Annotated in this window: 102 protein-coding genes, 1 tRNA gene and 1 pseudogene (2 of these 104 only partly in view); 50 read left to right on the top strand and 54 right to left on the bottom strand. The window is 67.8% G+C overall.

From position 1 onward, the window contains the following. Positions 1-626, bottom strand: the 5' portion of a protein-coding gene (locus tag ACZK08_RS14440) for a response regulator (protein WP_053520232.1). It extends 103 nt beyond the left edge of the window; only the first 626 of its 729 coding nucleotides appear in the window; its start codon is at positions 624-626; its stop codon lies off the left edge, out of view. A 129-nt stretch (positions 627-755) separates the two neighbouring features. Here ACZK08_RS14440 and rlmD point away from each other — a divergent pair, with 129 nt between their 5' ends. From rlmD to ACZK08_RS14395, 9 genes are all read left to right on the top strand, one after another. Continuing rightward, positions 756-2090: a 23S rRNA (uracil(1939)-C(5))-methyltransferase RlmD gene (gene rlmD / locus ACZK08_RS14435; RefSeq protein ID WP_065181808.1), complete on the top strand. Its 1335-nt coding sequence runs from the start codon at positions 756-758 to the stop codon at positions 2088-2090. Between the two features lie 33 nt (positions 2091-2123). Further along, a complete protein-coding gene (locus ACZK08_RS14430; RefSeq protein WP_053520230.1) occupies positions 2124-2609 on the top strand; it encodes a CYTH domain-containing protein in 486 nt (161 codons plus the stop codon). A gap of 49 nt (positions 2610-2658) precedes the next feature. Then, positions 2659-3351, top strand: coding sequence for a DsbA family oxidoreductase (locus ACZK08_RS14425; protein ID WP_053520229.1), 693 nt, complete (start codon positions 2659-2661; stop codon positions 3349-3351). A gap of 103 nt (positions 3352-3454) precedes the next feature. Continuing rightward, complete coding sequence (gene nagZ, locus ACZK08_RS14420; RefSeq protein ID WP_065181809.1) at positions 3455-4462, top strand: beta-N-acetylhexosaminidase; 1008 nt, start codon at positions 3455-3457, stop codon at positions 4460-4462. Next, positions 4462-5016: a hypoxanthine-guanine phosphoribosyltransferase gene (locus tag ACZK08_RS14415; RefSeq protein ID WP_053520227.1), complete on the top strand. Its 555-nt coding sequence runs from the start codon at positions 4462-4464 to the stop codon at positions 5014-5016. Before nagZ ends, ACZK08_RS14415 begins: the two co-directional genes overlap by 1 nt. A gap of 82 nt (positions 5017-5098) precedes the next feature. Further along, positions 5099-5845: an S-methyl-5'-thioinosine phosphorylase gene (locus tag ACZK08_RS14410; RefSeq protein WP_053520226.1), complete on the top strand. Its 747-nt coding sequence runs from the start codon at positions 5099-5101 to the stop codon at positions 5843-5845. A gap of 88 nt (positions 5846-5933) precedes the next feature. Then, entirely contained in the window at positions 5934-6140 is a 207-nt protein-coding gene (locus tag ACZK08_RS14405) for a cold-shock protein (protein ID WP_005410590.1), read from the top strand. A gap of 221 nt (positions 6141-6361) precedes the next feature. Next, positions 6362-7630 carry an FAD-dependent oxidoreductase gene (locus ACZK08_RS14400; protein WP_065174844.1) on the top strand — a complete coding sequence of 423 codons (1269 nt, stop codon included), beginning with the start codon at positions 6362-6364 and terminating at the stop codon, positions 7628-7630. 178 nt (positions 7631-7808) lie between these two features. Beyond that, positions 7809-8081: a hypothetical protein gene (locus tag ACZK08_RS14395; RefSeq protein ID WP_053519542.1), complete on the top strand. Its 273-nt coding sequence runs from the start codon at positions 7809-7811 to the stop codon at positions 8079-8081. Between the two features lie 18 nt (positions 8082-8099). Here ACZK08_RS14395 and pdeM read toward each other — a convergent pair whose 3' ends face one another. The 4 genes from pdeM to ACZK08_RS14375 are packed head-to-tail and all read right to left on the bottom strand — an operon-like array spanning position 8100 to position 13789. Next, positions 8100-8741, bottom strand: coding sequence for a ligase-associated DNA damage response endonuclease PdeM (pdeM, locus tag ACZK08_RS14390; RefSeq protein WP_065181810.1), 642 nt, complete (start codon positions 8739-8741; stop codon positions 8100-8102). After that, complete coding sequence (locus ACZK08_RS14385; protein WP_478452244.1) at positions 8731-11190, bottom strand: ligase-associated DNA damage response DEXH box helicase; 2460 nt, start codon at positions 11188-11190, stop codon at positions 8731-8733. The genes pdeM and ACZK08_RS14385 overlap by 11 nt, the downstream gene beginning before the upstream one ends. Further along, positions 11187-12794, bottom strand: coding sequence for an ATP-dependent DNA ligase (locus ACZK08_RS14380; RefSeq protein ID WP_065181812.1), 1608 nt, complete (start codon positions 12792-12794; stop codon positions 11187-11189). The genes ACZK08_RS14385 and ACZK08_RS14380 overlap by 4 nt, the downstream gene beginning before the upstream one ends. Further along, positions 12791-13789, bottom strand: a complete 999-nt coding sequence (locus tag ACZK08_RS14375; RefSeq protein WP_065181813.1) for a ligase-associated DNA damage response exonuclease — start codon at positions 13787-13789, stop codon at positions 12791-12793. The genes ACZK08_RS14380 and ACZK08_RS14375 overlap by 4 nt, the downstream gene beginning before the upstream one ends. Before the next feature lie 112 nt (positions 13790-13901). On the opposite strand from ACZK08_RS14375, the gene ACZK08_RS14370 reads away from it, so the two are divergent. Beyond that, the gene (locus tag ACZK08_RS14370) at positions 13902-15539 is read left to right on the top strand and encodes an acyl-CoA dehydrogenase family protein (RefSeq protein WP_065181814.1); all 1638 of its coding nucleotides are present in this window, start codon (positions 13902-13904) and stop codon (positions 15537-15539) included. Between the two features lie 59 nt (positions 15540-15598). On the opposite strand, the gene ACZK08_RS14365 is transcribed toward ACZK08_RS14370, so the two are convergent. The 3 genes from ACZK08_RS14365 to ACZK08_RS14355 form a co-directional block, all read right to left on the bottom strand. Next, entirely contained in the window at positions 15599-16009 is a 411-nt protein-coding gene (locus ACZK08_RS14365; protein WP_053519548.1) for a hypothetical protein, read from the bottom strand. Positions 16010-16155: 146 nt separating this feature from the next. After that, the gene (locus ACZK08_RS14360) at positions 16156-16497 is read right to left on the bottom strand and encodes a hypothetical protein (protein WP_053519549.1); all 342 of its coding nucleotides are present in this window, start codon (positions 16495-16497) and stop codon (positions 16156-16158) included. A gap of 122 nt (positions 16498-16619) precedes the next feature. Beyond that, complete coding sequence (locus tag ACZK08_RS14355; RefSeq protein ID WP_053519550.1) at positions 16620-17795, bottom strand: thiolase family protein; 1176 nt, start codon at positions 17793-17795, stop codon at positions 16620-16622. A 182-nt stretch (positions 17796-17977) separates the two neighbouring features. On the opposite strand from ACZK08_RS14355, the gene ACZK08_RS14350 reads away from it, so the two are divergent. Continuing rightward, positions 17978-20806, top strand: a complete 2829-nt coding sequence (locus ACZK08_RS14350; RefSeq protein ID WP_065181977.1) for an autotransporter serine protease — start codon at positions 17978-17980, stop codon at positions 20804-20806. A 58-nt stretch (positions 20807-20864) separates the two neighbouring features. On the opposite strand, the gene ACZK08_RS14345 is transcribed toward ACZK08_RS14350, so the two are convergent. Next, complete coding sequence (locus ACZK08_RS14345) at positions 20865-21962, bottom strand: Glu/Leu/Phe/Val dehydrogenase dimerization domain-containing protein (RefSeq protein ID WP_053519551.1); 1098 nt, start codon at positions 21960-21962, stop codon at positions 20865-20867. A 280-nt stretch (positions 21963-22242) separates the two neighbouring features. Here ACZK08_RS14345 and ACZK08_RS14340 point away from each other — a divergent pair, with 280 nt between their 5' ends. Continuing rightward, on the top strand, positions 22243-23325 hold the full coding sequence (locus ACZK08_RS14340; protein WP_065181815.1) for an HDOD domain-containing protein: 1083 nt from the start codon (positions 22243-22245) through the stop codon (positions 23323-23325). 3 nt (positions 23326-23328) lie between these two features. On the opposite strand, the gene ACZK08_RS14335 is transcribed toward ACZK08_RS14340, so the two are convergent. Genes ACZK08_RS14335 through ACZK08_RS14325 form a run of 3 tightly spaced genes read right to left on the bottom strand, consistent with a single transcriptional unit; the run spans position 23329 to position 26187 of the window. After that, positions 23329-24897 (bottom strand): phospholipase D family protein, encoded by a 1569-nt coding sequence (locus ACZK08_RS14335; protein ID WP_065181816.1) that lies wholly within the window; start codon positions 24895-24897, stop codon positions 23329-23331. 42 nt (positions 24898-24939) lie between these two features. After that, positions 24940-25638 (bottom strand): RNA pseudouridine synthase, encoded by a 699-nt coding sequence (locus ACZK08_RS14330; protein ID WP_065181817.1) that lies wholly within the window; start codon positions 25636-25638, stop codon positions 24940-24942. A 48-nt stretch (positions 25639-25686) separates the two neighbouring features. After that, a complete protein-coding gene (locus tag ACZK08_RS14325; RefSeq protein ID WP_065181818.1) occupies positions 25687-26187 on the bottom strand; it encodes a M48 metallopeptidase family protein in 501 nt (166 codons plus the stop codon). A gap of 63 nt (positions 26188-26250) precedes the next feature. On the opposite strand from ACZK08_RS14325, the gene ACZK08_RS14320 reads away from it, so the two are divergent. Together ACZK08_RS14320 and ACZK08_RS14315 are read left to right on the top strand one after the other, a co-directional pair. Continuing rightward, a complete protein-coding gene (locus ACZK08_RS14320) occupies positions 26251-26808 on the top strand; it encodes a DUF2058 domain-containing protein (RefSeq protein ID WP_053519556.1) in 558 nt (185 codons plus the stop codon). 125 nt (positions 26809-26933) lie between these two features. After that, complete coding sequence (locus ACZK08_RS14315; RefSeq protein WP_053519557.1) at positions 26934-27200, top strand: DksA/TraR family C4-type zinc finger protein; 267 nt, start codon at positions 26934-26936, stop codon at positions 27198-27200. Between the two features lie 10 nt (positions 27201-27210). Here ACZK08_RS14315 and ACZK08_RS14310 read toward each other — a convergent pair whose 3' ends face one another. Both ACZK08_RS14310 and ACZK08_RS14305 read right to left on the bottom strand, forming a co-directional pair. Then, positions 27211-27804 carry a mechanosensitive ion channel family protein gene (locus ACZK08_RS14310; protein ID WP_080375333.1) on the bottom strand — a complete coding sequence of 198 codons (594 nt, stop codon included), beginning with the start codon at positions 27802-27804 and terminating at the stop codon, positions 27211-27213. A 35-nt stretch (positions 27805-27839) separates the two neighbouring features. Next, positions 27840-28019: a hypothetical protein gene (locus tag ACZK08_RS14305; RefSeq protein ID WP_053519558.1), complete on the bottom strand. Its 180-nt coding sequence runs from the start codon at positions 28017-28019 to the stop codon at positions 27840-27842. A gap of 124 nt (positions 28020-28143) precedes the next feature. Here ACZK08_RS14305 and ACZK08_RS14300 point away from each other — a divergent pair, with 124 nt between their 5' ends. Genes ACZK08_RS14300 through ACZK08_RS14290 form a run of 3 tightly spaced genes read left to right on the top strand, consistent with a single transcriptional unit; the run spans position 28144 to position 30142 of the window. Then, complete coding sequence (locus tag ACZK08_RS14300; RefSeq protein WP_053519559.1) at positions 28144-28722, top strand: RNA polymerase sigma factor; 579 nt, start codon at positions 28144-28146, stop codon at positions 28720-28722. Continuing rightward, a complete protein-coding gene (locus ACZK08_RS14295; protein ID WP_065181819.1) occupies positions 28719-29252 on the top strand; it encodes a hypothetical protein in 534 nt (177 codons plus the stop codon). Before ACZK08_RS14300 ends, ACZK08_RS14295 begins: the two co-directional genes overlap by 4 nt. A gap of 8 nt (positions 29253-29260) precedes the next feature. Further along, positions 29261-30142, top strand: a complete 882-nt coding sequence (locus ACZK08_RS14290; RefSeq protein ID WP_053519561.1) for a DUF4097 family beta strand repeat-containing protein — start codon at positions 29261-29263, stop codon at positions 30140-30142. 48 nt (positions 30143-30190) lie between these two features. On the opposite strand, the gene ACZK08_RS14285 is transcribed toward ACZK08_RS14290, so the two are convergent. The 3 genes from ACZK08_RS14285 to ACZK08_RS14275 form a co-directional block, all read right to left on the bottom strand. After that, entirely contained in the window at positions 30191-30373 is a 183-nt protein-coding gene (locus ACZK08_RS14285) for a hypothetical protein (RefSeq protein ID WP_053519936.1), read from the bottom strand. Positions 30374-30384: 11 nt separating this feature from the next. Next, a complete protein-coding gene (locus ACZK08_RS14280; RefSeq protein WP_053519949.1) occupies positions 30385-30642 on the bottom strand; it encodes a YkgJ family cysteine cluster protein in 258 nt (85 codons plus the stop codon). A gap of 265 nt (positions 30643-30907) precedes the next feature. Beyond that, a complete protein-coding gene (locus ACZK08_RS14275) occupies positions 30908-32269 on the bottom strand; it encodes an Hsp70 family protein (RefSeq protein ID WP_065181820.1) in 1362 nt (453 codons plus the stop codon). 167 nt (positions 32270-32436) lie between these two features. Between ACZK08_RS14275 and ACZK08_RS14270 the strand changes: the two genes are divergently transcribed. After that, entirely contained in the window at positions 32437-32772 is a 336-nt protein-coding gene (locus tag ACZK08_RS14270) for a zinc ribbon domain-containing protein YjdM (RefSeq protein WP_065181821.1), read from the top strand. Positions 32773-32779: 7 nt separating this feature from the next. Here the strand turns inward: ACZK08_RS14270 and ACZK08_RS14265 are convergent, their stop codons facing one another. After that, complete coding sequence (locus ACZK08_RS14265; protein WP_065181978.1) at positions 32780-33928, bottom strand: tetratricopeptide repeat protein; 1149 nt, start codon at positions 33926-33928, stop codon at positions 32780-32782. Positions 33929-34157: 229 nt separating this feature from the next. Between ACZK08_RS14265 and ACZK08_RS14260 the strand changes: the two genes are divergently transcribed. The 4 genes from ACZK08_RS14260 (at position 34158) to ACZK08_RS14245 (ending at position 37035) form a co-directional block, all read left to right on the top strand. After that, entirely contained in the window at positions 34158-34760 is a 603-nt protein-coding gene (locus tag ACZK08_RS14260) for an HD domain-containing protein (protein ID WP_065181822.1), read from the top strand. Between the two features lie 50 nt (positions 34761-34810). After that, positions 34811-34984, top strand: a complete 174-nt coding sequence (locus tag ACZK08_RS14255) for an oxidoreductase-like domain-containing protein (RefSeq protein WP_065174857.1) — start codon at positions 34811-34813, stop codon at positions 34982-34984. Then, entirely contained in the window at positions 34981-35598 is a 618-nt protein-coding gene (locus ACZK08_RS14250) for a DUF998 domain-containing protein (protein WP_053519940.1), read from the top strand. Before ACZK08_RS14255 ends, ACZK08_RS14250 begins: the two co-directional genes overlap by 4 nt. Positions 35599-35691: 93 nt before the next feature. After that, positions 35692-37035 (top strand): virulence factor family protein, encoded by a 1344-nt coding sequence (locus ACZK08_RS14245; RefSeq protein WP_065181823.1) that lies wholly within the window; start codon positions 35692-35694, stop codon positions 37033-37035. Between the two features lie 52 nt (positions 37036-37087). Here ACZK08_RS14245 and mprF read toward each other — a convergent pair whose 3' ends face one another. After that, positions 37088-39652, bottom strand: a complete 2565-nt coding sequence (mprF, locus tag ACZK08_RS14240; protein ID WP_065174859.1) for a bifunctional lysylphosphatidylglycerol flippase/synthetase MprF — start codon at positions 39650-39652, stop codon at positions 37088-37090. A gap of 158 nt (positions 39653-39810) precedes the next feature. Between mprF and ACZK08_RS14235 the strand changes: the two genes are divergently transcribed. Continuing rightward, complete coding sequence (locus ACZK08_RS14235) at positions 39811-40158, top strand: RidA family protein (protein ID WP_049426796.1); 348 nt, start codon at positions 39811-39813, stop codon at positions 40156-40158. 49 nt (positions 40159-40207) lie between these two features. Here the strand turns inward: ACZK08_RS14235 and rnfB are convergent, their stop codons facing one another. From rnfB to trxA, 13 genes and pseudogenes are all read right to left on the bottom strand, one after another. Further along, positions 40208-40621 carry an Rnf electron transport complex subunit RnfB gene (gene rnfB, locus ACZK08_RS14230; RefSeq protein WP_080375344.1) on the bottom strand — a complete coding sequence of 138 codons (414 nt, stop codon included), beginning with the start codon at positions 40619-40621 and terminating at the stop codon, positions 40208-40210. A 25-nt stretch (positions 40622-40646) separates the two neighbouring features. Beyond that, positions 40647-41237, bottom strand: coding sequence for an HAD family hydrolase (locus ACZK08_RS14225; protein WP_065174860.1), 591 nt, complete (start codon positions 41235-41237; stop codon positions 40647-40649). Between the two features lie 75 nt (positions 41238-41312). Next, the gene (metG, locus tag ACZK08_RS14220) at positions 41313-43391 is read right to left on the bottom strand and encodes a methionine--tRNA ligase (RefSeq protein WP_065174861.1); all 2079 of its coding nucleotides are present in this window, start codon (positions 43389-43391) and stop codon (positions 41313-41315) included. A 102-nt stretch (positions 43392-43493) separates the two neighbouring features. Next, positions 43494-43937 carry a DUF2147 domain-containing protein gene (locus ACZK08_RS14215; protein ID WP_053519945.1) on the bottom strand — a complete coding sequence of 148 codons (444 nt, stop codon included), beginning with the start codon at positions 43935-43937 and terminating at the stop codon, positions 43494-43496. A gap of 148 nt (positions 43938-44085) precedes the next feature. Further along, positions 44086-44490 carry an SMU1112c/YaeR family gloxylase I-like metalloprotein gene (gloA2, locus tag ACZK08_RS14210; RefSeq protein ID WP_053519946.1) on the bottom strand — a complete coding sequence of 135 codons (405 nt, stop codon included), beginning with the start codon at positions 44488-44490 and terminating at the stop codon, positions 44086-44088. Then, positions 44487-45557, bottom strand: a complete 1071-nt coding sequence (locus ACZK08_RS14205) for a serine hydrolase domain-containing protein (protein ID WP_065181824.1) — start codon at positions 45555-45557, stop codon at positions 44487-44489. Before ACZK08_RS14205 ends, gloA2 begins: the two co-directional genes overlap by 4 nt. A 16-nt stretch (positions 45558-45573) precedes the next feature. Then, a pseudogene (locus tag ACZK08_RS14200) lies at positions 45574-47503 on the bottom strand (DUF885 domain-containing protein). Between the two features lie 94 nt (positions 47504-47597). Continuing rightward, complete coding sequence (locus ACZK08_RS14195) at positions 47598-48383, bottom strand: queuosine precursor transporter (RefSeq protein ID WP_053520127.1); 786 nt, start codon at positions 48381-48383, stop codon at positions 47598-47600. Then, on the bottom strand, positions 48380-49063 hold the full coding sequence (locus tag ACZK08_RS14190) for a DUF502 domain-containing protein (protein ID WP_053520126.1): 684 nt from the start codon (positions 49061-49063) through the stop codon (positions 48380-48382). The genes ACZK08_RS14195 and ACZK08_RS14190 overlap by 4 nt, the downstream gene beginning before the upstream one ends. Positions 49064-49117: 54 nt before the next feature. Continuing rightward, on the bottom strand, positions 49118-49570 hold the full coding sequence (locus ACZK08_RS14185) for a DUF4442 domain-containing protein (protein WP_053520130.1): 453 nt from the start codon (positions 49568-49570) through the stop codon (positions 49118-49120). Positions 49571-49652: 82 nt separating this feature from the next. Beyond that, complete coding sequence (locus ACZK08_RS14180) at positions 49653-51278, bottom strand: CHASE2 domain-containing protein (protein ID WP_065181826.1); 1626 nt, start codon at positions 51276-51278, stop codon at positions 49653-49655. Next, positions 51275-52939, bottom strand: coding sequence for a FecR family protein (locus ACZK08_RS14175; protein WP_231107754.1), 1665 nt, complete (start codon positions 52937-52939; stop codon positions 51275-51277). The genes ACZK08_RS14180 and ACZK08_RS14175 overlap by 4 nt, the downstream gene beginning before the upstream one ends. Before the next feature lie 153 nt (positions 52940-53092). Next, positions 53093-53950, bottom strand: a complete 858-nt coding sequence (gene trxA, locus ACZK08_RS14170; RefSeq protein ID WP_065181827.1) for a thioredoxin — start codon at positions 53948-53950, stop codon at positions 53093-53095. A gap of 123 nt (positions 53951-54073) precedes the next feature. Here trxA and ACZK08_RS14165 point away from each other — a divergent pair, with 123 nt between their 5' ends. The 8 genes from ACZK08_RS14165 (at position 54074) to ACZK08_RS14130 (ending at position 60969) form a co-directional block, all read left to right on the top strand. After that, positions 54074-54676, top strand: a complete 603-nt coding sequence (locus tag ACZK08_RS14165; RefSeq protein WP_065181828.1) for a DUF998 domain-containing protein — start codon at positions 54074-54076, stop codon at positions 54674-54676. 105 nt (positions 54677-54781) lie between these two features. Next, a complete protein-coding gene (gene leuS / locus ACZK08_RS14160; protein WP_065181980.1) occupies positions 54782-57424 on the top strand; it encodes a leucine--tRNA ligase in 2643 nt (880 codons plus the stop codon). Between the two features lie 139 nt (positions 57425-57563). Then, on the top strand, positions 57564-58148 hold the full coding sequence (locus ACZK08_RS14155; protein WP_053520122.1) for an LPS-assembly lipoprotein LptE: 585 nt from the start codon (positions 57564-57566) through the stop codon (positions 58146-58148). An 11-nt stretch (positions 58149-58159) separates the two neighbouring features. Continuing rightward, positions 58160-59197 (top strand): DNA polymerase III subunit delta, encoded by a 1038-nt coding sequence (gene holA / locus ACZK08_RS14150; RefSeq protein WP_053520121.1) that lies wholly within the window; start codon positions 58160-58162, stop codon positions 59195-59197. A gap of 3 nt (positions 59198-59200) precedes the next feature. Then, complete coding sequence (gene nadD, locus ACZK08_RS14145; RefSeq protein WP_053520120.1) at positions 59201-59866, top strand: nicotinate-nucleotide adenylyltransferase; 666 nt, start codon at positions 59201-59203, stop codon at positions 59864-59866. A 58-nt stretch (positions 59867-59924) separates the two neighbouring features. Beyond that, complete coding sequence (gene rsfS, locus ACZK08_RS14140) at positions 59925-60335, top strand: ribosome silencing factor (RefSeq protein WP_053520119.1); 411 nt, start codon at positions 59925-59927, stop codon at positions 60333-60335. Positions 60336-60399: 64 nt separating this feature from the next. Next, on the top strand, positions 60400-60870 hold the full coding sequence (gene rlmH, locus ACZK08_RS14135; RefSeq protein WP_019662111.1) for a 23S rRNA (pseudouridine(1915)-N(3))-methyltransferase RlmH: 471 nt from the start codon (positions 60400-60402) through the stop codon (positions 60868-60870). Between the two features lie 22 nt (positions 60871-60892). Continuing rightward, a tRNA-Asn gene (locus ACZK08_RS14130) sits at positions 60893-60969 on the top strand. 41 nt (positions 60970-61010) lie between these two features. Here ACZK08_RS14130 and ACZK08_RS14125 read toward each other — a convergent pair. The 4 genes from ACZK08_RS14125 to ACZK08_RS14110 all read right to left on the bottom strand — a co-directional run bounded on the left by ACZK08_RS14125 (position 61011) and on the right by ACZK08_RS14110 (position 67207). Then, the gene (locus ACZK08_RS14125; protein WP_065174868.1) at positions 61011-62435 is read right to left on the bottom strand and encodes a basic amino acid/polyamine antiporter; all 1425 of its coding nucleotides are present in this window, start codon (positions 62433-62435) and stop codon (positions 61011-61013) included. Between the two features lie 129 nt (positions 62436-62564). Beyond that, positions 62565-65372, bottom strand: coding sequence for a TonB-dependent receptor (locus tag ACZK08_RS14120; RefSeq protein ID WP_065181829.1), 2808 nt, complete (start codon positions 65370-65372; stop codon positions 62565-62567). A gap of 195 nt (positions 65373-65567) precedes the next feature. After that, positions 65568-66218, bottom strand: coding sequence for an energy transducer TonB (locus tag ACZK08_RS14115; protein WP_065181830.1), 651 nt, complete (start codon positions 66216-66218; stop codon positions 65568-65570). A gap of 254 nt (positions 66219-66472) precedes the next feature. Continuing rightward, positions 66473-67207: an SIMPL domain-containing protein gene (locus ACZK08_RS14110; protein ID WP_053516775.1), complete on the bottom strand. Its 735-nt coding sequence runs from the start codon at positions 67205-67207 to the stop codon at positions 66473-66475. A gap of 129 nt (positions 67208-67336) precedes the next feature. On the opposite strand from ACZK08_RS14110, the gene ACZK08_RS14105 reads away from it, so the two are divergent. From ACZK08_RS14105 to tldD, 4 genes are read left to right on the top strand one after another with little or no spacing between them, the layout of a single operon-like run. Then, positions 67337-67945: a Maf family nucleotide pyrophosphatase gene (locus ACZK08_RS14105; protein ID WP_053516777.1), complete on the top strand. Its 609-nt coding sequence runs from the start codon at positions 67337-67339 to the stop codon at positions 67943-67945. Next, complete coding sequence (gene rng / locus ACZK08_RS14100) at positions 67938-69425, top strand: ribonuclease G (RefSeq protein WP_053516779.1); 1488 nt, start codon at positions 67938-67940, stop codon at positions 69423-69425. The genes ACZK08_RS14105 and rng overlap by 8 nt, the downstream gene beginning before the upstream one ends. A 30-nt stretch (positions 69426-69455) precedes the next feature. After that, the gene (locus tag ACZK08_RS14095; RefSeq protein WP_065181831.1) at positions 69456-73310 is read left to right on the top strand and encodes a YhdP family protein; all 3855 of its coding nucleotides are present in this window, start codon (positions 69456-69458) and stop codon (positions 73308-73310) included. A gap of 60 nt (positions 73311-73370) precedes the next feature. Then, on the top strand, positions 73371-74816 hold the full coding sequence (gene tldD / locus ACZK08_RS14090) for a metalloprotease TldD (RefSeq protein ID WP_065174873.1): 1446 nt from the start codon (positions 73371-73373) through the stop codon (positions 74814-74816). 41 nt (positions 74817-74857) lie between these two features. On the opposite strand, the gene yjgA is transcribed toward tldD, so the two are convergent. After that, entirely contained in the window at positions 74858-75448 is a 591-nt protein-coding gene (gene yjgA, locus ACZK08_RS14085; RefSeq protein ID WP_065181832.1) for a ribosome biogenesis factor YjgA, read from the bottom strand. Positions 75449-75515: 67 nt separating this feature from the next. On the opposite strand from yjgA, the gene pmbA reads away from it, so the two are divergent. Then, positions 75516-76883, top strand: a complete 1368-nt coding sequence (gene pmbA, locus ACZK08_RS14080) for a metalloprotease PmbA (RefSeq protein WP_065174875.1) — start codon at positions 75516-75518, stop codon at positions 76881-76883. 87 nt (positions 76884-76970) lie between these two features. Next, on the top strand, positions 76971-77345 hold the full coding sequence (locus ACZK08_RS14075) for a DUF4870 domain-containing protein (protein WP_053516791.1): 375 nt from the start codon (positions 76971-76973) through the stop codon (positions 77343-77345). Positions 77346-77407: 62 nt separating this feature from the next. Here ACZK08_RS14075 and ACZK08_RS14070 read toward each other — a convergent pair whose 3' ends face one another. The 4 genes from ACZK08_RS14070 to ACZK08_RS14055 all read right to left on the bottom strand — a co-directional run bounded on the left by ACZK08_RS14070 (position 77408) and on the right by ACZK08_RS14055 (position 81667). Beyond that, the gene (locus tag ACZK08_RS14070) at positions 77408-78286 is read right to left on the bottom strand and encodes a polyprenyl synthetase family protein (protein ID WP_053516794.1); all 879 of its coding nucleotides are present in this window, start codon (positions 78284-78286) and stop codon (positions 77408-77410) included. Beyond that, complete coding sequence (locus ACZK08_RS14065; protein WP_065174877.1) at positions 78276-78536, bottom strand: exodeoxyribonuclease VII small subunit; 261 nt, start codon at positions 78534-78536, stop codon at positions 78276-78278. The genes ACZK08_RS14070 and ACZK08_RS14065 overlap by 11 nt, the downstream gene beginning before the upstream one ends. Before the next feature lie 36 nt (positions 78537-78572). Continuing rightward, positions 78573-79859, bottom strand: coding sequence for a tRNA lysidine(34) synthetase TilS (gene tilS, locus ACZK08_RS14060; protein ID WP_065181833.1), 1287 nt, complete (start codon positions 79857-79859; stop codon positions 78573-78575). A 101-nt stretch (positions 79860-79960) separates the two neighbouring features. Then, positions 79961-81667, bottom strand: coding sequence for an alkaline phosphatase (locus ACZK08_RS14055; RefSeq protein ID WP_053516800.1), 1707 nt, complete (start codon positions 81665-81667; stop codon positions 79961-79963). 156 nt (positions 81668-81823) lie between these two features. On the opposite strand from ACZK08_RS14055, the gene ACZK08_RS14050 reads away from it, so the two are divergent. Continuing rightward, complete coding sequence (locus ACZK08_RS14050) at positions 81824-83158, top strand: dicarboxylate/amino acid:cation symporter (protein ID WP_065181834.1); 1335 nt, start codon at positions 81824-81826, stop codon at positions 83156-83158. Positions 83159-83340: 182 nt separating this feature from the next. Here ACZK08_RS14050 and ACZK08_RS14045 read toward each other — a convergent pair whose 3' ends face one another. Together ACZK08_RS14045 and ACZK08_RS14040 are read right to left on the bottom strand one after the other, a co-directional pair. After that, a complete protein-coding gene (locus ACZK08_RS14045; protein ID WP_065181835.1) occupies positions 83341-84114 on the bottom strand; it encodes a C40 family peptidase in 774 nt (257 codons plus the stop codon). Positions 84115-84245: 131 nt separating this feature from the next. Beyond that, complete coding sequence (locus ACZK08_RS14040) at positions 84246-84785, bottom strand: C40 family peptidase (RefSeq protein WP_065181981.1); 540 nt, start codon at positions 84783-84785, stop codon at positions 84246-84248. A 111-nt stretch (positions 84786-84896) separates the two neighbouring features. Here ACZK08_RS14040 and ACZK08_RS14035 point away from each other — a divergent pair, with 111 nt between their 5' ends. From ACZK08_RS14035 to ACZK08_RS14005, 7 genes are all read left to right on the top strand, one after another. After that, positions 84897-85379: an FKBP-type peptidyl-prolyl cis-trans isomerase gene (locus ACZK08_RS14035; RefSeq protein WP_053516805.1), complete on the top strand. Its 483-nt coding sequence runs from the start codon at positions 84897-84899 to the stop codon at positions 85377-85379. 99 nt (positions 85380-85478) lie between these two features. Further along, entirely contained in the window at positions 85479-86723 is a 1245-nt protein-coding gene (locus ACZK08_RS14030) for a DUF418 domain-containing protein (RefSeq protein WP_065181836.1), read from the top strand. Between the two features lie 3 nt (positions 86724-86726). Next, on the top strand, positions 86727-87977 hold the full coding sequence (locus ACZK08_RS14025) for an NAD(P)/FAD-dependent oxidoreductase (RefSeq protein WP_065181837.1): 1251 nt from the start codon (positions 86727-86729) through the stop codon (positions 87975-87977). Then, positions 87974-89332, top strand: a complete 1359-nt coding sequence (gene gorA / locus ACZK08_RS14020; RefSeq protein WP_065181838.1) for a glutathione-disulfide reductase — start codon at positions 87974-87976, stop codon at positions 89330-89332. The genes ACZK08_RS14025 and gorA overlap by 4 nt, the downstream gene beginning before the upstream one ends. Positions 89333-89416: 84 nt before the next feature. Further along, positions 89417-90337, top strand: coding sequence for a DMT family transporter (locus ACZK08_RS14015; protein ID WP_065181839.1), 921 nt, complete (start codon positions 89417-89419; stop codon positions 90335-90337). Beyond that, a complete protein-coding gene (locus ACZK08_RS14010; protein ID WP_231107755.1) occupies positions 90244-90672 on the top strand; it encodes an MGMT family protein in 429 nt (142 codons plus the stop codon). The genes ACZK08_RS14015 and ACZK08_RS14010 overlap by 94 nt, the downstream gene beginning before the upstream one ends. A gap of 93 nt (positions 90673-90765) precedes the next feature. Then, entirely contained in the window at positions 90766-91440 is a 675-nt protein-coding gene (locus ACZK08_RS14005; RefSeq protein ID WP_053516819.1) for a rhomboid family intramembrane serine protease, read from the top strand. A gap of 49 nt (positions 91441-91489) precedes the next feature. On the opposite strand, the gene ACZK08_RS14000 is transcribed toward ACZK08_RS14005, so the two are convergent. The 6 genes from ACZK08_RS14000 to ACZK08_RS13975 form a co-directional block, all read right to left on the bottom strand. Then, complete coding sequence (locus ACZK08_RS14000) at positions 91490-93076, bottom strand: phytoene desaturase family protein (RefSeq protein ID WP_065181840.1); 1587 nt, start codon at positions 93074-93076, stop codon at positions 91490-91492. Beyond that, positions 93073-93555: a VOC family protein gene (locus ACZK08_RS13995; RefSeq protein WP_065181841.1), complete on the bottom strand. Its 483-nt coding sequence runs from the start codon at positions 93553-93555 to the stop codon at positions 93073-93075. The genes ACZK08_RS14000 and ACZK08_RS13995 overlap by 4 nt, the downstream gene beginning before the upstream one ends. Before the next feature lie 121 nt (positions 93556-93676). Further along, positions 93677-95683, bottom strand: coding sequence for a M13 family metallopeptidase (locus ACZK08_RS13990; protein ID WP_065181982.1), 2007 nt, complete (start codon positions 95681-95683; stop codon positions 93677-93679). Positions 95684-95849: 166 nt separating this feature from the next. Then, positions 95850-97952 (bottom strand): M13 family metallopeptidase, encoded by a 2103-nt coding sequence (locus ACZK08_RS13985; protein ID WP_180876129.1) that lies wholly within the window; start codon positions 97950-97952, stop codon positions 95850-95852. 172 nt (positions 97953-98124) lie between these two features. Further along, positions 98125-100158 (bottom strand): alpha/beta hydrolase family protein, encoded by a 2034-nt coding sequence (locus ACZK08_RS13980; RefSeq protein ID WP_065174889.1) that lies wholly within the window; start codon positions 100156-100158, stop codon positions 98125-98127. A 97-nt stretch (positions 100159-100255) separates the two neighbouring features. Next, positions 100256-103207 carry a TonB-dependent receptor plug domain-containing protein gene (locus tag ACZK08_RS13975; RefSeq protein WP_053516828.1) on the bottom strand — a complete coding sequence of 984 codons (2952 nt, stop codon included), beginning with the start codon at positions 103205-103207 and terminating at the stop codon, positions 100256-100258. A gap of 438 nt (positions 103208-103645) precedes the next feature. Here ACZK08_RS13975 and apbC point away from each other — a divergent pair, with 438 nt between their 5' ends. Both apbC and dcd read left to right on the top strand, forming a co-directional pair. After that, positions 103646-104500 carry an iron-sulfur cluster carrier protein ApbC gene (gene apbC / locus ACZK08_RS13970; RefSeq protein ID WP_053516830.1) on the top strand — a complete coding sequence of 285 codons (855 nt, stop codon included), beginning with the start codon at positions 103646-103648 and terminating at the stop codon, positions 104498-104500. Positions 104501-104574: 74 nt separating this feature from the next. Further along, positions 104575-105147: a dCTP deaminase gene (dcd, locus tag ACZK08_RS13965; RefSeq protein ID WP_065174891.1), complete on the top strand. Its 573-nt coding sequence runs from the start codon at positions 104575-104577 to the stop codon at positions 105145-105147. A gap of 66 nt (positions 105148-105213) precedes the next feature. Here the strand turns inward: dcd and ACZK08_RS13960 are convergent, their stop codons facing one another. The 3 genes from ACZK08_RS13960 to ACZK08_RS13950 are packed head-to-tail and all read right to left on the bottom strand — an operon-like array spanning position 105214 to position 106487. Beyond that, positions 105214-105381: a LiaI-LiaF-like domain-containing protein gene (locus tag ACZK08_RS13960; RefSeq protein WP_005410498.1), complete on the bottom strand. Its 168-nt coding sequence runs from the start codon at positions 105379-105381 to the stop codon at positions 105214-105216. Between the two features lie 15 nt (positions 105382-105396). Next, entirely contained in the window at positions 105397-105819 is a 423-nt protein-coding gene (locus tag ACZK08_RS13955) for an HIT domain-containing protein (RefSeq protein ID WP_053516834.1), read from the bottom strand. Continuing rightward, positions 105816-106487 (bottom strand): dienelactone hydrolase family protein, encoded by a 672-nt coding sequence (locus ACZK08_RS13950; RefSeq protein WP_065174892.1) that lies wholly within the window; start codon positions 106485-106487, stop codon positions 105816-105818. The genes ACZK08_RS13955 and ACZK08_RS13950 overlap by 4 nt, the downstream gene beginning before the upstream one ends. Before the next feature lie 205 nt (positions 106488-106692). On the opposite strand from ACZK08_RS13950, the gene rimO reads away from it, so the two are divergent. Then, positions 106693-108054 carry a 30S ribosomal protein S12 methylthiotransferase RimO gene (rimO, locus tag ACZK08_RS13945; RefSeq protein WP_053516842.1) on the top strand — a complete coding sequence of 454 codons (1362 nt, stop codon included), beginning with the start codon at positions 106693-106695 and terminating at the stop codon, positions 108052-108054. Continuing rightward, the gene (locus tag ACZK08_RS13940) at positions 108051-108884 is read left to right on the top strand and encodes a DUF3025 domain-containing protein (protein WP_428992329.1); all 834 of its coding nucleotides are present in this window, start codon (positions 108051-108053) and stop codon (positions 108882-108884) included. Before rimO ends, ACZK08_RS13940 begins: the two co-directional genes overlap by 4 nt. A 52-nt stretch (positions 108885-108936) precedes the next feature. Here the strand turns inward: ACZK08_RS13940 and greB are convergent, their stop codons facing one another. Next, a complete protein-coding gene (gene greB, locus ACZK08_RS13935) occupies positions 108937-109443 on the bottom strand; it encodes a transcription elongation factor GreB (protein ID WP_053516845.1) in 507 nt (168 codons plus the stop codon). Between the two features lie 35 nt (positions 109444-109478). After that, positions 109479-110984 (bottom strand): helicase HerA-like domain-containing protein, encoded by a 1506-nt coding sequence (locus tag ACZK08_RS13930; RefSeq protein WP_053516846.1) that lies wholly within the window; start codon positions 110982-110984, stop codon positions 109479-109481. 123 nt (positions 110985-111107) lie between these two features. Between ACZK08_RS13930 and ACZK08_RS13925 the strand changes: the two genes are divergently transcribed. After that, positions 111108-111556, top strand: partial view of a transglycosylase SLT domain-containing protein gene (locus tag ACZK08_RS13925; protein WP_065174896.1) — the beginning only. Its footprint extends 1162 nt past the window's final position; 449 of the gene's 1611 nt are visible here — the first part of the coding sequence; its start codon is at positions 111108-111110; the stop codon falls past the right edge of the window.

Genomic DNA, 111556 nt, shown 5'->3' with positions numbered 1-111556 from the left:
CCGACGAAGCCGCAGCTTGCCTGCAGCCGGTGCAGCTGGCTGCGAAGCTGGCGTTCGTCATGCTGGTCCACGGCCTGCTCCACCGCATCGCGGACGCCCGGCAGTTCCGCGAGGAACAGCTCGCGCAGGGCGATCAGGTGGTTGCGCTGGCCATTGAGAGCGGCCAGAGCGGCGGTCTCGTCCCAGTCCTGCCCGTTCAGCTCGATCGCAGCGGGGGCCGGAGCGACGGCGATGCCGGCCGGCGAGTTGACCAGGGCGCGGCGGACCGCCTTCAGCAACTGGTCGCGGCCGAGCGGTTTGACCAGGGTGTCGCTGAAACCGGCCTCACGCAGGCGCGCATGGATGGACGTGTCGCCGTCGGCGGTATGCGCCAGGGCAGGCGTGTCCGGATGCGAACGGCGCAGTTCGCGCAGCAGCTGCGCGCCATTGCCGTCGGGCAGGTTGACGTCGATCAGCCACAGGTCGTGAGCCCCGGGCTCGGCGCTTGCCAGGGCACTGGCAAGGGAGTCCGCGGTATCGACGTCCGCCGGCAGGGTTTCCAACGCCGCCTTGAAAAACCCGCGGCTGATGATGTCGTCCTCGACAAGCAGGAAGCGGGGCCGACCGGCCCGCGGGGTCATCTGCATCAGGGGCTGCCTCCATGTCAGCTGGTTGACATCATCAAGCACGGCGGCGGCTGGCGCAAGCGGCGGCAGGCCCCGCCGGTCAGGATCTGCGACAATACGCGCCCATTTTCGCCCGCAGCCTGTTGCCACGTGGCCCGATCCCGCTCCCGCATCGACCGTACCCCGTTCCAGACCGAGATCCTCGACCTCAGCCATGATGGTCGCGGCGTCGCCCGCCGTGAAGGCGAAGGTGGCAAGGTCACCTTCATCAGCGGCGCTCTGCCGGGCGAGGTGGTCATGGCTGAACAGACCGCCCGCAGCCGCCATTTCGACGAAGCACGCACCGTGGAAGTGCTGCAGGCCTCGCCACAGCGGGTGACGCCGAAGTGCCCGCATTTCGGCACCTGCGCCGGCTGCGTGCTGCAGCACCTGGATGAAGACCAGCAGATCGTTGCCAAGCAGCGCGTGCTGATGGACAACCTGGAACGCATCGGTCACGTGAAGCCGGGCCGCGTGCTGCCACCGCTGGTCGGCGACAGCTGGGGATACCGCCGCAAGGGGCGTTTCTCGGTGCGCCGCGTCGAGAAGAAGGACAAGACCCTGGTCGGCTTCCGTGAACAGGACCCGCGCTTCGTCGCCGATCTCAGCCAGTGCCTGACCGTGATCCCCGAAGTGGGCACCAAGGTGCAGGCGCTGTCGACCTTCATCGAGTCGCTCGACGGCAAGCGCGACATCCCGCAGATCGAGTTCATCGGCGGTGACCAGGCCATCGCGCTGACCGTGCGTCATCTGCAGCCGCTCAGTGATGCCGACCGCGCCGCATGGGCCAGCTTCGGCCAGCAGCACGGATTCGCCATCTACCTGCAACCCGGTGGCGTGGACACCGTCCATCCGCTGGACGGGCAGGGCGTGCCGCTGTCGTTCCGGCTGGCGCCGTGGGATGTCGAACTGGCATTCCGGCCACTGGATTTCATCCAGGTCAATGCCAAGCTCAACGAGAAGATGATCGCTCACACCCTGGATCTGCTGGAGCCGGGTGAGGACGAGCGCGTGCTGGACCTGTTCTGCGGGCTGGGCAACTTCACCCTGCCGCTGGCGCGCCGAGTGCGCGAGGTGGTGGGCGTGGAAGGCGACGCGGGCCTCGTTGCCCGCGCACGTGAGAACGCCGAGCGCAACGGGCTGGGCAACGCCCAGTTCTACAGCGCCGACCTGACCCAGGACCAGCGCGCCACGCCGTGGATGCGCCAGGGCTTCGACAAGCTGTTGCTGGACCCGCCGCGCTCGGGCGCGATCGAGGTGCTGCAGCAGCTGCCGTTGAAGCAGTTCAAGCGCATCGTGTACGTCAGCTGCCATCCGGGATCGCTGGCCCGGGACGCGGGTTATCTGGTGAACGAGCAGGGCTTCAGCCTGGTCAGTGCCGGCGCCATGGACATGTTCCCGCACACCGCGCACGTGGAAAGCATCGCGGTGTTCGAAAAGCGCTGACCCGCTGTCATGCCCATCGCGCATAATGGCGCGATGGGCATCGAGATCGAACGCAAATTCCTCGTCAGCAGCGACGGCTGGCGTGCGGCCGCACACCGGGTGATTCCGATGGCGCAGGGCTACATCAACGATCTGGGCGCGCTCGACAGCGGCCGCCAGAACGCGTCCGTGCGGGTGCGCATCGAAGGTGAGCACGCCGCGCTGAACCTGAAGTCGCGCACGATCGGCCATACCCGCCAGGAGTTTGATTACCCGATTCCGGTGGAGGATGCGCGCGCGCTGCTGGCGCTGTGCGTGGGGGGCCTGATCGACAAGCGTCGCCACCTGGTCGAGCATGCCGGCCTGACCTGGGAAGTGGATGAGTTCCTGGGTGACAACGCCGGCCTGGTGGTGGCCGAAGTCGAGCTGGAAAGCGCCGGGCAGGCCATCGTCCTGCCGGACTGGGCCGGCGCGGAGGTCACCGACGACCCGCGCTACTACAACGTCGCACTGGCCAGTCATCCCTATTCACGCTGGTGAAAGGGGCGTTCCCCCTTTTTTCGGGGCGCCCGGACCCCATGTCGGTGGGATGAGAATCGACATCTACTCCGACGTGGTCTGTCCCTGGTGCTGGATCGGCAAGCACCGTTTCCAGCAGGGGGTGCAGTTGCTGGGGGCCGATGCCCCAGTACTCGACATCCACTGGCAGCCGTTCCAGCTGGACCCGGATGCGGGCACCACGCCGGTGCCGCTGCGCGAGGCGTATGCGCGCAAGTTCGGCGGTGTCGAGCGCACAGAGCAGATTCTCGGCCAGACCCAGGCCACCGCCCGTGGCGAAGGCCTGCCCATGGACTTCAGCCAGGGCCAGGTGCGGGTGACCACCCTGCCAGCGCACCGGCTGCTGTGGCTGGCCGGCCAGCACGGTGTGCAGGACGCGGTCGGAGAGGCGCTGTTCCGCGCCCATTTCGAGCACGGCCAGAATCTGGCGGACACAGAGGTGCTGACCCGGGCCGGTGTGGCAGGCGGACTGGATGCGGCAGAGATCGCCCAGATGCTGGCCTCTTCACGCGGCCTGGCCGAGGTCGAAGCGGGACTGGACCAGGCCCGTGCGCTGGGTGTTTCCTCGGTGCCGACCTTCGTGATCGACGGCCGCTGGGCGATCTCCGGCGCCCAGCCTCCGGAAGCCTTCGCCCAGGCGCTGCGGCAGATCGCGGCGGAGCAGGGCACGGCAACCGGGCGCAGTGGCGACGACGCCTGTGGCGCGGACGGCTGCAGGGTCTGATCCTTCGAGGGGGCGCGCGATGGACGCCCCCACCTGCGTCCAACGGCCGGTTCTGCGACAATGCGGCACTGCGCCATGCGGGCGCCCGTTGTGGAGAACGACCATGCTGCTGATCGGCGTTGCCGGCACTGAACTGACCCCCCAGGAACGCGACTGGCTGCAGCACGATGCCGTTGCCGGGGTGGTGCTGTTCACGCGCAACTTCGCCTCCCGCCAGCAGGTGAGCGAGCTCAGCGCCGCGATCCGCGAGGCCGCGCCGCGCCCGCAGCTGATCTGCGTCGACCAGGAAGGCGGTCGCGTGCAGCGTTTCCGCAAGGGCTACAGCGATCTGCCGCCGCTGCAGGAGATCGGTGCCGGCTATGCGAAGGATCCCGGCGCCGCGTTGGCGCTGGCCGAGCAGCACGCCTGGCTGATGGCCAGCGAAGTGCGCGCCAGTGGCGTGGACCTGAGCTTTGCCCCGGTGGTCGACCTGGGCCGTGGCAACCTTGCGATCGGCAACCGCGCTTTCAGTGAAGACCCGCAGGTCGTGGCTGCGTTCACCGAGGCCTACGTACGCGGCATGCACGCGGCCGGCATGGCGGCCACCCTCAAGCATTTTCCCGGCCATGGCACCGTGCTGGAAGACACCCATGTCGATACCGCGGTCGATCCGCGGACGCTGGACGAACTGCGCGCGCAGGACCTGGTGCCGTTCCGGGCCGGTGTTGCCGCCGGTGCCGACGCCGTGATGATGGCGCACGTGATCTACCCGCAGGTGGCGCCGGAACCGGCCGGCTATTCGCCGCGCTGGATCCAGGAGGTGCTGCGTGGCGAGCTGGCCTTCCGCGGCGTGGTGTTCTCCGACGACATCGGCATGGCCGCTTCGCACCATGCCGGTGGCGTTGCGGCACGCGTGCACGCGCACCTGGATGCGGGCTGCGACGTCGTGCTGGTCTGCCATCCGGAGCTGGTCGATGAAGCCCTGCACGCGGTGCAGGGACGCTCCCTCAATACCGCTGCGCTGCTTGGCCTGCTCGGCCGCGGCGCGCTTGGCTGGGATGGCCTGCTGGCCGATGCCCGCCATGGCGACACTCAATCCCGTCTGCTTGAAACCCTTGGAAGAACCGTCTGATGCCGAACCTCACCATTTCCCAGGCCCTGGCCCAGGCCGACCTGCTGGTTGACCGCCCCACCATCGACAAGGCCATCGCCGGTATCGCCGACGCCATCGCGCGCGATTACAAGGGCGAGGTGCCACTGTTCCTGTCGATCATGCACGGTGCGCTGCCGTTCGCCGGCCAGCTGGCGCTGGAGCTGGGTGCGCGCGGCCAGGACGTGCAGTTCGATTACCTGCACGCCACCCGCTATCGCGGTGAAACCACCGGCGGCGACCTGGTGTGGAAGCACAAGCCGGCCACCGCGCTGTTCGGCCGCCGTGTGCTGCTGGTCGATGACATCCTCGATGAGGGCTACACCCTGCAGGGCGTGCGCACCTGGTGCCTGGAACAGGGCGCGACCGACGTGCGCATCGCAGCGATGACGGTGAAGAAGCACGATCGCGGGCTGCCGGATGTGACGGCTGACTACGCCGGCATCGAACTGCCCGACCGCTACGTGTTCGGTTTCGGCATGGACGTCAACGAGACCCTGCGCTGCGTGCCGGCCATCTACGCGATGAAGGAATAACAGGCACGGCCGTCCGCGGCCGTCCTTTGCCGCCGCCGGCATCCTCGGGTGCCGGCGTTCGTCTTTCTCTGGAGTGCTTTCGATGCAACAGATCGCCCTGGCCGTGATCGGCGGTACCGGTGTCTACAACCTGGCCAAGCTCGACGATGTGCAGACCCACGAGGTCGAGACCCGCTTCGGCCGTCCCTCCGGCCCGGTGCGCGTGGGCACGCTGCTGGGCAACCGCGTGGCGTTCCTTGCGCGCCATGGCGAGGGCCACTCGCTGCCGCCGCACAAGATCAACTACCGCGCCAATCTGGCTGCGCTGCAGCAGATCGGCGCCCAGCGCGTGCTGGCGCTGAACACCGTCGGGGGCATCACCGAGCAGGTCGGGCCGCGCGTGCTGGCCTGCCCGGACCAGATCATCGACTACACCTGGGGCCGGATCAGCACGATCTGTGAAGAAGAGGGTACCGAAGTGCTGCATGTGGACTTCGGCCACCCGTACACGCCGATGCTGCGGAGCAAGATTCTGGCCGCGGCCAAAGTGACGGGTGTCACGGTCCATGACGGTGGCTGCTACGGTGCGACGCAGGGGCCGAGGCTGGAAACCATCGCGGAAATCGCCCGCATGCGGCGCGATGGCTGCGATCTGGTGGGCATGACCGGAATGCCCGAAGCCGCGCTGGCGCGGGAGTTGGGACTGGATTACGCGTGCCTGGCGATCGTGGCGAACTGGGCCGCGGGCTGTGGTGATGGCGAGGAGATCACGATGGCCGAAGTGCTGGCCAATGTGCAGGCGGCGAGCAATGGACTTCCGGAACTGATCGGCGAATTGGCACGGGGGTGATTGTCTTCGCCGAGCAAGCTTTGCATACTCAGCCGGTACGCGGGTTCAGCGTACACCACCCATTCATTGCATAAGGTCTCGCATCACCATGCCGAACGGTACCGTCAAGTGGTTCAACGACGCCAAGGGATTTGGCTTCATCTCGCCGGAGGATGGCAGCGCCGACGTGTTCGCGCACTTCTCCGCCATCAACTCCAAGGGCTTCCGCAGCCTGCAGGAAGGCCAGCGTGTCACCTATGACGTGACCCAGGGCCCGAAGGGTGCCCAGGCTTCGAACATCACGCCGGCCGAGTGATCCACTCGACAGTGCGTTGAGAACCCCGCTCCGGCGGGGTTTTTTTTTGCGCCCATCGCATGGGACCGAACCCAAGCCGCGCGCGGGCGGGCCGCCCTGCCGGCGAATGTCCCCCGGCGCCGGCCTTCGACCGTCGCCTCCTCGTTTACTTCGCCGGCAGGGCGGCCCGCCCGCGCGCGGCTTGGAGAACGATCCGGATCCGGCTGGGGCACAATGTGCGGATGACGGAACGACTTCGCATTGCCGTGATTGGATACGGCACCGCTGGCCAGGCGATGGCCATCCTGCTGACCCGCGACGGGCACGACGTTGAGATCTTCGAGCGCGTGCCGACCCCTGGGCCGGTCGGCGCCGGTTTCCTGTTGCAGCCCAGCGGCCTGCAGGTGCTGTGGCAGATGGGACTGCTGGAGGCCGTGCGCGCGCATGCCGCGCCGGTGCATCGGCTTTATGGCGACACGCCGTGCGGACGTGCGGTGATGGACATGGGCTATGGCGGCCTCGATGTCCGCCTGCACGGTCTGGGCATGCAGCGCGGCGCCCTGTTCTCGCTGCTGGACCAGGCCCGCGATGGCGCCGGCCAACTGCATGCGGGGACCACCATCGACGCGGTCGATACCGCGCGGGGGCAACTGCGCGACAACGAAGGCCGCACCCATGGCCCGTTTGACCTGGTGGTGGCGGCCGACGGCGCAGCGTCGTCCCTGCGCGCGACCATTGCCGGCGGCGCTGGCCTCGACCGCGTCTATCCGTGGGGCGCATTGTGGTGCCTGCTGCCGGCCGGAGAGTGGCCGCACGTGCAGCAGCTGCGCCAACGCTACGTCGCCGCGCGCAAGATGATCGGCCTGTTGCCGGTGGGCACGCGTCCGGGTGATGACACCCCGCGCCTGAGTTTTTTCTGGAGCCTGCCACGCGCCGACTTCGCGCGTTGGGAAGATGAAGGCATGCAACCGTGGCTGCAGGAACTGCATGCGCTCTGGCCCGAGGCCAGCGCACGCTTCGATCACCTGCACGATGCCGGACAGCTGTCCCGGGCGGTTTACCGCGATGCGGTGATGACCCGTTGGCATCAGGGGCGCATGGTCCTGGTCGGCGATGCAGCGCACGCGATGAGCCCGCAGCTGGGGCAGGGGGTGAACATGGCGCTGCTCGATGCGCTGGCGCTGCGAGACGCGCTGCGTGTGCATGGCGCTGGTGAGACGGCACTGCAGGCTTACCAGGCGCAGCGACGTGCGCATGTGGCGGTGTACCAGCGCTGGAGCCGCTGGCTGACGCCGCTGTTCCAGTCCGATCGCGATGCGTGGGCCAAGGCGCGCGACGCACTGCTTGGCCCGATGGGGCGGCTGCCGGGGGGACGCGGGCACATGCTGCGGGTGCTCAGTGGAACCCAGCACGGCTGGTTCGGTTCGCTTGCTCTGGATCCAGCCTTCCTCGAAGCCCTGGCCCGGCCGCCCGTTGCGCTTGCCACGCAGGCTGCCACGGCGGCTGCGTGAATCGCATCATCACGTGAATTAACGGTTACCTCACCGCGTCTGTGCGACAAGAGTGAAGCACGCCACAGCTGCGTCGCCCGTTTTCCTCTCCGTGATTCGAACATCGCGTGGCCCGGGTGGCGCCGCCGTCGCGGCCTGCTGCGGCCCGGATGTGCTGCGAGTTCACGAGGAGGACGCCATGTTGTTCGCGGTCGAAGAGCTGGAATCGGAAATCTGCAAGCTGCGGGGATTGCTGCAGATGCTGCACGAGGACCAGCCCGACGTTCTGGAGGATGTGTTCGAGTTCCATGTGGGCAGCCTGATCAGTCATGCGCTGCCGGAACACCACACGCACATCCGCGCCTGCGCGCAGGAAATGCTGTCGGCCGTCCAGGCACTGCCGCGCCGGCAGAGCAACGACACGCCCGATTTCCATCTGATGCCGGCGCTGGCGGGCGTCCGGCCGGCCTGACCGTCGCGCCCGCTGGCCTTACCGGCCAGGCATCGCCACCAGACCCTGTTCGACACAGGCGATGCGCCGTTCACCCTGCGCCGGTGCGATGACCCAGCCGCCGGTGAAGGCGGAGAATGCCGGCAGCACCGTCAATCCTTCGCGGAGCCAGAATGCCGGAAAGCGGCGGCGCAGCGCCGGCAGTGCGATCTGCGGATGGATATGGCCGGCAATGACGTGCGCCGCGGGCATGTGCCGTGGTTCATGGCACAGCAGGAACGCGCCCAGCTGCACCTCCTCATGCAGCTCCACCTGCAGCGCCGCGTGCGGCAGGTGCCGATCATGATTGCCGCGTATCACATGCACCGCCAGCGCGGAGTGCTGCTCTCGCCATCCCAGCCATTGCCGGTACCACGCCGCACGATGCGCCGGCCCATGCAGCACATCGCCCAGTATCCACAGCTCGCGGCAAGCCCTTGCCTGCACCAGCCTCTGCAGGCGCTGCAGGTCGTCGCGGGTGCCGCCGGACGGCAGCGCGATGCCGGCGCGGCGGAACAGGTCGGCCTTGCCCAGGTGCAGGTCGGCGATCAGCAAGGCCTGCCGGGCCGGCCACCACAGTGCGCGCGCACCGAGCAGCAGCATGGGTTCACCGCCCAGCGTCACGGCCAGCTCATCGGCCATGGCGTCTCTCCAGCTGCTGTGCGGCACGCAGCACGCGGGTGCGCCAGTCTTCATTGCTGAACTGTCCTCGCAGGCGCTCGGCCCACAGCGGGAAGCCCAGCGGTGTCAGCGAGGCGGGATGCTGCAGTGACAGTGACTGCGTGCCGATGCGTTCGAGCACCTGCTGCAGGCCCGGCAGATCCAGGCTGTCCTGCAGCACTTCATGCTCGGCCAATGCCAGCAGCAGATGCTCGGGGTCGTGCTCGCGCAGCACGTCGTACAGCAGTCCGGCCGAGGCCTGCAGCTGGCGCAGCGAGCGCGGCGCGCCACCGGGCAGGCTGGGTACCAGCAGGCCAGCGACGCGTGCGATTCCGCGGAACTGGCGTCGCGCGAGCTCGCCCAGATTGACGGCGGCACGCAGGTCCTCAAGCAGCTGATCGGCCGCGAACAGTTCCTTCCATTGCTCCGCCTGCAGCTCGATCGGCTGCGTCGGTGCCAGCACCAGCCCGTGGTCATTGACGGCATAGCCGATGCTGTTGCGCTGCCGGCGCGTGCAGCGCAGCGCCAGCAACGCCGCCAGTGCCTCGTGGATGTGGCGTCCGGCAAAGGGATAGACGAACACGAACTGGCCTTCGCGGCGGCGCACGTCTTCCAGCAGCAGGTGCGCAGGCGATGGCCGGGCAGACAGGCGCGACTGCAGTGCCATCAGAGGGGCCAGCCAGCGCGACTCGGCGCTGTCGTCCGCGCCGGACAGCACCGCTTCCAGCTCGCGCCCGAGCGGCATCGACAGGGGCAGCTGGCCGCCCTGCCAGCGCGGGACGGTGCCTTCACCGCCCTTGCGGGCCAGGCGCACATAGGCGGTCATGTCGCGCAGCTGCACCAGCTCCAGCATGCGCCCGGCGAACTGGAATCGATCGCCTCTGCGCAGGCGGCTGGCGAACTGTTCTTCCACCGAGCCGAGGCCACCGCCGCGCAGGAACTGCACACGCACGGCGCCATCGCTGCTGATGGTGCCGATTGACAAGCGATGGCGCAGGGCCTGGCGGCGGTCGTGCACGCGATGGTAGCCGTCCGCGTCGAGCACGACCTTGTGGAAGTCCGGGTACTGCGCCAGTGCCCGTCCACCCTGCACGATGAAGTCCAGGACAGCCTGCCATTGCGCGTCGCCCAGCTGCGCGAATGCGTGCGTGCGCCTCACCTGCGCCAGCAGCGAGCGGCTGGTGAATCCCCCCGCCAACGCGCGGCTGACCGCATGCTGGGCGAGCACGTCCAGCGACAGGGTTGGCGGTCGCCTGGCTTCAACCACGCCGTCGCGCAGCGCGCGGCGTACGGCGGCGTACTCGGCCAGTTCCAGCGCATGGCTGGGCACGCACAGGATTCTGCCGCTGGCGCCGGGGCGATGCCTGGCACGGCCGGCGCGCTGGCGCAGCCGCGCCACGCCCTTCGGACTGCCAAGCTGCAGTACCTGGTCCACTTCGGGAAAATCGACGCCCAGATCCAGGCTGGAGGTGGCAACCACGCAGCGCATCGCACCGGCGCGCAGGCCGTCTTCTACCTGCTGACGCAGTGCGGGGTCCAGCGAACCGTGGTGCAACGCCAGCGTGGCGGCATCCTCCGGCCACACCGCCGCCAGCGCCTGGTGCCACAGTTCGGCCTGCGCCCGCGTGTTGGTGAACAGCAGGCTGCTGCGCGCGGCCATCAGCGCTTCCAGCACGCGCGGAAGCTGCGCCAGGCCAAGATGTCCGGCCCAGGGAAAGCGCTCGCCCGGTGCCGGCAGCAGGCTGCTGACGGTGACCGGACGCTGGCGCGCGCCTTCGACGATGGGTGCATCCGGTCTGTCCGGCAGCAGCACGTCGCGCGCCTGCGGCAGATTGCCCAGCGTGGCCGACAATCCCCACAGCTGCAACGCAGGCGTGGTGTCGCGCAGCAGTGCAAGATTCAGCTGCAGCAGCACGCCGCGCTTGTTGCCCAGCAGTTCATGCCATTCGTCGACCACCACGCAGCGCAGCTGATGCATGCGTGGCAGGGTATCGGGGTAGGTGAGCAGCAGTGCCAGTGATTCGGGCGTGGTCACCAGCACGTCGATGCGCCCTTCGCGCGCCAGGCGCCGCTCGCGCTGGCTGGCGTCGCCGCTGCGCAGGCCTACGCGCCACCCCAGGCCCAGGCCATCGACGACCGATTGCAGTGCGCGTGCGGTGTCGCTGGCCAGGGCACGCAGCGGGGTCACCCACAGCACCTGCAATGGGCGCACCGCGCTGGGGCGGGCGGGTGCGGGCGCGGGCGCGATCATCGCCTGCAGCAGCGGTCCGCCGAACATCGCCAGCGTCTTGCCGCTGCCGGTGGGGGTATGCAGCAGGCCCGATTCGCCTGCCAGGTAGTGACGCCACATGGCGCGCTGGAAGGGCAGGGGTTTCCAGCCGCGGCTGGCAAACCAGCCGTTCAGCCGCTGCAGGGCCTCGCTCCGCATCATCGTGCCAGGGCCTGCAGCGTCGCCAGCTGATCGGCCTCGCTGGCCGGCTTGTCGTGGCGCCAGCGCAGGATGCGCGGAAAACGCACGGCGATTCCTGATTTGTGCCGTGCACTGCGGTTGACCGCCTCGAAGCCGAGTTCGAACACCTGCTCGGCGCGGACGCTGCGTACCGGCCCGAAGCGCTCGCGGGTGTTGGCGCGGATCCAGCGATCGAGGGCGAGGATTTCCTGATCGTCCAGGCCCGAGTAGGCCTTGGCCACCGGAACCAGCGCATCGCCGTCCCATACGCCGAAGGTGTAATCGGTGTACAGCGTGCTGCGCCGGCCATGGCCGGCCTGTGCGTACAGCAGCACGGCATCGATGGTGAGTGGATCGACCTTCCACTTCCACCAGTCACCACGGCGCCGGCCGGACTGATACGCCGAGTTGCGGCGCTTCAGCATCAGGCCCTCCACGCCGCGCTCGCGCGCCGCGTCGCGCAGCGCGGCCGCCCGTGCCCAGTCCGCAGCGGGCACCTCCGGCGACAGCTGGATGCACGCATCGCCGAGCGTGCCGAGCAGCTCCGCCAGCTGCACGCGCCTCTGCTGAAGCGGCAATGCGCGCAGGTCGTTGCCGTCGCGTTCGAGCAGGTCGTAGGCCAGCATCCGCACCGGTGTCGTACGCAGCGTGGTGGCGCCCGGCTTGCGGCGCTGGATGCGGGTCTGCAGGGCGGTGAAGGCTTTCGGAAGATCGGCCGGCTCATCCCAGGCCAGCAGTTCGCCATCCAGCACCGATCCCTCCGGCAGCAGTGCGGCGGCCTGCTCGATCTCGGGGAACCGGCCGTCCAGGCGCTCTTCGCCACGCGACCACAGCGCCACCTCGCCGCGACGACGCAGCAGCTGCAGGCGGATGCCGTCCCATTTCCATTCCAGCAGCCAGTCGTCGATGCTGCCCAGGCGATCACCGGGCTCACCTTCCAGCGGCGAAGCGAGGAAGAACGGATACGGCTGCTGACGGTCCAGCGGCAGTTCTTCCGGCGACAGCAACTGTGCGAGCAGGGTGGGCGAGGGCACCCAGGTGCCCAGCATGCGCTGCGCGATGCGCGCGATGTCCAGTCCGGACAGTTCGGCCAGCGCCTGCTGGACCAGGCGCTGCGACACGCCGACGCGCAGTGCACCGGTCAGCAGCTTGTTGAACACCAGGCGCTCGTTCGCGGGCAGCTGGCGCCAGCCCTCGACCACGGCTGCACGTCGCTCGGGCTCGGGCTGATTGGCCACGGCCAGCAGATGCTGTTCGATCCAGTCGGCCAGAGGGCGGTCCGGCGCCACTGCCGTTGGGTCGTCCAGCAGCAGGGTCAGTGTCTCCGCCAGATCGCCGACCTGCGCATAGCTGTCCTCGACCAGCCACGCAGGCAGTCCGGCTTCCTCGCCGATCCAGCGGCGCAGCTCGCCGCTGGCAGCGATCTTCCGGCGCGCACCCCCGACCTTGCCACCACTGAGCAGGAACAGGGCCCAGGCCGCATCGTGCGGTCGCGCGTGACGGAAGTAATCGACCAGCGCCGCGCGCTTGTCCAGCGTGGCGGTGCTGCGATCGAGGCGTTGGTACAGCGCGGCGAAGGCCTTCATTCCTCGCTCCCGAAATCGGTGCGGAAAGCCTCCGCGGCGACACCGCGTTCGCGCAGGAACGGAATCAGCGCATCGGTGTTGCCATGCGTCGCGATGACGCGGCGTGCGCCGGTCTGCTCGATGGTACGCAGCAACGCGGGCCAGTCGGCGTGGTCGGAAATCACGAAGCCACGATCGACGTTGCGGCGCCGGCGGTTTCCGCGCAGCTGCATCCAACCGGAGGCGAAACCCAGCTGGTGGCGCCCGAAGCGGCGCAGCCAGGGCGTGCCGGCGGCCGAGGGCGGGGCGAGGATCAGCCGTCCGGCCGCATCGGCCTGGCGCCCCTGTTCGGCGACGGCGATCGTGTCCAGCATCGGGATGCCCGCAGCGCGATAGACGGCCACGCCATTGGCGATGGCACCGTGCAGCCATGCAGGCGGTTCGCCCAGTGCCAGCAGCTCGGCCAGCACGCGCTGGGCCTTGCCCAACGCGTAGCAGAGCAGGACGGCGGCTTCACCGCGCTGCGCGCATTCCTCGCGCCAGGACGCGATCTCGGCAGCCACGGCTGCGGTGTCCGGCCAGCGGTAGATGGGCAGGGCGAAGGTCGCCTCGGTGATGAAGGTATCGCAGGGCACCACTTCGAACGGCGTACAGGTGGGGTCGGGCTGGCGCTTGTAGTCACCGGAGGCGACCCACACCTGCCGGCCATCATCGATGCGCACCTGCGAGGAGCCGAGCACATGACCGGCCGGATGCAGTGACACCTGCACCCGACCCAGCGTAAAGGATGCGCCCTCGGCATGCGCGTGCAGCGGTACGTCGCCCAGCCGCCAGCGCAGGATCGGCGCGCTGCCCGTGCTGCAGTGGTATTCGCCCATGCCCGGGCGCGCGTGGTCACCATGGCCATGGGTGATGACCGCGCGCGGCACCGGCCGCCAGGGATCGATGTGGAAATCGCCAGCAGCGCAGTACAGCCCTTCCGGGCGCAGCACCACAAGATCGTCGTTGCCTGCCATGGCTGCACTGTGGCGCGCGGCTCGTGCACGGGGTGAGAACCGGCCTGAACGCGGGCTTGGCGCAGCATGCGGCACAATCGGATCGCATACCTCTTGCCGCCGGATGGATCGCATGAGTGAACCGGGTTTCAGCAGCACTGCCCCCTTCGAGACCCATGTGGTGCTCAATCAGCCGCCATCGTTCGCCGGGCGCCAGCTGTGGACCGATGACGCAGCGTTGATGGAGGCGGTGCATCGCGAAGGCGCCGCAGCCTTCGTCCCGCGCCTGGCGCAGTACGGTGCGCTGGCCGGTGACGAGCTGTACCGGCTCGGATTCGATGCCAACCGCGACCGCCCGCGCCTGCGCACCCACGACGCGCAGGGGCATCGCATCGATACGGTGGAGTTCCATCCGGCCTACCACCAGCTGATGACCGCCGCGAAGGCGCATGGCGTGGCCGGCCTGTCCTGGCATGAGCCGCAGCCGGGTGCGCATGTTGCACGCGCGGCGCTGAGCTATCTGCACCACCAGGCCGAGGCCGGTACCAGTTGCCCGTTGACGATGACCCATGCGGCGGTAGCGGTGCTGCGGTCGCAGCCGAACCTGGCCGAATGGGCGCGCAAGGCCGCCGCACCGGTGTACGACCCGCGCGACGTACCGGTGGCCGACAAGGCCGGCATCACCTTGGGCATGGGCATGACCGAGAAGCAGGGGGGCTCGGATGTGCGCGCCAACACCACGCGAGCAGAGCCCATCGACGGCGAGCGCTATCGGCTGGTCGGCCACAAGTGGTTCTTCTCGGCACCCATGTGCGATGGCTTCCTCGTGCTGGCGCAGGCACCGGGCGGACTGACCTGTCTGCTGATGCCGCGCCGGCTTGCCGATGGCGACCGCAATGCATTCCGCCTGGTGCGGCTGAAGGACAAACTGGGCGATTGGGCCAACGCGTCCAGCGAGGTCGAGTTCTGCGGCGCGCAGGCGTGGCGGGTGGGCGAAGAGGGGCGTGGCGTGGCCACCATCATCGGCATGGTGATGATGACCCGCCTGGACTGCATGCTGGGTGCCGCAGCGGAAATGCGCATGGCGCTGGCGCAGGCGCTGCACCATGCCCGCTACCGCCGCACCTTCGGCCGGTTGCTGGTGGAGCATCCGTTGATGGCCAACGTGCTGGCCGACCTCGCACTGGAATCAGAAGCGGCGACGGTGCTGTCGATGCGCATCGCGCGTGCGGTGGAACGTGCGTCCTTCGATGCCGGCGAGGCGGCGCTGGCCAGGCTGGGCACGGCGCTGGGCAAATACTGGGTGTGCAAGCGGGCGGCGGCCTTCGTCAACGAGGCGCAGGAATGCCTGGGCGGCGCGGGCTATGTGGAGGAATCAATGCTGCCGCGCCTGTACCGGCAGGCGCCGCTGAACTCGATCTGGGAAGGCAGCGGCAACATCCAGTGCCTGGATGTGCTGCGGGCACTGGCCCGCGAACCGGAGACGCTGGCCGCACTGCAGGGCGAGCTGTCGGCGGTGGCTGATCGCGATGCGCGCTATGCCGCTGCGCTGCAGCGCTGGGTAACGGCCCCGGCACCGGAAGAGTCGCAGGCGCGGATGTTCTGCGAGCGCACCGCATTGCTGCTGCAGGCGGCACTGCTGCTGCGTGCACGCAGTCCGGTGGCGGATGCGTTCATCCGCAGCCGGCTCGGCGGTGAACATGGATGGGTGTTCGGCACCCTGCCGGCCGGGTTGGACCTGTCGGAAATCCTGGCGCGCGCGCTGCCGTAGCGTGGAATTCTGTAGAGCGCCGCAGCGTGGCTGCGGCGCTCTGCAGTACCGGACGCGGCTCAGTGCTTGGCTTCTTCCTTGGCCGCGTTCGCCTTCGCGTCATTTGCGACATCACGCGCCTTGTCGGCGACCTTCTGTGCGGCGTCCGCGGTCGCATCGCTGGCGTGTGCAGCGGCGTCGGTGGCGGCGACCTTGGCCTGGTCAGCAGCATTGGCGGTAGCGTCGGCCGCCTTGTCCAGCGCCTGCTGGGTATCGGCCGCCGCCTGCTCGGATGCAGCTGCCGTCTTGTCGGCGGCCTCGCGGGTAGCTGCGGCGGCCTGGTCGACTGCGTCACGGGCGGCGGCGCCTGCGCTGTCGGCAGCCTGCCGCGCATCCTGGCGGGCCTGTTCGGCTTCCGGGCCCTTGCAGGCGGCCAGGCCGATCAGCAGCGAAGCGGCCAGCAGGGACAGGGTCAGCGAGCGGATCTTCATGGCGGTCTCCGGTAGTGCACTGCGGCAATGGATGGGGACGCCAGCCTATTCACGCCCTTGTGAAGGCGGGGTCGCGGAACGCGATGCAAAGAAAAAGCCGCTGGCGAACCAGCGGCTTTTCCAGAACAGCGTGAAGAAAGAAGTTATTACTTCTTGGCTTCTTCAGCAGCGTCCTTGGCCTGCTCGGCGGTGCCTTCGGCAGCCTTGGCAGCGTCCTTGGCCTGTTCAGCAGCAGCGTCGGTAGCGGCGCCAGCAGCCTGGGCAGCGGCGTCAGCCGAAGCGTCAGCAGCGGTGGCGGCGGTGTCGGCGGCCTGCTGGGCAGCGTCGGCGGTCTGGGCGCCAGCAGCGGCGGCCTGATCGGCAGCAGCCTGGGCTTCGGTGGCGGCTTCGTTGGCCGAAGCAGCGGCGTCCTGGGCAGCTTCCTGCTTCGAGCAGGCGGCCAGGGCCAGAGCCAGGGACATCGCGACCAGCAGCTTGTTGATGCTCATTGTGTGAATCCTCGTCGTTAGATTAGGCAACGCGCAACTGCGCGCCGACAACATGATGACAAGCCACGTTTGGCTGTCAAGCGATCCCGCATTCATTTTTGCGAAATCGCAGTTAAACCTTTTTAAATCAATTCGATGGCAATTGCGGTCGCCTCGCCACCACCGATGCACAGGGTGGCAATGCCGCGCTTGCCACCGCGCGTGCGCAGGGCGTTGACCAGGGTCACCACCAGGCGTGCCCCGGATGCGCCGATCGGATGGCCCAATGCGCAGGCCCCACCATTCACGTTGAGCTTGTCGTGGGGAATGCCCAGTTCGCGCATCGGGGCCATCGCCACCACGGCGAAGGCTTCGTTGATTTCGAACAGATCCACCTGGTCCAGCGACCAGCCGGTCTTCTGCAGCAATGCGTGGATGGCGCCGATCGGTGCGGTGGTGAACCACTCCGGCTCCTGCGAATGCGTGGCGTGGCCGACGATGCGTGCCAGCGGGGTGATGCCGCGGGCCTTGGCGTCTTCCTCGGTCAGCAGCACCACGGCGGCGGCGCCGTCGGAAATGCTGGACGAGCTGGCAGCGGTCACGCTGCCGTCCTTCTTGAACGCCGGGCGCAGGGTCGGAATCTTGGCGATGTCCGAGCGGCCGGGCTGTTCATCGGTGTCGACCTCGACCTCACCCTTGCGGGTGGCCACCTTCACCGCGACGATCTCGTCGGCGAACGCACCGTTGGCCTGCGCCGCCTGCGCGCGCTTGACCGATTCGATGGCGTAGGCGTCCTGCTCCTCGCGGCTGAACTGGTACTTGTCCACGGCGCACTCGGCGAATTCACCCATGGCCTTGCCGTCGTAGGCGTTGACCAGGCCATCGTGGGCCATGTGGTCCACTGCCTGGAAGTTGCCGAAGCGGTTGCCGGTGCGCGAGTTGGGCAGCAGGTGCGGCGCGTTGGACATCGACTCCATGCCGCCGGCAACCACGACCTTGGCCGAACCGGCCTTGATCAGGTCATGCCCGAGCATGATGGTCTTCATGCCCGAGCCGCACACCTTGTTGAGGGTGCTGGCACCGACGGACAGCGGGATGCCGGCGGCGATCGCGGCCTGGCGGGCGGGCGCCTGGCCAAGGTTGGCCGGCAGCACGCAGCCCATCAGGACTTCGGAAACGTCGCTGGCCGGGACACCGGACTGCTCCAGCGCTGCGGCGATGGCGGCCGCGCCGAGGGTCGGGGTCGGCACACCGTTGAACTGGCCGAGGAAGGAGCCGATGGCGGTGCGTTTGGCGGCGGCGATGACGATGTTGGACATGGCAATCTCGTTGATGCGTAAGCAATGTTCGGAAAGGAGACCGGGGGCGTTGGATGCGCTCCGGTTTCCCGGCAGACTGCGTGGGGGTCGGCCCAAGTATAGAGGGTCGGGGATGGCTGCCGCTGGATGGCGCCGCATGCCCGCCGGGATGAAGGCGGGCCAACGTTCATGGGATGGAATCGATGGAACGCACGACGATGGCACGGTCGGTCCTGGCAGCGGCGCTGGCGATGGCGCTGACGGCGTGTGGGGGCGGAGGTGGCGGTGGCAACGTGCGCGTTGACCCGCCGCCCACCACGCCGCCGCCTGCACCGCCGCCGCCGACCACGCCGCCCCCGCCCAAACCGCTGGAGCCGGCCTTCGATGCGCACCTGTCGGTCACCCATGCGGGTGCCGCGCAGGCCACCGGTGCCACCGGCAGGGGCGTGCGCATCGGCATCGTCGATTCGGGCGTGCAGCGCGCGGCCGCCGCGCTGAACGGGCGGGTAGTGGCCAACCTCACCTACATCGACCCTGCCCGCAACAATCTGGGGGTGGACGATGTGGTCGGCCATGGCACTGCCGTCGCCAGCCTGGCGGCGGGCGCAGCGGTGGGGCGCTGGCCCGGCGGCATCGCGCCCGGTGCGCAGATCGTGTCGGCGCGGATCATCTCCGACAAGCCGCCGGCAGACGACGGCAGCGGCCAGGGCAATTCGTTCAGCGGCACCCTCGGTGTGGCCCAGGTGCACCGCGACCTGATCAGCTACAACGTCAAGGTGATGAACAATTCCTGGGGCGGGCTGTACTGGACCGACCTGCCCACCACCGCCCAGGTCGCCGGCGAGTACCGGCCTTTCGTCATCAATCACGGCGGGCTGGTGGTGTTCGCCGCGGGCAACGACGCGCGCAGCGAGCCCAGCAGCCTGGCGGCATTGCCGGGCCAGGCGGGCGTTGCAGGCTCGCGGCCGGCTGCGGATCTGGAGCGCGGCTGGCTGGTGGCCACGGCCGTCGATCCCTACGCGCCGGACACGCTGGCCGGTTACGCCAATGCCTGCGGCCAGGCGGCGCGCTACTGTCTGGCGGCGCCGGGCAGCGCGGTCTATCCGGATGACGCGGGCACCAGCTACTTCTGGAACTACGGCACGTCCTTCGCCGCACCTCTGGTGTCGGGCGCGGCCGCGCTGGTGTGGGAGCGGTATCCGTACTTCGACAACAACCTGGTACGGCAGACCCTGCTCGGCACGGCCAAGGACATCGGCGCCGCCGGCGTGGACCCGGTGTTCGGCTACGGCCTGCTCGACATCGGCAGGGCCATCAACGGGCCGGGACGTTTCGACTGGGGCAACGTGATTGCCAATGTCGACGCAGCATCCACCGGTTCGGTCTGGAGCAACGACATCGTCGGCAGTGGCGGCCTGGTCAAGCAGGGCGCCGGCGTGCTGGCGTTGACCGGCAACAGCAGCTACAGCGGTGCCACCCGCATCGAAGGCGGTGTGCTGTCGCTGCGCGACGGCGGCGTGATCCGTTCCAGCGTGAGCATCCTGCCGCAGGCCGATCCATCATCCAGCGGCCTGCAGTTCAATGGCGGCACGCCCCGCGTGGTCGGCAACGTGACCAACGGCAGCAGCGTGTTCCTGACCACTGCCAACACCACGGCGACCATCGAAGGCAACTACGTGCAGCAGGCCGGCGCACAGCTGATGATCGCGCTGGGGGCCAACGCGCTGCAGGTCACCGGCAGCGCCCGTCTGGACGGTGGCGTGCACGTCCACGGATTCGTCGATGGCTACGTGCCGCAGGACGGTACCCGGCAGGATCTGATCCATGCCGCAGCCGGCCTGACCGGCACCTTCAGCACCGCGGCCACATCCAGTGGCCTGCAGGGGCTGGCCCTGCTGCAGACCAGCTATGGCTATGACAGCAACAACGCATGGTTGAACCTGACCCGGATCAGTGTCACCGCCGCTGCGCGTGGGCTCGATGCCGGTGTGCAGACAACTGCGGCGCGGCTGGAAGGCGCGTTCGTCGAACTGGACGGCAACCACGCGTTGCAGGATTCGCCATTCGGTGGCGCAGCGGCCGGCCTGCAGCGCAGCACGGGCCTGGCGGCCACGCTGGAGAGCCTGTCCGGCAAGGCCCACACGCGTGCCGAGGCGGCGACCTTCGACAGCATCGACATGTCGCGACGCGCGGTGGCCGCCCGTTTCGATCGCGTGCAGGCTCTGCCTGCGCTGCGCGGTGCCTGGCAGAGCACGTTGGGTGAGGCAGGGCAGGGCAGTTTCGCCGGCAGCGCCACCGACAGCCGGGGCTGGATGGCCGGTCAGGACGTGCCGCTGGGCAGCCATGGCCTGCTGGGTATGGCGTTCGGTGAAACACGCAGCAACGGTGGCAGTGCCTTCAACGGTGACCGCGGGCAGGACCGCCAGGCGCAGGCGCAGCTGTATGCCGGCTGGAGCGTTGGGCACGGTTATGCATTGGCACAGTTCGGCACAGGGCGGTTCACCCGCGAACTGGACCGGCAGCTGCTGCTGGGTGCAGGTGCCTACGGCGTTTCCGCGCGCTACGGCGGTCGATTCAGCAGCGCCAGTGTCGAAAGCGGCTATCGCTTCGGCACCGTCGGCGCGTCGTTGACACCGTATGTCGGTGCCAGTGCCACGCGGGTGGATACCGCGGCGTTCAACGAGCGCGGCGGCTTTGGTTTCGGCCTGCGTGGTGAAGCCAATCGTGCGCAGCGCAGTCAACTGCTGGCGGGGCTGCGCGGCGAGCGCGGCTGGGGACGCTGGACGCTGCGCGGGCACGCCGAATGGCAGCAGCGCCTTCAGGGCGGCGCCGGGGAGTGGCAGGCCAGCTTCGTCGGTGTCGACGCGTGGGCACCGCTGCCAGGTGCCGACTCACCGCGTGGCAGCGCCCTGCTCGGGCTTGCGCTGGAGTCGTGGTGGGGGCGGAGTGGCCGTCTGAGCCTGGGCATCGATCAGCGTGTCGGCGGTGATGACGCACGGCAAGCGGCGCTGCGTTACAGCGCCGGGTTCTGATCCATCATGGGGTTGCCGGCGCCCGGAGGGGCGCCGTGCCGAGGCCCGGCAGGGGCGGTCAACCGCCGCGCAGATTGCCCAGGCGCGGGGTGCTGCGGCCCAGCGGCATCTTCAGCTTGCCGATCGACAGGATGCGGCTCTCGGCGATTCGGTCGGCCGCACGTTGCGGCGCGATGTTCTCGCGCTGCGACAGTTCAAAGATGCGTGTCAGGTTGTGGTAGATGCTGCGGATCAGGCGCATCGCGCGCTCGCGGTTGTAGCCATCGATCTCCAGCGACACGTTCATCACGCCACCGGCATTGACCGCGTAATCGGGTGCGTACAGGATGCCGCGCGCGTGCAGTTCATCGCCGATTTCCAGGCTGGACAGCTGGTTGTTGGCGGTGCCACAGATGATCTTGGCCTTGATCCGCGGCAGGGTGTCGGCATTGATCGAGCCTTCCAGCGCGCACGGCGCGAAGACGTCGGCATTCACTTCGTGGATCTCGTCCGGCTTCACTGCTTCGGCGCCGAAATCGCTGACTGCGCGATCGACCAAGGCCGCGTCCAGGTCGGTGACATACAGCTTCGCGCCGCGGTCGCGCAGCAGCTTGACCAGTTCCATGCCGATGTGGCCCAGGCCCTGCACCGCGATGCTGGTCTTGCCCACTTCCTCGTGGCCGAACTTGAAACGCATCGACGCCATCAACGCCTGCAGCGCGCCGTAGGCAGTGAACGGTGCGGGATCTCCGGAGCCGCCATGCACCTGGTGGACGCCGGTCACGAACTGGCTTTCCAGGTAGATGTTCTCCATGTCGTTGACGTCGGTACCGACGTCTTCGGCGGTGATGTAGCGGCCACCCAGCGAATCGACATAGCGACCGAAGGCGCGGAACAGGACTTCGGTCTTGTCCGCTTTCGGATCGCCGATGATCACCGCCTTGCCGCCACCGACATTGAGGCCGGCCAGCGCATTCTTGTAGGTCATCGTCCGGCTCAGCCGCAGCACGTCGGCCAGCGCTTCGTCGGTGCTGGCATAGGGACGCATGCGCACGCCGCCCAGGGCCGGGCCCAGGGTGGTGTTGTGGATGGCGATGATCGCCTTCAGGCCGGCGTCATGGCTGTGGCAGAACACCACCTGTTCGTGGCCGGTGGTGGCGAGGGTTTCGAATAGCATGGCGTCTCCGATGGTGCGAACGGCGGCGAACTGCAGCGAACGACCAGTGAACGGTAGGGTCCCAAAACAAAAAAAGCGACGTCGTCGGTGCAGGGGGACGGGTCGCGCGGCGCCATTCTAGTCCATTCCCCGAGTGTCTGCCGTCGACGTCGATGGGCACTGCGGGTTAAAGAAGATGAAAGCGCGGCCGATGCTGCGTCGATGGCCAGTGGCCGGATCGTGTGAAGAGACAGAGACGGGCCATGGCGAGCGCAGTACGACATCGACAGGATCACGGCCGGTGACGCTGGCCTGGGCACGCAGGGTACGCGGCTGGCTTGCGTCGCTGACCGGCGCGGCGCCGTCGCGTCTGTCGGCGGGGCCGCGTCAGGCGGTGGCCGCTGCGGCTGCCCGCCTGCAGGGAGACCCAGTGCCCCCGGGAGAGATCGCCGCGCAGCTGCAGCGTGGCCTGCACGCGCTGGCGCTGTACCCGCGACTGGCGGGCGAGCCCGGCCCTGTCGATGCCGCCAGCGCCGGACTGGCACAGGCGGTCGCGGACGCGCTGCAGGATCGCGACTGGGCGACGCGGCAGCTGCCGCGCCGGCCGCAGCTGCTGCCGCAGCTGATCCAGACCGTCAACGATGATGCCGCCTCGGCACGGGTGATGGCGGCGATCATCGGCCAGGATCCGGTACTCACGGGCAACCTGCTGCGTATCGCCAACAGTCCCGCGTACAAGGTGCACGAACGCCCGGTCGAGAGCCTGCAGCGGGCGGTGACCCTGGTCGGCACGGAAGGCGTGCGGCAGATCATCAGTGCGGTGCTGGTGCAGCCGGTGATGCAGGTTCAGTGCGAGCGGTTCCCGCAGTTCAGCACGATCACCTGGGAGCACGCCCTGCTGGCATCGCGTGCTGCTGCCGACCACGCACGCAGCGTGAACTCCGGCGATGCCTTCGCTGCGCAGTGGCTGGGCCTGGTGCAGGGACTCGGTGCGGCGCTGGTGATGCGCCAGCTGCTGCAGGAAGCCCAGGCGCGCGGCGAGGACGTGCAGCCGGCCCTGGCCCTGCAGCTGCTGCAGCAGTGGTCGTTGCCGCTGGCACAGCGGGTGGCCGCCGCCTGGGAGCTGCCCGATCCGGTACACCAGACCCTGGCGGCCGACGCCTCGGGCCCTCTGTCCGACAGCCTGCGGCTGGGCAGCGCAGCGGCGGCGGCGAGCCTGCTGTGCCGGCATGGCCACGCCACCCAGGGCCGCATGCTGGCCCTGCTGGAGCAGCTGCCGTCGGCTCCGCCCCATGCGCTTCGCTGGATCTGGCGGCGCCTGCATGGTCGCAGCGTGGAAACACTGGACGACGCCCCGCATGAAGGCGAGGCCAGGGCACACTGAGCGCTACAGCTGCGATTCCACCGGCAGCCAGCTGATGATCCGCGACAGCCAGCGCTGGCGCCGCGTAGCACCTGGCTCGTCCTCCACCCAGCGCGGCGGAGGCTCACGCTCCAGCCAGCGCAGCCGATCGCGGTTGTCCACTGCCAGCCACCAGCTGTGCCTGGCGTCGGCCAGGCGCAGGTACTCGTCGCGCAGCTGCGCGCCCAGCACGGGGTCGTCGAACAGCACCCCCATTTCGGTGTTGAGATAGGCCGAGCGCGGGTCGAGGTTGAAGGAACCGACAAAGCCACGGCGGTCGTCCACCAGGAAGGCCTTGGTGTGCAGGCTGGCCCCGCTGCTGCCGAACAGGCCTGCATCGCCCGCCTGGCCCTGTGCCTTCAGCTCATACAGGTGCACGCCGGCGTTCAGCAGGGGCACGCGGTAGCCCATGTAGCCGCCGTGCACGGCCGCAACGTCGTTGGCGGCAAGGGAGTTGGTCACTATGCCCAGGTGCACGCCGCGCGACGCCATTGCCGAGAGCCCGTCCAGGCCCTCGTTGCCCGGCACGAAGTAGGGCGAAATCAACAAGGCCTTGCTGCGCGCGGACTCCAGTTCACCGATCAGCCCGGTAACGAGCCAGCTGCCGCGGTCGTCGTTGCGGTGTTTCATCGGCGGATCCGAGACGATGCGCACGGTGCTGCTCCAGTGCAGCGGCTCGGGGCTGGGACGCTGCCGATGGCGTGATTCGGCCACGCGCGCAAGATAGGGCCGGGCAGCATCGCGCTGCGCTTCATGGTCGGACTCACGCACCAGAAGGCGAAGCTGCGCGTCGGTATGGAAGGCCAGCGCGGAGACCGGAATCGCCGCCGGGCTGTTCCAGTAGTCGTCGAATATCCGGTTCGCCTGTGCAACGGCAGGGCCGGCGACCAGCAGGTCCAGGTCCTGGAAGTTCACATCCGTGCGCGCGCTGAAATACTCCTCGCCGATGTTGCGGCCACCGACGATGGCGACACGGCCATCGGCGATCCAGCTCTTGTTGTGCATGCGGTGGTTCACGCTGAAGAAGCGCTGCACCATCTCCACCATGCGCAGGATGCCGCTGCGGTTGCGGAACGGATTGTAGAGCCGGATCTCGATGTTCGGATGCCGGTCCAGCGCCATCATCAGCGCGTCCTTGTCCTTGGCATTCATGTCGTCGAGCAGGATGCGCACGCGCACCCCGCGCTCGGCGGCGTCATGCAGCGCTCTGGCCATCAGGTGACCGATCAGGTCGTCGTGCCAGATGTAGTACTGCAGGTCCAGACTGCGCCCGGCCTGCGCGGTGATCATCGCGCGCGCCGCGAATGCATCCATGCCATCGCCGAGGAAGGCCACGCCGGATTGCCCGGGGTGCGCCTCCTGCAGCGGCACGACCTGCTGGTCGATGCGGGTCTGCGCCGGTTGCAGCGGCAGTACGTGCGACGGCTCACCGTGCGCCTGTGGCGTCAGGTGGTCGGCCAGCAGCAGTCCGGACAGGACCAGCAGCAGAAGGATGGCGAAGATGATCGCAACGACGCGCAACAGGCGTCGCCACACAGGCGCAGGCGGGCTCATGGCCCCATGCTAGTGGATCGGCGTGCCGCGCGGCGGCGGGCGTCAGAACCGTTCGTCGCTGCCCACGTAGCGCCACTGTCCCGGCGGCAGCGGGCCCAGTGCCACCCGGCCGATGCGCAGGCGGCGCAGGGCGGTGACCTGCAGGCCGGCGGCAGCCACCGCGGTCTTCAGGCCCTTGGCCGTCAGCCCCTTGCCGGCGAAGCGCAGCCGCTGCTCGCTCTGCCAGCTCACCTTGGCCCCGCCCGACTCCTGCTGCAGCCGGGCCAGCAGCCAGGGGCCCCGTTCCGGCCCGCCTTCTGCCACTTCGACCAGATACTCCTGTTCGGTGCGGCCGAGATTGCGCTGCAGGTGGGCCAGCGTGGCCGGGTCCTGGCTGACCACGACCAGGCCGCTGTCTGCCGCGGGCAGGGACGCAGCCAGCTGCAACCCGTGGAAATGGCGCTGCAGTGGCCGGATGCCGCTGGCGTCCAGAGCGCTGTGGCTGTTGCTGCTGACCAGCGCACACAGGGTTTCGGCGGCAGCACCAGCCGGCTTGTGCAGCAGCATGCCCACGCGCTCGGCCTTGCTGTCATTGGCCTGTTCATCGACCACGATCACCGCCGTGTCATCGACCGGGCGCTGTGGCTGTTCGACCACCTCGCCATCGACCGTGACCCAGCCACCTTCAATGTAGCGCCGCGCTTCGCCGCGCGGGATGCCGAGCAGGGCGGACAAGCGTTTGTCGAGGCGTATCGGTTCCATGGGCGGGCAGGTCGGGCGGGGGCCGCGCAGTGTAGCCCCTGCGCGCGGTCAGCGCTGGCTGCGGTTGGCCAGCTCGGTCAGGTACAGGCGGGTGTCGAATTCCAGCTGCAGGTAATCGGGCTCCATGTGCTGGCAGAGCTGGTAGAAGGCCTTGTTGTGGTCGGCTTCCTTCAGGTGCGCCAGCTCGTGCACCACGATCATGCGCAGGAAGGCGGCCGGCGCCTGCCGGAACACCGTGGCGATGCGGATCTCACGGCTGGCCTTGAGGCGGCTGCCATGCACGCGGGAAATGGCGGTATGCGTGCCCAATGCATGCTTGATCACTTCCAGCGTGCTGTCGTAGCAGACCTTGTTGAGCGGTACCGACTTGCGCAGGTAGCGGTCTTTCAGCTCCTGGGTGTAGTCGTAGAGCTGGCGGTCGCTGCGCACCTCATGGGGCTCGGGATAGCGCTGCTGCAGCCACGGGCCGAGCCGGCCCTGCGCCAGCAGTTCGCTGACCTGGGCGACCAGGGGTTCGGGATAACCGGTGAGGTACTTCAGGACTGCCATGCAGGGGCGGCGGGGCGTCGGTAGAATGGGGGCATCCAAGATTACACGCGGTACGCACCGACCATGGCAAAGCCCAACGCGCTGCAGGAACAATTGCTCAAGGCCGGCCTGGCCAAGAAGTCGCAGGCCAGCGCCGCCGCACGCGAACAGGCCAAGGCGCGCCAGGGCAAGGCTGAATCGACGTCGGCCGAGGTCCAGCGTGAGGCTGAACGCGCCCGCGCCGAGAAGATCGAGCGTGATCGTGCCCTGGCCGCCGAGCGCAACGCACAGGCCAGGCTGGCCGAGCAGAAGGCGCAGGCAAAGCAGATCATCGCTGCCCATGCCGTGCCGCATAAGGGCGAGGACGAGTATCGCTTCAGCGATGGCAGCACGATCCGTACCCTGCTGATCGACCCCAAGCTGCGCAAGGCGCTGTCGGTGGGCGTGCTGGTCATAGTCGCCCAGGGCGAGGGTTACGCGTTGCTGCCCCGTGCTGCGGCGGAAAAGGTGCGCGAGCGTGCGCCGGAAGCCATCGTGGTCGACCACGGGCAGCCGGGCTCGACGGAGGAGATCTCCACCGGCAACGCCGAAGATGATGCCTATTACGCGCAGTTCCAGATTCCTGACGATCTGGTCTGGTAAGCCGCTGCCGCAGGCGTCCCCACGGGCAGACAGGTAGCTGAAGCACGGGCCGGGCGGGGCACTGCCCGGCCTTTTCCGTGGGTGTATCGTCCCCATATCAGGCCACACACCTGCGGAGGACGGACATGGCTACCGGTTGGGCGGGAGATGGCGCGGTCCAGGACCAGATCGACGCGACGGTAGACGATGCGATTGCCCGCGCGCGGCGCCAGCTGCGCCAGGGCCCGGGTCTGGAGCACTGCGAGGAATGCGACGCACCGATTCCGTTGGCGCGGCGCAACGCCGTGCCCGGCGTACGGCTGTGCGTGGCCTGCCAGCAGGCGCACGATGAGGAAGAGCAGGCGCACAGCAGCTACAACCGTCGCGGCAGCAAAGACAGCCAGCTGCGTTGATGTGGGCGGCTCAGCCGTCGCCCTGGATGCCGCCCGGCGCCTGTGCCGGATCGCGCCAGCGGCGTACGGTGCGCTGGAAGAACAGGTTGTTCGGCAGCTGCAGCACCGTGCCTTCGTGGCCTTCGCCGGTCTCCTGCAACGTGGTGTAGATCAGGTTCACATCGATCACCCGGCCCTTCAGTCCAGGCTTCTCGCCGTTCTCCAGCACCTCGATGTAGTCATGCAGGCGGAACGGGCGGGTAGTGAAGATCAGCAGCGTGCAGAAGATGTTGGAGAGCACGCTCCAGGCCGCGAAGAAGGCCACCGCACCGACGGCTGCAAAGCCCGTGAATGCCGTCCACAGCACTGCCGGTGAGGCCCCCAGCAGGCTCAGGATGTACAGCAGTGCACTGAAATAGACCACGAAACTGGTGATGCGGCGCGCGCCCATCACCATTTCCGGCGGCAGGGTGTAGTGGTCGGCGAATCGGCGGATCAGGCGGCGCGCCAGCAGCCGCAGCAGCCAGGCGGCCAGCAGGACGAGCGCGATCTGCAGGGCGATGCCCATGTTGTGCAGCCAGGGATGGGTCCAGGCCGGCAGGTGATCCTTCAGCGACAACATCATGGGGCGACAGCAGGTAGCGGTGGTGGTCGCCGATGTTACCCGGCACGTGCCGGCGATTCGACCATCGGCCTCCACGCCAGGCACACCAGCTCCTGGCGCTGCTGCTGCAGGCAGGCCCGGCCGCGCTCGGGGTGGAGCTGCAGCGACAGGCCAAGCACCTGCAGCGCGACGCAGGCAGCGACGGCCAGCAGGGCGGCACACGATGGGCTGGACATGGCGGGCTCCCGGACGGTATTTCACGAAGGACCCTCCATGGATGCAGCGGCCGCCGAAAAGGTTGCATCGTGCCTGGCAGGAATCGGATCTAAACCTTCTGCGGGACTGGCGCATCCAAGGACTATGCTCGACACCACCATGCCCGCACCGCCTGCTGCCTCCGACTCCGTTGACGAACCTGCCCTGGTACGGGCGGCAGCCGGTGGCGATACAGCGGCCTACGAACTGCTGTATCGACGCCATGCGCCACGGGTGTTCGCCGTGCTGTGGAGGCTGTGTGGCGGCCAGCAGGCACGTGCGGAGGATGCGCTGCAGGAAGCGTTCCTGCAGGCGTGGAAGGCACTGCCCGGGTTCCGCTTCGAAAGCAGCCTGTCGACCTGGCTGCATCGTCTCGGGGTCAATGCCGCGCTGATGGAACTGCGCGGCCGGGCGGGAGGACACGATCACGACAGCCTGGATGACGTGGACGGTGGTGTACCGGAGCTGGCCGTGCATGACCGCTGCGCCGGCACGGAGCGCGACCTGGAACGTGCGCTGGCGACGCTGCCCCCGCGGGCGCGGGCGGTGCTGGTGCTGCACGACATCGAAGGCTGGAAACACCAGGAAATCGCCGAGCAGCTGCAGATGGCTGTCGGCAGTTCCAAGGCACAGTTGCATCGTGCGCGTGGCTTGCTGCGTGCACGGCTGGGAGACATGACATGACGATGAACGACCCCGACTACGACCACGACCTGCTCGCGCGCCTGCGCGCCTTGCCCCGCGAGCGCAGCGTTCCGGAGGACGGCTGGGCGCGGCTGTCGGCCAGCCTGCCACCGCGCGGGTCCGCCCCCGGACCGCTCCCGGCAGCAGGCACGGTGGTGGCGATGACGCCGCGTCCGCGACGGCGCTGGTGGCTGCCGGTGGGCGCGGCGCTGGCCGCCAGCCTGGCGGTCTACGCGGTGGCACCGTGGTGGCAGCCGCCGCAGGCCACGCCGGCGCCTTCCGGGCTGCAGCTGCAGGCCGCAGCGATGACCGAGCAGTACCAGCAGGCGGTGGCCTCCCTGCCGCAGGGTGGGGCAGCGGAGTGGCAACCGGCCCTGCACGAACTCGACCGCAGCGCGGAGCAGATCCGCGCGGCGATGGCGCAGGATCCACGTGCGCCGCACCTGCTTGGACAGCTCAAGCGCACCTATGCGCTGCGGCTGGAACTGACCCGGCAGGCGGCGCAGGCCGCCGCCGGACTGACAACCTGAGGAGACCCATGATGCGACCCCTTCTTTTCTGCTGCGCCGCGCTGCTGCTGGTACCGGCTGTGGCACTGGCCGACACGCGCGTCGACGAACGCCATGCACTCGCCACCGGTGGCCGGATTGAACTGAGCAACGTGGCCGGCAAGGTCACCGTGCGCGGCTGGGACCGCAACGAGGTCCAGCTCACCGGCAGCCTCAGCGACGGCCTGCAGCTGCGTCAGGAGAAGAGTGCCAACCGCGTGCGGTGGGAGGTGGAATATCCACGCCGCAGCAACAATGGCGGGGCCACCCTGGTGTTGAACGTGCCGCGCTCGGCGGAACTGCTGCTCAGCACCGTCAGTGCGAGCCAGGACATCAGTGGCATCGATGTGCGTCGGCTGCAGGCCGATACGGTCAGCGGCAGCCTGTCCGCGGCAGGCCGCAGCGGCGACACCAAGCTCAACACGGTCAGCGGCAGCGTCACTGCCCGCCTGCAGACGCCGCGGCTGGACGTGAACACCGTCAGCGGCCGCATTGACGCGGGGGGAGGCGTGTCCGGCGACATCGGTGCGCAGACCGTGTCCGGACGCGTGGATGTCGATGCGGGGCGCATCCAGCGCCTGGCGGTGGAGACGGTGTCAGGCAGCATCGAACTGGCCGCTGCCGGTCTGGCGCCGGGGGGCCGCATCAACGTCGAATCGGTGAGCGCATCGGTCAATCTGCGGTTGCCGCGGACCGTATCGGCGCAGCTGTCGGTGAACAGCTTCAGCGGCTCGATCAACAGTGATGCCGGCACGGTGGAGCGGCCGCGTTATGGGCCGGGCAGCAATCTCGACACGCGGCTGGGGGGCGGTGACGGCGATATCCGCATCCAGTCGCATTCGGGCAGCGTGCGGGTCCGACTGGACCGCTGAGCATCGACCGGCAGGCCGCGGCGGCAGCGCCGCCGCGGTCAGGGAGGGTCAGCTGGCTTTCTTCAGCGCCCAGGTCGTACCCAGCACTTCGATCTTGCCACCGGCCTTGCGGAACGCGGCCAGGTCAGACGCGATCGAGTCGCTGCTGACCACAGTACTGGCGGCTGCACCCTTGCGTTCGCTACGGATGCTGTTGTTAGCCTTCGCGGGGGTCTTTGCCTTGCGGGGCATGGTTGCTCCTGTCAGGTGGAAGGGGAGGAAAGCGCACAGGCATCGGCCTGGCGCAGGTAATCCTGCCGCTCGCGGCGGCAGTCATCGCCGCCCATCGAAAACTGGCGGCAGATCGCCGGGCGCTGCGAATAGATCGTGCAGCGCAGGTGATAGGGATCGATCGCCGCGCACCAGCCTTCCTCGTTGCGCGCCATCACGGCCCGGCCGTGGGCGTCGCGCGCGAGGAACTGGCCGGGCACGTGGTCGCCGGGCTGCAGCAGTACCGGCAGCCGGCAACAGACCGCGTCACAACGGCGGCAGTCGATGGGTGCAGGTGCGGCGTCAGGTTGTAAGGCCACAGGGGCCTGGCGGGTGCCCAAAGCGGGTCTCGATGGCGGCTCGGGTGATGCGCGGCCATGAACGAGCCAGGAAGGCACGGCCGCAAGACCCGCGTGGCGGGCCGCGCTGCACCCGGAACACACACCGGCAGGGCCGATGGAAGGTACAGCTGTGGATCAAGCCTACCGAGGGTAGCAAACCCTGCGTAACGTTTTGTTAATCCCGGCTGGCTGCGGCCAGCGCCAGGCCTTGTACCACCCCGAGTGAAGGCTCCCCGTGGACCATCCGGGCACCCGGAAACGCCTCCGCCACGGCCTGGCGCAGGTAACCCGCACGGGACATGCCACCGGTCAGGAACACCGCGTCCGGGTCGCCGCCGATGTCGCTGCGCACCTGGGCGAGCAGCGTGCGGATCTGTTCCAGGTAGCCATGGGCCGCACTGGCCAGGCCCTCGGCACTGCTGTCGGCGTGCAGGTCGCGGCCGATGTAGTCCAGCGTGCTGCGGTGCGTGGCAGAACTGCTCAGGGCGATCTTGGCGCGCTCGACATCACGGTACAGGCGCGCGGTGTTGCCGGTGTCCTGCAGTGCCTGCAGGCGCGGGCCCCAGGGTGCGTCGACCGCATCGTAGTTGTGCTGGCGGAAGTCGCGCTGGCGGGTCATGTCCTGCACGGTGGCGGCTTCCACGTAGTGGTGGGCGGGCACGCGGGTGATGCCACGACCGAACAGCGGCATGTAGCTGGACAGGCTCAGGGCCAGGTCGATGTCGGTGCCGCCACGGGCGATGCCCCAGGCACGGTGGATATGCGGGGGTACTGGTCCCCCCACTTCGGCATGGGCGATGTCGGTCGTGCCACCGCCGATGTCGACGATCACGGCCTGGTGCCGTGTCGCGCTTCCGGCGTGATAGTGCATCGCCGCTGCGGCAGGTTCTTCCAGGAAATCGATGCGGTCGAAGCCGGCCTGCGCCGCCGCCTCGCGCAGGATGTCCAGCGCCTGCGCGTTGCCGGCCTCGCCGATCGAGCTGCGGAACTGCACGGGGCGGCCGAGCAGGGCGGTGCGCAGCGGCTGGCCGAGCTGCGCGCTGGCGGTCAGGCGGATGTGCTCAAGGATATGCGCGGCAATGCCGGTGATGGTCTGCTTCGCGCGCGGGTGCAGGTTGTAGCCGAGCATCGACTTGGGGCTCTGCACGAGGTTGCCTTCATGCTCCTCGAAATAGGCTTCCAGCGCGTCATCGCCGTAGATCGCGTTCTGCAGAAGGTCGCTGGCGCTGCGCGCTTCGCGGGCACGGGCTTCCATCCATTCGCGGCGCAGTGCGCGCAATGCTTCGCGGCGCAGTGCCTGCGGCGGGCGCTCCTGGCCGGCAGCGCGGGCGGCACGCGCCGCGCTGTCGATCATCTGCTCCAGCGCATGCTGTTGGCTGGCATCGGGCTGGAAGTCGTCCGGATCGGGTACTACGCCTGGGAAATAGACGCTGGTGCGGAACTGTTCGGCATCGCCGAAGCGGATCGGCAACAGGCGGCCCTCGTGCACGATGGCGGCGGCAGAATTGCTGGTACCGAAGTCGATGCCGAGGCGCATGCGGAATTCCAGGGACGGACAAGGGCCGCGCACTCTGCTGCAGTTTGCGGTCCGCTGCAAGCGCCTGCCGGCCATCTCGGGCGGGCAGGGGGAGCGGCCGCGGGAGAACGGGTGAAAAGAGCGGGCGGTTACAATGGCGGCCGTTGATTCATTTTGAGGTACTTGCAATGTCGTCCGTTCCCGCCTGTCCGCAGTGCACCCTGGAAAACACCTATGCCGATGGCGCGCTGTGGATCTGCGCCGATTGCGGCTTCGAATGGACCGCCGAGGAGAGCGCGGGGCAGGCGCTGGTCGTGCGTGACAGCAACGGCAACACCCTGCAGGCCGGCGACACCGTTACCGTGATCAAGGACCTGAAGGTCAAGGGCTCCTCGATTCCGCTCAAGCAGGGCACGGTGATCCGCAACATCCGGCTGGTCGAGGACGATGCGGAGCACATCGAAGGCAACTCGGACAAGATCAAGGGGCTGGTGCTGAAAACCTGCTTCCTCAAGAAGGCCTGACGGGCCCTCAGCGCCTGGCCTGCTGCTGCGCCCGCCAGCGGGCCAGGCTGTCCAGCTTGGCCTGGTAGCGGGCCTGCTGCGGCGCCCCGCCGAGTTCCTGGGCCCGTGTCAGTTCCTTGTCGGCGCGGGCCAGCTGGCCGGCGAGGAAGTACACCCTCGCCAGGCCGAAATGGAACTGGTGTGCGGCATCGTACAGGCGCACCGCCCGGCGGTAGCAGCGGATGGCCTCCGCCAGGTCGCCCGCGCGTTCGGCGCGGGCCCCGAGCATGTACTGGGCAAACGGATCCTCGCGCTGTACGGCGCGCAGGCGGCGCTCCAGCTGCTGCGCTGCTGCCACCAGGCCCAACCGCCGGTAAAGCGCACTGGCGTTGTTCAGTGCCGCATCCTGACGGCCGTCCAGGCGCAGTGCCATTTCCAGCGCACGACGTGCGCCGGCGGTGTCTCCCTTCCGGTTGTCCAGCACGCCCAGGTTGTTCCAGGCCGGTGCGAATCGCGCGTCCTGCGCGACCGCTGCATCGAAGAACACCCGGGCACCATCCAGATCGTCGCTGGCCATGCGTTCGGCGCCACGATTGTTGTAGAAGTGCGCCAACGCACGGGCACGGTCGATCGGCTGCGGGCCGTGGCGGTCGTACAGCACGTTGCGGTCCAGATCGACCGTGCCGAAGCGGCCGCCGACGTCGACCCCGGCATTGACGTGGCCGACGCTGTAGACCACGCCCTGGTCCTGCTCCTGATACCAGGACACCACGCTGCCGACTTCCTGCACCCGGGCCTGGATGCCGGCCTCGCGTGCCAGCGACACGAACAGCAGCGTGAATGCCAGGCAGTTGGCGCGGCGGTACTGCCAGACTTCGCCGACGGTATAGGTCGCGTCGGCGTCGTACTGCAGATCCAGTCCCTGCCGATCGAAGATCATCTCCACCAGGGCCTGCAGGCGCTGGTCGCGCGAGTGGCTGCGCGCGATCACCTGTCGGGTCAGCATCGCGCGCAGCGCCGGCGGAATCGCCAGCACTTCGTCTGCGGTCGGCACGCTCGCTGGGGCGGGGCGGTACTGAGCGGCCGGTGCGGCGGCAGGACCGTCCAGGGCAACGGCGGCCGGCGCCGCCAGCGCGAGCAGGGCGAGCAGCAGGAATCGGGTGGCAGGACGTTGCATGGCAATTCCCGGCAGCGGCGGGCGCATCCGCCTGCCGCCGAGTGTAGTCCTGCCCGTGCGCCGGTGCATCGACCGCCGGTCGGCGGCGCGGTCATCCACAGGCGATGTGGACCAGCGCTCGGCAAAGCTGTGGACAACTGTGCTCCGCCCTTGCCGGACGGCGGCTGTGAGTGCGTGGTGAATTATTGTCCAGCTTGCTGGCCGGGGCGTCTGGCAGGATCATGCCGGCATGGACTTCGCCCCGATCCCGCTCGATCCGGCGCAGTGGCAGGCGTTGCAGGACCGATATGCCACGCCGCCACGCGCGTACCATCACTTCGGCCACGTGCGCGCGGTGCTGCAGCACTGCCAGGACGTCGCCGATGGACCGGGTTGGCGGCAGCCCGCCGAGGTCTTTCTGGCCGCGCTTTACCACGATGCGGTCTACGAGGCGGGGCGCAAGGACAACGAGGCACGCTCGGCGGCACTGGCCCTGCAGGCCATCGCGCAGGAGCCTGCGCTGGCGGGCATCGACGCCGCCCGCGTCGAGCAGCTGATCCTGCTGACTGCCCGTCATGGCGAACTCGGTCCTGCGGATGTCGACGCCGAAGCGGCGCTGTTCCTGGATTGCGACATGGCGATCCTGGGCGCGCCTGCACCGGTGTTCGATGCCTACGATCGTGGTGTGGCCGAGGAGTACCAGGGGGTGGTCCCGGGTTTCCTGTACCGCGCCGGCCGCCGCCGCTTCCTGCAGGGGCTGCTGCGCGCACCGCGGATCTTCCTCAGCGACTTCTTCCACCAGCGCCTGGATGCCGCGGCACGCGCGAACCTGCGCCGCCGGCTGGACACCTGAGCGGGGCAGTTACACTGGCGGCCTGCATCTGCAAGGTAGCGCCGCCCACCGTGTCCGTTCCCGATCCTGATCCCCGGCCAACCGCACCGGAAGAACCTGGTCCCAACGAGTGCTGCGGCAGCGGCTGCCCGCTGTGCGTACTCGATCTGTATGCCGAAGAGCTGCAGCGTTACCGCAAGGCGTTGGCCGAATGGAAGGCGCGGCACCCGGAGGCCACGCCATGACCGGAGCGCGTCCGGCTGCGCTGCTGGCCCTGGTGGCGCTCCTGTTGTTCGTGGCGACGGCCCTGTGGACGCAGTTCGCGCGCGCTGATCTGGATTGGATGCGCGCGACCCTGAGCCTGTACCTGCACGGTCCCTGGGGTCTGGCGCTGCGCGCCGCCTACTGCCTGCTGGCGGTGGCGATCGCCGCGCTCGGCATCGCGCTCTATCGTCACAGCGTGGGGCCCCGCCGCAGCGCGGCCGCGCCGCTGCTGTTCACCGTGTCCGCCCTGGGCCTGGCGACGGTCGCCATCGGCGACAGCTGGCTGCCGCAGGCGACGCCGCTGCTGGCGCCGCTGGTGCATGGCGTGGCTGCCAACACGGCCTTCCTGTGTGCCAGCGTCGGCATGCTGCTGCAGGCGTGGTACCTGCGTCGCGAGCCGGGCTGGCAGCGCAGTGCTGCCCTGCTGTGGGGCTGGGCCTGGCTGGCCTTCGCGTTGCTGTGGCTGCATGTGCTCTGGCGTGACGGGCCGCCGCGCGGGCTGGGGCAGAAGCTGGTGATCGCCGTGATCGTCGGTTGGCTGCTCTGGCTGGCCGTCACCCTGTACCGGCGCGGTCTGGCGCGCACACGCGCCTGAACCCTGGCCGCGGGCCCGGCGAACGGCCGTGACCGGTACGTGTCGTGCACGCGGTGGCGGCGTATCGTGTGCGCATTCCACTGGGGTTGCGACATGACGCGTGCAGGGTTGGGCAGGGCGATGGGACTGGTGATGGCACTGGCGGCGTTGCCGGCGGTGGCCGCGGCATCCGTGCAGCAGGTCAGCCATGGCCGATTCGAGCAGGTGCCGGTGCATCTGCCGGCGGGAGTGCCGCAGCGGGTGGTGATCTGGTTCCACGAAGGTCCCTATGGCGCTGCCAGCCTGGCGCCGATCGAAGCACTGCGTGCCGACGGTGCGCTGGTGGCGGCGGTGGATGTGGCGCACCTGCGGGGCGTGCTTGAACGCGAAGGCGACAGCACCTGTTCGTTCGGTGCTGGCGACGTCGAGAATTTCTCGCGCTGGGTGCAGGCGTTCCTGCACCTGCCGGGATATCACCTGCCGCTGGTCGGCGGCGATGGTGAGGGTGCCGAGCTGGCCTACAGCCTGGCCGCACAGGCCGACACCCAGGTGTTCGCCGGCCTGCTGACCTCCGGCTTCTGTCCCGACCATGCCCACGAACGCATGGTCTGCGGAGACGGCGTCAAGGAGGGGCGGCTGCAACCGGCCGAACTGAACTTTCCCTGGTTGAATGCCATCGGCGATATGGGCTGCAGGGGCCAGGGAGCGGGTCCGTTCGTGCAGCAGGTCGCGATGGCGCGCGGATTCAAGCGCAGCGCCCGCGGCGATGCCACGCCGGGACTGGTGGCTGCCGCGCGGGTGATCGGTGCGCAGGCCGGCATCAGCCTGGCACCGCCGCCGGCGGCGTTGAAGGGCCTGCCCGTGGTGGAAGTCCCCGCGCACGGTGACGGCGATACGCTGGCGATCTTCGTCTCCGGTGATGGCGGCTGGGCGGGACTGGACAAGGACGTGGCCTCGTCGCTGGCCGAACACGGCGTGGCCGTGGTGGGCATCGATTCGCTGCGTTATTTCTGGAGCGAACGCACGCCGGAGGGGTTTGCCGCTGACCTGCAGAAGATCATCGACCACTACCGCCAGCAATGGCGGCGCGACAAGGTGATGCTGATCGGCTTCTCGCAGGGCGCCGACGTGCTGCCGGCCACCATCAACCGGCTCGATGCCGGCAGCCGCGAAGCACTCGAGCGCATCGTGCTGCTCTCCGTGGGGCGGAAGGCCGATTTCGAGTTCCATGTCAGCAACTGGCTGGGCGGTGGCGGCGATGGCCTGCCGATCGCGCCGGAAGTGGCCAGGCTGCCGGCGGCCAAGACCCTGTGCGTCTATGGCGACAAGGATGAGGACGCGCTGTGTCCGGACCTGCCTGCGAACGAGGGCGTGCGCAGGATCCGGTTGCCTGGCGACCACCATTTCGGTGGCGACTACGATCGTCTGGCCGAGGTCATCCTCAAGGGCGGCGCGTAATCAGCACACGCCTGCAGGAGCAGCGCCGGGCCATGCCCGGCGGTCGGGTGGCTCAGCCGCGGCGTGGATCCAGCGAAATCAGGCGGGTGGCGTCCAGCAGGGCTGCCGGCAGGTGCATGCCACCGGGCGCCGCCAGGTAGCGCGGGCGCCACTGCGGATCGAACTTCGACTTGAAGCGGCGCAGGCCACTGAAGCCATAGAAGCGCTCACCATGCCGTGCCAGCAGGCCGGCAAGACGATTCCAGCGGCCTGCCAGGCGATGCTGGGCCAGTCCGGACAGGGGCGCCATGCCCAGCGAGAAACGCGCATGGCCCTGGGCCCGTCCCCACAGGAACAGTTCGATGAACAGGAAATCCATCGTGCCTTTCGGCGCGTCGCTGACGTGCCGCATCAGGTCCACCGACAGCTCGGCACCGGCTGGCGCCTGCCACAGGTTGGCGAAGGCGACGATCCGACCTTCGGCCTCGACCAGCGCGACCGGGAACCGCACCAGGTAATCGGGATCGAAGCTGCCCAGCGAGAATCCTTTCTCGTCACCGGACTTGTCTTCCAGCCAGGCATTGGAGATCGCATGCAGGCGCGGCAGCAGGCTGGGGACCTCTTCCACCGGCGCCACCCGGAACGACAGGCCACTGCGCTTGCCCCGGTTCCATGCCTGGCGCAGGTCGGCGCGTTCGCGGCCTTCCAGACCGAAGTCGTGCAGCGGCACGATCGCTTCCTCGCCCAGCTTGACCAGGCCCAGGCCGAGATCCAGATAGGTCTGCCAGTAGGCTTCGCCCACCTGGTAGAACACCGGGCGCAGGCCGAGGCGGTCGGCTTCCTCACGGAAACGCCAGATCAACGCACGTGCGACCTCCGGCGGGCCGACCGGATCACCCATCGCGATCAACGAGCCGCCGTAGCGCTGCATCATCACGAAGCCCTGCCGGGCATCGTCGCGCAGCACTGCCTTGTCGGCGGTCAGCACCAGGCAGGCCTGGGTGTCGGTGGCGCTGGCCAGCACCGGTGCCAACGCCTGCAGCGTGGCTTCGTCAGCGGCCGGCAGCGGGCTGCGCGTGCTGTGCAGCAGGCGGGCGAGGCCGAACATCACCAGGGCGATGGCTACCACCAGCAGCGCACGCAGCGCACGCGGTGCGTTGCCGGACAGTGCGAACTGCCACCAGAGTTCGTTCTGGTACTCGACATGGCTGTACGTGAAGAACAGCAGCCAGGTGACCGCGACCAGGACCAGCCCCAGGTTGCGCAACCATGGCCACGACCATGCCTCATCCAGCAGCGCACCCTGGCGGTAGAACTCACGGCGTGCGGCCCACAGTGCCATCGCGACCAGTACGGCCGATACCGCGATCAACGGTTGACCGCCGCGCAGCCACAGCGGCAGCGGCGTGATCACGCAGACCGCCATCGCCAGCATCCAAGCGGCGTGGCTGCGCCGGGCCAGGCCCTGGCCGATCAGCAGCAGGGCGACACCGCCAAGACTGCCGATCAGGTGCGATGTTTCCAGGATCGGCAGCGATGCATTGAGCAGATGGCGACGCGGGGTCGGCAAGGTGCCATCGATGACCAGGGCGGCGCCGATGCTGAAAGCCGCCAGCGCGATGATCTGCGGCAGCCAGGGGCGCAGCGCGTTCCAGCCGGCGCGGGTGGCGCCGGCGCTGGCCCGCAGCGGTCGCCGCAGTGCAGGCGCAAGCGCGAGCACGGTGGCCAGCAGCAGCGGCAGGACGTAGTAGGTGACGCGGTAGATCAGCGCGGCCGCCAGCACCGCCGCCGGTGCCACCTGCGGCAGCAGCTTGAGCAGGCTCCACTCGAACACGCCCAGGCCGGCCGGAACGGTCGAGACCAGGCCTGCCAGCACCGCCACCAGGTACAGGCCGACGAAGCCGGGAAGCCCGGTGGGCGTGGAGTCCGGAAGCAGCACGTAAAACGCTGCGCTGGCCAGCACCAGTTCGATCACGCTGAGCGCGGTGACGCCGAGCATGGTCAGCCGGTCGGGCAGCCACAGGGCGTGGCCGAACACACGGAACTGGCGTCCGCTGCGGCCGACCAGCAGCACCGTGGCCAGATAGGCGAGCAGGGCGGCAATGCCGACCGCGCGCACGGCGCCGGAATCCAACGGCAGCGCCAGCGCCGCCGCTGAGGGTTCCAGGCATAACGCCAGGCCGATCAACAGCCATGCACCGAACATGAAACCGAGCGTGCTCATCAGCACGACCTGGCCGATCTGGGCCAGATCCAGCCCGGCACCGCGATAGCCCCGCAGGCGCACCGCGCCGCCGGTCAAGGCCGCAAAGCCGACGGTCTGGCCCAGGGTGTGGGCGAGAAACGCGGTGATGCCGATGCGCGCGGGATGCACGCGGATGCCGCTGCGTCGCAGGCCGATGGCATCGAAGCCGATCAGGCAGGCATAACTGGCCAGGCCCAGCGTCACGGTCAGTGCGATCTGCGTTGCGCTGAGTGCATGGAACGCCTGGCGGATGGCGCGGTAGCCATGTTCGTCGAACTCGCCGGCCAGGCCATGCAGGGCCAGGGCCAGGATCAGCAGGGGAACGAAGATGGTAAGCAGCCGCTTCCAGACCGGGATGGACGGAGCGGTTGCGGGATCGGAAGGGACGGTCATCGGCGCAAGGGTGCGGCAGGGAGGGCGAGGGCGGTGTCAACGCGGGCGTGGCGCATCGTGCGCCTCTCGAAGGCATTTGAACAGCGGTGGTGCAGGAGCCCCACCCGCCGCCGGTTTGGAGGACAATGCAGGCCTGATCACCCGCAGGAGCCACGCCCATGATGGAGCGTTACGACGTCGGACCGCGCATGTCCGAAATGACCGTGTACAACAAGGTTGCCTACCTCTCCGGCCAGATTCCGGAGGACACCAGCCAGGACATCACCGGACAGACCCGGCAGGTGCTGGCCGAGATCGACAAGCTGCTGGCACTGGTGGCCAGTGATCGCCAGCATGTGCTGCGCGCGGAAGTGTTCCTGGCCGACATGGCCGACTTCGACGGCATGAACAAGGCATGGGACGAATGGGTGGTCGAGGGTGCGACCCCGGCCCGTGCCACGGTCGAAGCCAAGCTGGCACACGCCGAGTGGAAGGTCGAGATCGTGGTGACGGCGGCCGTGCCGTAACGGCGGGCGGGTGTCAGCTCCCTTTCCTGCCGGAAGGGAGCTGGCACCGCTACCGTTCCCGCAGCACGATGCAGTCCACCGGACACGGTGGAATGCACAACTCGCAGCCCGTGCACAGGTCGGCGATCACGGTATGCATGTACTTCGCGCCGCCGACGATCGCGTCCACCGGGCAGGCCTGGATGCACTTGGTGCAGCCGATGCAGTCGGCCTCGACGATCACCGCAACCTGCGGCGCCTTGTGTTCGCCGCGCGTACGATCAAACGGCAGTGCCGGCACACCCAGTACCTGGGCCAGTGCACGCGCGCCCGCATCGCCGCCCGGTGGGCAGCGGTCCACGCCCGCCTCGCCGCGCGCCATCGCCTGCGCATAGGGGCGGCAACCGTCATAGCCGCATTGCCCGCATTGCGTCTGCGGCAACAGTCGGTCCAGGCGTTCGGTCAGCGGCGGAATCAGGCTCATGCGTGGTGAAGGCTGCGCGTATGGATCATTTCAGGGGTTTGCCACGGAACCAGCGTTCGTGGGCGAGGGCCAGCATCGGCCGGTCCTCTGCGCTGTCGCCATAAGCGTGGATGCGCGTGTAACGCGACAGATCGAAACGGCGGCGGATCTGCTCGACCTTGCGAGGACCGCAATCGCCGCCGTGGTAACGGCCGGTCAGGCGTCCGTCCCGGCTTTCAAGGCGGTTGCAGATCAGTTCAAGACCCAACGTTTCGCACCAGGGACGCAGGTACAGATCCAGCGAACCGGACACGACCACCACGGTGTGCTGCTGTTCCTTGTGCCAGCGGATCTGTTCCAGCATTTCCGGGCGCACCACCTCGGGCAGGAACTCGCGCGAGAAGCCGGTGGCCAGCGCTGCGATGTCGTCGGCGTGGCGCTCGCTGAAGGTGAGGCGGGTGACGCGGGCGCGGATGCGTTCGGCCGAGATCAGTTTCAGCCGGTACGCCGCCAGCCACGGACCCACCTTCCACCACGCCTGCGCAAGCTGCTCGGCGGTGGCCACGCGGCGCAGGAAGCGGCCATAGGTATCGCAGGTGGTGACGGTATGGTCGAAGTCGAACAGCGCCAGTTCCATTCCGATGCCTCCCGTGGTGCGTCCCGTCGTTGCCGTGACCGGCGGGAGCGGCCGTGGCCGCACCCGCGCAGTGCATCAGCGGACCGGCATACCCGGCTGCGCGCCGCTGTCGGCGTCCAGCAGCGCCAGCGCGCCACCATCGAAACCTGCCGACAGGATCATGCCTTCACTCAGGCCGAAGCGCATCTTGCGCGGGGCCAGGTTGGCGATGAACACGACGCTGCGGCCGACCAGCGCTTCCGGCTCGCCGTAGCTGGCACGGATGCCGGAGAAGATCTGCCGTTTGCCCAGTTCGCCGGCATCCAGCTCGAAGCGCAGCAGCTTGTCCGAACCCTCCACGAACTCGCACACCAGCACCTTGCCGATGCGCAGGTCGAGCTTGGCGAAGTCGTCGATGCCGATGTAGGCCGGTGCCTCGGCGCTGGCCGTTGCGGCACTGGCCGGCACGGCAGCCGCCGGCTTGGCAGCGTCGGCCTTGGCGGCGGGGGCAGCGGCGGTCGGCTGCAGGGTGTCCTTGGAGGCGTCGATCATGGCGTCAATCTTCTTCGGGTCGATACGGGTGAACAGTGGGGTGTAGTCAGCGATTCGATGGGCCAGCAGCGGCTGCGCCAGGTCGGTCCAGTCGGCCACTGGCGCGGCCAGGAACGCCTCGGCCTGGGCGGCGGTGGAAGGCAGTACCGGCTTCAGTGCGGTGACCAGTACACGGAACAGGTTCAGGCCCTGGCTGCACACGGCCTGCAGCTGCGCGTCGGCGCCTTCCTGCTTGGCGATCACCCACGGCTTGACGTCGTCGATGTAGCGGTTGGCTTCGTCGGCCAGGGTCATGGTCAGGCGGATCGCCGCCGCCGGATCGTTGCGCTCGTAGGCTTCGCGGATCGGCGCCAGGCTGTCGATGAAGCGCTGGTACTGGGCGGCATCGGGCAGCTGCGCGGCGAGCAGGCCATCGAAACGCTTGCTGATGAAGCCGGCGCAGCGGCTGGCCAGGTTGACGAACTTGCCGACCAGATCAGCGTTGACGCGGGCAACGAAGTCACCCAGGTTCAGGTCGAGGTCGTCGACGCCACCGCCGGACTTGGCCGCGTAGTAGTAGCGCAGCGCTTCCGGTTCCAGTCCTGCATCGAGGAAGGTGCGCGCCATCACGAAGGTGCCGCGCGACTTGCTCATCTTGGCGCCGTCAACGGTCAGATAGCCGTTGACGTGCAGGCGGGTCGGCGCGCGGTGGCCGGTGCCGTGCAGCACCGCCGGCCAGAACAGGCCATGGAAATTGACGATGTCCTTGCCGATGAAGTGGTGCAGCTCGGTGGCGGTGCCGGCGCGCAGGTGGGCTTGGAAATCCTCGCCGAGCGTGCCGCACAGGGTCTGGAAGCTGGACAGGTAGCCGATCGGCGCGTCCAGCCAGACGTAGAAGTACTTGCCCGGATGGCCCGGGATCTGGAAGCCGAAGTACGGCGCGTCACGCGAGATGTCCCACGCGCGCAGGCCGCCCTCCGCGTCCAGCCACTCCATCAGCTTGGCTTTCACCCCGGGCAGCGCGACGTCGCCGGCCAGCCATTCGCGCAGGAAGCCCTCGAAGCGGCCGACCTCGAAGAAGAAGTGCTCCGAATCCCGGATCTCGGGCGTAGCGCCGGAGATCACCGATTTCGGCTCCTTCAGATCGGTGGGGCTGTAGGTCGCGCCACAGACTTCGCAGTTGTCGCCGTACTGGTCGGCGCTGCCGCAGTTCGGGCAGATGCCCTTGATGTAGCGGTCCGGCAGGAACATGCCCTTGGCCGGGTCGTAGAACTGGGCCACCGAACGGCGGCTGATGTGGCCGGCCGCTTCCAGCTTCAGGTAGAACGCCTCGGTCAGCGCCTGGTTGGCTGCCGAATTGGTCGAATCGTAGTGATCGAAGGCCACGCCGAATTCGGCGAAATCACGTTCATGGCTGGCCTGGATGCTGGCGATGAAGGCCTCCGGGGTTACCCCGGCCTTCTCGGCTGCGAGCATGATCGGCGTGCCATGGGTGTCATCGGCGCAGACGAACCAGGTCCTGCCGCCGCTCATTCGCCGTGCACGCACCCAGATGTCGGCCTGGATGTAGCCGACCAGATGGCCCAGATGCAGCGGGCCGTTGGCGTAGGGCAGGGCGGTGGTGACGAGCGCGGTACGGGTCATGGTCGCGGGGTGAAGCCGAGGGGAACCGCAGATTATCGCATGCCCGCAACGAGGTGACCCGGCCGGGGCCGGGTCACGGGAATGCACGGACGGGCCGGTGGCTTACTCGCGTACCCAGGTCTGCGCCCGGCAGATGAAGGCGATGCAGCCGGAGACGTCCAGCTTGTTGCCACCCGGCTGCAGTTCCATCTTCGACTTGTAGGTCTTGCCGTTGGCGGGGTCGAGGATGGTGCCGCCGGACCACTTGCTGGCGCCGTCGGCCTTCAGGTTCCAGAGGATGGTCATGCCCTTCACCGGTTTGTTCCTGTTGGCACCCTCACAGCCATCGCAGACCGGGTTCGGACCCTTGTCCGAGTGCAGGATGTCCACCACCTTGCCGGACAGCGTGCCGTTGGCGGCCTGGCTGATCTCGACGATGGACTTCACCTGGCCGGTCTTGTCGTCGATGGTCTTCCAGCGGCCGGCCGCGCCATCGGCGGCCTGCGCCGAGAGCGCCGCCAGGCACAGCGGCAGCGCCAGCAGCAGGGTCTTGAAGGTCTTGCGCATGGTCCCCTCCCAGGGTTCATTCCGGCACGGTGCCGGTACACGCCGACTGTATACCCATTCGGCGGGGTATGGGGAAGGGGGTGCCGGGTCGAGCAGGTGAGTGGGGCCAGATCCTTTCCCGATGGAAAAGGGATCTGACCCCGAGCCATCAGCCGACTTCGTAGAGTTCCAGCGGCAGGCCGTCCGGGTCGGCGAAGAAGGTGAAGCGGCGGCCGGTGTATTCGTCCACGCGGACCGGTTCGCAGTCCACGCCGCAGCTGGCCAGGCGCTGGATGAATGGCTCCAGCGCGGCCACGCGGAAGGCCAGGTGACGCAGGCCCTGTGCCTCCGGGCGGCTGGGCCGGGGCGGTGGTGACGGGAACGAGAACAGTTCCAGCTGGCCGCCATCCGGCAGTGCCAGGTCCAGCTTCCACGAATCGCGCGCGGCACGGTGGTTCTCGGCCAGTACGCGCAGGCCGAGGATGCGCACGTAGAAATCCTTCGAGCGCGCATAGTCGCTGCAGATCAGCGCGGCATGATGGATGCCCAGCAGGGCGGTCGGATCGTCGGTCATTGCAGGATGTCCAGCCAGCGCTGGGCGATCTTCAGCGCCAGCGGATAGGGTTCGGGGTCGTTGCGGTTGCTCAGCACGATCACTGTCAGATGCCGGTCCGGATAGCGCAGGATGACGTTGCGGAAGCCGATGCTTTCGCCGCTGTGCCACTGCATGCGGCCGTTGAGGCGCCAGCCGAAGCCGTAATGCGGTACGTCCGGTTCGGTGGTTGCGGTGGCCGGGCTGAACATGGCCCGCCGCGATGCGGCTGACAGCAGGCGGTCGTCGTACAGTGCGGCATCCCAGCGGGCGAGGTCGTCCAGCGAGGAATAGATGCCACCATCACCCAGCACGGCACTGGTGGTGCTCTGGTCGGTGCGCTGCCAGCGACCGTCGAGCCAGCTGTAGCCGTAGGCCCGCGCAGTGACCGTATCGACGCCGTCCTGGTGGGCGACGGTGTGGGTCATGTGCAGCGGGCCGAAGATCCGCTGCTGCAGGAAGGTGGCGAAATCCTGGCCCGACGCGCGCCCGACGATCAGCGCCAGCAGCGCATAACCGCTGTTGCTGTAGTGGTACGCAGTGCCCGGTGTGAAATCCAGCCGGTCCTCGCGCGCGAGCAGCGCCAGCACGTCCGCGTCGTGCACCTGGCGGCTGTCGGCAGGGTCCATCAGGTCCTCATAATCGGGCAGACCGCTGGTATGCGACAGCAGGTGACGGAGGGTGACGGAGGAGGCCGCAGGCGGCAGTTCCGGCAGCCAGCGTCGCACTGGCTGGTCCAGGCCCAGGCGGCCCTCTTCCACCAGCAGCAGCACGGCGGCGGCGGTGAACTGCTTGCTCACCGAGGCCAGCCGGAAATTGCTGGCTGCGGTCACCGCAGTGCCATCTTCCACCACCGCCAGGCCGTACCCGCGGCGGAACACCGCCTGCCCATCGTGCAGCACCAGTACCGCTGCTCCCGGCACCTGGCCATCATAGGCCTGCATCAGGCCATCGATGCCCGCATCCGGTGGCATCACCGCCGGTGCGGCAGGCGCGGCCTGCGGCAGCAGGGCCAGTACGGCAGCGAACACGACGGTGGCGGGACGCATGAGGGCTCCGTGGCGATCAGGGGGTGGGCGCGGACCCCGGCGGCTGTGACAGCCATCGTTCCATCTTCCGCTCCAGCACGTCCAGCGGCATCGAGCCGTCCTTCAGCAGTTCGGCATGGAAACGGCGCAGGTCGAATGCCGCACCCTGGCGTGCCTTGGCCTTGTCGCGCAGTGCCAGCAGGGTCGTCAGGCCGGCCACATTGGACAGCGCCTGCGCGGGTTGGGCCATGATCCGCTCCACTTCGGCATTGGCATCATCGCTGCTCATGTCCACGGTCTTCTGCAGGTAGGCGACGGCCTGCTGCTTGCTCCAGCCCTGGGCATGCACGCCGGTGTCGGCGACCACGCGCTGCGCGCAGCAGGCGCGAGGAGAGATAGCCGATGCGGTCGTAGGGATCGGTGTAGACGCCCAGCGTTTCCCCCAGCGTTTCCGAGTACAGGCCCCAGCCTTCGATGAAGGCCAGGTCGCCGCCGGCACGCCGGAAGCGCGGCTGCTTGGCCAGCTCCTGCTGCAGACCCAACTGCACGTGGTGGCCGGGAATGCCTTCATGCAGGTACTGCACCGGCACGTTCCAGCGCTTGCGGCTGGGCAGGTCGCGGGTGTTCACATACAGCACCCCGGCCTCGCCGGGCTGTGTCGGCTGGTAGGAGGCCGCGGCCGCGGTGAGCGCACGCTCGGGCTCCACTGCACGGATGTCCAGGGCAGCCTTCGGCAGCGTGTCGAGCACCTGCGGCAGGCGCGTGGCGACCTGCTGCTGCACCTGGCGGTAGCGGCCGAGCAGCGCGTTGGCGTCGCCATACTGGAACTGGCGATCACTGCGCATGCTGCGCAGAAGCTTGGTCGGCGTGCCGCGCAGCTTCGCATCCTTCATCACTGCGGCGATCTGCGCCTGCAGCTCCTGCACGCGCTGTTCGCCGAGCGCATGCCATTGCGCGGGTGTCTGTTCGCTGGCCGTGGTCTGCACGATCAGGTTGGCGTACCACGCCTGGCCATTGGGCAGGGCCCCCAGACCGCTGCTGGTCCGCGTGGCCGGCAGGTACTCGGTGGCGATGAAGCCGCGCAGGGCGCGGTAGGACGGCATGATGCGCAGTTCGATCATGCGCTTGTACTCGGCACTGATGCGCGCCTTGTCCTCGGCGGAAATCGACTCCGGCATGGTCCGGATCGGCGACCAGAAGATGCTTTCCTCGGCGGTCGGCTTGATCACCGCATCCAGCTGCGGCAGCACTTTTTCCATCAGGTCGCGCGGCTGCACCACCCCGGCCTTCATGCCCTGGCGCATGTTGTCGATGGCCTGGTCGAACAGCGCCGGAATGCCCAGCGAGCGGCGCGACCAGGTGTCGTAGTCCTGCACGGTATTGAACGGCTGCGCACCCGCGCCGGCACCGAGAATGGCCATGATGCTGCCGACGTTGTAGTACTGGCTGATCGGCATCATCCAGCTGGGATACGGCTCGGCGGCCAAGGTCGCGCGCGCGTCGCGCACGAAGATCTCGTAGCTCAGCAGGTCCTGGCCCTGCAGGCCGTCGCTGCCGATCTTCTCGACCTTGCCCAGCCACTCCACGGTGAAGTCATGCGACTGCTGGCGCCACGCCGCGGACAGGATGTTCGGCAGCTGGTCGTTGTAGCGGGTTTCGCCCTGGAAGGTCGCCTGCAGCGGGTTCAACCGCATCGACGCATCCCAGTATTCGTCATAGAGGCGCTCCAGCTGGACCGTTTTGGGCACAGTGCGGGCGGCGGCGACCGGGCGCGCGGGGGAGCGGGTGGCGCTGCGTGCCGGTGCGGTGGCGCGCGTGCTGGGCCGCGCCTTGGGCTTGGCCGCCGGACGGCTCTGCGTCGCAGCGGGCCGGCTGGCCTTCTTCTTCGCAGCTTCGGCCGACGGAACGGCGCTGAACAGGAACAACGCGGCAATGGCGGCGGCCAGGGCGCGGGTGGAATACGGCATCAGGAGCTTCCGTGGAACACAGACCGTGGAGCTTGCACGATCCGGCCGCGTACGGCCAGCGCGGGGGCGCAGTCAGCTGGCGCCCGCTGGGCCTTCAGTCAGCCGCGGCCGCAGCGCGAAGCGCGGCCGCGCGCTCGACACCCAGGTATCGGGTGATCGCACGGCGCATCAGGTACAGCAGGGGAATCAGGGCGATCGCAAAGCCCATCTTGTAGACGTAGTTGACGCTGCTCACCGCCAGGAACAGCGATGTCGGCCACTGCTGCGGGCCGAGCACGAAAGCGATCCAGATCACCACGAAGCTGTCCACCAGCTGCGAGACCGCGGTGGAACCGGTAGCGCGCAACCAGACGTGGCGCTCGCCGGTGGCCTGCCGGATCCTGTGGAACACGGCCACGTCGATCAGCTGGCCGAGCAGGAAGGCCACCAGCGAACCAGCAATGGTCCACATGCCCTGGCCGAACACCGCGGCGAACGCGGCCTGGTAGTCGGGCACGCCATGGGCGTTCATCGAGGTGACCCACCAGCTGGCCGGCGCCAGCGAGATCGCCGCGAAGGCGAACAGGAAGCCGTAGGCGATCAGCACCACCGCCAACCACGAGATGAAACGCACCCCGCGCTTGCCGAAGAACTCGTTGATGGTGTCGGTCATGATGAACACCACCGGCCACAGCAGTGTGCCGGCGGTGAAGCTCAACGATCCGGTCTGGCCGAACAGATTCCAGTTCAGCGGGTCGATGCCGAGCGTGTCTTCCAGCGCGAAGATCTTCACTCCGATCAGCTCGGCCAGCACGGCATTGCCGCAGAAGAACGCGGCCAGCACGATGAACAGCAGGACCGCGCGGTCCTGCAGCGGGCGCTCGACCGGCGTCGTGCTCATTCGGTGCGTTCGCCCGCGCGGGTGAACGGCACGCTGGCTGGCGCCACAGCACCACCGGAAATGATGAAGCTCATCGCCTGGTCCACGGTCCAGTCGGTGGGTGTGAGCAGTTCCACCGGCACGATTTCAAGATAGCCGGACGTCGGGTTCGGCGTGGTCGGCACGTACACCGCTGCCAGTTCGCGGTCCGTACCGTGTTCCTTGATCACCCGCGTGACCAGGCCGACCGACTTCATGTCGCGGTGCGGGAAGTCGATCAGCACGACGCGCTGCGTGCTGCCGGGTTCGGTCTGCAGCATGTCCAGCAGCTTCTTGGCGCTGTCGTAGATGATGCTGGCCAGCGGGATCCGCTTGATCACCGCGCCGATCCAGCGCAGCAGGCGCTGGCCGAGCACGCGGCGGCTGGCCACGCCCACGGCCAGGATCACCAGCAGCGTCGCCAGCAGCGCGATGGTGTTCTGGATCCACTCCGCGCGCACCCAGCCCAGGTAATGCGGGAAGCTGGTCGCGATCTGCTCCGACAGGGGCACCACCAGCGGGCTGGAGATGCCCGACAGCAGCACGAACACGAATTTGACCACGACCCAGGTGAGCCAGATCGGCAGCAGGGTCAGCAGGCCGGTCAGGAACAGGCGCTGCAGGGAGGGGCGGGGGACCAGGGAGGGGGCTTCGAGCGACATGGGCGCATTGTAGCGGCCAGCGCTTGCCGATGATGCGGGGGAATGCGGCCGGGATCAGCGTGCGTGCGGCTTCAGCCGCAGGTAGACCTGCTTGCGCACCTGGGCGACCACCTCGCCGCTTTCGTCGACCACCTCGTTGCTGAACCAGCGCAGCACTTTGCCGCCGCCGGCAGCGTCGGCGCGCAGTTCGTCCAGCAGCGCATCGTCGATGCGGAACGACGTGCGCACGGTGCCGCGCCCCGGCTTGAGGAAGTCGATCGCGCCGGCGCGGTCCCACACGTAGTAGTCGCGGCCGAGAATATGCAGCAGGCCCAGCATCCAGAAAGGGTCGGTCATCGCAAACAGGCTGCCACCGAAGTGGGTGCCCACGTAGTTGCGGTTCCAGGGGCGCTGGCGCAGCTCGACGTCGATCTGCCGGTAGTCCGGGCTGACCCGGGTGACGTGGATGCCGGTGAACAGGAAGGGCGGCCACAGGTTGATGCCGAAACGGAACAGGCGGGCGTTCATGTGCATCGCGAGGGCGGAGGGGCGGGCCCCAAGTCTAACCATTCGCATGCGTATGTTGTAGCTGTGCGCGGCGCGGCGCGTGTCACCCTGCGGCGTCGATCACGTAGCCGTCGCGACCATTGGCCTTGGCCTGGTACAGCGCCGCGTCGGCACCTTCCACGAAATGGTGGGGTTGCAGCTCGCCATTGGGGATGCGGGTATAGACGCCGATGGTCAGGGTGATGCCGCCGCCATGGCCTTCACCCGGTGCGGGCAGGGCGCGGATGCTCTGGATGAGGTCTTCGATCACCTGCCGCGCGCCCTCGGCCGGCGTATCCGGCAGCACCAGCGCGAACTCGTCACCGCCGTAGCGTGCCGCCTTGTCGCGCGGGCGACGCGCGTGCGTGGCGATCTGCCGCGCCACTTCGCGCAGTACGCGATCGCCGACCTGGTGACCGTGACGGTCGTTGTGGTGCTTGAAGTGATCGACGTCGATCAGCGCGAGCGTGAGTGGCTTGCCGCTGCGCCGTGCGGCATCGCATTCCTGCTGCAGCGACTGTTCGAAACGCAGCCGGTTGCCCAGGCCGGTCAGCGCGTCACGGTTGGCCAGCCGGTGCCAGGCCGCGATCCGCCATATCGCCCAGGCCAGCAGCACCAGCACGATGCCCAGCATCGCGCTGGCCGGTGCCCACCACAGGTTGCCGGCGCGCAGCAGCGCCCAGCTCAGCAGCGGGGCCAGCGGCAGCGAACAGAGCGCCGTCAGCCAGGGCAGGCGCAGGCCGAGGAGGATCACGCACAGCGCCACCAGCAGGCCACCGATGGCGTCCTGGCAGAGCCGTGGCAGGACGTGGATCTGCCTGCCCTGCAGCAGCATCGAGGCGATGTTGGCCTGGTACTCGCTGCCGCTCATCCAGTACTCGCGCGTGGTCGGCGTGAGCAGGCGCGGGGCGATGCCGCTGGCGGTCATTCCGACCACGATGCGTCGCCCATGCAGCATCGCCATGTCCACGTGGCCCTCGAGCACGTCGGCATAGGACACCTGCGGCAATCGTTCCGGCGGGCCGGCGTAGCGCACCCGCACGTAATCGTCGCGGCGCCACTGATAGGGGGAATCGACCTCCGGCTCGGGATCCGGCAGGCCGTCGATCGCGCTGGCGGGCAGTCCGGCCAGGGCCAGGCCCAGCGCAGGCCAATGCGGCTGGCCGATGCCAGCGCGCAGGTACACCCCACGGGCGACGCCATCGCCATCCACTTCGACATCGCTGTGGCCGATCGCCGCAGCGCTGGCCGCGATCAGTGGAATGGGCAGCAGTTCCTCGGCCATGCGGTCGCCGGCTGCCGGCGCCGCCAGCACGGGTAGTACGACGTGGCCATTGCGCCGGATCGCGGTGGCCAGGATTTCGTCCTGGCGGCTGTCGCGGCGGTCGGGTTCTGACAGCATCAGGTCCAGTGCGATGCGTTCAGCGCCGGCGTCGGTGAGGCGATCAAGCAGGCGCGCATGTACCGAGCGCGGCCATGGCCATTGGCCGATGCGCTGCAGGCTGCCTTCGTCGATGGCGATGATCAGCACGCTGGGGTCGGGTCGATAGTCCCAGCCGCCGACCATCGCGTCGTAGGCCGCTTCATCCTGGCGCCACAGCCACTGGCCATGGCTGGCCACGGCGGTCAGCACACCGGCCAGCACGGCCAGTGCGATCCGTCGGGACCATGGAAGCGGCGAACGCCTCATAACAACAGCCAGAGCAGCAGCGCACCGCCGCCGCCGGCGCCGTAGCACAGACGGCAGGGCAGCTTGACCTGCTGCGCGGGCGAGAAATCGCCTGCGTGCCCGTCGTCGTCGATGTACTGCACGCGCACGTGCAGGGTGCCGCTCCATGGCCGCTTGAAGCTGACCTGGGGCTGCTCGACGGTTTCATCGAGCATCGGGCTGGCGAAGTCGCCACGACGATCCACCTGCACGCGGTAGCGCTGGCCTTCGCTGCCGGCCTGCCAGCGCAGGGTCAGTTGGCCATGCGCCGCCTCGGGCGGCTGCAGGGCAGGGTCCACCGGTTCGTTGGTCAGCTGCAGTGGCAGCGCTTGTCCATAGCGCCCCTGGTGGCCGTTGTCATCGCGCGAGGCAACGCGCCAGTAGTACTGGCCCGGCGGCAGGGGCTGCGCCAGGCGCAGGTCGGTACCGGTGCTGGCCTGCTCCTGCAGCGGCTGCGTGAACGTCGGTTCTGCAGCGACCTGCAGCACGCTGCTGCTCGCGCCCGGGGCCTGGGTCCAGCGGAACCGGGGGCGATCGCTGTTGACGGTCTGGCCGTGCAGCGGAGAGACGGTCAACGGCGGCGGCGGTTGGTCGCTGAGTTCGAAGTCGGCACTGGCGTCCAGGCCCTCCACGCCCTGTGCGTCGACCGCACGCAGCAGCACACGCAGCTCGCCGGGCGGCAGATCGCCGATCGCCAGTCGCGTGTCGGCGGTGGTGGCGGCGAACAGCAGGATTTCCGGCGTGGCCGCCTGCACCACCTCCACCCGGTAGTGGTCGGCTCCGGCGACCGGGTCCCAGGCCAGCAGGCTCGGCAGCGGTGCCAGTTTCAGCTCATCCTGACGCAGCGTCGGCGCCGGCAGCAGCGCGGCCACGGCGGCGGGCGCCTTGTCGGCGCTGGCGTTGCGGCTGGCCTGACCCGGACGGACAAGGCGCTGGCCGTGGGTGTTGGCGACCTGCACCCGTCCTTCCAGCACTTCGGTGGCACCGATCCGGCCGGCATCGCCATCGCCGGCGCTGACGCGGAAGACCGTGCCGCGCACGCTGCTGGTCGCCGTCGGTGCATCGATGATGTAGCGCGATGCCGGGCCGCGTGCCGGGGTGACCCGGTTGCTGGCGCGGCCCTGCTGCAGGCGCAGGCGGGTATCGACCATGCCGGTGCGGCCGTAGCGGCTGAGCTGGTCCAGGCGCAGGCGCGAATACTCGCGCAGCTGCAACCGCGAGGCATCGGCGAATTCGAGGGTGATGCTGGAGTCGCCTTCGGTTTCCACGGTGTCGCCGATGCGCAGCTGCTCTCCGGCCCGCACCGCGCGGGTGGCGCTGCCATCGCCGCCCACCAGCCCGACCTTCCCGCGCACGGACAGGACCCGTGCCGGCGCAGGCTCGGTGCGCAGCCAGCTGATCGGGAAGCGCAGCAGCTGGCCCGGCGGCAGCTGGTAGGGATTGGCGATGCGGTTGTGCTGCTGCAGCTGCTGCCAGGGCACGGAAGGCTTCAGGTACAGGCCACCCAGGTCCCAGAGGGTGTCACCGGGACGGACCCGGTAGTTCCAGTCCTGTGCGGCGGCGATGGCCGGCAGCAGCAGGAGGGCACACAGCAGGACACGTTGGAGGCGCGTAATGAAAGGCGAAGTGCGGACGAAGGTCACAGTTTGCAGTCCCGGCAATGCGGAGGCGCAGCAGCAAGACCCAATGGCCCCGACCCTCATCCCCCCGAATGGATCGCGGCGGCCGAACGGCCGCCATCGATCACATTATCGCCCGCGTTCAGTGCAGGGATTCTGAACGGGACAGGCTTCCGTTCAGAACAGCAGCGAGGCCATCTTCCTGCGGTACTGCCCGACCAGGTCCTCGTCGGAGATCACATTGAAGGCGTCGATCAGGGTCCTGCGCGGCAATCCGTCCTCGAAACCGCGGTCGATCTGCAGCATTTCCAGGAACTGGGCCAGGGCCGCCTCGTCCTGGCCCTCCAGCAGCAGCTGCACGCCCCGCAGATGGCGCGCCTTGAGGTCGCTGCCATCGGCGGCGATGCGTGATTCGAGCACCTCGGCGGCCGGGGCGTCCTTGAGTGCGGACGCGAAGGCCAGGCGTGCACGGGCGCGCACGGCGCGGTCGTCGGTGGCCAGGTTGGCCGGCAGGCGGTCGATCAGCGTACCGGCTTCATCCACGCCGCCGATCTGCAGCAGGGCCAGGGCCAGGTCGAGCTTCAGCTCGTCCTTGTCCGGTTCGGCGGCGATCTGCGCGCGCAGCACGTCCACCTGTGCCTGTGGGTCCAGCGGTGCTTCCTCCTCGCTGACCGTATCGCCGACATCAGCGGGGACGATGCCGTGCTGGGCCAGGAACTCGCGCAGCTGGCCCTCCGGGATGGCGCCGGGGAAGCCGTCCACCAGCTGCCCGTCCTTGACCAGGAACACGGTCGGCACCGAGCGGATCTGGAAGGCGGCAGCGATCTGCTGTTCCTTGTCGACATCGACCTTGGCCAGCTCAAAGGCGCCGTTGTACTCGCCGGCCAGCTTTTCCAGCATCGGTCCCAGCGTCTTGCACGGACCGCACCAGGTGGCCCAGAAATCGACCAGCACCGGCGTCTGCAGCGACTTCTGCAGGACTTCGGCCTCGAAGGTCGCAGTGGTGGCGTCGAATACGTAGGTCGTCTCGGTCATGGAGGAGGCATCGCTTGGTATCTGGAGAGGGATTCTATGGTGGCGGAACCTGTCCGTCTCAACCCGGGCCGCTGCAAATGGCCGACAATGCGGCCTTCCTGTTGCCGCTGTCGTGGAGCCTGCATGTCGTCGCCGTCCCCCTTGCTGCGCCTGTCGGGCGTGATCGCCGCACTCGTCTTCGTGGCTGCGGTCATCGGCTTCGGTGCCGGCCTCGACGGCTATGCGCAGGCCCGCCATCCGGTGGCGTTGCTGGGCGCGCAGGGGATGCCGCATGCCCTGGGCTTCAATCTGCTGGGCTTCATGCTGCCGGGCCTGCTGGCGGTGGTGGTGGCCGAATGCCTGCGCCGGCAGCTGCCTGCCACCGCGGGCTGGGCCCCGCGTGTGGGCAGCCAGATGCTGCTGCTGGCCGGCCTGGCGTTCGCCGCCATGGGCGTGCTGCCGCTGGATGTGGATGACCTGCACGGGCTGGCCAGCCAGCTGCATGCCAGCGCCTGGATGGTATGGGTGCTGGGCTTCGTTGCCGGCGCCCTGCTGCTGGGCACGGCGCGCCTGCGCGACACACAGGGCCGGGCATTGGGCGGGGTGGCGCTGGCCTGTGGTGTGGTTGCCGCGTTGGCAGCCTTCGCCCTGCAGGGCGTGCTGCCGGCGCCTCTGTCGCAGCGGCTGGCCTTCGCCTGCTGGGCGGTCTGGCTGGCGTTGGCGCTGCCGCTGTCGCGGGCCCGTTGAGACGGTCGCGGGGCCGCCACCGGGCCCACAGCCGTCGGACAGGATTGGAGACGTTTGCCGCACTGCGGTACGCTGTACCGCTTTGCCGCCGCATCCGCGTGTTCCATGACCAGCGCTGAACCCAACGCCTACGACCCGCAGCAGGTTGAATCCGCCGCCCAGCAGTACTGGGACGCCACCCGCGCGTTCGAGGTCGACGAGACTTCCGACAAGCCGAAGTACTACTGCCTGTCGATGCTTCCGTACCCGTCCGGTGCGCTGCACATGGGGCACGTGCGCAATTACACGATCGGTGACGTGATCAGCCGCTACAAGCGCATGACCGGCCACAACGTGCTGCAGCCGATGGGCTGGGACGCGTTCGGCCTGCCGGCGGAAAACGCGGCGATCAAGAACAAAACCGCGCCGGCGGCGTGGACCTACAAGAACATCGACCACATGCGCAGCCAGCTGAAGTCGCTGGGCTATGCCATCGACTGGTCGCGCGAGTTCGCCACCTGCCGCCCGGACTATTACGTCCACGAGCAGCGCATGTTCACCCGTCTGATGCGCAAGGGCCTGGCCTACCGTCGCAACGCGGTGGTGAACTGGGACCCGGTCGACCAGACCGTGCTGGCCAACGAGCAGGTCATCGACGGCCGTGGCTGGCGTTCCGGTGCGCTGGTCGAGAAGCGTGAGATTCCGCAGTGGTTCCTGCGCATCACCGATTACGCCCAGGAGCTGCTGGACGGCCTGGACGAGCTGGACGGCTGGCCGGAATCGGTCAAGACCATGCAGCGCAACTGGATCGGTCGTTCCGAGGGCCTGGAGATCCAGTTCGACGTGCGCGACGTCGATGGCAGCGCGCTGGATCCGCTGCGGGTGTTCACCACCCGCCCGGACACCGTGATGGGCGTGACCTTCGTCTCGATCGCCGCCGAGCACCCGCTGGCGCTGCACGCAGCGAAGAACAATCCGGAACTGGCCGCGCTGCTGTCGGAAATGAAGCAGGGCGGCGTGTCCGAGGCCGAGCTGGAAACCCAGGAAAAGCGCGGCATGGATACCGGCCTGCGCGCCATCCATCCGGTCACCGGCGAGAAGGTGCCGGTGTGGGTCGCCAACTTCGTGCTGATGGGCTATGGCACCGGTGCGGTGATGGCCGTGCCCGGCCATGACCAGCGCGACAACGAAGTGGCCAACAAGTACGGCCTGCCGATCGTGCAGGTCATCGCGCTGAAGGATCCGCGCAATGACGACGAGCGCAATTGGGATGGCGCGCGCTGGCAGGACTGGTACAGCGACAAGAACCGTGCCTTCGAACTGATCAATTCGGCCGAGTTCGACGGGCTGGATTTCCAGGGCGCCTTTGAAGCCCTGGCCGAGCGTTTCGAGCGCAAGGCGCAGGGGCAGCGCCGCGTCAACTACCGCCTGCGCGACTGGGGCGTGAGCCGCCAGCGCTACTGGGGCTGCCCGATTCCGGTGATCTACTGCGCCAAGTGCGGCGCGGTACCGGTGCCGGAAGAGCAGCTGCCGGTGGTGCTGCCGGAGGACGTCGCGTTCTCCGGCACCGGTTCGCCGATCAAGACCGACCCGGAGTGGCGCAAGACCACCTGCCCGGAGTGCGGCGGTGCAGCCGAGCGCGAGACCGATACCTTCGACACCTTCATGGAGTCGAGCTGGTACTACGCGCGCTACACCTCGCCGGGCGCGCGTGATGCCGTGGACAAGCGCGGCAACTACTGGCTGCCGGTGGACCAGTACATCGGTGGCATCGAGCACGCGATCCTGCATCTGATGTACTTCCGCTTCTACCACAAGCTGCTGCGTGACGCGCGGATGGTGGACAGCAACGAACCGGCCCGCAATCTGCTGTGCCAGGGCATGGTGATCGCCGAGACCTATTACCGTCCGAACCCGGACGGTTCCAAGGACTGGATCAATCCCGCCGACGTGGAAGTGCAGCGTGACGAGCGCGGCCGCATCACCGGCGCGACCCTGATCGCCGACGGTCAGCCGGTGGTGGTCGGTGGCACCGAGAAGATGTCCAAGTCGAAGAACAACGGCGTGGACCCGCAGGCGATGGTCGGCAAGTATGGCGCCGACACCGTGCGCCTGTTCTCGATGTTCGCCGCACCGCCGGAACAGTCGCTGGAGTGGAACGAGGCCGGCGTGGACGGCATGGCCCGCTTCCTGCGCCGCCTGTGGGCCCAGGTGCAGAAGCATGCCGCCGAGGGTGCCGCCCCCGCGCTGGACGTGGCCGCGCTGGACGGTGGCCAGAAGGCGCTGCGCCGCAAGACCCACGAGACCATCGGCAAGGTCGGCGACGACTATGGCCGCCGCCACAGCTTCAACACCGCGATCGCTGCGGTGATGGAACTGATGAACGCGCTGGCCAAGTTCGAGGACGGCAGCGAACAGGGCCGCGCGGTGCGTCAGGAAGCACTGCAGGCCATCGTGCTGCTGCTGAATCCGATCACCCCGCATGCCAGCCACGCCCTGTGGCAGGTGCTTGGCCATGGCGAGACGCTGCTGGAGGACCAGCCGTTCCCGCAGGCCGACGCCAGCGCGCTGGTGCGCGACGCGCTGACCCTGGCCGTGCAGGTCAACGGCAAGCTGCGCGGCACCATCGAAGTGGCCGCCGATGCCGCTCGCGAGCAGGTCGAGGCGCTGGCCCTGGCCGAGCCGAATGCAGCGAAGTTCATGGAAGGCCTGACGGTGCGCAAGATCATCATCGTCCCGGGCAAGATCGTGAACATCGTCGCCGCCTGATGTACCCCGCACCGGCCGCCCTCCCGGCGGCCGGTGTTCCAGCAACGCGGGGGGGCATGCGGTTGATGGCCCTGCGTTCACGCGGTCTCGGGCACGCTGTCTGTTGCCGTGATCGCCCGGCTCCGCCAGACTGTTCTCCATGACCCGACTCCTGCTTGCCCTCGTTCTTGTCCTCGGCCTTGCCGGCTGTGGCTTCCATCTGCGCAACAAGCTGATGTTGCCGACCGACACCGCGCCGGTGAAGGTGGTCTCCACGGCCCCGTACAGTGAACTGGTCAAGCTGCTCAACCGCAGTCTGCAGGCGTCCGGCGCCAAGCTGGCAAGCGAGGATGGCAACGAACCCAGCACCCAGCTGCAGGTGTTGTCCGAACGCTGGGGCGACCTGCCGATCGCGATCGACTCGCAGGGTCGTGCGCAGGAATACAGCCTGCGCTATGCGGTGATCTTCATCTTCCGTCGCGAGGATGGCAGCGAACTGGTGCCGCAGCAGGTGATCGAACTGTCGCGCGACTACGTGTCGCCGCCCACCGACGCGACCGGTACCACCACCGAGCGCGAGATCCTGGCCGATGAACTGCGCCGGGAAATGTCGGCCTCGATCATCCGCCGCATCGACAGCGTGGTCCGTGCCGAAGTCGCGAAGGGGGGCAGCCTGTCCGCGCCGAAGCCGGTCGATCCTGCGGTTCCGGCCGAGCCGACACCGGCACCGGCCATCAAGCCCTGACCGGGACCGGCATGGAACTGCGTCCGGAGCAACTGGCCAGCCAGGGCGCTGATACCCCGCTGTCGCCGGTGTACCTGATCGCCGGTCCTGAGACGCTGCGCGTGCTGGAAGCCGCCGACGCGGTCCGTGCGCGGGCGCGCGCCGCCGGCATCGGTGAGCGCGAGGTGTTCGACGCCGATGGTCGCGACTTCGACTGGGGCCAGCTCGACGCCAGCTTCAACGCGCCGAGCCTGTTCAGTGCCCGTCGCCTGGTGGAAGTGCGGTTGCCCAGTGGCAAGCCGGGCAAAGACGGCGCCGAGGTGATCAGCCGGTTCTGCGCCGATCCGGCACCTGACGTCGTGCTGATGATCACCGCCAACGAATGGAGCAAGGCGCACCAGGGCAAGTGGGCTGAAGCGGTGGGCCGGGTCGGCGTGCTGTCGGTGGCCTGGGCGATCAAGCCGCATGAACTGCCCGACTGGATCGAGCGTCGCCTGCGCAGCAAAGGCCTGCGCGCGGATCCGGCCGCAGTGCAGCGCCTGGCCGAGCGCGTGGAAGGCAATCTGCTTGCCGCGGCGCAGGAGATCGACAAGCTGGCGCTGCTGGCCGATGGGCACGCGCTGGACGTGGAACGGATGGAATCGCTGGTGGCCGATGCCGCCCGCTACGACGTATTCCGGCTGGTGGAAGCCACGTTCTCCGGGCAACCGGCGGCGGTGCTGCGCATGCTTGCCGGCCTGCGCGGCGAAGGCGAGGCGGTGGCCGCGCTGATGCCGATCGTGATCCGGGAACTGCTGGCAGGTGCCGGGCTGGCACGGGTGCAGGCGCGCGGTGGCAACCTTGCCGCCGAGATGAAATCGCGCGGCATCTGGGAGTCGCGGCAGGCACCGTACAAGCGTGCGCTGCAGCGGCATCCGGAAGGCAAGCGCTGGGAACGTTTCGTGGCCGAGGCCGGGCTGGTCGACCGCATCGCCAAGGGGCGCGCCGACGGCGACGCCTGGCTGGCGCTGGAGCGCCTGCTGGTGGCCGTGGCCGAGCCGCGCGCCGTGCGGCTGCTGGCCCGGGCCTGATCGATGAGCCTGCGGGTCTATTACGGGGGCACCTTCGATCCGGTGCACCTGGGGCACTTGGCGATCGCGCGCGCCGCGCGCGATGAGCTGCAGGTCGCGGTGCGGATGCTGCCGGCGGCCGATCCACCGCACCGCCCGGTTCCCGGCGCGACCGCCGAACAGCGCTGCACGATGCTGTCGCTGGCCATCGGCGACGAGCCGGGGCTGCTGCTGGACCGACACGAACTGGATCGGGCCGCGCGCTTTCCCGGTCGCCCGTCCTACACCGTCGATACCCTGCGCGAACTGCGCGGCGAGCTCGGTCCCAGCCGGCCCCTGGCCTGGCTGGTCGGCGCCGACAGCCTGCTGGGCCTGCCCGGCTGGCATGAGTGGGAGGCGCTGTTCGGCCTGGCCCACTTCGTGGTGGCGGAGCGGCCGGGCAGTCCACTGCAGGCCTCGGTCGACGGCGAGCTCGGCCGTGTCCTGGAAGGGCGGTGGGCCGACAGCGAACAGGACCTGTTTGCCAGTCCGGCCGGCCGCATCCTGCGCCTGCACCATCCGCTGCGCGGGGAATCGGCCAGCGCCGTGCGCGCGCAGATCGCCGCGGCAGGGCCCTGGCGTGCCCTGCTGCCGCCGGCGGTGGCCGACTACGTGGCCGCGCAGCGGCTGTACCATCCGGCAACACCGTGAATGCCGCGACCGCGCCATCCCCGTATAATCGCCCCCACGTTTATCGAGTCGATCCACTTTGAGCAACCAGACCCAGCCCCAGACCATCAAGGTCGATCTGCCCAGCCCGCCGCCGTCCGTGCCGGAACTGCTGGCCAGTGTCCGTCAAGCCACCGAAGACCTGAAGGCCAAGGACCTGGTCGAGATCGACGTGCGCGGCCGGTCCAGCGTTGCCGATTACCTGGTGATCGTCTCGGGTACTTCGACCCGCCACGTCAAGTCGATCGCCGACGAGGTCGTGCGCTTCGCCAAGAAGATCGACGTGATGCCGCTCGGGGTTGAGGGCGAGCGCGAAGCCGAGTGGGTACTGGTCGATCTGGGCGACGTGATCGTCCACGTGATGCTGCCGCGCGTGCGTGAGTTCTACGCCCTCGAGCGCCTGTGGACGGTCGGTGATCAGCCGCCGTCCAGCGACGACGAAGTGGCCTGAGCCGCACGTTGATGCATCCCTTCGACGGCGCCGATGGCGCCGTCGACGTTTTCGAGGAGCGCTGATGAAAGCCCGCCTGATCGCCACCGGTGAACGCGCACCCAGTTGGGTCGCGCAGGGGTTCGCCGAGTACCAGAAGCGGCTCTCGCACTGGCTGCCGTTCGAGCTGGTCGAGATCGAGCCCGGCCTGCGCGGCAAAGGCCGCGATCCACGCCGTGCCACCGAGGACGAGGGCCGGCGGGTGATCGCCGCGCTGCCGAAGAATGCCTACGTCGTGGCGCTGGATGTGCCCGGCCGCCAGCTCAGTTCCGAACAGCTGGCGCAGCGCCTGGAGCATTGGCGGGGACAGGGCAGGGACCTGGCGTTCCTGATCGGCGGTCCCGAGGGGCATTCGCCCGAAGTTTCGGCATTGGCCGACGAGAAGTGGTCGATTGGTCCGCTCACGCTGCCGCACATGCTGGTGCGGTTGGTCGTGGCGGAACAGCTGTACCGGGCCGCCGCAATGATTGCAAATCACCCCTACCATCGCGCGTGAAGAGCCGTTATACTGTTCGTCTGCCCGAATAGCTCAGCCGGTTAGAGCACTTGACTGTTAATCAGGGGGTCGTTGGTTCGAGTCCAACTTCGGGCGCCACTTTCAGAAACCTGCATCGCGAGATGCAGGTTTTTTTTGCTCTACAGAGTCAGCGCTCCTCGCCAGAACGCCACCAGTGTGGCGATCGCAACGGCCAGGATGGCGCCGAACAGCACCCACTCCCAAGGCGTGAACACCTGTTCGCCACGCTGGCGACGGGTCAGCGCGAACAGCGCTACGCCCGGTACATACAACAGCACCGACAGCAGCAGGTTGTGCAGGCCACCGGCATAAACAAGCCACAGCGCGTATGCGCTCGCCAGCAGCGCGACGCTGAAGTCGCGCCAGCGGATTCCTGCTTCGCCGCCCGCATAGGCCTGACCACGCCAGGCCAGCTGCACGCCGAATGCCGTGGACAGGAAATAGGGCACCAGGCTCATCGATGCAGCCAGCAGTACCAGGCCGGTATAGCTGCCGGAATTCACCAGCACCAGCAGCAGGAACAACTGGATCAGGCCGTTGCTCAGCCAGAGCGCATTGGCCGGCACGCCGCGCGCATTCTCGCGGCCAAGGAACGCGGGCATGGTGCCGTCGCCGGCAGCCGCATACAGCACCTCGGCGCACAGCAGTACCCAGGCCAGCAGGGCGCCAAGCACCGAGATGATCGAACCGATGATGATCACGGTCGCGCCCCATTCGCCGACGATGGCGCGCAGCACGTAGGCCATCGATGGATTGGGCAGGGCAGCCAGCTCGGCCTGCGACAGCACGCCCATCGACAACAGGCTCACCAGGACCAGCAGCAGCCATACGCCGAGAAAGCCGATCACGGTCGCGCGCCCTACATCGGCACGACGCGCAGCGCGCCGGGAATAGATGCTGGCGCCTTCGATGCCGATGAACACCCATACGGTCACCAGCATCATGCCGCGCAGCTGCTGGCCGAGATCGCCGAGTGCGGGCGTACCCAGGAAATCGGCGCCGAACACGTCCATGCGGAACGCGCCGGCGGCCAGGATGAGGAACAACGCAATGGGCAGCAGCTTGGCCACCGTGACCAGGCCGTTGACGATGGCGGCAGTGCGCAGGCCGCGCAGCACCAGCAGGTGCACGGTCCATAGCAACAGCGACGAGGCGGCCACCGCTGCCGGCGTATTGCCTTCACCGAACACCGGCATGAAGTGGCCGAGGCCACTGAAGATCAGCACGAAGAAGCTGGCGTTGCCGAGTACCGAGGCAACCCAGTAGCCCCATGCCGCGGAGAAGCCGATGTAGTTGCCGAAGCCTTCCCGCGCATACGCGTAGATGCCGGTATCGAGGTCCGGCCGGCGGTTGGCCAGGGCCTGGAACACGAAGGCGAGCATCAGCATGCCGGCGCCACTCACCGCCCAGCCGATGATCGCGGCGGCCGGACCGGCGCTGCGCGCCACGTTCTGTGGCAGGGAAAAGATGCCGGCGCCGACCATCGAGCCGACCACCAGAGCGGTCAGTGCAGCCAGGCCCAGCCGTTGTGAGGTCGCAGCCATGAATCTCCCCTGCGGCAGCGCGGCCGCAGGGGCACAGTAGCGGCAGTGCCGTGAAGCCGCATGCAACATCTGCAACGACGGAGGCCCGGGCATGTGCCCGGGCCTCCGAAGGTGATGCTGCAGCGACGATCAGTTGAAGGTGTACTTGGCACCGACCGTGAAGTAGCGGCCGATGGCTCCGCTGAAGTGCAGCGGGTTGTAGTTCACGCCGCCATAGGTGGTCGGATCGAGCGGTGCGATGCGATCAAACACGTTCTGCACCGATGCGTTCAGTTCAAAGGCTTCGGTGATGTTCCAACGGCCGGACAGGTCGAAGGTGGTGAACGAGGAGATCTTCTCGACCGGCGAGCCATCCTCGTAGAACGCCAGGTAGTCGCCGCCACGGCGGTCCTTGTTCTCCAGCTTGCTGATGTAGTTGGCGACGCCGCTGACACTCCACGGGCCCTGCCTCCAGGTGGTGCCGAAGTTGATGCGGTCCTTCGGCGTGCCGATGCAGTTGGTGACGTCGCAGTTGCCGTGGGTGCCGGCGTAGTCGACCGTCACATCGGCATCGGTGCGCTCGAACTTCAGCACATGGCTCCACTGCAGATCCATTTCCAGCTGGCCCGGACCGATATCGAAGGTCTGGCGGATATCGGTGTCGATACCGCGCACGCGGGTGGAAGCGGCGTTGATGTACTGCGTGTTGACCGCCAGGATGCTGCCGGTGCCGGCAATGCCGTTGAGCAGGTTGGTGTCGCGCAGGACGTTGCCGGCGGCAATGGCGTCGGCGGTGCTGCCCTGGGCGATTTCGTTGGTGCGCTTGATCTGCCACGCATCCACCGTCATCGAGGTGGAGGAGGTCGGCTGCAGCACGATACCCACCGAATAGCTCTTGGATTCCTCCGGCTTCAGGTCGCTGTTGGGGCGGGTGATGATCGCCACCGAGCGTGCGGTGCATTCGGCTTCACTGATGGCGCAGCGCACCGGGTCGCGGGCGTTGGAGAAGGCGGCCAGGCCACCGTCGCCGTTCTCGGCCGGGTTCGGCGCGCGGAAACCTTCGGCGTAGCTGGCGCGCAGCGCGATCCAGTCGGCCGGGGTCCACTTCACGCCCAGCTTCGGCGTCGCCTTGCCTTCACCGCTCTCGTACTTGTCGTAGCGCAGTGCACCGGACAGCTCCAGCTGTTCCAGCACCGGCGCGGACAGTTCGACGTATCCGGCATACACGTTCTGGGTACCGTCATAGGCCGAGTAGCCCAGGCCGATGATGTCGCCGGTGTCGGTGAACGTCTGCGGGGTCAGGCTGTTGCTGGTCTTGCGCCACTCGGTGCCCATCGCCAGGCCGAGCGGGCCACCCTTGAGGTCCATCAGGCTGCGCGACACGGTGAAGTCGAACATGTCCAGGCTGGACTTGGCGCGTGCACTGATCTCCGGCGAGATGAAATCGTACAGCGCCTGCGAGTTGAGGTTGGCGTTGTCGCCGATGCGCCATACGCCACCGGCACAGTTCGGGTTGGCCAGTGCACAGCGGACGTTGTCGTAGTGCAGGAAGCCGGTACGACGGTTGATCAGGTCGGTGCCGGAGTGCAGGTAGGCGGTGTCATAGTTCCAGTCGCCCCAGTTGCCCTTGACGCCCACCAGGAAGCGGTTGAACTCGTTGGTGTTGTTGGTCACGCGCGGACCAACGTCCCAGGCCGAATAGCGCAGGCGCGAGGCCTGGCCGGGAATCGGGTTGTCCGGATGATCCGGGCCGAGCACGGTGGCACCGGAACCGCTGTTGGCGTTGACCGGTCCTTCCGGGTAGCCCCAGCCGCCGGACACGCCCGAGGGCGTGTTGCTGAAGGTGGTTTCCTTCTTCGAGTAGCCGATCTCGGTGTAGATCTCGCCGCCTTCGCCGAAGGCGAAGCTGGCACGTCCGAACACGTTGATGTACTTCTCTTCCGGGCTCAGGTCACGGAACTTCTGCGCCGGATCCCACAGGCAGCCCTGCTGCTGTGCGGTCGCATCGGTCTGGCCGGGAATGCTGGTCAGATTGGCACAGCCCGGCAGAGCCACCAGGAACGCGGGATTGTCGTCGTCGACATTGCGGTCGTCGAACACCGAGCCGTTCGGGCCCACGCCACCGGCAGTACCACCGGACAGGTAGGCACCGCCCAGGAACTGCGCGTCGGCGGCGGAATAGCCCCAGCGACGGATGTCACCGGTGCCGATCCACTTGCGGTTCTTGCGATCGCCGATCTTGATCGCGTCGGTCTTGCCGACGTCCAGGCTGAAGAATGCGTTCCAGCCATCGGTGGCCAGGTCGCCGGTGCCTGCGGTCAGCGTCGCCTTCTTGGCATCGCCGTCGCCGTCGCCGGAGACGCCGTAGGAACCGCGCAGGATCGCGCCCTGGAAATCGCTGCGCAGGATGATGTTGACCACGCCGGCGATGGCGTCGGAGCCATAGATCGCCGATGCGCCGTCCTTCAGAACTTCCACGCGCTCCACCGCATCCAGCGGAATGGTGCTCAGATCGGTGAAGACCTTCTGGCCATCGTCAGCCAGGCCGTAGGTGGCCATGCGGCGGCCATTCAACAGCACCAGCGTCGAGCCGGCGCCGAGGCCACGCAGGGAGATGCCGGCGCCGCCGCCGGCAAAGCCGTTGCCGAAGGTCTTGGGAATCGAGCCGGAACCGTCGGCGGTCAGGGTCTGCAGGTATTCGGCGACCGTGGTCTTGCCGGTGCGGTCGATCTCCTGGCGGGTCACCACCTGCACCGGGGACGGTGTCTCGGTATTGGTGCGCGGGATGTTCGAGCCGGTGACCGTGATGCGGTCGAGATTGGTGGCCTGCTCCTGGGCGAAGGCGGAGGAGGAAACCACGGCGCCGGCCAGCAGCAGGGCGCTGCCGGTAAGGATGTGAGTGATGGACGATGCCAGGGTGTCACGGCGGCTGGCGGGCCGATGGATCGGGTGTTTCACAGCTTCTCTCCTAACTGGAAAACCTTGCGTTGAGGGCTGTCGCCGGATCAGGTCCGGGACGGGCCAATCTAGGTTTCCGGCAGGTGACGGAGTCGTGAAATTTTGCTTAATCGGCAACGCGCGGACGGGCGGTGTGCGGATTCGCAAACCCGGTCGCGGATTCCGGCCCGGCCTGAGGCCGGGCCGGTGCAGCGGTCAGTCGGGCAGCGAGAACTGCACCGGCACCATGCCGATGGCAGGCACCGCCACGCCGTCACGCTGGGCGGGCTCAAACCGCCAGTGGCGCAGCACCTGCTGGCGTGCGGCCTGGTCCAGGCTGCGCGAGCCGCTGCTGCGTTCGATGCTGACCGCAACAGGCTGGCCGTTGCTGTCCACTTCCACGCGCAGCAGGACCGTGCCCTGTTCGCGGTTGCGCAGCGCGGGGATGGGATAGGCCGGGGGCGGCGCACTGCGGTACTGCAGCTGGGCTCCCGCCAGCGGCGTAGCTGCCGTCGGCGTCGGCGGCGCCATCACGGCGGTCGGTTCGGCGGCCGGCAGGACGATGCCTGGCGCGTCTTCGACCGTTGCGGTGGGGGCTGGCAGCGCCGGTGCGGTCGGCACTGCCTGGGAGCGGGGGGCGACCTTCACCTGTTCGGGTTCGGTGGGCAGGATCGGCGGAGGTTCCGGTGTCTCGACCTTTTCGATCCAGCGGACCGTGGTCGTGTCACGCGGGGCCTGTACCGCCTGGTAGGTGGCGGGGATGAGCAGCAGCAGCAACGCCAGCAGATGCAGTGCGATGGCCGCGCTCCAGGCGGCGATGCGGGCGGGGTCGAAGTGCGCGGATGCAACGGGATACGTACGAACCATGGTCCACCTCCGTGCCAGTGTCGAAAGACGTCAACGCACCAGGGCCGCCATCGGGGTTTGCCGCACGCGGCTGGCAGCCAAGCATTAGCGCGTCGTGGCCGCCATTGCCTAGAGGCATGTCAGGCGATGTTGAACTGGCCTTCATCTACGCAACGGGGCCGGAGACCTTTCCGCTGGAAAGGCATCCGGCCCCGTGGGCAGCAGATCAGGGCAGGGCGCTGTCCGGCGGACAGTGCCCCCGCCGTGCCGGGTCGTCAGCGACCCAGCTCGAACACCACGTCCAGGTTGACCGAAACGGTGGATTCGCCCGGCGCGACCGGCGTGGCCTTGTCCATGGCGGCCGAGGCCATCTGTGCCCGCATCATCGGCACCGGGCGGAAGCCGCCGTTGCTGTTTTCAGAGATGCTGACGATGCGGCGCACCTGCAGGCCCAGCGACTTGGCATAGGTCTGGGCGCGCGCCTGTGCCTTCTTCAGCGCGGCCAGGCGGGCTTCGTCATAGACCGGCTCCGGCTGGTCGATCTCGAAGCTGGGGCCGTTGATCTGGTTGGCGCCCTGGGCGGCCAGCGCATCGAGCACCCGGCCCAGCTTGGCGATGTCGCGGACCTTCAGGCTGACGGTGTTGCTGGCCTGGTAGCCGGTGATCTTCGGCGCTTCGTTGTCGGCATAGCGGTACTGCGGGTTGAGGCTGACGCCGCTGGTCTGCACATCGCGCTCGGCGATGCCGGCCGCCTTGATCGCGGCCAGCACCTTGTCCATCTGCTGCGCATTCTGGCGCATGGCGCTGTTGCCGTCGGCGGCCTGGGTGACCACGCCGGCCGACAGGGTGGCCACATCCGGCACACGGGTCGCTTCGGCGTTGGCCGAAATGTTCAGCAGGGTGCCCTCGGCCGGGGCGGCGATCGGCGGCGGCGGGGCGGCATGGGCGGACATCGAGGCTCCAAGGGCGAGGGACAGGGCAAGCAGCAGCGGGGAGGCGGTCAGGCGCATGGGATCTCCTTGTTGTGGCGTGAGGGTGGTGTCGTAGCGATGAACGCGCTGTGAGTCCGTTCGGGGTTGAAGGCACGCGGGAGCAGGTTGCCGACGATTCAGGCGGCGGCCTCAGGTTATGCTGTGCCGATGCTCTATCTTGCTTCCCGCTCCCCCCGACGCAACCAGCTGCTGGCCCGACTCGGACGCCCCTTCCAGGCGCTTGACCTGGAGGTTGTCGAGCAGCGCGCGCCCAGTGAAAGCGCCGAGCAGTACGTCTGCCGGGTTGCGGCCGACAAGGCGCGCGCCGGGTTGGCCCGGGTGCTGGCCGACGACCCGGACGCACGGGTGCTGGGCTCGGACACCGAGGTCGTGCTTGATGGCGAGGTGTTCGGCAAGCCGGTCGATGCCGCCGATGCCCGGGCAATGCTGGCGCGCCTGGCCGGACGCACGCACCAGGTGATGACGGCCGTGGTGGTGGTCGGCGCGGCCGGGCTGGACAGCGAACTGGTGGTGTCCGAGGTCACGTTCGCTGCGATCGGCACCGCCGACATCGCCGCCTATGTGGCCACCGGTGAGCCGCTGGACAAGGCCGGGGCCTACGCCATCCAGGGTGGGGCCGAGCGCTGGATCGAACACCTGTCCGGCAGCTACTCCGGTGTGATGGGGCTGCCGCTGCTGCACACCGATCGTCTGCTGGCGCGCTGCGGCGTGCCGGCTCCCATTGCCAACGCCGCCAGGGAGGCTGCAGATGTCTGAGGAAATCCTGGTCAATGTGACCCCACGCGAGACCCGGGTCGCGGTGATCGAGAATGGCATGCTGCAGGAACTGCACATCGAGCGCGGCTGGCGCCGGGGTGTGGTCGGCAACATCTACAAGGGCAAGGTGCAGCGGGTGATGCCGGGCATGCAGGCCGCCTTCGTCGAGGTCGGCCTTGAGCGCGCTGCGTTCCTGCATGCCAACGACGTGGTGCGGCCAGCGCCGGTGGCCAGTGCCGACACCGAGAACACCACGCTGCCACCACCGGCCAGCGTGCCGATCGTCGAGCTGCTGCGCGACGGCCAGGACATCGTGGTGCAGGTGGTGAAGGATCCCATCGGTACCAAGGGCGCGCGGCTGACCACGCAGATCAGCATCCCGTCGCGCTACATGGTGCTGCTGCCGCAATCGAAAGTGGTGGGCGTGTCCGCGCGCATCGAGGACGAGGCCGAGCGCGCGCGCCTGAAGGCGCTGGTGACCGAGTTGTCGGCACAGCACGGCGGCTACGGCTACATCGTGCGCACCAACGCCGAAGGGCAGCCGGCCGAAGCCATCGCCGAGGACATCGCCTATCTGTCGCGGGTCTGGAACGTGGTGGAGCGCCGCGGCCGCGACGCCACCCCCTGCAGCGTGATCTATGAAGACCTGAGCCTGCCGCTGCGTTCGGTACGCGACCTGATCCGCAAGGACGTGGACAAGGTGAAGGTCGATTCCAAGGAAACGTTCGCGCAGCTGCAGGCTTTCGTGGCCAAGTACATGCCGGTGCTGGCCGAGAAGCTGGAGCTGTACTCCGGCGATCGCCCGATCTTCGACATGTTCGGCGTGGAGGACGAGATCGGCCGCGCGCTGGACAAGCAGGTGCCGCTGAAGTCCGGTGGCTACCTGGTGATCGACCAGACCGAAGCGATGACCACCATCGACGTCAACACCGGGTCGTTCCTCGGCCAGCGCAACCTGGAGGAGACGGTGTTCCGCACCAACCTGGAGGCGGCGCAGGCCGTGGCCAGGCAGCTGCGGCTGCGCAATCTCGGCGGCATCATCATCATCGACTTCATCGACATGGACGATGCCGAGCACCGCCGCCAGGTGCTGCGAACCCTGGAAAAGGCGCTGGCGCGGGACCATGCCAAGACCACGGTCTACGACTTCTCGCCGCTGGGCCTGGTGGAGATGACCCGCAAGCGCACGGTCGAAAGCCTGGAGCGCCAGCTGTCGGAGACCTGCCCGCAGTGCAGCGGTCGCGGCACAATCAAGACCACCGAAACGGTCACCTACGAGATCTTCCGCGAGATCACCCGCGCGGTGCGCCAGTTCGATGCCGCGCGCCTGCTGGTGATCGCGTCGACCAAGGTGGTGGCGCGCATCACCGATGAGGAATCCGCGGCGGTGGCCGAGCTGGAAGAGTTCCTCGGCAAGAGCATCCGCTTCCAGGCGGATGAGCAGTACCTGCAGGAGCAGTTCGATGTTGTGCTGCTCTGATCCACGCCGGCCGAAGGTCGGCGGCGGCCGATGAGCGCGCCGCCGCGCCTGCGACTGCGAAGGATCCGCCGTCATCTCATTGCTGCCTGTGCGGTGGCCCTGGTCGGGCTGGCGCTGCTGGTGGGCACCTTCAGCCAGCTGCTGCCGCTGGCCGAGCGACACCCCGACAGGATCGCCGCCTGGTTGAGCGAGCGTGCAGGCCAGCCGGTCCGTTTCGACCAGCTGGACACGGCGTGGACCCGTCGTGGCCCGCTGCTGCAGCTGAAGGGCCTGCGCATCGGCGCCGGGCAGGGCCTGGCGGTCGGCGAGGCTGAAATCCTGGTGTCGATGTACAGCGGCCTGCTGCCGGGCCGTTCGTTGACCGAGCTGCGTCTGCGCGGCCTGGCCCTGGATCTGCAGCAGAGCGAGGACGGTCGCTGGTCGGTGCGTGGCCTGCCGCAGCCCAGCAGCGGTGGTGACCCGCTGGAGGCGCTGCGCCGGCTGGGCGAGCTGCAGGTGATCGGCGGCCGGCTGGGCGTGCAGGCTCCGGCACTCGGCATCGACACCGTATTGCCGCGCGTCGATCTGCGCCTGCGCGTCAACGGCGACCGCCTGCGGGTAGGCGTGCGGGCCTGGGCCCAGACCGACGCACTTCCGCTGACCGCCGTGCTGGATGTGGACCGTGTGCGTGGCGACGGCGAGGCATGGCTGGGCGCCGATCCCATCGATTTCCGCGCTTGGTCGCCGTTGCTGGCGGCCGGGGGCGTGCGCCTGCGTGAAGGACGCGGCGAACTCAATGTGTGGCTGACCCTGCGCGATTTCGTCCCCGTGGCGCTGACCACCGATTCGGATCTGCGGGATCTGCGCATCGACGGCGCACCGATGCCGGGGCTGGCAGTGCCGCGGCTGCAGTTGCAGCGCATGCAGGCGCTGCTGCGCTGGCAGCGGCAGGCGGACGGATGGGCGATGCAGGTACCGCGCCTGCGGCTGGTGGACGACACCGGCGCGCAGCAGCTTGATGGACTGCAACTGCAGGTCGGCACGCAACTGGGCATCCGCAGCGGGGCGGTGCAGGCCGGCACCGCGCTGCGTGCGCTGGCGCTGAGTGACCGCCTGGACCCTGGCCTGCGGCGCTGGCTGTTCCTGTCAAAGCCGCAGCTGGATCTGCGGGAACTGCAGCTGGCCGGCAAGCGCAACGGTCCGCTGTGGGCCCAGGGCGAGCTGCAGTCGCTGGGTTTTGCCAGCGTCGGTGACGCACCTGGCTTGCGTGGGCTGGGCGGCCATTTCGAAGGCGACGCCGATGGCTTCCGCCTGCAGCTGCAGCCGCAGCGCGAGCTCCAGTTCGATTGGCCGACCGGCTTCGGCGTGCGCCATGACCTGCACCTGGCAGGCCAAGTGGTGGGGTGGCGCGACGAAGGCGGCGGCTGGCGCATCGGCACGGCCGCCCTGCGCGTGGAAGGCACGGATTACGCAGCCGATCTGCGCGGCGATGTCTGGTTCCAGGGCAATGGCACGCGTCCGTGGCTGCAGCTGGCGGCCAAGCTGGACGATGTACCGATGACGGCCGCCAAGCGCTTCTGGATCCATTCCAGGATGAGCAAGGGTGCCACCGACTGGCTGGACATGGCGCTGGCCGGCGGCCAGGTGCGTGATGGTATCGGCCTGGTCACCGGTGACCTCGACGACTGGCCCTTCGACAACAACGACGGGCGGTTCGAGGCCACCGGTCATATCACCCGCGGCGACATCCGCTTCCAGCGCGACTGGCCGCTGATGAGCCAGGTTGACGCCGACATCGCCTTCATCGGTCCTGGCTTCCACATGCAGGGGCGCGGTGACCTGGCAGGCGTGCCGGTGCAGCACTTCGAGGCCGGCATCAAGGATTTCGGCCAGCAGCCGCTGTACGTGCGTGCCGATACCCGCAGCGAAGCCGGAAAGCTGCTGGCGCTGCTGCGGCAGAGCCCGTTGCACCAGGAATACGGCGAGACGCTGGACAACCTGACCGCCACCGGGCCGGCGCAGGTGACCTTCGACCTGCTGCAGCCGCTGCATGCCGACGAAGGGGGGGGGCACCTGCAGGGCACGGTCGATCTGGCCGGCGTGAAGCTGGTGGAGAAGCGCTTCGCGCTGGAATTCGACAACATGCGTGGGTTGGCCCGCTACGGCAACGGTGGTTTTGCCGCCGAGCAACTGGCGGTGCGCCATCTGGGCCAGGACGGCCAACTGAGCCTGCGCGCGGGTGGGTTCGTGCGTGACCCGAAGCTGGCCTTCGAGTCGGAGCTTTCGGCGCGCCTTGATGCAGGCGTGCTGATTGACCGCGCGCCGGAAATGGCCTGGCTCAAGCCCTACATCACCGGTACCTCGCCCTGGACCATCGCCGTCAACCTGCCGAAGGTCGCGCCAGGCGCGCCCGCTCCTCCCAGCGAACTGCGCCTGCGCTCGGATCTGGCAGGCACGCGCCTGGATCTTCCCGCCCCGCTGGACAAGCCCGCCGACGAGCCACTGGCCACCACCGTGACTGCGCAGCTGCCGATGGGGGATGGCCGTATCGACGTGGCGTTTGGCCAGCGCCTGGCCCTGGCCGCGCGCAGCCATAACAATCAGACCGGCGTGCAGGTGACCCTCGGCAGCGGCCAGGTCGACCGCGAGCCGCCTTCCAGCGGGCTGGCGGTCAACGGTCACAGCCCGACCCTGGACGCGTTGGAGTGGATCGGCCTGGCCCGCGGCGGAGACGGCGACGGCGATCCGATGCCGTTGCGGGCGATCGACGTGCAGGTCGGCCGCTTGATGCTGATCGGAGGGGTGTTCGAGCAGACCCGCCTGCAACTGCGCCCGGGCGCGCAGGCGCTGGATGTGCGCCTGGACGGCCCTTCGCTGGCTGGCCGCCTGAGCGTGCCCAATGCCGAGGGCGGCACCATCAGCGGCCAGCTCGACCGGGTGTATTGGCAGTCACTGCCGGCCGCACCCGATGCGCCAGCGGCACCGGCCCGGGTGCAGGCCGGTGCCAACGACATGGATCCGGCCAAACTGCCGCCGTTCGCGCTGGACATCGCCGACCTGAAGTTCGGCAAGGTGGCGCTCGGCCAGGCCGTGCTGCGCACCCGCCCGCGGGGCAACGGCCTGGAGGTGCAGACCCTGCGCTTCCGCGCGCCCGACCAGGAGATCGACATCACCGGCCGCTGGCTGGGCAGCAGCAGCGGCGCCCGCACCGAGCTGAACGCGCAGGTGCGCAGCGAGGATCTCGGCGCGCTGATGCAGAATCTCGACTACGGTGGCCAGCTGCGTGGCGGCGCCGGCCAGGCGCAGCTGCAGGCGTCGTGGAATGGCGGGCCGTCGGACTTCCAGCTGGGCAATCTGCAGGGCCAGCTGGATATCCATGCGCGCAACGGTCAGCTGCTGGAACTGGACCCCGGTGCCGGTCGCGTGCTGGGTCTGCTCAGCGTGGCCCAGCTGCCGCGGCGGCTGATGTTCGACTTCCGTGATTTCTTCTCCAAGGGCTTCGCGTTCAATCAGATCGAGGGCAGCCTGCAGTTCGGCCAGGGCGTGGCCCGCACCGACAAGGTGCTGATCGAAGGGCCTGCGGCGAACATCACCATCCGCGGCCAGGCCGACCTGCGCCAGCAGCATTTCGACCAGACCATCGACGTCAATCCGCGTGCCGGCAATCTGCTGACCGTGGTCGGCGCAGTGGCCGGTGGCCCGGTCGGGGCTGCGCTGGGGGCGGCGACCAATGCGGTGCTGTCCAAGCCGCTAGGTGAGATCGGCGCCCGTACCTACAAGGTGACCGGTCCCTGGAAGGAGCCGAAGGTGGAGGTGATCGAACGCAGCCGCGAACGGACCCCGCCGGCTCCCGCACCTGCGCCGACCCTTCCACCGGCCGTGACCGACCTGCCGCGGTCGCGCTGAGCGCGGCCTCCCATTCCCCGGGGCTTGCCTGAGTGCCCCTGCATCCCCAGATCGAGAGCCATGACTGATATCGCCCTGACGCTTGCCCAAGACCGCCTGCTGCGCCCCGGCGGCCTGGATACCGCTGGACTGGAGCGCACCTTCGGCCAGCTGCTCGGCCCCGGTGTCGATTTCGGCGACCTCTATTTCCAGCACGCCCGGCGTGAGAGCTGGAGCGTGGAAGACGGCATCGTCAAGGACGGTGCCCATTCCATCGAGCAGGGGGTCGGCGTGCGTGCCATTGCCGGCGAGAAAACCGGCTTCGCCTATTCCGATGACATCCATGCCGATGCGCTGCTGGCGGCGGCGCAGTCGGCACGCGCGATTTCGCGCGAGGGCGGTGCCCAGGCGGGCCGCTCGCTGCTGCGCGGCAATGCACGCGCGCTGTATCCGGCGCTGGATCCGATCGATGGGCTCGGCAACGAGGCCAAGGTTGAAGTGCTCAAGCGCCTGGATGGCTATCTGCGTGCCGCCGATCCGCGGGTGAAGCAGGTGATGGTCAGCCTGTCCGGTGGCGTTGACACCGTGCTCATCGCGCGCAGCGACGGCGTTCTGGGTGCCGACGTCCGCCCCCTGGTGCGCTTGAACGTGCAGGTGATCGTCGAGCAGAACGGTCGCCGCGAGTCCGGCTATGCCGGCGGTGGTGGCCGTTATGGCTACGAAGAACTGTTCGCCGATGGCCGGCCGGAAGCGTTCGCCCGCGAGGCGCTGCGCCAGGCGCTGGTGAACCTGGACGCGGTGCCGGCGCCGGCCGGTGTGATGCCGGTGGTGCTCGGCCCGGGCTGGCCTGGCGTGCTGCTGCATGAAGCGGTCGGCCATGGGCTGGAGGGCGACTTCAACCGCAAGGGCACCAGCGTCTACGCCGGTCGCATCGGCGAGCGCGTGGCGGCCCCGGGGGTGACCATCGTCGATGACGGCACCCTGGACGGCCGTCGCGGCTCGCTGAACGTCGATGATGAAGGCCATCCGACCCAGTGCACGACCTTGATCGAGGACGGCATCCTGGTCGGCTACATGCAGGACAGCCTCAATGCACGGTTGATGGGCATGGCACCGACCGGCAACGCGCGCCGCGAGTCGTTCGCGCACCTGACCATGCCGCGGATGACCAATACCTACATGCGCGCCGGCCAGCACGATCCGCAGGAGATGATCCGCTCGGTGAAGAAGGGGCTGTACGCGGTCAACTTCGGCGGTGGCCAGGTCGACATCACCAGTGGCAAGTATGTGTTCTCGGCCACCGAGGCCTATCTGATCGAGGATGGCCGCATCACCACGCCGGTGAAGGGCGCGACCCTGATCGGCAACGGCCCGGAAACCATGCAGAAGGTGCGCATGGTCGGCAACGACCTGGCCCTGGACGAGGGCGTGGGCATCTGCGGCAAGGACGGGCAGAGCGTGCCGGTGGGTGTCGGCCAGCCCTCGCTGCTGATCGAGGGCCTGACCGTCGGCGGCACCCAGGCCTGAACATGGCAACGGCCCCGGCCAGCGCCCCGGCCGGCGGGGACTCAGTCCTCGTCGGTCGCGTCGTCCAGATCGGCGCCGGTGTCGTCGTCGGTGGCGACCTTCAGGCCAAGCGCGGCCGGCAGCATCAGCCCGCGCAGCACCTGGTAGATCTCGCGGTAGGCGCGCGGCGGCTTGTTCTTCGCCTTCTCGGCCTGGGCGTTGCGCACCAGCGTGCGCAGCTGCTGGCGATCCGCCTGCGGATACTCGTCCAGCAGCGCGGCCAGCGCCTTGTCGCCGTCGTCCAGCAGGCGCTCGCGCCAGTCTTCCACGCGGTGCATCATCGCCACTTCGCGGCGCGAGGTTTCGCTGTTGGCGTCCAGCGCATCGCGGATCGCCTCCAGGGTTTCGTCTTCCTCGCGGCGCATGTGCTTGGCCAGGAACGCCAGCTGCCGCTTGTGGGCGATGTGGGCCGTGATGCGCTTGCACTCGGCGATATGCGGCAGCAGATCCTCCGGAATCGGCAGGCGCGCCAGCTGGGCCGGGGTCAGCGACACCAGCTTCTCACCCAGGGCCAGGACTTCCAGGGCTTCGCCGCGCTTCTGCTTGCGGCTCTTGTCAAGGAATTCACCGGTTTCTTCGTCGCGTCCGCGCATCGTCCACACCTGCTTTCAAAAAAGTCGCCCGGCGTGATGCCGGGCCCAACCTGTACAGGATAAAGCATTGAACGTGATCGCCCCTGAAGTGGTTGTCGGCGACGACAGCCCGGCCCGCCTGGAACGGCTGGCCGACCTTTCCCAGCAGCTGCTCGAGCGTGCCCGTGCGCTGGGGGCCAGCCAAGCCGAGGTCAGCTGCAGCGAGGACCGCGGCCTGGAGGTCAATGTGCGCCTGGGCGAAGTGGAAACCGTACAGTCCACCCGCGACCGCGGCATTGCCGTGACCGTGTACTTCGGCCAGCGCAAGGGCAGCGCCAGCACCGGCGACCTGAACGAGGCCAGCCTGTCGGCCACCGTGGAGCAGGCCTGCGCGATCGCCCGCCACACCGAGGATGATCCGGCCGCCGGACTGGCCGATGCCGGCCTGATGGCCAAGGACTTTCCCGACCTGGACGGCTGGCATCCCTGGGCCCTGCAGGCTGACGAGGCGGTGGACCTGGCGCTGGCCTGCGAGGCCGCCGGGCGCGAGGCCGACGCGCAGATCCGCAACTCCGATGGCGCGGCGGTGTCCACCTCGCAGAGCCTGTCGGTGTACGCCAATTCACACGGCTTCATTGGCCGTGAGCGCGGCACCCACCATTCGATCGGTTGTGCGCTGATTGCCGGCCAGGGCGATGGCATGCAGCGCGACGGCTGGTACACCAGTGCGCTGGCCAGGCAGGACCTGGAAGATCCGGCCCAGGTCGGCCGCCAGGCCGCCGCGCGTACCGTCGCCCGCCTGCAGCCGCGCTCGCTGGCTACGGGCAGCATGCCGGTGCTGTTCGCCCCGGAAGTGGCGCGCAGTCTGGTGGGCCATCTGCTGTCGGCCGTGTCCGGTGGCGCGCTTTACCGCCAGGCCAGCTTCCTGCTGGACAGCGCCGGGCAGCGACTGTTCCCGGACTGGATGCAGATCGACGAGCTGCCGCACCTGCGCCGCGGCCTGCGCTCGGCCGCCTTCGACGGCGATGGCGTGGCGACCCGCGCGTCGGCACTGGTCCGCGATGGCGTGCTGCAGCGCTACGTACTGGGCAGTTACTCGGCCCGCAAGCTGGGCCTGCAGACCACGGCCAATGCCGGCGGCGTGCACAACCTGCAGCTGGCGGCCAACGCCGGGCCGCTGGAAGACATCGCCCGGCAGATGGGCAGCGGCCTGCTGGTGACCGAGCTGATGGGGCAGGGTGTCAATGGTGTGACCGGTGACTACTCGCGGGGGGCCGGTGGCTTCCGTGTCGAGAACGGGGAGATCCAGTACCCGGTGGACGGCATCACCATTGCCGGCAACCTGCGCGAGATGTTCATGGCGATCGAAGCGGTGGGCAGCGATGTCGATCCGCGCTCGCACATCCGGACCGGTTCGATCCTGGTGGGGCGGATGACCATCGCCGGTAATGATTGATGGCGTCGATGGCGTAAGCTATGGCCGCCTGACGCAACCGGCCTGATGCCGGTGGGTCAAGACCACCCAATGAAAAGGAGTTTTGTCGTGAGTGAATTCGATAACGTCCCGCCGCCGCCGCCGGTCACCGCCGATGTCCCGGCAGACCAGCGCACCATGGCCCTGGCCGCGCACCTGCTGGGCATCTTCACCGGCTTCATCGGCGCGCTGATCATCTGGCTGATCAACAAGGACGACGCCGGCAAGTCCTTCGTCACCGACCAGGCCAAGGAAGCGCTGAACTTCCAGATCACCGTGGCCATCGCGATGGTGGTCTGCATCATCCTGACCATCGTGGTCATCGGCGCGATCCTGATGCCGATCGTCGGACTGGTCAGCCTGGTGTTCTGCATCATTGCCGCGGTCAAGGCCAACAACGGCGAAGCCTATCGCTACCCGTTCGCATTGCGCCTGATCAAGTAAGACCGGCTGCATGCGGACATGAAAACGCCCGGCATTGCCGGGCGTTTTCGTTGCGCACCACGTCAGTGATCGCGCTCCACCGCAAGCCTGGCCAGCGCGCGCAGCGCATCGGCCTCTTCGTGGTAGCCCGCCAGAGCAGCCTGCATGCGGGCCGCCAGCTCGCGCAGCTGCGCCTTCGCTCCCTCCATGCCGAGCAGGGCGGGGAAGGTACTCTTGTCCTGCGCCTGGTCCTTGCCTGCCGTCTTGCCCAGCTGCTCGGAGCTGGCTTCGACATCGAGGATGTCATCGCGGACCTGGAACGCCAGGCCGAGTGCATCGGCGAATGCGTCCAGCTGCACCCGCTGCGGCTCCGGCGCATCGCCGCACAATGCGCCCATGCGTACCGCGGCACGGATCAGCGCGCCGGTCTTGAGCGCATGCATCCGGGTCAGCGCGGCCAGCGACTGCTGCTGTCCGGTGGCATCGATATCCAGCGCCTGGCCGCCGCACATGCCGGCGGCACCGGAGGCGTGTGCCAGCGCCTGCAGGCAGTCCACGCGCAGTGTTGCCGGCAGTGGTGCCTCGGCCAGCAGGCTGAAGGCGCGGGTCTGCAGGGCGTCGCCGGCCAGGATCGCGGTGGCTTCGTCGAAGGCGATGTGGGTGGTGGGTTTGCCACGGCGCAGTGCATCGTCGTCCATTGCCGGCAGGTCGTCGTGCACCAGCGAATAGGCATGGATCAGTTCCACCGCCATCGCGGCCGCGTCGAGCCTTTCCGGTTGAGCGCCGAACAACTGGCCAGTGGCATAGACCAGCAGCGGACGCATGCGCTTGCCACCGCCGAGGACGGAATGGCGCATGGCCTGGTGCAGCCGCTGCGGTGCATCGGCCGGCGAGGGCAGGGCGGCATCGAGCAGGCTTTCGATCCGGTCGCGCCAGCGCGCGAACGCCGCCTCAGCCGTCATGGCTGGGCGGATCGAAGGGTTCTGCCGTATCGGGCTGTGCCGGATCGCTGAGCAGCCGGACGCGCAGTTCGGCCTGCTCCAGCGCCTGCTGGCACTGGCGGTACAGGCCCACGCCACGTTCGTAAGCACTGAGCGACGCTTCCAGGCTCAGCTCGCCGGTTTCCATCTGCTCCACCAGCTGCTCCAGCGATTCGAGCGACTGCTCGAACTGGGCAACAGGGGAGGCGTTTTCGGGGGACTTCTTGGCCATGCGGCAAGTGTGGACGGCACGCGCGCAGGGGTCAATTCACCAGCCACCCGGCTGCCACCGCAGCTGGGCGTCGTGAGCGTGCAGCCAGGCCTGCAGCGGTGCGGCGATCACCACATCGGCGGCGGCCAGCAGGTTGCCGTCAGCAAACAGCAGCGGCAGCTGCGCGCGCCGCCAGGGGGCCAGATGTTCACGCTGCAGGCAGTCCTTCAAGGCATGTGCGTGGCTGCGTCCCGGCAGCACGATGCGCTCGCCGCCACGCCGTGCACGCACCTGCATCGGCTGCTGGAACATCGCGGCGCCCAGCAGGCGCAGCTGGCCGCCATCTGGCAAGGCCAGAGGCACCCGGCCGTCCCACTCCTCCTGCCAGTCCAGGGGCAGGGCAGGCAGCTCGGCCGGCAGCAGATAGGCATGCTCGCGCCATTGCTGGATGACGTGATCCTGCCAGCGCACCTGCGCCTGCCGGTCGCAAGCGGAGGGCAGCATTTCCTCGAGCATCTGCTGCAGCACCCGCCCCGGCAGCGGTGCCGCGCCATGGCTGGCCACCCAGGTGCGCAGGACGCGTGCGGCGCGTTCCGGCGATACCTGCCGCAGCAGCTGCAAGGACAGCACGCGCGGGGCTGCCTCCAGGTGTGCGAGCAGTTCAGTGTCCTCCTCCTGCAGAAGGCCGCGGGTGCGTGCGCAATGATCGGCACTGCCGGCCAGGGCCGCTGCGGCGTGCGGCCAGCGCTGGCGCAGCAGCGGCAGCACCTGCAGGCGCAGGAAATTGCGGTCGGCATACGCGTCGTCGTTGCTGGGGTCTTCGATCCAGTGCAGATCGTGGGCCCGCGCATAGTCATGCAGAGCGTCGCGCGGGACCTGCAGCAGCGGCCGCCACAGCCGGTGGCCGGCGAGCATGCTGTCCCCGCTCATTGCAGCCAGGCCATCGACACCGGAACCGCGCAACGCGCGCAGCAGGAAAGTTTCAGCCTGATCGTCCTGATGCTGGGCCAGGGCCAGCGTCTCTCCGTCGCGCAGAGAGGCGACGAAAGCAGCGCGACGCGCCTGCCGGGCTGCACCCTCCAGGCCCAGACCGGTGCCGGTCTCGACCTGCACGCGGTGTACGACCAGTTCGATTCCCAGGGCCGCGCACTGCTGCTGGCAATGGTGGACCCAGGCATCGGCGTCGGGCTGCAGCCCGTGATGTACGTGTACAGCGCGCAGTCCCACGCCGGCCGCCTGCGTGCAGCGCCGTAGCCAGTGCAGCAGGACGGTCGAATCCAGGCCGCCGCTGTAGCCGACCAGCAGCGGTGCATCGAGGGAAACCAGGGCGGGGAAGGCAGTCACGGGTGAAGTGTAGGGTGATCGGCGGGGTCGCGCCGCGCCTTCGACTCACGGGCGGGATGCAGCCGGGCATGGCCCGGCTGCACACTGCGTCCGCCGTGCCGTTACTTTCCGTCGACGCTGCGTTCGAAGGCCTTGGGCGCCGGCAGCTGCACCGGTACGCCCTTGTCATCGCAGGTGCCCGCCTGGCACAGGCGATCGCGCAGCGCCGGCGTTGCCTGCACGATCATGTGATAGATCGTGTTCTGCTCCAGCGTGCCGCGGATCGCCTTGCTGCCGGGACCGCGCGCCCAGATGCCGACGTCCTCGCCACCATGCGATTCAGACTTCATCGGCACCAGCGCTTCCTGCATGTAGTCCGGATGCTCGGTGTCGACATCATGCAGGTCCGGACGCCCCTTGGCCGGCTCGAAGCTGCTCGGGTTGTGCGGGTAGCGCTTGCTGCCCGCCGGCTGCTGGTTGGTGCTGCCGGTGTGGCCCGGTCCATTGGCGTAGCTCAAGGTGGTGTAAGGCTGGCCGTTGCCGTCCAGCGCGTAGTCCAGCTTGCCGGCGCCGTCCTCACCGCCCTTGTCCTTCACCTTGCCCAGGATCGGGTTGCCGCGTGCGGGGTAGCCGACGAAGTTCAGGGTGTGCGAGTGGTCGGCGGTGACGATGATCAGCGTGTCGTCGGCCGACGTCATTTCCGACGCCACCCGCACCGCATCGGACATCGCCACGGTTTCGGTCAGTGCGCGATAGGCATTGCCGCTGTGGTTGGCATGGTCGATGCGAGCGCCTTCGATCATCAGCACGTAACCTTCCTGATGGCGCGACAGATTGGTGATCGCGGCAGCGGTCAGCTCGGCCAGGCTCGGCTCACCGGCCGGATCCTGTGGGCGCTCGTACTCGTAGCGCATGTGGTCCGGCTCGAACAGGCCGAGGATGGCCGGCGCATTTGCGGCGGCGGCCAGCTGCCTGCTGTTCCACACGTAGGCACCCTGCGGATGCGCCTGCTGCCATTCCTGTACCAGGCTGCGGCCATCCAGGCGCTGGCCGACCTTGTCGTCGTATTCCGGATCGCGCTCTTCCACGGTGGTGAATTCACCGCGACCACCGCCGAGCGCGACCAGCGGGCCGCGGCCATAGCGCGACGTGGACAGCAGCTGCTGGGCGATGTCCTTGCAGCCGGCGGCCTTGGCCGCTTCGGTCAGATCGGTGTCATTCTCCCAGTTGCGCTCCGGCGAGTGCGCGTAGGTGGCCGCCGGGGTGGCGTGGGTCAGGCGCGCGGTGGACACGATGCCGGTCGCCAGGCCGGCGCTGTCGGCCAGCTGCAGCCAGGTGAGCAGGCCCTTGGACAGGCTGTCGGCACAATCGGTGCGGGCGCCTGCGCTGACACCGATCGCGCCCATGTGGGTCTTCACGCCGGTGGTGATGGCGGTCATGGTGCCCGCCGAATCAGGGGTCTGCGAGTCGGTGTTGTAGGTCTTGCTGAACGCGGTGGCGGGGAAGCGTTCCCAGGACAGCAGGTTCTCTTCACCCGATCCGCCCTTCTTCTGGCCTTCGTAGATGCGCGCAGCGGCCACGGTGGTCAGGCTCATGCCGTCGCCGAGGAACAGGATGACATTCCGGGCCTTGCCGGCCATCGCGCCATTGGCGGCGGCCTGGGCGGCGCCGCTGCGGTACCACCATTGCGGCGTCTCGCCGGCCGGGTGTGCAACCGGCTCGACGGCGACCTTCAGGCCTGCCGGCGCGGAAGCGGGGGTGGTGCTGGCGCAGGCGCCGAGCAGCAGGGTGGTGGCACACGTGGCCAACAGGGAGACGGAACGGCGCATGGACGCTGGGATCTCACAAACTGTAACGGGACGTTCATTATGCCCGCCCTCGCAAGGCACGCCGATGACACACTGATTTGCCGGGCGGACGGTCGTTCTGCGGGCCGCCTTGGGCTATCGTGCCAGCATCCCTTCCTTCCCCCCTCTGGATTGCCTATGACGCTGGTCTCTGCCTGGCTGCGGATTCCATTCTGGCAGCGCGTGGTCGGCGGCTTCGTGCTTGGTGCGCTGGCCGGCTGGGCGCTCGGCCCCGCTGCGGAAACGTGGTTCGGTCCGCTCGGTGAGCTGTATGTCACCCTGATCAAGATGATCGCGGTGCCGCTGGTGTTCTTCGCGGTCATCAACGCGATCTCGTCACTGCATGGCCAGAAGTCGGTTGCAGCGCTCAGTGGCCGCACCTTCCTGTGGTTCGTGATTACCGCGGCGTTGGCGGTGTGCGTGGGCCTGGGCGTGGGCACCGTGCTGCAGCCCGGTGCTGGTGGCCTGCAGCTGTCCATGGCCAGCAACTATGTACCGCGCGAGGTTCCCAGCGTGGTACAGGTGCTGCTGGATGTGGTGCCGGCCAACGTCTTCTATGCACTGTCCGGCATCGGCACCCGGGTCAATGCCGCCGGCGAGACCGTGCTGGCCGCTGGCAGGGGCTCGATCCTGCCGGTGATCTTCTTCGCCGGCCTGGTGGGCTTTGCCATCGTCAAGCTGGGCGAGAAGGTGACCGAGGCGCGGAAGCTGGTCGGCCAGATGAGCGACATCATGATCCAGGTGACCCGCTTCGTGCTGGAAGTCACCCCGATCGGTACCTTCGGCCTGATTGCCGGCCTGGTGGGCAGTTACGGTTTCGAAAAGCTGCTGCCGCTGGGGCATTTCGTGCTGGCCCTGTACGTGGCCTGTGCGTTGCACATCGTGGTCGTCTACAGCGCGCTGCTGCTGGCGCACGGGCTGAATCCGCTGAAGTTCTTCCGCGGCGCGGCGCCAGGCATGCAGGTCGCCTTCGTCAGCTCCTCCAGCTTCGCCGCGATGCCGGTGGCGCTGCGTTCGATCACCCACAACCTGGGCGTCAACAAGGACTACGGTGCATTCGCGGTGCCACTGGGTGCGAGCATCAAGATGGACGGCTGCGGCGCGATCTACCCCGCGTTGTGCGCGGTCTTCATCGCCCAGTACAGCGGCGTGCCTTTGACGCCGGAGCAGTACGTGGTGGTGCTGATCGCCTCGGTGCTGGGCAGCTTCGGTACTGCCGGTGTGCCGGGTACGGCCGTGATCATGGCCACCGTGGTGCTCAGTGCCGCCAATCTGCCGCTGGAGACCATCGGTTACCTGTATGCCATCGACCGTATCCTGGACATGATGCGCACCATGACCAACGTGACCGGTCAGATGCTGGTGCCGGTGCTGGTGGCCAAGGAGACCGGCCTGCTCGACCAGTCGGTGTACGACAATCCCTCCAGCAACGTGGGCGTGGATGACCCGGACCCTACGCCGCCACGCAGCTGAGACGCCGCGCAGCGGCCTGTCATGCGAGAGATGAAGGCCCGCCGGACTGGCGGGCCTTTTCGTTGGGGGCGTGCCCGCCGGGCCAGGGAAGGGAAGACGCATCCCAGGCATTCCGCGGGCAACGAAAAAGCCGCTGCAGGGCAGCGGCTTTCAGCTATCAGGCGGTGCCTGGAAAGGCGGCGTCAGAGCTCGACGCGGCGCGCCTGCATGAACTTGTTGCCCCAGTAGCCGCTGAGCAGGGTGTCCACCCGGACATCCTTGCCTGCGCTCGGGGCATGCAGGAAGCGGCCGTCACCCACATAGATGCCGACGTGGTCGACCCGGCCCTTGCGACCGAAGAACACCAGGTCACCCGCGGCCAGGGCGGCACGGTCGTTGATCAGCTCGGCGTTGTTGTCGTGTGCCATCTCGCGGGAGACGCGCGGAAGTTCGATGCCCAGCGCCGAACGGAAGACGTAGCCGACCAGGCCGCTGCAGTCGAAGCCGCTGTCCGGATTGCTGCCACCCCAGCGATAGGGGGTGCCGAGCAGGGTCATCGCCCGCCGCAGCAGCGACTGCACCTTGCCATTGTCGGCGGCGCTGCCGACTACGCTGCCATTGGCAGCGTTGCTGGTGTCGTAGTTGGCGAGCAGGCGGCTCAGATCGCCGGCGACCATGGCCGAGCGGTCCATCAGCGGAATGGTGTCGTTGGCGGCCAAGTGCGGCAGCAGGGCGGCCAGCGTGGCACTGGCGGCTGCATCGGTGCGGCTGCGCTGGGGGGCCGCGGCGTCGGTCTTGCCCGTCACACGTACGCCATTGTCGGTCGCCGGGACCGGAGCAGCGTCGGCGCGTGAGGGAACGGTCTGCGACCAGGCGGGGAGGCTGGTCAGGCACAGTGCCAAGCCCAGAAGAACAGGGCGGACACTACGCGGAGAAGCGGCGGTCTGGCCTTTGCACGTCAGGTCGTCAGTCGTCACGCGTCGGTCACAGAAAAAAAACGATGGGGCATCATGCCCTGTAAAAGCACTGATAAGTTAAAAATTCCGTTATAAAACCGTTATTTCCACTGTGACGTAATTCTCAATTTTGAACATGTCGCCTGTTCATTTTAGCGAAGGACGCGTTTGGCCCCTGTGTAGTGGTCCTTCCAGTAGGGCCCGCTGAGCGAGTCCAGGCGCACCGTGCCGCCGGTGCTGGGGGCGTGCACGAAGCGCCCCTCGCCGACATAGATGCCGACATGGGTGACGTTGCCGCGGCTGCCGAAGAACACCAGGTCACCCGTGGCCAGACGCTTCGGATCGATCCTCGGGCCCTGTACGGCGGCCAGGTCGCGCGAGGTGCGCGGCAGCTTCAGATCCAGCATCTCGCGGTAGACATAGGCGACCAGGCCGCTGCAGTCGAAGCCCGATTCGGGGGTGTTGCCGCCGTAACGGTAGGGCGTGCCGACCAGGCTGATGGCACGTATCAGTACTGAATTGGCGGCCTCGGGATTGTCCGGGGTGGTCGCCGGCCAGTGCGCCGACGGCGGGGGCGCCGCCGTCCGGGTGGCCTTGCCGCCGCCGCAGGCGGTCAGCAGCAGGGGCAGGACCAGCAGCAGGGCGGGCACGGACAGCCGGCGCGGGCCGGACGAAACTGGCGTGATGTGCATGTTCTCCGGATAATGCGCCACCTTGGATTGGCCGTCATGATGGCGGCGTCCCCGCCGGGCGACAACCCGCCCCAACCCGTCTGCCTCCGGCAGAACCAGACAGAGTCGCGCATGAAGATCGAAAAAGACCGCGTTGTCCGCTTCCACTACACCGTTTCCGAAGTCGGCCAGGAGCCGATCGAATCGTCCAAGGACCGCGGCGAGCCGCTGGCGATCCTGATCGGTCACGGCAACATCATCCCGGGCCTGGAAAACGCCATGATGGACAAGGAAGCCGGCGCCACCTTCAGTGTCGACGTCACGGCGGCCGACGCCTATGGCGAGCGCCGCGAAGGCCTGTCCCAGCGCGTGCCGAAGAAGCACTTCGGCAATACCAAGCTGGCGCCGGGCCAGCAGGTCGTGCTGCAGACCAACTTCGGCCCGCGTGCGGTGACCGTGCAGAAGGTCGGCATGAGCGTGGTCGACGTCGATCTCAACCATCCGATGGCCGGCAAGGACCTGCACTTCGACGTGGAAATCGTCGACGTGCGCGAAGCCGGCAAGGAAGAGATCGAGCACGGCCACGTTCACGGCGACGGCGGTCACGCGCACTGATCGCCCTGCGATCGTGACGGCAGCAACGGCCCGCTTCGGCGGGCCGTTGCATGTCTGGAACACCGCGCGCTCGTCCACGGCGCGCAGGCGGGCTGCATAATGAAGGACCTGCCCGCCGGATGTCCTGTGAACAGCGCTTCGTCTTCCCTGCAGCCGGTCGCCTCCGGCGACCGCATCGCCGTGCTGGACATACTGCGCGGGGCCGCGTTGCTGGGCATCCTGCTGATGAACATGGAGGCCTTCAGCGGACCGCTGGACCTGGCATTCACTGGTATCGACGTGCGTTGGCAGGGGATCGATTACTGGGCCGACGCCTTCGTCTATGTGTTCGTGCAGGGCAAGTTCTTCACCCTGTTCTCGCTGCTGTTCGGCGCCGGATTCGCAGTGATGGTACAGCGCGCCGAGACCGCCGGCCGCGAGTTCACTCCGTTCTATCTGCGCCGCAGCGCCGGGCTCATGCTGATCGGCCTGTGCCACGCGCTGCTGGTCTGGTCCGGCGACATCCTGGTGCTCTACGCGCTGGCGTCGCTGCCCCTGCTGGCGTGCCGCGAGGCACCGCGCAGCTGGCTGCCGTGGATGGGCGTCATCGTCTACCTCGGTGGCGCGGCGATGATGATGCTGCTCGGTGCCATGGTTTCACTGGCGACGCCGCAGGACGCGCAGCAGATGCTGGTCGACGCGCAGCAGAGCATCGCCCGGGAGCGCATGGTCTACGGACACGGCAACTGGATCCAGGCCTGCATCCAGCGCCTGCATGAGTTTGGTTCGTCGATGGGGGCGCTGCTGATCACCGGCCCGGCGGTACTGGGCATGTTCCTGATCGGCAGTGGACTGGCCGGCAGTGGCGCGCTGGCCGCGCCGGAACGCCATCCGCGCCTGTTCGCGGCGCTGCGCTGGGTCGCCTTGCCGCTGGGCCTGCTGGTCACCGTGCTGGGTGTGGCCTGGAAACCCTACCTGGCACCCGGTGCCTACGACCTTGGTGTGACCTCGGCGATGGCGCTGGTGATGATCGGCGCGCTGCCGATGTGCCTGGGCTACCTCGCCTGGATCGTGCAGTGGCGCGCGCGGCTGGGCTGGCTGGCGCCGGTCGGCCGGATGGCGCTGACCCACTACCTGGGGCAGTCGCTGTTGTGCACCTGGGTGTTCTACCACCATGGCCTGGGCTATTTCGACGTGATGCCGCGCAGCGTGCAGCTGCTCTTCGCTGTGCTGCTGTTCGCCGCGCAGGTCGCCCTTTCCCATGCCTGGCTGCGCCGCTTCCGCTTCGGACCGATGGAGTGGCTGTGGCGGGCGATGACCTATCGCCAGTGGCCGCCGATGCGCCGCGAGGCTGGAAGGGGCTGAGCGATGCAGGGGGCGCGCGATGACGTGATCGTGATCGGTGCCGGTGCCATCGGCCTGGCGACTGCGCTGGCGTTGTGCGGACAGGGACGGCAGGTACGGGTGATCGATCGTGGCCGCGTGGGCGCAGCGACGTCGTACGGCAACTGCGGCACCGTCACGCCCAGTCATGCACCGCCCCTGGCCGCGCCGGGTGTGCCGCTGCGTGCGTTGCGCTGGATGCTCGACCCACGCGCGCCACTGTATGTGCGCAGCCGCCTCGATCCCGCGCTGTGGCGCTGGCTGCTGCAGTTCAGCGCGCGCTGCAATGCGCGGCATTGGCTGCAGGCCACGCGCGCGCGCGCTGCGCTGTTGAATGATTCCCGTGTGCGCCTGGCCGAATGGGTGGGAACCCATGGGCTGGACTGTGAATTCGAGACGCGCGGCCTGGATTACGTGTTCGGTGATGCACGCAGCTTCGATCAGCACATCGCCCAGTGCGAAGCGCTGGATGCGCACGGCATTGCGACCCGCTGCATCGATGGCGGCCACTACGCACGCGACAATCCGGCGTTCCATGATCGGCTTGCCGGTGCGATCCATTTCCCCGGCGACGCGCAGCTGCGCCCGGACCGTTTCACTGCGGAGCTGGCGCGGGTACTGCGTGCGCAGGGCGTCGAGATCGACGAGCAGGTCGAGATGCAGGGCTTCAGCGGCGACGTACACGGGGTCCGGGTACAGGCCGGCGGACGCACGCTGCGCGCGCGCGAACTGGTGCTGGCCACCGGCCCGTGGTCGCCGCGATGGGCACGGCTGCTCGACCTGCGGGTGCCGATCCAGCCCGGCAAGGGGTACTCGCTGACCTGGTCACGCCCGCCGCTGGTGCCGGCCCGTCCGGCGGTGCTGAAAGATCACTCCGTGTTCGTGATCGCCTGGCGCGACGCGCTGCGACTGGGGGACACGATGGAATTCGCCGGTGCCGACCCGCAGCTGCGTGCGCAGCGCCTGCAGGCGTTGCAGCTGGCCGCTGATCGCCACCTGCGCATGCCTCGTGGCGCGCAGCTGCAGGAGCAGTGGTGCGGCTGGCGTCCGATGAGCGTGGACGATGTACCGTTGATCGGCCGCGCGCCTGCCCATCCTCACGTCTGGCTTGCGGCAGGGCATGGCATGCTCGGCATCAGCATGAGCGCCGGCACCGGCCAGCTGATCGCCGATCTCGTCTGTGGCCGCACGCCAGCGATCGATCCTGCCCCTTACCGACCCGAGCGATTCCGATGAACACGGCTTCCCATGATTACGACCTGATCGTCCTTGGCGGCGGCTCTGCCGGCCTGGCCGGCGCCATCCGCGCCGCGCAGTACGGCAAGCGCGTAGCGCTGCTGGAACCCGGTGAACTGGGCGGGACCTGCGTCAATGTTGGCTGCGTACCGAAGAAGGCGATGTGGCTGGCCGCCGATCTGCACGAGCGTATCGGCCTGGCAAGCGCGATGGGCTTCGATGTGCCGCCACGACCGGCACTGTCGTGGAAGGAACTGGTGATCCATCGCCAGGCCTATATCAGCAACATCCATACCAGCTACCACAAGCGTCTGGATGAAACCGGCGTCGTCCGCATCCCGGCGCGCGGCCACCTGCTCGACGCGCACACGGTGGCCTGCAGCGACGGGGTGCGCTACACCGCCGACCACATCCTGATCGCCACCGGAGCGCACCCGCAGCGTCCGGACATCCCCGGCGCGGAGCTGGGCCTGGTATCCGACGACTTCTTCGAGCTGCGTGCGGCCCCGGCCGAAGTCGCGATCATCGGCGGCGGCTACATCGCGGTGGAGCTGGCCGGGCTGCTGCAGGCGCTGGGCAGCCGGGTGAGCCTGCTGGTACGCGGCAAGCGCCTGCTGGAACGCTTCGACTACGAGCTGACCGATCAGCTGGCGGAAAACCTCCGCCAGCAGGGCGTGCGCATCTACTTTGATTACCGCCTGCGCGAACTGCAGCGCGACGGTGAGCGCGTCCGCGCCTTCGGCCATGATGGCCCCATGGACAGCGTGTTCGACGCGGTGTTCTTCGCCACCGGCCGCCGTGGCAACAGCCGGGGCCTGGGCCTGGAGGCGCTGGGCATCGACATCGGCGAGCACGAGCAGGTGCAGGTGGATGAATGGCAGACCACGGCGGTACCCAGCATCCATGCCGTGGGGGATATCGCGGGCAAGGTGGGCCTGACCCCGGTGGCGGTGGCTGCATCGCGTCGGTTGATGGACCGTCTGTTCGGTGGCCGCCCACAGTCGAAGATGGACTATGAGAATGTGGCCAGCGTGGTGTTTTCGCATCCGCCGCTGGGGGCGGTGGGCATGGGTGAGGAGGAGGCGCGTGCCTGCTTCAAGCAGGTGACGGTCTATCACAGCCGTTTCCGGCCGATGCTGCAGGCACTTGCCAACGGTACCCAGCGCAGCCTGTTCAAGATGGTCTGCGCCGGGCCGGAAGAGCGCGTGGTGGGGGTGCACCTGCTGGGCGAGGCCGCGGACGAGATCCTGCAGGGCTTCGCGGTGGCGGTGAAGATGGGAGCGACCAAGGCCCAGTTCGATGACACGGTGGCGATCCACCCGACCTCCGCAGAGGAAGTGGTGCTGATGCGCTGACGCTGCGGTTGCCGCGTCGGGCCATGCGACAATGGGCGTCCACACGCACCCCCGGGCCGCCCTGCGCGGCCCGCCGCTGTTCCCATGTCAAGCTCCTCCCCGCGCATCGCCACCGCATCCCCACGCATCGCCCTGGGGGGAATCGGCCTGGCGGCGATCGGCGCCGTTGCCGCATCCGGCAAGGCGGTGATCGTCAAGCTCGGCCTGCGCCACGGTGTCGATGCGACCACGCTGCTGGCGCTGCGCATGCTGATGGCACTGCCCCTGTTCGCACTGATGGCGGTGTGGGCTTCGCGCCGTGTCGAGCCGCTGTCGTGGGCAGACCGGGCGCGCGTGCTGTGGCTGGGGTTCACCGGCTACTACCTGTCCAGCCTGCTGGATTTCCAGGGTCTGCAGTACATCAGCGTCACGCTGGAACGATTGATCCTCTACCTCAACCCGACGCTGGTGCTGCTGATCAACGTGCTGCTGGCGCGACAGCGGCCAGGGCGCTGGCAGGTCGCCGCGCTGGTGCTGAGCTACCTGGGGGTGCTGCTGGCGTTCGGCCACGATCTGCAGCGGGAGGGCGGGCAGATCATCGTCGGCAGCCTGCTGGTGCTGGGCAGCGCGCTCAGCTATGCGCTGTACCTGTTCGGCAGCGGCCAGGTGGTGGCACGGATCGGCGCGGTGCGCCTGACCGCCTATGCCAGCTGCGTGGCCAGCGGTCTGGTGCTGCTGCATTTCGCCATCACCCATCCGCTGCCACTGCTGTGGCAGGCACCTGCACCGGTGCAGTGGCTGTCGCTGGTCAACGCCACGGTCTGCACCGTGCTGCCGGTGCTGGCGATCATGCTGGCGGTGCAGCGCGTGGGTTCCTCGCTGGCAGCGCAGGTCGGTATGCTGGGCCCTGTTTCCACCATCGTGATGAGCCTATGGCTGCTCGACGAACCGATGGGGCCGGCGCAGATCGCCGGCACCGTGCTGGTCCTGCTCGGCGTGCTGCTGGTGACGCGTCTGCGCCGCTGACGCCGGACCACGCGCGCGCGCGCATCCTGGCGGTGATCCACGCGATCCCGCCGGGACAGGTGATGGGCTATGGACAGGTGGCGATGCGCGCGGGCCTGCCGGGGCGGGCACGCTTGACGGCACGCATTCTCGGCCAGAACGATGACCCGACACTGCCCTGGCACCGCGTGCTGCGTTCTGACGGGCGCATCGCCATGGCGGAGGGGTCGGCGGGCTGGCGGGAACAGTCGCAGCGGCTGCGCGCGGAAGGCGTGGTGGTGGAGAACGGCCGGGTGCGGATGCCGGCGTCCGACCCGGCGGCGGCGCTGGATGCCGCCGTGTGGGGACCGGGCTGAGCGCGACCGGGGTCTGAACGGGCCGCACGCGGCAGTCGCCGACACGACACGACGGTGCGGCTATGATGGAGACCGTTCCATGCCGGTGTCCCCATGTTCCCGCGACTGCCAACCGTCACCAAGGCCCTGCTGATCGCCAACGCGATTCTGTTCCTGTTGCAGCAGCCGTTCCTGCTCGGCAACCAGACCTTCGAGCCGTTCATGCTGCAGCCGCTGCAGCAGGGCTTCGATGCGTTCTCCCCGGGTGGCAACTTCCAGCCGTGGCAGCTGCTGACCTACGGCTTCCTGCACGGCAGCTTCGGCCACCTGTTCTTCAACATGCTGGCCGTTTTCATGTTCGGTGCGCCGCTGGAACAGACCTGGGGCGAGAAGCGCTTCCTGCTCTACTACCTGGTGTGCGTGGCCGGCGCCGGCGTCTGCCAGCTGCTGGTGGGGACGCTGCTGGAGAATCCGGCCACGGTGCTGGGCGCGTCCGGTGGTGTGTTCGGCCTGCTGCTGGCGTACGGCATGTTGTTCCCGAACCAGCGGGTGATGCTGCTGTTCCCACCGATTCCGATGAAGGCGCGCACGTTCGTGATCCTGTTCGGTGTCGGTGAACTGGTGCTGGGCATGACCGGCTGGCAGCCGGGCGTGGCGCACTTCGCGCACCTGGGTGGCATGTTGTTCGGCTGGCTGCTGATCCGCTACTGGCGCGGCCAGCCACCGTTCAACAAGCGCCGTCCCCCCGGCCCGCCGAACCGTCCGAATCATCTGCGCAGCGTCAAATGATCCGCAGGGTCATTTGATGCAGCAGGTGCCAACCGTGGTTGGCACACCCCTACAGATCCTGCAGGATCACCTGCGCGGCATTGTGGCCCGGCGCGCCGGTCACGCCGCCGCCGGGATGCGTGCCTGAACCACACAGGTAAAGCCCGGGCAGGGCACCGCGGTAGCCGGCCTGGCCGATCATCGGCCGCGCCGAGAACAGCTGGTTGGGACTGAGCGCACCGTGGAAGATATCGCCGCCCACCAGGCCGAACGTCCGCTCCAGATCCAGCGGTGACAGCACTTGCCGACCGAGCACGCTGTCGGCGAAGCCGGGCGCATACCGATCGACGGTGGCGATCATCAGGTCGGCGACGGTATCGCGATGTGCGTCCCAATGCCTACCACCGGGCAGGACCGGTGCCACATGCTGGCAGAACAGGCTGGCGACGTGCTGGCCCGGCGGCGCCAGCGAATCGTCCAGCGTGCTGGGAATCAGCATCTCCACGATCGGCTCGCGCGACCAGCCGTCGCGCCGTGCATCCAGCCACGCGCGGTCCATGTAGTCGAGGCTGGGCGCCATGATGATGCCGGCACTGAGGTGCTCACCGGCGCCGGGCAGGGCGTGGAAGTCCGGCAGCCGCGACAGCGCCACGTTCATCCGGAAGGTGCCCGAACCGCAGCGCCACTGCGCCATGCGTTCGCGCGTCGCCGCGGGCACCTGCTCCGGTTCCAGCAACTGCTCGTAGAGCAGTTTTGGATTGACGTTGGCCACCACCACGCGCGCGCGCAGTACGTCCCCGCCGGCCAGCTCAACGCCCACCGCGCGTCCGTGCTCGACCAGCAGCCGCTTTACGCCGGCATCCACGCGCAGTTCTGCGCCGGCCGCGCGCGCCGATGCAGCGATGGCCTGGCTGATCGCGCCCATGCCACCGATCGCATGGCCCCAGGCGCCCTTCACTCCGTTGCATTGGCCGAACACGTGGTGCAGCAGGACGTAGGCACTGCCGGGCGTGTACGGACTGGCGTAGTTGCCGACGATGCCATCGAATCCGAACAAGGCCTTGATCGGCTCGCTTTCAAACCAGCGGTCCAGATAGTCGGCGGCCGACAGGGTGAACAGATCAAGCAGCTCCTGGCGCAGGGCAGGGGACAGTGCCGCCAGTTCCCGGCCGAGCCGGCCCATCCGCCACAGTGCCGGCAATGCGCGCCAGCCGCCTGCGACGCCGAGGTCCGGCGGCGCGCGCAGGGCCCAGGCGCGCAGCACGTCGGCGAAGACCTCCAGCCTCGCCTCATAGGCTGGCAGGCGCTGCGCATCCCGTTCGGAGAACTTCGCCACCTCGGCCTGGGTACGGCCGGGTGCCGACAGCAGATAGCGGCCGTCAGGCAACGGCAGGAAATTGTTGGCCGGGCGGGCGACGACGCGCAGGCCATGCGCGTGCAGCTGCAGCTCGTCGATCACCTTAGGCTGCAGCAGCGAGACGGTGTACGAGGCGACCGAGTTGCGGAAGCCCGGATGGAATTCCTCGGTGACCGCTGCGCCGCCGAGCACGCCACGGCGTTCGAGCACCAGTACTTTCCTGCCGGCACGGGCAAGATAGGCCGCGCAGACCAGGCCATTGTGGCCGCCGCCGACGATGACCGCATCCCACGCGGTCATGCGGTGCGGATCGCCGCTTCGATGGTGGCGATGTCGATCTTCTTCATCGGCATCATCGCGTTGAAGGCGCGCTTGGCCAAGGCCTTGTCCGGGCTGGTCACCGCTTCAATCAGCATGCGCGGACTGATCTGCCATGAGATGCCCCAGCGGTCCTTGCACCAGCCGCACTGGCTCTCCTGTCCGCCGTTGCCGACGATCGCGTTCCACAGGCGGTCGGTCTCGGACTGGTCCTCGGTCTGGATCTGGAACGAGAACGCTTCGCTGTGCCTGAACGCGGTGCCGCCGTTGAGCCCGACGCAGGGAATGCCGCAGACGGTGAACTCGACCGTCAGCACGTTGCCCTCCTTGCCGTCCGGATAGTCACCCGGTGCGTGATGCACGGCCGTTACCGCGCTGTCGGGCAGGATCCCGGCGTAGAACGTGGCGGCCTCGAGTGCTTCGCTGTCGTACCAGATGCAGATCGTGTTCTTGTGGGCCATGGTCGGGTTCCGCTGCAGGACGAAGGCGCAGCGATAGCATGCCGCGTGTTAATGGCGGATCGTGCTGCATGCGCAAAAAAAAGGGCGCCCGAGGGCGCCCTTCGTGTCACGGCCGGCTGGCTCAGCGCCAGACCTTGATCTGCTCGGCATCGCTGCGCTGCATCGGCTGGCCGGCCTTGCAGCTGAAGGTGGCGCCAAACGCCGGGAGGTTGGCCAGCGTGCCGTTGGTGCGCCACATGCCCGGCGCGCGGATGTCGGCGGTCAGGCGGCGTGCGGCTTCGTTGGGCGACAGCTGCTGCGCCCACAACGCGGCCCAGGCACGGAAGAAGCCCTGCTGCTGGGCCGGCTTGGCGTTCGGCTCCTGTGCGGTGTAGGCCGCCCAGGCCAGTTCCAGGCCTGCGATGTCGGCCAGGTTCTCCTCCTGGGTCAACGTGCCGTTGACCTTGGCGCCCTTCACACCCGGGAACTCATAGGCGCCGTACTGGGCGGCCACGCGGCTGCCGAGCAGGGTCCAGGCGGTCTTGTCGGCCGGCGTCCACCAGCTGCGCAGTTCGCCCTTGGCATCGACCAGCGCGCCCTTGGCATCGATGGCACGGGTCAGCTCGTGGCCGACCAGGCCGCCGAAGCTGCCGAACTTGTCGGCGCTGTCGGCCTTGGCGTTGAACACCGGGCCCTGCAGGATGGCCGCGGTGACGATCAGGCGGTTCTGCGCCAGGTCATAGGCCAGCGACGGCTGTTGCGGCAGCACGTCCCAGCGACGGTCGGCATTGCCCTTGCCGATGCGCTTCATCTCCTCGCGATGGCGCCAGGTCGAGGCGATCAGCATGTTGCCACCGAACGAGCCGCGGCCCATCGGCTGCACGGTGTAGTCGAGGTCGCGCAGCGGGGTGCCGATCTCGATCTTCAGCGCCGCCAGCTTGGCCTGTGCTTCAGCCTTGGCTTCGGCACTCATCCACGTGCTGTTCCTGACGGCCTCGATCTGCACCTCGCGGACCTTGTCGACGATCCATGCCGCCTGCCGGCGGTCTTCGGCCGAGAGATGGCGGGCAGCGTACTCGCGGCCGACCATCGGACCGGCCGCCACATTGATGGCATCGAGCACCGCTTCCCAGCGCTGCGGCGGCAGCGTCTGCCCGCGCAGTACGCGGCCGCGGAACTCAAACTCGGCGTCCCGGTAGGCCTTGGACAGGTACGGCGCCATCGAGTCGCCCACGCGCCAGCGCAGGTAGGCCTTCCACTGGTCCGGCTTGAGCTTGGTGACCATGCCATCCAGCTGCTGGAACAGGCCCGGGTCGGCCAGCGACACCAGATCGTCGTTCACACCCTGTACTTTCAGGAACGCCTCCAGCTGCAGGTTGCGGTAGCGGCTGTTGAGTTCCTTGGTGGAGATCGGCGCGTAGTTGTTGAACGGGTTGTTGATGCCGGCCAGCGACTGTGCATTGCGCGCCAGCTCGGTTTCCAGCGCGATCACCGCCTGCGACTCCGCATCGAGCTTGGCTGCCGGAGTACCGGTCAGTGCCAGGATCTGCTTGACGTAGGTGCGGTAGCGGCCCATCAGCGCCACGGTATCGGCATCGGTGCGGGTATAGAACGCCGGATCCGGCAGGCCCATGCCGCCCTGCATGAAGTAGCCGATATGACGGTCCAGTGCCTTCAGGTCGACGTCCGGACCGAAGTTGAAGGCGACCGGGATGCCGACCTGATGGAGTGCAGCGATCGACGCCGGCACATCCTTGGATTTCTTGATCGCATTGATGCGGGTCAGCAGCGGCGCGATCGGATTGGAGCCATCGGCTTCCACCGCCGCCTCGTCCAGGCCGCTGGCCCAGAAGTCGCCCAGCAGCTTCTGCACGTTGCCCTGCGGCGACGTCATGGCCGCATCGAGCAGTTCGCGCTGTTGCTGCCTGCTGCGCTCGACCAGCTGGCCCAGCGCGGTGGTGGCTCCGGTCTGCGGTACCGGGTTGGCCTTCAGCCAGCCAGCGTTGGTGGCGCCGTAGAAGTCGCTGCACTGGGCACTGACGGCCGGGGCGCGGGCGGCCTTTTTCTTTGCGGCGAACGCATCATGGCTCGGGACCAGGGTCGCCAGGCTGATGCCCAGGGCGATGGCAAGCGGACGGAAATTGGGCATGTAGAACGAATCCATGATGGATTGAGGGCGGGCGCACTATAGCAAGCCGCGCATGGGCGCAGCATGCACGTATCACGGTATGCCTGGCGGCCGTGGCGGGTCGCGCAAAAACAAGGGCCCGGGAGATCCCGGGCCCTTGCAGGTCTGCCTTGGCGTCAGCCGTGGCCTACCAGATCACCACCTGCTGCTCGCCGCTGCGCGCCATCGGTGCACCGGCCTTGCACTGGAACGCGGCCGCGAAGGTCGGCAGGTTCGAGGGCGCGCCCATCGCGCGGAACTGCGCCGGGGCGTGCGGATCGGTGGCCAGGCGGACCTTGGCGTTTTCCGGGGTGTACTTGGTACGCCACACGGTGGCCCAGTTGAAGAAGAAGCGCTGATCGCGGGTGAAGCCGTCGACCTTCGGATCTTCCTTGCCGGCCGAGGCCTTCTGCAGCGCATCGTAGGCCGTGGCCAGGCCACCCAGGTCGGCGATGTTCTCGCCCAGGGTCAGGTGGCCGTTCACGGCCTGGCCGTCAACCTTGTACTGGTCGAACTGCTTGACCAGCTTGCCGGTCAGGCCTTCGAAGTTCTTCTTGTCGGCCGGCGTCCACCAGTCTTCCATGTTGCCGGTCGGCCCGAAGCGCGCGCCCTGATCGTCGTAGCCATGGGTCATCTCATGGCCGATCACCGCACCGATGCCACCGTAGTTCAGCGCATCGTCTGCCTTCGGATCGAAGAACGGCGGCTGCAGGATGGCGGCCGGGAACACGATCTCGTTCTGCAGCGGGTTGTAGTAGGCGTTGACCGTCTGCGGGGTCATGCCCCACTCGGTCTTGTCCACCGGCTTGCCGATCTTGGACAGATTGAATTTGTAGTTGAACTCGTTGGCCGCACGCACGTTGGCCAGGTAGCTGTCGCGCTGGGTCTGCAGGCCCGACCAGTCACGCCACTTGTCCGGGTAGCCGATCTTCGGAGTGAAGGTTTCCCACTTCGCGATGGCCTTGGCCTTGGTTTCCTCGCTCATCCAGCTCAGGCCCTGGATGCGTTCCTTCAGCGAGGCAGCCAGGTTCTTCACCAGTTCTTCCATCTTTGCCTTGGCTTCCGGCGAGAAGGCAACCTTCACGTACAGCTGGCCGAACGCTTCGCCGGCATCGTTCTCGATGGTGCCCAGCACGCGCTTCCAACGCGGCTTCTGTTCCTTCTGGCCGTTGAGGGTCTTGCCGTAGAACGCGTAGTTCTCCTGGACGAAGGCATCGGCCAGGTACGGCGAGGCGCCATCGACGGTGTGGAAGCGCAGGTAGGCGCGCCAGACCGACGGGTCGGTGTCGCCCAGCGCCTTGCTCACTTCCTCATGGAAGGCCGGCATCGCCAGCGAGAACTTCTCCGGCGCAGCAACGCCCTGCGACTTGAAGAACTCGGTCCAGCTGAAGTTCGGGGTCAGCTTGTCGGCGTCAGCCAGGGTGACCGGGTTGTAGTACAGCTCCACATTGCGCGACAGTTCGACGCGCGACTTGGATGCCTTGGCCAGGCGGGTCTCGAACTTGACCACGTCCTCAGCCTGCTTGGCGGCGTCGGCTGCCGGGACGCCGGACAGTTCCAGCACCTTGGCGACGTGCGCCTGGTAGGCCTTGAGCTTGTCGGCGTTCTTGGCGTCGGTGTAGTACGTGCTGTCAGGCAGGCCCAGGCCGCCCTGGCTGGCATAGGCCAGGTTCATGGTCGAGTTCTTGAAGTCGGCCTCGGCGCCGAAGCCGAACAGCACGTTCTCGCCCTTGGCTGCGCTGGTGCGCAGGTAGTCGGCGATGGCGGCCTTGTCCTGCAGGCCGTCGATGGCGGCCAGGTCTGCCTTCAGCGGCTCGATGCCCTGGGCGTTGATCTTGGCCTCATCCATGCCGGTGGCCCACAGGTCGCCGACGATCTTCTCGATGTGGCTCGGGTTCTTGACCTGCGCGACCTGCTCGGCCAGCTGGTGCTGCACTGCCACCGAACGCTCGTCGAGGATGGTGAACGCGCCCCAACTGGTGCGGTCGCCGGGAATCTCGTTGGCGGCCAGCCACTTGCTGTTGACGTAGTCGCCGAATGCGGTGCAGGCGTCCAGGTTGGTGTCCAGATCGCTGGGCTGGAAGGCGTTATAGGCCGGCAGCTTGCTCTCATCCAGGGTGTAGGTGGTGGCTTCGGCGGCGGCCGGGGCAGGCGCGGCGGCCTCCTTGGCCGGGGTTTCGTTCTTGCCACAGCCGGCCAGCACGGCCGACACGGCCAGGCTGAGCAGCACGATCTTGGGAGTACGCGTGATCACTATGTTTGGCCTCCAGGCCGAGTGAGTCAGGGAAGAGCCGCGGGGACGGCCGTGGGCCGAACGATACGCCGCCAGCCTACCCCGCAAGGGTGTCGAAGGTCATGGGCGGGTGCAAGGGCCAGAACGGGCAAGGGCGCCCGTGGGCGCCCTTGCCTGGCAGCGACGGGGCTTACAGGCCGCCGCCGCCGCAGCCTTTGGTCAGGTAGTCGTCGATCAACTTGAGCTGGTCGCCCATGATCGCTCGGGTCCACGCGGGGCCATGCGCGTAGTCGGCGATGGCGTGGAATTCGATCGGCTGTCCTGAATTCTTGGCCTTGTTAACGAACCACTCCGACTGCTCGATCGGCACCGTACGGTCGCGGTCACCGTGGTAGACCATCAGCGGGATCTTCATCTCGCCGGCCTTGTCCAGTGGATTCAGGCCGTCAACGGTCTTGGACTGCGCCTGGCGGAAGAACGGGTTGGTATAGAAGCGTGCCCAGATCTTCTTGATGTCCGAGACGCCAGCACCGGCGATGGCACATTTGTACAACCCATTGGGGCGGACCGAGGCGGCGAACGCGGAATAACCACCGTAGGAGAAGCCGAACATGGCGATGTGGCCAGGCTGGGCGATCTTCTGCTCGATCATCCACTTGGCGCCGTCGTCCTTGTCATCCTGCATCTTCTGGCCCCACTCGGCGTCACCGGCCATCCACAGCTTGCGGCTCCAGTCGGCCGAACCGCGGAACTGCGGGCGCAGGACCGCCATGCAGCGTGAGGCCATCAGCGGTACCCACATCGAACCGTCGAAGTCCATGCCATCGCGCGCCCACGGCCCACCATGGGGATGCACCACCGCCTTCCACGGGCCGGCACCGCATAGTTCGGTGTTCGGTGTGGTCAGGAACGCCGGAATATCCAGACCATCGCGGGCCTTGTAATAGACCAGCCTGGTATCGCCCAGCGCAGCCGGATCGATCTTCGGATAGGACTTGGCCAGCAGGGTCAGCTTGCCGTTGCGCAACAGGTGGTATTCCGGCGGGTTCGCCGGCCCGGAGACGGCCAGCACAAAGGTCTTCAGGTCCTTGCTGTAGTCGATCACGCGCACCGCGCGGCCGGTGTCGGCCTGGGTGGTCGCGCGCTGGCCCGTTGCGGGATCGACAAGGGTGACGTCGCTGGACTGGATGCCCAGGGCCTGTCGGACGCCCTGGTTGAGGCCCTTGAACACCGGATGGGTCCATTCAACCTCGTTCTCGCGCGGACCACTGTAGGTCACGCCGAGCAGTGCGCCGAACGGCACGCCCTCGACGTCCTTGTAACGGTTCACATGAACGGTGCCTGCATTGAAGAATTTGTGCTCGAACAGTACTTCCCTCTGTTTGCGGGCCGTAATGTCGTACTCATAGATGATGGTCTTGTCGCGTCCGACGTTGCTCTGGATGAAGGCGATGTTCGGGTCATCGGCGAAACCGACGACCTGGGTGATATCGCGGTCCTTCACGTGCGAGCGGAAATGTTCTTCCCACGCGTTGGTGGCAGGGTTGCGGAACTCGGTGGCGACGTAGGCGCCGGTACCGTCCACGTCCTGGCGCAGGCGTGCGCGCAGTTCGCTGTTCAGATCGGTGAGGTAGCCAGCGACACGTTCTTCGGTCTTCTGGATGCGCTGGGACGTGAAGCTGCGCAGGTTGACCTTGTAGACGTCACCGGAATTGCTGCCCGAGCCGTTGACCACCAGGATGTGGTCGGGGTCATTGGGCAGCGTGTCCAGCACCGTGGCATTGGACAGCGCCTGTTCCAGTTCTTCGTTGCGGCTGGTGGCGCGCGGAACGCTGATCGGTTCCTTCCACTGCTTGCCTTCGGTATCGGTGATGAAGAACTTGCTGATGAAGGTCTTGTTGACCCGGTCGGTGCGCAGGTCGAAGGGCTGCCACAGCGTGACTGCCAGCAGCCCGTTCTTGATGAAGCCCACGCTCTGGAACTTCATGCGGCCCGCACCGATCGTGGTCGGTGCTGCGCTGAGATCATCGGTCTTCCAGACCAGGATCACGCGCTCTTCGCCGCGGGCCTGCAGACCGGCGATCTGCGTGCCGTCAGGCGACACGGAAAGGCTTGAAATATCCGGGAAGGCGGCCAGTTGTTCGATCGTGGGGACCGCGGGTTTGGCGTTGAGATGCAGCGGCGCGGCGACGGCCAGCGCGGCCAGCAGCAGGTAGTGCTTCATGCGACGTCTCACTGTGTCCGTGCAATGGGAAGGCGGGCATTGCACCCACCCCAAAAGCAGCCGCCGCCCTTGCGGGCGGCGGCTGTTGACGCATGGCTCAGAACTTCTTGCTGAGGTTCACGAAGAACGTACGGCCGAAGTAGTCGTAGCCACTGTACAGCGGGGCGTTGCCGACGGTGTTGTAGATGCCGGCGCCCGGGCTGATGGTCGGCGGTTCCTTGTCGGCGAAGTTGCGCACGCCGGCAGTGGCCTGCCACTTGTCGGCGGTGTACTGCACCGAGAAGTCCTGGGTGATGTAGTTCGGCACGGCCAGCTTGTACGCCGAGGTTGCGGGATCTTCCTCGTAGTACGCGTAGCTGGACATGTTGTCCACCCAGTTCAGGCCATAGCGCACGCGCCATTCCTTGACACGATAGGTCAGGTCGAGCTGGCCGGTGAACTTCGGGTTGTTGATCAGGCCGTTGGAGTCAACCAGCGGATCGTCCTCGAACACCTTGCCGGACTGCTCCAGGAACCGCGAGACCTGCACATTGGCGCGGAACTCGCCCGGACCGATGTCGCGCACGTAGCGGGTCGTGAAGTCGAGGCCGCGCACCTTGTCGGTGGCCAGGTTGGCATAGCCGTTCTGGACCGTCAGCGTGTTGTTGGGCGAACGGCTGATCAGACGGCACAGACCGTTGTTGGCGGCGAAGTCGCCGGTGGTGCCGTTGTAGCAGGTGCTCAGGATGTAGGTGGCACCCATCTGGGCAACGCCGTTCTCCACTTCGATGTCGTAATAATCGACGGCGAAGGACAGATCACCGAAGCCGCTGCCGAACTCCGGCTGGAACACCAGGCCAACGGTGAACGCGTCGGAGGTTTCAGCCTTCAGGTTGGCACCGACCAGGCCGCCACCGATGGAGTCCACGCGTACCGAGTTGGTCGCGGTGAAGCTGGTGGGCAGGCCCTCAGAAGCGCAATTGATGTAGCGTGGGCTGGTCGGATTGCGCGAGCCGTAGTTGTTGCAGGGATCGCTGGAGGCGTTCAGGAAGCCGCTGGTGGCACCCAGGAACTGTTCGAACAGCGCCGGAGCACGATACGAGGTGCCGTAGGACGCACGCAGCGACAGCCACTTGACCGGCGTCCACAGGCCACCCAGCTTCCAGGTGGTGTCCGATCCGTAGGACTGGTAGTCGGTGTAGCGGGCCGAGGCGTTGAAGGTCAGCTCTTCGGCAGCGGTGACGCCGGACAGCAGCGGCAGTTCGATTTCGCCGTAGGCTTCCCACACCGAGTCGCTGCCGCGGGTCGGGTCGGAGCTGGTCAGGTTGTACAGGTTGCGGTTGATCGAGTGGATGCTCGGGGTATCGTCGATCTTGGCCTTGCGGTACTCGACACCAAAGGCGCCTGCGGCGGTACCGCCCGGCAGATCGAACAGCGGACCATTGACGTTCAGGTTCGCGGTCGATTCCTGGTAGCTGGTGTTGCCGGTGACCGGGGTATAGACGAAGTTCTTCCACTCGTACGGCAGATTGCCGGCCAGGGTCTGTGCGTTGAGCATCGGTGCGGCAACGCAGCCATTGGCCGGGTTCACGCAGTTGAAGCCGCCTGCGCCGTCGGACACAACATCCAGGCTCTGTGCCAGGCGGTCGGTCAGGAACGAGTTGAAGGTGTAATCGGCATCCGAGTCGGCGTGGCTGACCATGAAGTCATAGTTCCACTCCGAACCGAGCCTGCCGCGCACGCCAGCGGTGGCGCGGAAGAAGTCCACCGACTGCTTGCTGCGGTCGTTGCCGAAGCCGATGAAGGTGCGGGCCGCTACGTTCTTGCCATTGGACGTTTCCGTCGGCAGGGCGAAGGCCGGCAGGTTGGACAGGTTACCGAGCAGCGGATTGCCGACCGAGTAGTCATACGACAGCTGGCGGTAGCCGGTCTGGGTGGAGTCGCGCTTGTTGCCGAGGAACTCGTAGTAGAACTCGGCGTCGCCCATCACGCCCAGATCCACGCCACCCTGGAAGAACAGGGTGTGGGTTTCGGCCGGGGACACCAGCGATTCCTTCAGCAGGCCCGGATCGTAGGTGTCGCGGTCGTAGTAGCCGACGGACTCATAGCCCGGCAGGCGGCCGGTGGTGACGGCCGGATTCGGACGCCAGCGGTTGAACCCGCCAAAGGTGGCGGTGCCCAGGGTGTTGATGGTCACGCCGCCGGAATCGAGGGTGAAGCACTTCGGCTTACCGGTGGTCGGATCGATGTAGTCGCCGCTGCCGAAGTAGTTGCCCACGTCCATGTCGCGCAGGTTATCGGTCGGGCAGCTGGCCCAGCTGCGATCGCCAATGGTCATCTCATTGCGACGGTAGTTCTCGTACGAACCAGAGAAGTGCGAGCGCTCACCGGTGCTGCCGAACACGATCGAGTACCGGGTTTCGTCGCCGCCGCCGCCCTCGGTGGCGTTGTGCTGGAACTCGGCTTCAACACCGTCCACGTTCTTGCGGGTGATGATGTTGACCACGCCGGCCACGGCGTCGGAACCATAGATGGACGAAGCACCGTCCTTCAGGATTTCCACGCGGTCGACCATCGCGCTGGGCAGCACGTTCAGGTCGGCCGAGCCGACCGAGCCGCGCGAGCCCGCCGGTGCAACGCGGCGGCCGTTGAGCAGGATCAGGGTGCGGGTAGCGCCCAGGCCACGCAGCGACAGGGTGTTGGCACCCGGGCCGCCATTGGTGACGTATCCGCCGAAGGAGTTGTTGATCTGTGCGCTGCCGGCAGTGACGCTGTTGCTCTGCAGCGCGGCGGCCGTCGAGTTGAAGCCCGCCAGGGTGGTCTCCTCACGGGTCACGACCTGCACCGGCGAAACCGAGTTGAACACGTCGCGACTGATGCGCGAACCGGTGACGGTCACTGTGTCCAGATTGGTCGCCTTGGACTTCGGCGCTTCCTGCGGCGTGTCCTGTGTCGTCTGCGTCGAGCCCGACGCATCCTGGGCAATCGCCGGGGCGGCTGCGGCGAGCAGCACGGCAGAGGCGAGGGCGAAGCTCAGCGGGTTCCTGCCGAGCGACTTGCGATTGATCATCTGAAATCCCCTTGAATCGAATGATTGCGTCGTACACCGGGGACATGACCTTGCGGGCGTCTCCGTGTGCCCCTACCCCGGTATCGGCAGCGTGCCGCCGCCCGGTTCTGGTACCGGCTTCACAAGCCAGTGACTCGAGATTAACACGCCATTAACCAAGCGTGTCAAACGTTCACAACGCAGTCATCTTTCTGTGGTCGATTTCCTGTCGGAACGTATCAAGGCGTGTCGAAAACCGCGCAGTGTATTGATTCAACTGGTTTTTCTGTTCCTTCGCAAATCGTGTCTGCTTCCTTAACGGGGGGGCTGGGGTGAACAGGGAGCGAAAATTCTCCGCGGCGCCCACATCTTCGACCAACGCGATCCTGCGCGCCGGTCCTTGAGGCTCCGGCGGTATGATGTCGGGTTCTCCTTCCTGACTTTCCGCCGGAGCCCGCAGTGAACAGTCCGACCCGTCGTCCCCATGCAAGCCAGGTGCAGAAGGGGCTGGCACCGCACGCGCGCATCCGCAACGTGATCGCGGTGGGCTCGGGCAAGGGCGGTGTCGGCAAGTCCACCACGGCCGTTAACCTGGCGGTGGCGCTGCAGCAGCTGGGCGCGCGGGTGGGCGTGCTCGATGCGGACATCTATGGCCCCAGCGTTCCCGCCATGCTGGGCCTGTCCGGCCGCCCGGAAAGCCCGGACAACAAGAGCATCGAACCGCTGCGTGCCTTCGGCGTGGACACCATGTCGATCGGTTACCTGATCGAGGAAGACACGCCGATGATCTGGCGTGGGCCGATGGCGACCTCGGCAATGACCCAGCTGTTCAACGACACCCTGTGGGACGACCTCGACTTCCTGTTGATCGACCTGCCGCCCGGCACCGGTGACATCCAGCTGACGCTGACCCAGAAGATTCCGCTGGCCGGTGCGGTGATCGTCACCACGCCGCAGGACATCGCCACGCTGGATGCGAAGAAGGCACTGAAGATGTTCGAGAAGGTCGAAGTGCCGGTGCTGGGCATCGTCGAGAACATGGCGGTACATACCTGCAGCCAGTGCGGCCACGTCGAGCACCTGTTCGGCGAGGGGGGCGGGGAGCGCATGGCGGCGCAGTACGGCGTGCCGCTGCTGGGATCGCTGCCGTTGCAGATCGGCATCCGTGAGCAGGGTGACGCAGGCACACCGATCACCGCCGCGCAGCCGGATTCCCTGCCGGCCCAGGCCTATCGCCACGCTGCGCAGCGGCTCATCGAGGAAGTGGGCAAGCGCCCGCGTGCCTCGATCCCGATCCTGTCGTCGCTGCTGTAGGGACCGGCCGGGGAGGGCGGTGGCGCCCGGCCCCCTGCTAGAATCCTCGCGCCCCCTCGCACCCAGGACAGAGCATGAGCATCAAGAGTGACCGTTGGATCCGCCGCATGTCCGAACAGCACGGCATGATCGAGCCGTTCGAGGCCGGGCAGGTGAAGCAGGTCAACGGCCAGCGCATCGTCAGCTACGGTACCTCCAGCTACGGCTACGACGTGCGTTGCTCGCGCGAGTTCAAGGTGTTCACCAACATCAACTCGACCATCGTCGACCCGAAGCACTTCGATTCGGGCAGCTTCGTCGACATCACCGCCGACGAATGCATCATCCCGCCCAACAGCTTCGCGCTGGCGCGTACCGTGGAGTATTTCCGCATTCCGCGCGACACCCTCGTGGTGTGCCTGGGCAAGAGCACCTACGCGCGTTGCGGCATCATCGTCAACGTCACTCCGCTCGAGCCGGAGTGGGAAGGCCATGTGACCCTGGAGTTCAGCAACACCACGCCGCTGCCGGCGCGCATCTACGCCAACGAAGGCGTGGCCCAGATGCTGTTCTTCCAGGCGGCGGCCGATGATATCTGCGAAACGTCCTACAAGGACCGTGGCGGCAAATACCAGGGCCAGACCGGCGTCACCCTGCCGCGTACCTGACGGACCAGTAGCGCCGGGCCATGCCCGGCGTCGCACGATCGAAGGCGGCGCTTGCGCCGCCTTCGCTTATTTGCCGCGGCCGAACAGCATGGCGATGCCGACGCCGACCAGGGCCACCGGCCACCAGGTCAGCAGCAGCTTGGACAGGTTCAGGTGCGTCCAGCCCAGGTTGCTGGCAAGCATGAACAGCCCGATCAGGATCAGCAGGATGGCGGCGACGAGGTTGAATCGCATCGTGTCGGCACGGTCTCAGGAGTGGGCCGGATATCCTAGCCGTTCCTTCCAGTAGGCGACATGCTGCTGCAGGGCGTCCGGTTCGTAGCGGTGCGCAGGACCGCTGCCCCACACCGGTCCCGGCCACGCCGGATCGCCGTCGTGGCGGCCGATCACGTGGAAATGCAGCTGGCGCACGATGTTGCCCAATGCGCCGATGTTGATCTTCTCCACCCCGTCGGAGCCCTTCAGGGCCTTGCAGGCGCGGTTGAGTTCGGTGCGCAGCTTGTCCTGCTGGTCGCCGTCCAGTTCGATCCACTCCGTTACCCCGGCCAGACGCGGCACCAGGATCAGCCAGGGAAACCGTTCGTCGTTCATCAACCGCACTTGCGACAGCGGGCCTTGCGCCACCAGAACGCTGTCGGTGGCCAGGCGGGAATCAAGTTCGAAATCGCTCATCCAAGATGCTCCGTGAAGAAGTCCAGGGTGCGTTGCAGCGCCAGGGTGGCGCTGTCTGGATCATACGCATGTCCGACCTCGCGGTTGAAGGCATGGTCGGCCGGGTAGACATAGGTCGCCATCTGCGGCAGCTTCTGGCGATGCGCCTCCACGGCCTCAGGTGGGATGCTGCGGTCCTGCGCGCCGAAGTGGAAGATCACCGGCGCCTTCGGTGTCTCGTCCAGATACTGCACGTTGCGTGCGCCGTAATAGCTCACCGAGGGCAGGCCGAGGCGCAGCGCGGACAGCATCGCCACCGTTCCGCCCCAGCAGTAGCCGACCGTGCCGACCTTGCCGAAGGGGGCAAGCCGGGTTGCTGCGGCGCGCACCACTTCCAGTGCCCGTTCAATGCCCAGCGCACTTACCCGTTCCAGGCCCTGTTTCACCCCTTCAGGGTCATAGGGCAGGGCGTCGGGGTCGGCGTCCGGGCCATCGACCAGGTCGAAGAACGACGGCGCCAGCACGGCATAGCCTTCGGCGGCGAAGCGCTCGGCCACGCCACGGATGTGCGGATTGGCGCCGAATATCTCCTGCACGACCACCAGGCCGCCACGCGGCGTGCCCGCCGGCAGGGCCTGCCAGGCCCGGACCGGGCCATGATGCGTATCCAGGGTGATCCATTCGGACATCGTCGGGTTCCTCGTAGCAGTGGACAGGCCTGCATTGTCGGCGCTGGGCGGGTTAGCGCGGCGTCTGCGGCTGTGCGTGATCGGGCGGCTGGGCCGTTCAGAGCGCGGCCCTCAACCCCGGTATACTGGCGCCCTTTCAGGCCCCGGCCCCCAGGAACCCCTGCCACTCCGGCAGGGGCCCAGGCCCCCAGAGTCCCGCGATTCCATGTCCCAGCTGAACCCCAAAGTCGGCTTCGTCAGCCTTGGCTGCCCGAAGGCCCTTGTCGATTCCGAGCGCATCCTGACCCAACTGCGGTCGGAGGGATACGACATCGTCCCGTCCTATGACTCGGCCGACGTGGTGGTGGTCAACACCTGTGGCTTCATCGATTCGGCGGTGACGGAGTCGCTGGACGCCATCGGCGAGGCGATGAACCAGAACGGCAAGGTCATCGTCACCGGCTGCCTGGGCAAGCGCCCCGAACAGATCCGTGAGGCGTACCCGAACGTGCTGGCGGTGTCCGGCCCGCAGGACTACCAGAGCGTGATGGAGGCGGTGCATGAGGCGCTACCGCCCCGGCATGATCCGTTCGTGGACCTGGTGCCCGACTACGGCATCAAGCTGACCCCGCGCCACTACGCCTATCTGAAGATTTCCGAAGGCTGCAACCACGCGTGCAGTTTCTGCATCATTCCGTCGATGCGCGGCAAGCTGGTCTCGCGCCCGGTCGATGAAGTGCTGCGCGAAGCCGAGCGCCTGGTCCGGGGCGGTGTGCGTGAGCTGCTGGTGGTATCGCAGGACACCTCCGCCTACGGCGTGGACGTGAAGTACGCCGAGAAGATGTGGCGCGACAAGGCCTACCAGACCCGCCTGAAGGCGCTGTGCGAGGGCCTGTCCGAACTGGACGCGTGGGTGCGCATGCACTACGTGTACCCGTACCCGCACGTGGATGACGTGGTGCCGTTGATGGCCGAGAACCGCATCCTGCCGTACCTGGACATTCCGTTCCAGCACGCCAGCCCGCGTATCCTGCGACTGATGAAGCGCCCCGGTGCGGTGGAGAAGACGCTGGAGCGCGTGCAGAACTGGCGTCGCATCGCGCCGGACATCACCGTGCGTTCGACCTTCATCGTCGGTTTCCCGGGCGAGACCGAAGCGGAGTTCGAGGAGCTGCTGTCGTTCCTCGATGAGGCGCAGCTGGACCGCGTGGGTGCGTTCGCGTATTCGCCGGTCGAGGGTGCTACCGCCAACGCTCTTCCGGACCCTGTCCCGGAAGAGGTGAAGCAGGAGCGCCTGGCGCGCTTCATGGAAAAGCAGGCACAGATCTCGGCCGCACGTCTGGAGGCCAAGATCGGCACGGTCCAGCAGTGCCTGGTCGATGCCATCGAAGGTGACATCGCCGTGGCCCGTTCCAGGGCCGATGCACCGGAAATCGATGGACTGGTGCATATCCAGAATGCCGACCAGGTGCCGCTGCGCGTAGGCGAATTCATCAACGTGGAAATCACCGAGAGCGACGAGCACGATCTGTATGGCGACGCGCTGCCGCCGACCACGCGCCCGGCCTTCGACCTGAAGGTGCTCTGATCATGGCCGAGGGTGCTGCTGGCCACGCTGGCAGCCCTCGGCGATTCGTGCCGCCGCCGCGCGCGGCGGTGGACCCGGCGGTGTTCGATCATCCGCTGTTTGCCCGGGTGCGTGCCTTCCGCGATCTTCTGTCCGGCGACCGCTGGCCGACCGTTGCCGAGCTGGATGCGCGGCTGGCGTTGCGCGGGCGGCGACTGGTCGAGCAGGATGCAGCGTTGCTGGCCGATGGCCTGCACTACGAAACGCGCATCGCGCAGGGGCGTATCGCCACCCGTGCGGCGAGCTGGCACGATCTGTTCAATGCACTGGTATGGGCGTGTCACCCGCAGCTGAAGCACGTGCTCAACAGGCGGCAATGCCTGCATGTCGCCACGATGCCAACCGGTCAACGCAATCGCGCGCAGGCGGCGCTGACCCAGTTCGACGAGACCGGCGTGATCGTGTGCGTCCAGGACGATGCGCTGATCGCTGCGTGGGACGCCCACGACTGGCCGATGCTGTTCGCGCCGCCGCACTGGCAGGCCGGTCGCATCACCATCGCCGCGGTGTTCGGCCATGCACTGATGGAACAGGCGTTGCTGCCGGGGCGCCTGCTGGTCGGCAAGTGCGTGGTGGTGCGCGGCGATGAAGAGGGTGCCTGCATCGAGACCGTGGCCCGGGCGATCGAGCAGGGCGCGACGGTGACCGATCCGCTGCAGCTGCGCCCGCTGCCACTGGCCGGAATCCCCGGCTGGCACCCGCAGCAGGACGCCGCCTTCCATGGCAACGCCGACTACTTCCGCCCGCTGCGGCAGGGCCGCCTGTACCCGCCGCCGCTCTTGCCCCGGTAGCGCCGGGCCATGCCCGGCGCTGGATTGACAGCAACGCCGGGAGGGCTCGGTGTTACGAAGACGGGTACTCGACGCTGATCACCGCGAAGGTGAACCGGCCGCCCGGCAGTTCCACCGAGAATTCATCGTCCAGGCGCTTCTTCAGCACGGCCCGCGCCAGCGGCGAGTCGATGCTGATCCAGCCCAGGCCGGCGTCGGTTTCATCCGGCCCAACGATGCGGTAACGGCTGGTCTCACCACTGTCGATGTTCTCCAGTTCGATCCATGCACCGAAGAACACCGCTTGTGGATCGGTCGGCGTGGTATCGACCACACGCAGCGATTCGAGCCGCTTGGTCAGGTAGCGCACGCGGCGGTCGATTTCACCCAACTGCTTCTTGCGGTAGGTGTACTCGGCGTTCTCCGAGCGGTCGCCCTCGGCGGCGGCAGCGGCCAGCGCCTTCACCACCTCGGGCCGGCGTACCCGCCACAGGTCGTCCAGCTCGGCTTTCAGTCGGGCGTGGCCGGCGGCGGTGATCAGGGCGGTGCTTTTCTCTGCGGGCGGACGCCAACGGGACATGTAATACAGCTTCTTCTCAGGAATACGAAAGGGCCTCAGCGCTTGCCGCCGAAGATGCCGCCCAGGATGCCGCGCACGATCTGGTTGCCCAGCTTGGTCCCGACCGTGCGCGTGGTCTGCTTGGCCATGGTTTCAATCATGCCCTGGCGACGCTTGGTGCCGAAGATCGCATCCTTGATCGCCTGGCCGAATCCACCTTCCTGTGCCTCGTCCTGCTCGCGGCTGCGCGCGGCCGGGGTCTGGGCCTGCTCCACGCTCTTCTGCGCCCGCTGGGCCAGCAGCTCGGCGGCCGATTCACGGTTGACCGCCGTGTCGTAGCGGCTGCCGACCGGGCTGCCGGCACGCACCTGTGCGCGCTCGGCCTCGGTGACCGGCCCCATCCGGCAGCGGGGCGGCGCGATCATCGTCTGCTGGACCGGCATCGGCACGCCCTTGTCCTGCAACGTGGAAACCAGTGCTTCACCGGTGCCGAGCTGGCTCAGCACCTTGGCGACATCCAGCTTCGGGTTCGGCACGAAGGTTTCGGCGGCGGTCCTGACCGCCTTCTGGTCGCGCGGCGTGAAGGCCCGCAGCGCGTGCTGCACGCGGTTGCCGAGCTGGCCCAGGATGTTGGAGGGCACGTCGTCGGGGAACTGCGAGCAGAAGTACACGCCCACGCCCTTGGAGCGGATCAGCCGCACCACCTGCTCGATGCGCTGCACCAGCGAGGAAGGCGCATCGTCGAACAGCAGGTGGGCCTCGTCGAAGATGAACACCAGCTTGGGCTTGTCGAGGTCGCCCACTTCCGGCAGTTGTTCGAACAGTTCCGACAGCAGCCAGAGCAGGAAGGTCGAGTACAGCTTGGGCTTGAGCACCAGCTGGTCGGCGGCGAGGATGCCGATCACACCGCGGCCGTCGTGATTGACCCGCATGATGTCGGCCAGTTCCAGTGCCGGCTCGCCGAAGAAGTTCTCACCGCCGTCCTGCGCCAGCCGCAGCACGGCACGCTGGATCGCTGCGATCGACTGCGCGCTGACCAGTCCGTACTCGGTGGAAATGTCCTTGCGCTCTTCGGCGACCAGGCCGAGCAGGGCCCGCAGATCATCCATGTCCAGCAACAGCAGGCCGCGGTCGTCGGCCAGCTTGAACACGATGTCCAGCACGCCGGCCTGGGTGTCATTCAATTCGAGGATGCGCGCGAGCAGGGTCGGCCCCATCTCGCTGACGGTGGTGCGCACCGGGTGGCCGAGTTTTCCGTACAGGTCCCAGAAGATGGCCGGGCTGCCCGCCGGCGCATAGTCGGCCACGCCGATGTCCGCGGCGCGCTTCAGCAGCGCTTCGCTGCCCGTGCCGGGCACGGCCAGGCCGGACACATCGCCCTTCACGTCAGCGAGGAACACCGGAACCCCGAGCCGCGAGAATCCTTCGGCCAGGGTCATCAGGGTCACGGTCTTGCCGGTGCCGGTGGCGCCCGCCACCAGCCCGTGGCGGTTGCCGAGTTTCGGCAGCAGGGTAACGGCCACATCGTCGGTGATGCCTTTGCCGAGCAGAATCGGATCCATGGTCCAGCCCTTGTGGTGAATGCGCCCAATGTTAACCGGCAGCGATGACGGCCCGAAGGTCGGCTTGCCCCGACCTTGGCGGCGCCGCTACTCTGCCTGCCTGTTTCGCACACAGTGCCAAAAATGCCCGTTCCTGTCCTGATTTCCCGCACCTGGCCGTTGCTGGCCCTGGCTGGCCTGGTTTCCCTGGCCCCCGATGCCCACGCCCAGCGGGTTTCCGCCCGGGACAAAGTGAAGGTAGATGCCCTGCAGCAGCGCATGACGGCTGCCGAGAAGCGTTACAGCGATGCGCTGCTGCTGGTGGCCAACGCCGACCCCAAGGGCAGCAACGAGGCCGACGCGGCGCTGGAGGACATGGAGGATGTCATCAGTGAGTGCGTGAAGCAGAAGGGTTGTCAGATGAGCAACATGCTGGCCACCTACAAGCGCCTGCTCAAGCGCGATGCCGATGCGGCCGCGGAAGACGAGGGCGGTGAACTGCCCGCCGAGCGGCTGGAAGCCGACCCCGACCATATCGGTCCGTTGACCGCCGACGTGCCGGAAGCCGCACGCGCAGCGGCACTGCTCAACGA

It is taken from the genome of Stenotrophomonas sp. 112478_Sma (assembly GCF_056479905.1).
The sequence above is the reverse complement of the archived record's forward strand: the minus strand, read 5'-3'. Positions and strand labels throughout refer to the sequence as shown.

What these genes read in the sequence shown, in the direction of transcription:
- ACZK08_RS14430 (WP_053520230.1), top strand. Translation starts at nt 2,124, where the DNA reads ATGGGCATCGAGATCGAACGCAAATTCCTCGTCAGCAGCGACGGCTGG.
- ACZK08_RS14425 (WP_053520229.1), top strand. Translation starts at nt 2,659, where the DNA reads ATGAGAATCGACATCTACTCCGACGTGGTCTGTCCCTGGTGCTGGATC.
- nagZ (WP_065181809.1), top strand. Translation starts at nt 3,455, where the DNA reads ATGCTGCTGATCGGCGTTGCCGGCACTGAACTGACCCCCCAGGAACGC.
- ACZK08_RS14415 (WP_053520227.1), top strand. Translation starts at nt 4,462, where the DNA reads ATGCCGAACCTCACCATTTCCCAGGCCCTGGCCCAGGCCGACCTGCTG.
- ACZK08_RS14410 (WP_053520226.1), top strand. Translation starts at nt 5,099, where the DNA reads ATGCAACAGATCGCCCTGGCCGTGATCGGCGGTACCGGTGTCTACAAC.
- ACZK08_RS14405 (WP_005410590.1), top strand. Translation starts at nt 5,934, where the DNA reads ATGCCGAACGGTACCGTCAAGTGGTTCAACGACGCCAAGGGATTTGGC.
- ACZK08_RS14400 (WP_065174844.1), top strand. Translation starts at nt 6,362, where the DNA reads ATGACGGAACGACTTCGCATTGCCGTGATTGGATACGGCACCGCTGGC.
- ACZK08_RS14395 (WP_053519542.1), top strand. Translation starts at nt 7,809, where the DNA reads ATGTTGTTCGCGGTCGAAGAGCTGGAATCGGAAATCTGCAAGCTGCGG.
- pdeM (WP_065181810.1), bottom strand. Translation starts at nt 8,741, where the DNA reads ATGGCCGATGAGCTGGCCGTGACGCTGGGCGGTGAACCCATGCTGCTG.
- ACZK08_RS14385 (WP_478452244.1), bottom strand. Translation starts at nt 11,190, where the DNA reads ATGATGCGGAGCGAGGCCCTGCAGCGGCTGAACGGCTGGTTTGCCAGC.
- ACZK08_RS14380 (WP_065181812.1), bottom strand. Translation starts at nt 12,794, where the DNA reads ATGAAGGCCTTCGCCGCGCTGTACCAACGCCTCGATCGCAGCACCGCC.
- ACZK08_RS14375 (WP_065181813.1), bottom strand. Translation starts at nt 13,789, where the DNA reads ATGGCAGGCAACGACGATCTTGTGGTGCTGCGCCCGGAAGGGCTGTAC.
- ACZK08_RS14370 (WP_065181814.1), top strand. Translation starts at nt 13,902, where the DNA reads ATGAGTGAACCGGGTTTCAGCAGCACTGCCCCCTTCGAGACCCATGTG.
- ACZK08_RS14365 (WP_053519548.1), bottom strand. Translation starts at nt 16,009, where the DNA reads ATGAAGATCCGCTCGCTGACCCTGTCCCTGCTGGCCGCTTCGCTGCTG.
- ACZK08_RS14360 (WP_053519549.1), bottom strand. Translation starts at nt 16,497, where the DNA reads ATGAGCATCAACAAGCTGCTGGTCGCGATGTCCCTGGCTCTGGCCCTG.
- ACZK08_RS14355 (WP_053519550.1), bottom strand. Translation starts at nt 17,795, where the DNA reads ATGTCCAACATCGTCATCGCCGCCGCCAAACGCACCGCCATCGGCTCC.
- ACZK08_RS14350 (WP_065181977.1), top strand. Translation starts at nt 17,978, where the DNA reads ATGGAACGCACGACGATGGCACGGTCGGTCCTGGCAGCGGCGCTGGCG.
- ACZK08_RS14345 (WP_053519551.1), bottom strand. Translation starts at nt 21,962, where the DNA reads ATGCTATTCGAAACCCTCGCCACCACCGGCCACGAACAGGTGGTGTTC.
- ACZK08_RS14335 (WP_065181816.1), bottom strand. Translation starts at nt 24,897, where the DNA reads ATGAGCCCGCCTGCGCCTGTGTGGCGACGCCTGTTGCGCGTCGTTGCG.
- ACZK08_RS14330 (WP_065181817.1), bottom strand. Translation starts at nt 25,638, where the DNA reads ATGGAACCGATACGCCTCGACAAACGCTTGTCCGCCCTGCTCGGCATC.
- ACZK08_RS14325 (WP_065181818.1), bottom strand. Translation starts at nt 26,187, where the DNA reads ATGGCAGTCCTGAAGTACCTCACCGGTTATCCCGAACCCCTGGTCGCC.
- ACZK08_RS14320 (WP_053519556.1), top strand. Translation starts at nt 26,251, where the DNA reads ATGGCAAAGCCCAACGCGCTGCAGGAACAATTGCTCAAGGCCGGCCTG.
- ACZK08_RS14315 (WP_053519557.1), top strand. Translation starts at nt 26,934, where the DNA reads ATGGCTACCGGTTGGGCGGGAGATGGCGCGGTCCAGGACCAGATCGAC.
- ACZK08_RS14310 (WP_080375333.1), bottom strand. Translation starts at nt 27,804, where the DNA reads ATGATGTTGTCGCTGAAGGATCACCTGCCGGCCTGGACCCATCCCTGG.
- ACZK08_RS14305 (WP_053519558.1), bottom strand. Translation starts at nt 28,019, where the DNA reads ATGTCCAGCCCATCGTGTGCCGCCCTGCTGGCCGTCGCTGCCTGCGTC.
- ACZK08_RS14300 (WP_053519559.1), top strand. Translation starts at nt 28,144, where the DNA reads ATGCTCGACACCACCATGCCCGCACCGCCTGCTGCCTCCGACTCCGTT.
- ACZK08_RS14295 (WP_065181819.1), top strand. Translation starts at nt 28,719, where the DNA reads ATGACGATGAACGACCCCGACTACGACCACGACCTGCTCGCGCGCCTG.
- ACZK08_RS14290 (WP_053519561.1), top strand. Translation starts at nt 29,261, where the DNA reads ATGATGCGACCCCTTCTTTTCTGCTGCGCCGCGCTGCTGCTGGTACCG.
- ACZK08_RS14285 (WP_053519936.1), bottom strand. Translation starts at nt 30,373, where the DNA reads ATGCCCCGCAAGGCAAAGACCCCCGCGAAGGCTAACAACAGCATCCGT.
- ACZK08_RS14275 (WP_065181820.1), bottom strand. Translation starts at nt 32,269, where the DNA reads ATGCGCCTCGGCATCGACTTCGGTACCAGCAATTCTGCCGCCGCCATC.
- ACZK08_RS14270 (WP_065181821.1), top strand. Translation starts at nt 32,437, where the DNA reads ATGTCGTCCGTTCCCGCCTGTCCGCAGTGCACCCTGGAAAACACCTAT.
- ACZK08_RS14265 (WP_065181978.1), bottom strand. Translation starts at nt 33,928, where the DNA reads ATGCAACGTCCTGCCACCCGATTCCTGCTGCTCGCCCTGCTCGCGCTG.
- ACZK08_RS14260 (WP_065181822.1), top strand. Translation starts at nt 34,158, where the DNA reads ATGGACTTCGCCCCGATCCCGCTCGATCCGGCGCAGTGGCAGGCGTTG.
- ACZK08_RS14250 (WP_053519940.1), top strand. Translation starts at nt 34,981, where the DNA reads ATGACCGGAGCGCGTCCGGCTGCGCTGCTGGCCCTGGTGGCGCTCCTG.
- ACZK08_RS14245 (WP_065181823.1), top strand. Translation starts at nt 35,692, where the DNA reads ATGACGCGTGCAGGGTTGGGCAGGGCGATGGGACTGGTGATGGCACTG.
- mprF (WP_065174859.1), bottom strand. Translation starts at nt 39,652, where the DNA reads ATGACCGTCCCTTCCGATCCCGCAACCGCTCCGTCCATCCCGGTCTGG.
- ACZK08_RS14235 (WP_049426796.1), top strand. Translation starts at nt 39,811, where the DNA reads ATGATGGAGCGTTACGACGTCGGACCGCGCATGTCCGAAATGACCGTG.
- rnfB (WP_080375344.1), bottom strand. Translation starts at nt 40,621, where the DNA reads ATGAGCCTGATTCCGCCGCTGACCGAACGCCTGGACCGACTGTTGCCG.
- ACZK08_RS14225 (WP_065174860.1), bottom strand. Translation starts at nt 41,237, where the DNA reads ATGGAACTGGCGCTGTTCGACTTCGACCATACCGTCACCACCTGCGAT.
- metG (WP_065174861.1), bottom strand. Translation starts at nt 43,391, where the DNA reads ATGACCCGTACCGCGCTCGTCACCACCGCCCTGCCCTACGCCAACGGC.
- ACZK08_RS14215 (WP_053519945.1), bottom strand. Translation starts at nt 43,937, where the DNA reads ATGCGCAAGACCTTCAAGACCCTGCTGCTGGCGCTGCCGCTGTGCCTG.
- gloA2 (WP_053519946.1), bottom strand. Translation starts at nt 44,490, where the DNA reads ATGACCGACGATCCGACCGCCCTGCTGGGCATCCATCATGCCGCGCTG.
- ACZK08_RS14205 (WP_065181824.1), bottom strand. Translation starts at nt 45,557, where the DNA reads ATGCGTCCCGCCACCGTCGTGTTCGCTGCCGTACTGGCCCTGCTGCCG.
- ACZK08_RS14195 (WP_053520127.1), bottom strand. Translation starts at nt 48,383, where the DNA reads ATGAGCACGACGCCGGTCGAGCGCCCGCTGCAGGACCGCGCGGTCCTG.
- ACZK08_RS14190 (WP_053520126.1), bottom strand. Translation starts at nt 49,063, where the DNA reads ATGTCGCTCGAAGCCCCCTCCCTGGTCCCCCGCCCCTCCCTGCAGCGC.
- ACZK08_RS14185 (WP_053520130.1), bottom strand. Translation starts at nt 49,570, where the DNA reads ATGAACGCCCGCCTGTTCCGTTTCGGCATCAACCTGTGGCCGCCCTTC.
- ACZK08_RS14180 (WP_065181826.1), bottom strand. Translation starts at nt 51,278, where the DNA reads ATGAGGCGTTCGCCGCTTCCATGGTCCCGACGGATCGCACTGGCCGTG.
- trxA (WP_065181827.1), bottom strand. Translation starts at nt 53,950, where the DNA reads ATGACCGAGACGACCTACGTATTCGACGCCACCACTGCGACCTTCGAG.
- ACZK08_RS14165 (WP_065181828.1), top strand. Translation starts at nt 54,074, where the DNA reads ATGTCGTCGCCGTCCCCCTTGCTGCGCCTGTCGGGCGTGATCGCCGCA.
- leuS (WP_065181980.1), top strand. Translation starts at nt 54,782, where the DNA reads ATGACCAGCGCTGAACCCAACGCCTACGACCCGCAGCAGGTTGAATCC.
- ACZK08_RS14155 (WP_053520122.1), top strand. Translation starts at nt 57,564, where the DNA reads ATGACCCGACTCCTGCTTGCCCTCGTTCTTGTCCTCGGCCTTGCCGGC.
- holA (WP_053520121.1), top strand. Translation starts at nt 58,160, where the DNA reads ATGGAACTGCGTCCGGAGCAACTGGCCAGCCAGGGCGCTGATACCCCG.
- nadD (WP_053520120.1), top strand. Translation starts at nt 59,201, where the DNA reads ATGAGCCTGCGGGTCTATTACGGGGGCACCTTCGATCCGGTGCACCTG.
- rlmH (WP_019662111.1), top strand. Translation starts at nt 60,400, where the DNA reads ATGAAAGCCCGCCTGATCGCCACCGGTGAACGCGCACCCAGTTGGGTC.
- ACZK08_RS14125 (WP_065174868.1), bottom strand. Translation starts at nt 62,435, where the DNA reads ATGGCTGCGACCTCACAACGGCTGGGCCTGGCTGCACTGACCGCTCTG.
- ACZK08_RS14115 (WP_065181830.1), bottom strand. Translation starts at nt 66,218, where the DNA reads ATGGTTCGTACGTATCCCGTTGCATCCGCGCACTTCGACCCCGCCCGC.
- ACZK08_RS14110 (WP_053516775.1), bottom strand. Translation starts at nt 67,207, where the DNA reads ATGCGCCTGACCGCCTCCCCGCTGCTGCTTGCCCTGTCCCTCGCCCTT.
- ACZK08_RS14105 (WP_053516777.1), top strand. Translation starts at nt 67,337, where the DNA reads ATGCTCTATCTTGCTTCCCGCTCCCCCCGACGCAACCAGCTGCTGGCC.
- rng (WP_053516779.1), top strand. Translation starts at nt 67,938, where the DNA reads ATGTCTGAGGAAATCCTGGTCAATGTGACCCCACGCGAGACCCGGGTC.
- ACZK08_RS14095 (WP_065181831.1), top strand. Translation starts at nt 69,456, where the DNA reads ATGAGCGCGCCGCCGCGCCTGCGACTGCGAAGGATCCGCCGTCATCTC.
- tldD (WP_065174873.1), top strand. Translation starts at nt 73,371, where the DNA reads ATGACTGATATCGCCCTGACGCTTGCCCAAGACCGCCTGCTGCGCCCC.
- yjgA (WP_065181832.1), bottom strand. Translation starts at nt 75,448, where the DNA reads ATGCGCGGACGCGACGAAGAAACCGGTGAATTCCTTGACAAGAGCCGC.
- ACZK08_RS14070 (WP_053516794.1), bottom strand. Translation starts at nt 78,286, where the DNA reads ATGACGGCTGAGGCGGCGTTCGCGCGCTGGCGCGACCGGATCGAAAGC.
- ACZK08_RS14065 (WP_065174877.1), bottom strand. Translation starts at nt 78,536, where the DNA reads ATGGCCAAGAAGTCCCCCGAAAACGCCTCCCCTGTTGCCCAGTTCGAG.
- ACZK08_RS14055 (WP_053516800.1), bottom strand. Translation starts at nt 81,667, where the DNA reads ATGCGCCGTTCCGTCTCCCTGTTGGCCACGTGTGCCACCACCCTGCTG.
- ACZK08_RS14050 (WP_065181834.1), top strand. Translation starts at nt 81,824, where the DNA reads ATGACGCTGGTCTCTGCCTGGCTGCGGATTCCATTCTGGCAGCGCGTG.
- ACZK08_RS14040 (WP_065181981.1), bottom strand. Translation starts at nt 84,785, where the DNA reads ATGCACATCACGCCAGTTTCGTCCGGCCCGCGCCGGCTGTCCGTGCCC.
- ACZK08_RS14035 (WP_053516805.1), top strand. Translation starts at nt 84,897, where the DNA reads ATGAAGATCGAAAAAGACCGCGTTGTCCGCTTCCACTACACCGTTTCC.
- ACZK08_RS14030 (WP_065181836.1), top strand. Translation starts at nt 85,479, where the DNA reads ATGAAGGACCTGCCCGCCGGATGTCCTGTGAACAGCGCTTCGTCTTCC.
- ACZK08_RS14025 (WP_065181837.1), top strand. Translation starts at nt 86,727, where the DNA reads ATGCAGGGGGCGCGCGATGACGTGATCGTGATCGGTGCCGGTGCCATC.
- gorA (WP_065181838.1), top strand. Translation starts at nt 87,974, where the DNA reads ATGAACACGGCTTCCCATGATTACGACCTGATCGTCCTTGGCGGCGGC.
- ACZK08_RS14015 (WP_065181839.1), top strand. Translation starts at nt 89,417, where the DNA reads ATGTCAAGCTCCTCCCCGCGCATCGCCACCGCATCCCCACGCATCGCC.
- ACZK08_RS14010 (WP_231107755.1), top strand. Translation starts at nt 90,244, where the DNA reads ATGGCTGCTCGACGAACCGATGGGGCCGGCGCAGATCGCCGGCACCGT.
- ACZK08_RS14005 (WP_053516819.1), top strand. Translation starts at nt 90,766, where the DNA reads ATGTTCCCGCGACTGCCAACCGTCACCAAGGCCCTGCTGATCGCCAAC.
- ACZK08_RS14000 (WP_065181840.1), bottom strand. Translation starts at nt 93,076, where the DNA reads ATGACCGCGTGGGATGCGGTCATCGTCGGCGGCGGCCACAATGGCCTG.
- ACZK08_RS13995 (WP_065181841.1), bottom strand. Translation starts at nt 93,555, where the DNA reads ATGGCCCACAAGAACACGATCTGCATCTGGTACGACAGCGAAGCACTC.
- ACZK08_RS13990 (WP_065181982.1), bottom strand. Translation starts at nt 95,683, where the DNA reads ATGCCCAATTTCCGTCCGCTTGCCATCGCCCTGGGCATCAGCCTGGCG.
- ACZK08_RS13980 (WP_065174889.1), bottom strand. Translation starts at nt 100,158, where the DNA reads ATGAAGCACTACCTGCTGCTGGCCGCGCTGGCCGTCGCCGCGCCGCTG.
- ACZK08_RS13975 (WP_053516828.1), bottom strand. Translation starts at nt 103,207, where the DNA reads ATGATCAATCGCAAGTCGCTCGGCAGGAACCCGCTGAGCTTCGCCCTC.
- dcd (WP_065174891.1), top strand. Translation starts at nt 104,575, where the DNA reads ATGAGCATCAAGAGTGACCGTTGGATCCGCCGCATGTCCGAACAGCAC.
- ACZK08_RS13960 (WP_005410498.1), bottom strand. Translation starts at nt 105,381, where the DNA reads ATGCGATTCAACCTCGTCGCCGCCATCCTGCTGATCCTGATCGGGCTG.
- ACZK08_RS13955 (WP_053516834.1), bottom strand. Translation starts at nt 105,819, where the DNA reads ATGAGCGATTTCGAACTTGATTCCCGCCTGGCCACCGACAGCGTTCTG.
- ACZK08_RS13950 (WP_065174892.1), bottom strand. Translation starts at nt 106,487, where the DNA reads ATGTCCGAATGGATCACCCTGGATACGCATCATGGCCCGGTCCGGGCC.
- rimO (WP_053516842.1), top strand. Translation starts at nt 106,693, where the DNA reads ATGTCCCAGCTGAACCCCAAAGTCGGCTTCGTCAGCCTTGGCTGCCCG.
- greB (WP_053516845.1), bottom strand. Translation starts at nt 109,443, where the DNA reads ATGTCCCGTTGGCGTCCGCCCGCAGAGAAAAGCACCGCCCTGATCACC.
- ACZK08_RS13930 (WP_053516846.1), bottom strand. Translation starts at nt 110,984, where the DNA reads ATGGATCCGATTCTGCTCGGCAAAGGCATCACCGACGATGTGGCCGTT.